103 protein-coding genes, 2 tRNA genes and 1 riboswitch (2 of these 106 cut by a window edge) are annotated in these 112,774 nt (G+C 65.7%); of the genes, 54 read left to right on the top strand and 51 right to left on the bottom strand.

Annotated features, from left to right (window positions below):
* The 10 genes from AC0KWY_RS14760 to AC0KWY_RS14715 form a co-directional block, all read left to right on the top strand.
* Positions 1-1,970, top strand: the 3' portion of a protein-coding gene (locus AC0KWY_RS14760) for an acetyl/propionyl/methylcrotonyl-CoA carboxylase subunit alpha (protein ID WP_474026250.1). 28 nt of this gene lie to the left of the window's left edge; only the last 1,970 of its 1,998 coding nucleotides appear in the window; its start codon lies off the left edge, out of view; its stop codon occupies positions 1,968-1,970.
* Between the two features lie 91 nt (positions 1,971-2,061).
* Positions 2,062-3,105: a PDDEXK nuclease domain-containing protein gene (locus tag AC0KWY_RS14755; protein WP_474026249.1), complete on the top strand. Its 1,044-nt coding sequence runs from the start codon at positions 2,062-2,064 to the stop codon at positions 3,103-3,105.
* A gap of 99 nt (positions 3,106-3,204) precedes the next feature.
* Positions 3,205-3,483 carry a hypothetical protein gene (locus AC0KWY_RS14750; protein WP_474026248.1) on the top strand — a complete coding sequence of 93 codons (279 nt, stop codon included), beginning with the start codon at positions 3,205-3,207 and terminating at the stop codon, positions 3,481-3,483.
* Between the two features lie 81 nt (positions 3,484-3,564).
* Positions 3,565-4,098, top strand: a complete 534-nt coding sequence (locus AC0KWY_RS14745) for a hypothetical protein (RefSeq protein WP_474026247.1) — start codon at positions 3,565-3,567, stop codon at positions 4,096-4,098.
* Between the two features lie 50 nt (positions 4,099-4,148).
* Positions 4,149-5,054: a hydroxymethylglutaryl-CoA lyase gene (locus tag AC0KWY_RS14740; RefSeq protein WP_474026246.1), complete on the top strand. Its 906-nt coding sequence runs from the start codon at positions 4,149-4,151 to the stop codon at positions 5,052-5,054.
* A complete protein-coding gene (locus AC0KWY_RS14735; RefSeq protein WP_474026245.1) occupies positions 5,051-6,040 on the top strand; it encodes a hypothetical protein in 990 nt (329 codons plus the stop codon). The genes AC0KWY_RS14740 and AC0KWY_RS14735 overlap by 4 nt, the downstream gene beginning before the upstream one ends.
* Complete coding sequence (locus AC0KWY_RS14730; protein WP_474026244.1) at positions 6,040-6,228, top strand: DUF1289 domain-containing protein; 189 nt, start codon at positions 6,040-6,042, stop codon at positions 6,226-6,228. The genes AC0KWY_RS14735 and AC0KWY_RS14730 overlap by 1 nt, the downstream gene beginning before the upstream one ends.
* A 2-nt stretch (positions 6,229-6,230) precedes the next feature.
* Entirely contained in the window at positions 6,231-6,398 is a 168-nt protein-coding gene (locus tag AC0KWY_RS14725; RefSeq protein ID WP_474026243.1) for a DUF1289 domain-containing protein, read from the top strand.
* A complete protein-coding gene (locus tag AC0KWY_RS14720; RefSeq protein ID WP_474026242.1) occupies positions 6,395-7,309 on the top strand; it encodes an MBL fold metallo-hydrolase in 915 nt (304 codons plus the stop codon). The genes AC0KWY_RS14725 and AC0KWY_RS14720 overlap by 4 nt, the downstream gene beginning before the upstream one ends.
* 58 nt (positions 7,310-7,367) lie before the next feature.
* Positions 7,368-8,981 (top strand): methyl-accepting chemotaxis protein, encoded by a 1,614-nt coding sequence (locus tag AC0KWY_RS14715; RefSeq protein WP_474026241.1) that lies wholly within the window; start codon positions 7,368-7,370, stop codon positions 8,979-8,981.
* Between the two features lie 3 nt (positions 8,982-8,984).
* Here the strand turns inward: AC0KWY_RS14715 and AC0KWY_RS14710 are convergent, their stop codons facing one another.
* Positions 8,985-10,163, bottom strand: a complete 1,179-nt coding sequence (locus tag AC0KWY_RS14710; RefSeq protein WP_474026240.1) for a M20 aminoacylase family protein — start codon at positions 10,161-10,163, stop codon at positions 8,985-8,987.
* A complete protein-coding gene (locus AC0KWY_RS14705) occupies positions 10,160-11,602 on the bottom strand; it encodes a tetratricopeptide repeat protein (RefSeq protein ID WP_474026239.1) in 1,443 nt (480 codons plus the stop codon). The genes AC0KWY_RS14710 and AC0KWY_RS14705 overlap by 4 nt, the downstream gene beginning before the upstream one ends.
* Positions 11,603-11,704: 102 nt before the next feature.
* Here AC0KWY_RS14705 and rapZ point away from each other — a divergent pair, with 102 nt between their 5' ends.
* From rapZ to AC0KWY_RS14680, 5 genes are read left to right on the top strand one after another with little or no spacing between them, the layout of a single operon-like run.
* Positions 11,705-12,547 (top strand): RNase adapter RapZ, encoded by an 843-nt coding sequence (rapZ, locus tag AC0KWY_RS14700; protein ID WP_474026238.1) that lies wholly within the window; start codon positions 11,705-11,707, stop codon positions 12,545-12,547.
* Entirely contained in the window at positions 12,547-12,921 is a 375-nt protein-coding gene (locus tag AC0KWY_RS14695) for a NusG domain II-containing protein (RefSeq protein WP_474029736.1), read from the top strand. The genes rapZ and AC0KWY_RS14695 overlap by 1 nt, the downstream gene beginning before the upstream one ends.
* Positions 12,902-13,435 (top strand): Gx transporter family protein, encoded by a 534-nt coding sequence (locus AC0KWY_RS14690; protein ID WP_474026237.1) that lies wholly within the window; start codon positions 12,902-12,904, stop codon positions 13,433-13,435. The genes AC0KWY_RS14695 and AC0KWY_RS14690 overlap by 20 nt, the downstream gene beginning before the upstream one ends.
* Positions 13,432-14,043, top strand: coding sequence for a flavin prenyltransferase UbiX (locus tag AC0KWY_RS14685; protein WP_474026236.1), 612 nt, complete (start codon positions 13,432-13,434; stop codon positions 14,041-14,043). Before AC0KWY_RS14690 ends, AC0KWY_RS14685 begins: the two co-directional genes overlap by 4 nt.
* Positions 14,043-14,672: an LON peptidase substrate-binding domain-containing protein gene (locus AC0KWY_RS14680; protein ID WP_474026235.1), complete on the top strand. Its 630-nt coding sequence runs from the start codon at positions 14,043-14,045 to the stop codon at positions 14,670-14,672. Before AC0KWY_RS14685 ends, AC0KWY_RS14680 begins: the two co-directional genes overlap by 1 nt.
* A gap of 47 nt (positions 14,673-14,719) precedes the next feature.
* On the opposite strand, the gene AC0KWY_RS14675 is transcribed toward AC0KWY_RS14680, so the two are convergent.
* Positions 14,720-15,028: a P-II family nitrogen regulator gene (locus tag AC0KWY_RS14675; protein WP_121458576.1), complete on the bottom strand. Its 309-nt coding sequence runs from the start codon at positions 15,026-15,028 to the stop codon at positions 14,720-14,722.
* The gene (locus AC0KWY_RS14670; protein WP_474026234.1) at positions 15,025-15,969 is read right to left on the bottom strand and encodes a sodium-dependent bicarbonate transport family permease; all 945 of its coding nucleotides are present in this window, start codon (positions 15,967-15,969) and stop codon (positions 15,025-15,027) included. Before AC0KWY_RS14670 ends, AC0KWY_RS14675 begins: the two co-directional genes overlap by 4 nt.
* A 109-nt stretch (positions 15,970-16,078) precedes the next feature.
* Here AC0KWY_RS14670 and AC0KWY_RS14665 point away from each other — a divergent pair, with 109 nt between their 5' ends.
* Entirely contained in the window at positions 16,079-16,984 is a 906-nt protein-coding gene (locus AC0KWY_RS14665) for a LysR substrate-binding domain-containing protein (protein WP_474026233.1), read from the top strand.
* Here the strand turns inward: AC0KWY_RS14665 and AC0KWY_RS14660 are convergent.
* Positions 16,981-17,415, bottom strand: a complete 435-nt coding sequence (locus AC0KWY_RS14660; RefSeq protein WP_474026232.1) for a CBS domain-containing protein — start codon at positions 17,413-17,415, stop codon at positions 16,981-16,983. The genes AC0KWY_RS14665 and AC0KWY_RS14660 overlap by 4 nt on opposite strands.
* A 94-nt stretch (positions 17,416-17,509) precedes the next feature.
* On the bottom strand, positions 17,510-18,814 hold the full coding sequence (locus tag AC0KWY_RS14655; protein WP_474026231.1) for a D-amino acid dehydrogenase: 1,305 nt from the start codon (positions 18,812-18,814) through the stop codon (positions 17,510-17,512).
* Between the two features lie 236 nt (positions 18,815-19,050).
* On the opposite strand from AC0KWY_RS14655, the gene AC0KWY_RS14650 reads away from it, so the two are divergent.
* The 5 genes from AC0KWY_RS14650 to AC0KWY_RS14630 all read left to right on the top strand — a co-directional run bounded on the left by AC0KWY_RS14650 (position 19,051) and on the right by AC0KWY_RS14630 (position 26,343).
* Complete coding sequence (locus tag AC0KWY_RS14650) at positions 19,051-20,589, top strand: sigma-54-dependent transcriptional regulator (protein WP_474026230.1); 1,539 nt, start codon at positions 19,051-19,053, stop codon at positions 20,587-20,589.
* A 76-nt stretch (positions 20,590-20,665) separates the two neighbouring features.
* Positions 20,666-22,903 (top strand): alkaline phosphatase D family protein, encoded by a 2,238-nt coding sequence (locus tag AC0KWY_RS14645; RefSeq protein ID WP_474026229.1) that lies wholly within the window; start codon positions 20,666-20,668, stop codon positions 22,901-22,903.
* A 211-nt stretch (positions 22,904-23,114) separates the two neighbouring features.
* Positions 23,115-23,342 carry a CsbD family protein gene (locus AC0KWY_RS14640; protein WP_474026228.1) on the top strand — a complete coding sequence of 76 codons (228 nt, stop codon included), beginning with the start codon at positions 23,115-23,117 and terminating at the stop codon, positions 23,340-23,342.
* 143 nt (positions 23,343-23,485) lie between these two features.
* A complete protein-coding gene (locus AC0KWY_RS14635) occupies positions 23,486-24,703 on the top strand; it encodes a cation:proton antiporter (RefSeq protein ID WP_474026227.1) in 1,218 nt (405 codons plus the stop codon).
* Positions 24,704-25,062: 359 nt separating this feature from the next.
* Positions 25,063-26,343, top strand: a complete 1,281-nt coding sequence (locus tag AC0KWY_RS14630; protein ID WP_474026226.1) for a PIN domain-containing protein — start codon at positions 25,063-25,065, stop codon at positions 26,341-26,343.
* Positions 26,344-26,494: 151 nt separating this feature from the next.
* On the opposite strand, the gene AC0KWY_RS14625 is transcribed toward AC0KWY_RS14630, so the two are convergent.
* Together AC0KWY_RS14625 and AC0KWY_RS14620 are read right to left on the bottom strand one after the other, a co-directional pair.
* Positions 26,495-26,568 (bottom strand) — tRNA-Gly (locus tag AC0KWY_RS14625).
* A gap of 53 nt (positions 26,569-26,621) precedes the next feature.
* Positions 26,622-27,113: a flavin reductase family protein gene (locus AC0KWY_RS14620; protein ID WP_474026225.1), complete on the bottom strand. Its 492-nt coding sequence runs from the start codon at positions 27,111-27,113 to the stop codon at positions 26,622-26,624.
* Between the two features lie 63 nt (positions 27,114-27,176).
* Between AC0KWY_RS14620 and mutY the strand changes: the two genes are divergently transcribed.
* Positions 27,177-28,217, top strand: coding sequence for an A/G-specific adenine glycosylase (gene mutY / locus AC0KWY_RS14615; protein WP_474026224.1), 1,041 nt, complete (start codon positions 27,177-27,179; stop codon positions 28,215-28,217).
* On the opposite strand, the gene AC0KWY_RS14610 is transcribed toward mutY, so the two are convergent.
* Both AC0KWY_RS14610 and AC0KWY_RS14605 read right to left on the bottom strand, forming a co-directional pair.
* The gene (locus AC0KWY_RS14610) at positions 28,189-29,391 is read right to left on the bottom strand and encodes an HD-GYP domain-containing protein (RefSeq protein ID WP_474026223.1); all 1,203 of its coding nucleotides are present in this window, start codon (positions 29,389-29,391) and stop codon (positions 28,189-28,191) included. The two genes, mutY and AC0KWY_RS14610, sit on opposite strands and share 29 nt — an antisense overlap.
* A 20-nt stretch (positions 29,392-29,411) precedes the next feature.
* The gene (locus AC0KWY_RS14605; protein WP_474026222.1) at positions 29,412-29,975 is read right to left on the bottom strand and encodes a hypothetical protein; all 564 of its coding nucleotides are present in this window, start codon (positions 29,973-29,975) and stop codon (positions 29,412-29,414) included.
* Between the two features lie 91 nt (positions 29,976-30,066).
* On the opposite strand from AC0KWY_RS14605, the gene AC0KWY_RS14600 reads away from it, so the two are divergent.
* The 4 genes from AC0KWY_RS14600 (at position 30,067) to AC0KWY_RS14585 (ending at position 34,223) form a co-directional block, all read left to right on the top strand.
* Complete coding sequence (locus AC0KWY_RS14600; RefSeq protein ID WP_474026221.1) at positions 30,067-31,974, top strand: ATP-binding cassette domain-containing protein; 1,908 nt, start codon at positions 30,067-30,069, stop codon at positions 31,972-31,974.
* 134 nt (positions 31,975-32,108) lie between these two features.
* A complete protein-coding gene (thrH, locus tag AC0KWY_RS14595; protein ID WP_474026220.1) occupies positions 32,109-32,717 on the top strand; it encodes a bifunctional phosphoserine phosphatase/homoserine phosphotransferase ThrH in 609 nt (202 codons plus the stop codon).
* A gap of 100 nt (positions 32,718-32,817) precedes the next feature.
* Positions 32,818-33,681 carry a formyltetrahydrofolate deformylase gene (purU, locus tag AC0KWY_RS14590; protein ID WP_474026219.1) on the top strand — a complete coding sequence of 288 codons (864 nt, stop codon included), beginning with the start codon at positions 32,818-32,820 and terminating at the stop codon, positions 33,679-33,681.
* Complete coding sequence (locus AC0KWY_RS14585; RefSeq protein WP_474026218.1) at positions 33,681-34,223, top strand: hydrolase; 543 nt, start codon at positions 33,681-33,683, stop codon at positions 34,221-34,223. Before purU ends, AC0KWY_RS14585 begins: the two co-directional genes overlap by 1 nt.
* Positions 34,224-34,228: 5 nt before the next feature.
* Here the strand turns inward: AC0KWY_RS14585 and AC0KWY_RS14580 are convergent, their stop codons facing one another.
* The 4 genes from AC0KWY_RS14580 to AC0KWY_RS14565 all read right to left on the bottom strand — a co-directional run bounded on the left by AC0KWY_RS14580 (position 34,229) and on the right by AC0KWY_RS14565 (position 37,832).
* The gene (locus AC0KWY_RS14580) at positions 34,229-34,984 is read right to left on the bottom strand and encodes a metallophosphoesterase (RefSeq protein WP_474026217.1); all 756 of its coding nucleotides are present in this window, start codon (positions 34,982-34,984) and stop codon (positions 34,229-34,231) included.
* A gap of 68 nt (positions 34,985-35,052) precedes the next feature.
* Positions 35,053-36,555, bottom strand: a complete 1,503-nt coding sequence (locus AC0KWY_RS14575; RefSeq protein ID WP_474026216.1) for an ammonium transporter — start codon at positions 36,553-36,555, stop codon at positions 35,053-35,055.
* Between the two features lie 11 nt (positions 36,556-36,566).
* Entirely contained in the window at positions 36,567-36,905 is a 339-nt protein-coding gene (gene glnK, locus AC0KWY_RS14570) for a P-II family nitrogen regulator (RefSeq protein WP_416690090.1), read from the bottom strand.
* 81 nt (positions 36,906-36,986) lie between these two features.
* Positions 36,987-37,832, bottom strand: coding sequence for a TorF family putative porin (locus tag AC0KWY_RS14565; RefSeq protein ID WP_474026215.1), 846 nt, complete (start codon positions 37,830-37,832; stop codon positions 36,987-36,989).
* A 242-nt stretch (positions 37,833-38,074) separates the two neighbouring features.
* Here AC0KWY_RS14565 and AC0KWY_RS14560 point away from each other — a divergent pair, with 242 nt between their 5' ends.
* Genes AC0KWY_RS14560 through AC0KWY_RS14550 form a run of 3 tightly spaced genes read left to right on the top strand, consistent with a single transcriptional unit; the run spans position 38,075 to position 41,019 of the window.
* The gene (locus tag AC0KWY_RS14560; protein ID WP_474026214.1) at positions 38,075-38,323 is read left to right on the top strand and encodes an accessory factor UbiK family protein; all 249 of its coding nucleotides are present in this window, start codon (positions 38,075-38,077) and stop codon (positions 38,321-38,323) included.
* Positions 38,324-38,327: 4 nt separating this feature from the next.
* Positions 38,328-39,815: a YifB family Mg chelatase-like AAA ATPase gene (locus AC0KWY_RS14555; RefSeq protein WP_474026213.1), complete on the top strand. Its 1,488-nt coding sequence runs from the start codon at positions 38,328-38,330 to the stop codon at positions 39,813-39,815.
* 4 nt (positions 39,816-39,819) lie between these two features.
* Positions 39,820-41,019 (top strand): multidrug effflux MFS transporter, encoded by a 1,200-nt coding sequence (locus AC0KWY_RS14550; protein WP_474026212.1) that lies wholly within the window; start codon positions 39,820-39,822, stop codon positions 41,017-41,019.
* On the opposite strand, the gene AC0KWY_RS14545 is transcribed toward AC0KWY_RS14550, so the two are convergent.
* On the bottom strand, positions 40,999-41,391 hold the full coding sequence (locus tag AC0KWY_RS14545; RefSeq protein WP_474026211.1) for a rhodanese-like domain-containing protein: 393 nt from the start codon (positions 41,389-41,391) through the stop codon (positions 40,999-41,001). The two genes, AC0KWY_RS14550 and AC0KWY_RS14545, sit on opposite strands and share 21 nt — an antisense overlap.
* Positions 41,392-41,481: 90 nt before the next feature.
* Between AC0KWY_RS14545 and bamE the strand changes: the two genes are divergently transcribed.
* A complete protein-coding gene (gene bamE, locus AC0KWY_RS14540; protein WP_474026210.1) occupies positions 41,482-41,979 on the top strand; it encodes an outer membrane protein assembly factor BamE domain-containing protein in 498 nt (165 codons plus the stop codon).
* On the opposite strand, the gene mobA is transcribed toward bamE, so the two are convergent.
* The 17 genes from mobA to AC0KWY_RS14455 form a co-directional block, all read right to left on the bottom strand.
* Positions 41,976-42,560 carry a molybdenum cofactor guanylyltransferase MobA gene (gene mobA / locus AC0KWY_RS14535; protein ID WP_474026209.1) on the bottom strand — a complete coding sequence of 195 codons (585 nt, stop codon included), beginning with the start codon at positions 42,558-42,560 and terminating at the stop codon, positions 41,976-41,978. The genes bamE and mobA overlap by 4 nt on opposite strands.
* Positions 42,560-42,925 carry a DsrE family protein gene (locus AC0KWY_RS14530; RefSeq protein WP_474026208.1) on the bottom strand — a complete coding sequence of 122 codons (366 nt, stop codon included), beginning with the start codon at positions 42,923-42,925 and terminating at the stop codon, positions 42,560-42,562. The genes mobA and AC0KWY_RS14530 overlap by 1 nt, the downstream gene beginning before the upstream one ends.
* Entirely contained in the window at positions 42,918-43,352 is a 435-nt protein-coding gene (locus tag AC0KWY_RS14525) for a glycine cleavage system protein H (RefSeq protein ID WP_474026207.1), read from the bottom strand. Before AC0KWY_RS14525 ends, AC0KWY_RS14530 begins: the two co-directional genes overlap by 8 nt.
* A gap of 184 nt (positions 43,353-43,536) precedes the next feature.
* A tRNA-Sec gene (locus AC0KWY_RS14520) sits at positions 43,537-43,632 on the bottom strand.
* A gap of 5 nt (positions 43,633-43,637) precedes the next feature.
* The gene (gene selB / locus AC0KWY_RS14515; protein WP_474026206.1) at positions 43,638-45,515 is read right to left on the bottom strand and encodes a selenocysteine-specific translation elongation factor; all 1,878 of its coding nucleotides are present in this window, start codon (positions 45,513-45,515) and stop codon (positions 43,638-43,640) included.
* Positions 45,512-46,060, bottom strand: a complete 549-nt coding sequence (locus AC0KWY_RS14510; RefSeq protein WP_474026205.1) for a flavodoxin family protein — start codon at positions 46,058-46,060, stop codon at positions 45,512-45,514. The genes selB and AC0KWY_RS14510 overlap by 4 nt, the downstream gene beginning before the upstream one ends.
* A 43-nt stretch (positions 46,061-46,103) precedes the next feature.
* Complete coding sequence (locus AC0KWY_RS14505; RefSeq protein WP_474026204.1) at positions 46,104-47,306, bottom strand: hypothetical protein; 1,203 nt, start codon at positions 47,304-47,306, stop codon at positions 46,104-46,106.
* Entirely contained in the window at positions 47,284-48,141 is an 858-nt protein-coding gene (locus tag AC0KWY_RS14500; RefSeq protein WP_474026203.1) for a phosphate/phosphite/phosphonate ABC transporter substrate-binding protein, read from the bottom strand. The genes AC0KWY_RS14505 and AC0KWY_RS14500 overlap by 23 nt, the downstream gene beginning before the upstream one ends.
* A 12-nt stretch (positions 48,142-48,153) precedes the next feature.
* On the bottom strand, positions 48,154-49,302 hold the full coding sequence (locus AC0KWY_RS14495) for an acyl-CoA dehydrogenase family protein (protein WP_474026202.1): 1,149 nt from the start codon (positions 49,300-49,302) through the stop codon (positions 48,154-48,156).
* A 49-nt stretch (positions 49,303-49,351) separates the two neighbouring features.
* Positions 49,352-50,686: an NAD(P)/FAD-dependent oxidoreductase gene (locus AC0KWY_RS14490; RefSeq protein ID WP_474026201.1), complete on the bottom strand. Its 1,335-nt coding sequence runs from the start codon at positions 50,684-50,686 to the stop codon at positions 49,352-49,354.
* 132 nt (positions 50,687-50,818) lie between these two features.
* Positions 50,819-52,228, bottom strand: coding sequence for an L-seryl-tRNA(Sec) selenium transferase (selA, locus tag AC0KWY_RS14485; protein WP_474026200.1), 1,410 nt, complete (start codon positions 52,226-52,228; stop codon positions 50,819-50,821).
* 46 nt (positions 52,229-52,274) lie between these two features.
* Complete coding sequence (gene fdhE, locus AC0KWY_RS14480) at positions 52,275-53,180, bottom strand: formate dehydrogenase accessory protein FdhE (RefSeq protein ID WP_474026199.1); 906 nt, start codon at positions 53,178-53,180, stop codon at positions 52,275-52,277.
* Between the two features lie 125 nt (positions 53,181-53,305).
* Complete coding sequence (locus AC0KWY_RS14475) at positions 53,306-53,926, bottom strand: formate dehydrogenase subunit gamma (protein ID WP_474026198.1); 621 nt, start codon at positions 53,924-53,926, stop codon at positions 53,306-53,308.
* Positions 53,923-54,819 (bottom strand): formate dehydrogenase subunit beta, encoded by an 897-nt coding sequence (fdxH, locus tag AC0KWY_RS14470; protein ID WP_474026197.1) that lies wholly within the window; start codon positions 54,817-54,819, stop codon positions 53,923-53,925. Before fdxH ends, AC0KWY_RS14475 begins: the two co-directional genes overlap by 4 nt.
* Positions 54,820-54,831: 12 nt before the next feature.
* A complete protein-coding gene (gene fdnG / locus AC0KWY_RS14465) occupies positions 54,832-57,897 on the bottom strand; it encodes a formate dehydrogenase-N subunit alpha (protein WP_474026196.1) in 3,066 nt (1,021 codons plus the stop codon).
* 165 nt (positions 57,898-58,062) lie between these two features.
* Complete coding sequence (locus tag AC0KWY_RS14460; RefSeq protein ID WP_474026195.1) at positions 58,063-59,364, bottom strand: DEAD/DEAH box helicase; 1,302 nt, start codon at positions 59,362-59,364, stop codon at positions 58,063-58,065.
* Positions 59,365-59,407: 43 nt separating this feature from the next.
* Complete coding sequence (locus AC0KWY_RS14455) at positions 59,408-59,761, bottom strand: DsrE/DsrF/TusD sulfur relay family protein (protein WP_474026194.1); 354 nt, start codon at positions 59,759-59,761, stop codon at positions 59,408-59,410.
* A gap of 64 nt (positions 59,762-59,825) precedes the next feature.
* Between AC0KWY_RS14455 and AC0KWY_RS14450 the strand changes: the two genes are divergently transcribed.
* From AC0KWY_RS14450 to AC0KWY_RS14435, 4 genes are all read left to right on the top strand, one after another.
* Complete coding sequence (locus AC0KWY_RS14450) at positions 59,826-61,190, top strand: sigma-54-dependent transcriptional regulator (protein ID WP_474026193.1); 1,365 nt, start codon at positions 59,826-59,828, stop codon at positions 61,188-61,190.
* The gene (locus AC0KWY_RS14445) at positions 61,187-63,199 is read left to right on the top strand and encodes a sensor histidine kinase (RefSeq protein WP_474026192.1); all 2,013 of its coding nucleotides are present in this window, start codon (positions 61,187-61,189) and stop codon (positions 63,197-63,199) included. The genes AC0KWY_RS14450 and AC0KWY_RS14445 overlap by 4 nt, the downstream gene beginning before the upstream one ends.
* Positions 63,200-63,257: 58 nt before the next feature.
* Positions 63,258-63,327, top strand: a riboswitch (S-adenosyl-L-homocysteine riboswitch).
* 79 nt (positions 63,328-63,406) lie between these two features.
* Complete coding sequence (metH, locus tag AC0KWY_RS14440; RefSeq protein WP_474029735.1) at positions 63,407-67,066, top strand: methionine synthase; 3,660 nt, start codon at positions 63,407-63,409, stop codon at positions 67,064-67,066.
* Between the two features lie 13 nt (positions 67,067-67,079).
* A complete protein-coding gene (locus tag AC0KWY_RS14435; protein WP_474026191.1) occupies positions 67,080-67,319 on the top strand; it encodes a DUF3079 domain-containing protein in 240 nt (79 codons plus the stop codon).
* A gap of 23 nt (positions 67,320-67,342) precedes the next feature.
* Here AC0KWY_RS14435 and rsgA read toward each other — a convergent pair whose 3' ends face one another.
* Positions 67,343-68,347 carry a ribosome small subunit-dependent GTPase A gene (gene rsgA / locus AC0KWY_RS14430; RefSeq protein WP_474026190.1) on the bottom strand — a complete coding sequence of 335 codons (1,005 nt, stop codon included), beginning with the start codon at positions 68,345-68,347 and terminating at the stop codon, positions 67,343-67,345.
* 125 nt (positions 68,348-68,472) lie between these two features.
* On the opposite strand from rsgA, the gene AC0KWY_RS14425 reads away from it, so the two are divergent.
* On the top strand, positions 68,473-70,170 hold the full coding sequence (locus AC0KWY_RS14425) for an IS1634 family transposase (protein ID WP_474026189.1): 1,698 nt from the start codon (positions 68,473-68,475) through the stop codon (positions 70,168-70,170).
* Between the two features lie 576 nt (positions 70,171-70,746).
* On the opposite strand, the gene AC0KWY_RS14420 is transcribed toward AC0KWY_RS14425, so the two are convergent.
* Both AC0KWY_RS14420 and AC0KWY_RS14415 read right to left on the bottom strand, forming a co-directional pair.
* Complete coding sequence (locus AC0KWY_RS14420) at positions 70,747-71,676, bottom strand: hypothetical protein (RefSeq protein WP_474026188.1); 930 nt, start codon at positions 71,674-71,676, stop codon at positions 70,747-70,749.
* A gap of 183 nt (positions 71,677-71,859) precedes the next feature.
* On the bottom strand, positions 71,860-72,468 hold the full coding sequence (locus AC0KWY_RS14415; protein WP_474026187.1) for an ORF6N domain-containing protein: 609 nt from the start codon (positions 72,466-72,468) through the stop codon (positions 71,860-71,862).
* A gap of 204 nt (positions 72,469-72,672) precedes the next feature.
* Between AC0KWY_RS14415 and yjjJ the strand changes: the two genes are divergently transcribed.
* The 11 genes from yjjJ (at position 72,673) to murB (ending at position 86,413) form a co-directional block, all read left to right on the top strand.
* Positions 72,673-73,977, top strand: coding sequence for a type II toxin-antitoxin system HipA family toxin YjjJ (gene yjjJ / locus AC0KWY_RS14410; protein WP_474026186.1), 1,305 nt, complete (start codon positions 72,673-72,675; stop codon positions 73,975-73,977).
* A gap of 227 nt (positions 73,978-74,204) precedes the next feature.
* On the top strand, positions 74,205-75,902 hold the full coding sequence (cptA, locus tag AC0KWY_RS14405; RefSeq protein WP_474026185.1) for a phosphoethanolamine transferase CptA: 1,698 nt from the start codon (positions 74,205-74,207) through the stop codon (positions 75,900-75,902).
* Between the two features lie 7 nt (positions 75,903-75,909).
* A complete protein-coding gene (locus AC0KWY_RS14400; RefSeq protein WP_474026184.1) occupies positions 75,910-76,566 on the top strand; it encodes an HAD family hydrolase in 657 nt (218 codons plus the stop codon).
* 209 nt (positions 76,567-76,775) lie between these two features.
* Positions 76,776-77,720 (top strand): TAXI family TRAP transporter solute-binding subunit, encoded by a 945-nt coding sequence (locus AC0KWY_RS14395; protein WP_474026183.1) that lies wholly within the window; start codon positions 76,776-76,778, stop codon positions 77,718-77,720.
* Positions 77,721-77,726: 6 nt separating this feature from the next.
* Positions 77,727-79,796, top strand: a complete 2,070-nt coding sequence (locus AC0KWY_RS14390; RefSeq protein WP_474026182.1) for a TRAP transporter permease — start codon at positions 77,727-77,729, stop codon at positions 79,794-79,796.
* Positions 79,793-80,173 (top strand): DUF1850 domain-containing protein, encoded by a 381-nt coding sequence (locus AC0KWY_RS14385; RefSeq protein ID WP_474026181.1) that lies wholly within the window; start codon positions 79,793-79,795, stop codon positions 80,171-80,173. Before AC0KWY_RS14390 ends, AC0KWY_RS14385 begins: the two co-directional genes overlap by 4 nt.
* Positions 80,155-82,026, top strand: a complete 1,872-nt coding sequence (locus AC0KWY_RS14380) for a sensor histidine kinase (protein WP_474026180.1) — start codon at positions 80,155-80,157, stop codon at positions 82,024-82,026. Before AC0KWY_RS14385 ends, AC0KWY_RS14380 begins: the two co-directional genes overlap by 19 nt.
* Positions 82,007-82,366: a 5-carboxymethyl-2-hydroxymuconate Delta-isomerase gene (locus AC0KWY_RS14375; protein ID WP_474026179.1), complete on the top strand. Its 360-nt coding sequence runs from the start codon at positions 82,007-82,009 to the stop codon at positions 82,364-82,366. The genes AC0KWY_RS14380 and AC0KWY_RS14375 overlap by 20 nt, the downstream gene beginning before the upstream one ends.
* Positions 82,359-83,690, top strand: coding sequence for a sigma-54-dependent transcriptional regulator (locus AC0KWY_RS14370; RefSeq protein WP_474026178.1), 1,332 nt, complete (start codon positions 82,359-82,361; stop codon positions 83,688-83,690). The genes AC0KWY_RS14375 and AC0KWY_RS14370 overlap by 8 nt, the downstream gene beginning before the upstream one ends.
* 54 nt (positions 83,691-83,744) lie before the next feature.
* On the top strand, positions 83,745-85,238 hold the full coding sequence (locus AC0KWY_RS14365) for an ATP-binding protein (RefSeq protein WP_474026177.1): 1,494 nt from the start codon (positions 83,745-83,747) through the stop codon (positions 85,236-85,238).
* A gap of 164 nt (positions 85,239-85,402) precedes the next feature.
* Entirely contained in the window at positions 85,403-86,413 is a 1,011-nt protein-coding gene (gene murB / locus AC0KWY_RS14360) for a UDP-N-acetylmuramate dehydrogenase (RefSeq protein ID WP_474026176.1), read from the top strand.
* Here the strand turns inward: murB and AC0KWY_RS14355 are convergent.
* A complete protein-coding gene (locus AC0KWY_RS14355) occupies positions 86,388-87,089 on the bottom strand; it encodes an N-acetylmuramoyl-L-alanine amidase family protein (protein ID WP_474026175.1) in 702 nt (233 codons plus the stop codon). The genes murB and AC0KWY_RS14355 overlap by 26 nt on opposite strands.
* Before the next feature lie 61 nt (positions 87,090-87,150).
* Here AC0KWY_RS14355 and AC0KWY_RS14350 point away from each other — a divergent pair, with 61 nt between their 5' ends.
* The gene (locus AC0KWY_RS14350) at positions 87,151-87,543 is read left to right on the top strand and encodes a cupin domain-containing protein (RefSeq protein WP_474026174.1); all 393 of its coding nucleotides are present in this window, start codon (positions 87,151-87,153) and stop codon (positions 87,541-87,543) included.
* Between the two features lie 39 nt (positions 87,544-87,582).
* Positions 87,583-88,152, top strand: a complete 570-nt coding sequence (locus tag AC0KWY_RS14345; RefSeq protein ID WP_474026173.1) for a hypothetical protein — start codon at positions 87,583-87,585, stop codon at positions 88,150-88,152.
* Positions 88,153-88,161: 9 nt separating this feature from the next.
* On the opposite strand, the gene AC0KWY_RS14340 is transcribed toward AC0KWY_RS14345, so the two are convergent.
* The 10 genes from AC0KWY_RS14340 to AC0KWY_RS14295 form a co-directional block, all read right to left on the bottom strand.
* Positions 88,162-88,497: a DUF1840 family protein gene (locus AC0KWY_RS14340; RefSeq protein WP_474026172.1), complete on the bottom strand. Its 336-nt coding sequence runs from the start codon at positions 88,495-88,497 to the stop codon at positions 88,162-88,164.
* 33 nt (positions 88,498-88,530) lie between these two features.
* The gene (locus tag AC0KWY_RS14335) at positions 88,531-89,856 is read right to left on the bottom strand and encodes a sigma-54-dependent transcriptional regulator (RefSeq protein WP_474026171.1); all 1,326 of its coding nucleotides are present in this window, start codon (positions 89,854-89,856) and stop codon (positions 88,531-88,533) included.
* Complete coding sequence (locus AC0KWY_RS14330) at positions 89,853-91,766, bottom strand: sensor histidine kinase (protein ID WP_474026170.1); 1,914 nt, start codon at positions 91,764-91,766, stop codon at positions 89,853-89,855. Before AC0KWY_RS14330 ends, AC0KWY_RS14335 begins: the two co-directional genes overlap by 4 nt.
* A gap of 101 nt (positions 91,767-91,867) precedes the next feature.
* Positions 91,868-93,268 (bottom strand): aspartate ammonia-lyase, encoded by a 1,401-nt coding sequence (locus tag AC0KWY_RS14325; RefSeq protein ID WP_474026169.1) that lies wholly within the window; start codon positions 93,266-93,268, stop codon positions 91,868-91,870.
* Between the two features lie 39 nt (positions 93,269-93,307).
* Positions 93,308-93,952 (bottom strand): MarC family NAAT transporter, encoded by a 645-nt coding sequence (locus AC0KWY_RS14320; RefSeq protein ID WP_474026168.1) that lies wholly within the window; start codon positions 93,950-93,952, stop codon positions 93,308-93,310.
* A gap of 15 nt (positions 93,953-93,967) precedes the next feature.
* On the bottom strand, positions 93,968-94,696 hold the full coding sequence (locus AC0KWY_RS14315; RefSeq protein ID WP_474026167.1) for an amino acid ABC transporter ATP-binding protein: 729 nt from the start codon (positions 94,694-94,696) through the stop codon (positions 93,968-93,970).
* Between the two features lie 23 nt (positions 94,697-94,719).
* Positions 94,720-95,403 carry a glutamate/aspartate ABC transporter permease GltK gene (gene gltK, locus AC0KWY_RS14310; protein WP_474026166.1) on the bottom strand — a complete coding sequence of 228 codons (684 nt, stop codon included), beginning with the start codon at positions 95,401-95,403 and terminating at the stop codon, positions 94,720-94,722.
* A 1-nt stretch (position 95,404) separates the two neighbouring features.
* Positions 95,405-96,142 carry an amino acid ABC transporter permease gene (locus tag AC0KWY_RS14305; RefSeq protein WP_474026165.1) on the bottom strand — a complete coding sequence of 246 codons (738 nt, stop codon included), beginning with the start codon at positions 96,140-96,142 and terminating at the stop codon, positions 95,405-95,407.
* A 58-nt stretch (positions 96,143-96,200) separates the two neighbouring features.
* Positions 96,201-97,265 (bottom strand): asparaginase, encoded by a 1,065-nt coding sequence (locus AC0KWY_RS14300; protein ID WP_474026164.1) that lies wholly within the window; start codon positions 97,263-97,265, stop codon positions 96,201-96,203.
* 80 nt (positions 97,266-97,345) lie between these two features.
* Complete coding sequence (locus tag AC0KWY_RS14295; RefSeq protein WP_474026163.1) at positions 97,346-98,245, bottom strand: glutamate/aspartate ABC transporter substrate-binding protein; 900 nt, start codon at positions 98,243-98,245, stop codon at positions 97,346-97,348.
* 298 nt (positions 98,246-98,543) lie between these two features.
* On the opposite strand from AC0KWY_RS14295, the gene AC0KWY_RS14290 reads away from it, so the two are divergent.
* The 4 genes from AC0KWY_RS14290 to AC0KWY_RS14275 are packed head-to-tail and all read left to right on the top strand — an operon-like array spanning position 98,544 to position 102,008.
* Positions 98,544-99,194: a hypothetical protein gene (locus AC0KWY_RS14290; RefSeq protein ID WP_474026162.1), complete on the top strand. Its 651-nt coding sequence runs from the start codon at positions 98,544-98,546 to the stop codon at positions 99,192-99,194.
* The gene (locus AC0KWY_RS14285) at positions 99,194-100,087 is read left to right on the top strand and encodes an ROK family protein (protein WP_474026161.1); all 894 of its coding nucleotides are present in this window, start codon (positions 99,194-99,196) and stop codon (positions 100,085-100,087) included. Before AC0KWY_RS14290 ends, AC0KWY_RS14285 begins: the two co-directional genes overlap by 1 nt.
* An 11-nt stretch (positions 100,088-100,098) precedes the next feature.
* Positions 100,099-100,800 (top strand): MOSC domain-containing protein, encoded by a 702-nt coding sequence (locus AC0KWY_RS14280; protein ID WP_474026160.1) that lies wholly within the window; start codon positions 100,099-100,101, stop codon positions 100,798-100,800.
* A gap of 17 nt (positions 100,801-100,817) precedes the next feature.
* Positions 100,818-102,008 (top strand): MFS transporter, encoded by a 1,191-nt coding sequence (locus tag AC0KWY_RS14275; RefSeq protein WP_474026159.1) that lies wholly within the window; start codon positions 100,818-100,820, stop codon positions 102,006-102,008.
* Here the strand turns inward: AC0KWY_RS14275 and AC0KWY_RS14270 are convergent.
* Positions 101,952-102,935: an FG-GAP repeat domain-containing protein gene (locus tag AC0KWY_RS14270; protein ID WP_474026158.1), complete on the bottom strand. Its 984-nt coding sequence runs from the start codon at positions 102,933-102,935 to the stop codon at positions 101,952-101,954. The two genes, AC0KWY_RS14275 and AC0KWY_RS14270, sit on opposite strands and share 57 nt — an antisense overlap.
* A gap of 134 nt (positions 102,936-103,069) precedes the next feature.
* Between AC0KWY_RS14270 and AC0KWY_RS14265 the strand changes: the two genes are divergently transcribed.
* Positions 103,070-103,906, top strand: coding sequence for a phosphate/phosphite/phosphonate ABC transporter substrate-binding protein (locus AC0KWY_RS14265; RefSeq protein WP_474026157.1), 837 nt, complete (start codon positions 103,070-103,072; stop codon positions 103,904-103,906).
* Positions 103,903-106,203: a response regulator gene (locus AC0KWY_RS14260; protein WP_474026156.1), complete on the top strand. Its 2,301-nt coding sequence runs from the start codon at positions 103,903-103,905 to the stop codon at positions 106,201-106,203. Before AC0KWY_RS14265 ends, AC0KWY_RS14260 begins: the two co-directional genes overlap by 4 nt.
* A 7-nt stretch (positions 106,204-106,210) precedes the next feature.
* Here the strand turns inward: AC0KWY_RS14260 and AC0KWY_RS14255 are convergent, their stop codons facing one another.
* From AC0KWY_RS14255 to AC0KWY_RS14240, 4 genes are all read right to left on the bottom strand, one after another.
* On the bottom strand, positions 106,211-108,193 hold the full coding sequence (locus AC0KWY_RS14255; protein WP_474026155.1) for a primosomal protein N': 1,983 nt from the start codon (positions 108,191-108,193) through the stop codon (positions 106,211-106,213).
* A gap of 265 nt (positions 108,194-108,458) precedes the next feature.
* Positions 108,459-109,523, bottom strand: a complete 1,065-nt coding sequence (hemE, locus tag AC0KWY_RS14250; protein ID WP_474026154.1) for a uroporphyrinogen decarboxylase — start codon at positions 109,521-109,523, stop codon at positions 108,459-108,461.
* A 211-nt stretch (positions 109,524-109,734) separates the two neighbouring features.
* Entirely contained in the window at positions 109,735-110,805 is a 1,071-nt protein-coding gene (locus AC0KWY_RS14245; protein WP_474025629.1) for an IS30 family transposase, read from the bottom strand.
* Positions 110,806-111,373: 568 nt separating this feature from the next.
* Positions 111,374-112,774 carry the 3' portion of a TrkH family potassium uptake protein gene (locus AC0KWY_RS14240; RefSeq protein WP_474026153.1) on the bottom strand. Its footprint extends 54 nt past the window's final position, so 1,401 of the gene's 1,455 nt are visible here — the last part of the coding sequence; its start codon lies beyond the right edge, outside the window; the stop codon is at positions 111,374-111,376.

The following is a 112,774-nucleotide window of genomic DNA, read 5'->3' as shown; positions in this document are numbered from 1 at the left end:
GCGGAGAAATCGCCTGCCGCGTCATCAAGACCGCCCGCCGCATGGGCATCCGCACTGTCGCCGTCTATTCCGAAGCCGACGCCAACGCCCGCCACGTGCGCCTGGCCGACGAGGCCGTGCTGCTCGGGCCGGCGGCGGCGCGCGAGTCCTATCTGGTGGCAGACAAGATCATCGAGGCCTGCCAGCGCACCGGCGCCCAGGCGGTGCATCCAGGCTACGGTTTCCTTTCGGAAAACGAGGAGTTCGCCGAGGCGCTGACCGCCGCCGGCCTGGTCTTCATCGGTCCGCCTGCGTCGGCGATCCGCGCCATGGGCTCGAAGTCGGAGGCCAAGAAACTGATGGGCACGGCCAATGTGCCGCTGACGCCCGGTTACCACGGCGACGACCAGCGCCCGACGTTGCTCCACGCCGAGGCCGAGAAGATCGGCTACCCGGTGCTGATCAAGGCGGCGGCCGGCGGTGGCGGCAAGGGCATGCGCCTGGTCGAGAAGTCCGAGGACTTCCCCGACGCGCTGGCCTCCTGCAAGCGCGAGGCGCTGTCGAGCTTCGGCGACGACCATGTGCTGATCGAGAAATACATCTCCAAGCCGCGCCACGTCGAAATCCAGGTGTTCGCCGACACACTGGGCAACTGCGTCTATCTCTTCGAGCGTGACTGCTCGGTACAGCGCCGCCACCAGAAGGTGCTCGAAGAAGCCCCGGCGCCGGGCATGAGCGAAGCGCGCCGCCGCGAGATGGGCGAGGCCGCGGTCGCCGCCGCCAAGGCCGTCGGCTACGTCGGCGCCGGCACGGTCGAGTTCATTGCCAACCAAGACGGCAGTTTCTTCTTCATGGAGATGAACACCCGCCTGCAGGTCGAGCACCCGGTCACCGAGATGATCACCGGCCAGGATCTGGTCGAATGGCAGTTGCGCGTCGCCGCCGGCCAGCCGCTACCGCTCAAGCAGGAACAGCTGGAAATCCGCGGCCACGCGCTGGAAGCGCGCATCTACGCCGAAGACGCCAGCAAGGGCTTCCTGCCCGCCACCGGCAAACTGGTGCGCCTGGTGCCGCCGGCCGAATCCATCAACGTCCGCGTCGATACCGGCGTCGAGGAGGGCGACGAAATCACGCCCTTCTACGACCCGATGATCGCCAAGCTGATCGTCTGGGACGAAACCCGCGACGGCGCCCTGGCGCGCATGCGCAAGGCCTTGGCCGACTACCGCGTCGCCGGCCTGACCACCAACATCGACTTCCTCTCCCGCCTGGTCGCCTGCCCGGCCTTCGCCAAGGCCGACCTCGACACCGGCCTGATCGAGCGACAGAAGGACTTCCTCTTCCCCGCCGCGCAGCCGGTGCCGCGCGACGCGCTGCTCGTCGCCACGGTCGGCGAACTGCTCTGGGAGCAGCACGCCGCCAAACAGGCCGCGCAGACCGGCGGCGACCCGTTCTCGCCCTGGCACGCGCGCGACGGCTGGCGCATGAACCTGTCGGCGGCGCGCACGATCAGCTTCAAGGATGGTGAAACGCTGGTCGACGTGCAGGTGCGCTACCGCGGCGAGCGCTGGGAAATTGTCCTGTTTGGCGAGTCAACCGCAGCATTTGGCAAGAAGCTCGACGGCGACCGCTTCGCCGTCGAGCTCGACGACCGCCGGCTGATCGCCAGTGTCGTTGCCGTCGACGACAAGCGCACGGTGTTTTTGCAGGGGAGCACGTACTCACTCCTGCGCGACGACCCGCTGCACCGCGTCGATGCCGGCGACAGCCACGGCGGCGGCCTGACCGCACCGATGCCCGGCAAGGTCGTCGCGCTGCTCGCCCAGCCCGGCCAGAAGGTGGACAAGGGCACGCCGCTCTTGATCCTCGAAGCGATGAAGATGGAGCACACCATCACCGCCCCCGCCGCCGGCACCCTCAAGGCCTTCTGCTACGCCGCCGGCGAACAGGTGGCAGATGGGGCGGCGCTGGTCGAGTTTGAGGGAGTGTAGACCGATTGCATGCCGCTGCCAGTCGCGCTACTTTGGCAACGGCGTGCGGCGACGCAAGATCATTCAGGGGCCACCTCGATTCTGCTAATTCATGACCGACATCCTTCATCAACAAGACTATCGGCAAGCGCTGGAAGCGATCAAACAACGCATTCAGTCCGCCCAGATGCGGGCTGTCCTGGCGGTGAATGCCGAGTTGCTGGAGCTTTACTGGGAAATTGGCCGCCAACTTCAGCAATGGCAGGACGAACGAGGATGGGGCGCGGCGGTCGTCGAGCGAATGGCCAGGGATTTGCAGGACGCCTACCCCGGCATCAAGGGCTTCTCGCGCACCAGCCTGTTTGCCATGCGGCAGTTTCACAGCTTCTTCCGGCCTGCGTTCGAATCTGTCCCACAGGCTGTGGGACAGATTCCCTGGGGCCACATACGGACCTTGTTAGCCAAGGTCAAAACCGTGGAAACCGCCTTGATCTACGCCCAGGCCTGCGTCGAGCATGGCTGGAGCCGCAGCGTCCTCGAATGGCAAATTGAGCAGCGTTTCCATGAGCGCGCCGCGCAAGCCATCAGCAACTTTGCCCAGACCTTGCCCGTACCGCAATCGGAACTGGCCCAGCAAAGCCTGAAAAACCCCTATGTTTTCGATTTCCTCACGCTGACGCCACAAGCCGTCGAGCGCGATATAGAAAACCAGCTGGTGGCGCAGATCACGCGCTTTCTGCTCGAATTGGGCAAAGGCTTCGCTTTCCTCGGCCGGCAATATCCGCTCACGATCAACGGACGGGACTATCGCCTTGATCTGCTCTTCTACCACACAAAACTGAAGTGCTACGTGGTGATCGAGCTCAAAGCCGGTGCGTTCAAACCGGAATACATCGGCAAGCTCAACTTCTATCTTTCAGCGGTCGATGACCTGCTGCGCGGAACCGACGACCAGCCGACCATCGGACTGATCCTGTGCAAGGACAAAGACCGCCTGGACGTGGAATACGCCCTGCGCGACATCTCCAAACCGATGGGCGTCAGTTCCTACATCACCAAGGATATCCCGCTGGCAGTGCAATCCCAGTTGCCGACGGTGGAAGAACTGGAACACGAACTTTCTCACTTGGCAGGACCAGAATCGGAGGGTGTATAGAGCGCTTGAATATGTCCCATGCTGTGGATAAGTCCTGCTATTCGGCCTTAACATACTTGCGCATCCATACCCGAAATAAGCCTCCAGGAAAGACTAGCCATGACAACGCAAGCAGAGATTACAAGCATTACAGAAGCCATCGCGGCTCTTCAGGCGCTTGACCACAATTACTTAGCATCGCTCAGAAGAGCACATGAAGAACTGATCCAAAACTTCGACAGAGTCCTGGCGTTCTGCAACAAAGAACCAACGAGGGACTTTGGAGCACTAAAAGCGGCATTCGAACTCGCCTATCAATCAGGCCAAGCGCTTTTGCAAACAGCACACGAAGCCTCCACAGACCAATTCAGGAAGATTCATCCAGAGTTTTACCATTAGTCAACGGAGCATTCCGCTGCGAAGATTCCATCCTCGAACACCGGCATCGCAATTTCAACAGGATAGCCAGGCTATTCGATCATGACTCTTGAACAACCCATCCTGATCTCGCTTCTCGCCTTTGCCGTTTCGGCCACGAGTCTGACGATTTCTCTACTGAGCTATCGCCGTGACTGCAGCAGACTGCGGGCATGCGCAAATGTCGTATGGCAGGACAACACTCCCAGGCCGAGCAGCCCGGTCATGCGCGTGCGTATTACGAATACTGGTCGCCGTCCAGTGATGATCCTGAATTTGGTCATGCGCGCAGGTAAGTCGAAGTGGTGGCGTCCAATTCAGCCCCCTGTCGTTAGTAGTGAAATCGCCAACCCCCTAGAGCTGCTTGAGGAACTTAAACGCAAGTCACTTGCGCATCAGGTTGCAACAAAGTTAGGCGAAGGAGAGATTCTTGAGCTTGAATTTCGCCCAGATGACTGTGATGAATTCGTAGCACTGCACGAAGACCCTACGATTATGGCTACCTCACTTCAAATCGAAGATGTGACAGGGCGGCTTTATTCAGTCAAAGACTCCTCGAGACACCTTGCGACACTACTCGAAGCCTGGAAACCTTAGGTTGCTCACTGCCCAAAGCTCATTGACCAACAATATCTAACGGACTCCCAATGAATCTCCCCTCCCACGTCAAAATCGTCGAAGTCGGCCCGCGCGACGGGCTGCAGAACGAAAAACAGGTCGTCCCGACCGAGATCAAGATCGAATTGATCGAACGCCTGGCCGAGGCCGGGTTGTCGGTGATTGAGGCGACCTCCTTCGTCTCGCCGAAGTGGGTGCCGCAGATGGGCGACAACGCTGCCGTGCTGGCCGGCATCAAGCGCCGGCCGGGCGTCACCTACACCGCGCTGACGCCCAACCTGCAGGGCTTCGACGGTGCCGTCGCGGCGCAGGCCGACGAGGTGGCGATCTTCGCCGCCGCTTCCGAGGCTTTTTCAAGGAAGAACATCAACTGCTCGATCGCCGAGAGCCTGAAGCGCTTCGAACCGGTGGTATCCGCCGCTTCGGCGCTGGAAATCCCGGTGCGCGGCTATGTGTCCTGTGTCGTCGGCTGCCCCTATGAAGGGGCGGTGGCGCCGGAGAAAACCGCCGAAGTGGCGAAAATCCTCTTCGACATGGGCTGCTACGAGGTGTCGCTGGGCGACACCATCGGCGTCGGCAATCCGGCTTCGATCGCGCGCATGATCGAAGCCTGCGCCCGCCTTGTGCCGATCGACAGGCTGGCCGGCCACTACCACGACACCTACGGCATGGCGATCGCCAACATCTACGCCTCGCTGCAGGCCGGCATGGCGGTCTTCGATGCCTCGGTCGCCGGCCTCGGCGGCTGCCCCTACGCGAAGGGCGCTTCCGGCAACGTGGCGACAGAGGATGTCGTCTATCTGCTTCACGGATTGGGCATACAAACCGGCATCGATCTGGCTAAACTGGCGGCAGTCGGCGACTGGATCGCCACCACCATCAACCGCCCGAACGGCGCCAGGGCCGGCCGGGCGCTCTGCGCCAGCTCCGATTGACTTTTCTCGCCGCCCTTGCCGATCTGCTCAAACCCGCACCGCAGCCCGATCCCGAGGTAGCGGCGGCGCTCGACCGGGTGGTCGGCATGGTCGATCCGCTGGTCCGCGCCGCGCCGCGCCTCGACAAGCACCTGCTGGCCGCCGTCGAACACGCGCTGGGTTATTGCCAGGGCCTGGTCGGCGCCTTGCCCGGACCGATCGAGATCAACCGCCGCAGTTTCGCCCAGGACATGCTGGTGCATGCGCTGTTCGCCACGCCGGCCGACATCGACGAGATGCTTGGCCGCAGCCAGGCGGTCCGCGATTTCCTGCAACGCCCGGAGTGCTGGGCCAGCGACTGCTTCTGCGCGATGCTGGCGGCGCGCCGGCAGCAAAAGCGACAGTTCGGCCTGGCGCAACAGGGCAACGTGATCCGCAGCGACGTGCCGCAGGAAGTCGTCTATTTCTCCGACCAAACGCTGATCGAACCGAGTTGCAGCCTGGAGACGACGCGCCAGCGGTTGCAGGCGCGGGCGCTGGAGAGCCTGCTGCGCAGTTTCAACGCCCACGTCGAACAACTGCGCCGCGAACGCCAGGGGCTGCGTGCCGATCTCTCGGTCGAGCATGCCCAGTTGCTCGCCCTGCAGCAACAGCACCATGCGGACGAGGATGAGCGCCACACCCGCCACCTGGTCGAGCTTGACCTGCGCCTGCGCGAAAACAGCGAGGCCCTGATGCCCGAACATCTGGTCGAAGTCCTGGCGGAATTCCTGCGCCACCCGGAAAGCGCGCTGGCACTGACGCCGGTCAGCATCCGCATCGATCGCATGGGGATCGTGCACGAGCCGTCCGAACCGGGCGACGACGCGCAGACCATCAATTTCCCGGAACTTTCCAGCCGCGACCGGCGTCAGCATCTGGCGACGCTGGTCCGCATCACGCGCGAGGAAGCGCAGGCCGCCGTCGCCAAAGCCATCGACCGCCAGAAACGTTACGTCCTCCTCTGATGCCTGCCCTGCCCGCCTCGCCCTGCACCAACGTCTGCCGCATCGACCCGGCCAGCGGTTTCTGCGTCGGCTGCCGACGCACCCTCGACGAAATCGCCAACTGGTCGCGTCTCGACGCGCCGGCACGCCTGGCCGTCCTCGCCGCGCTGCGCGACCGGCAGCCAGCAGCTCCCCGCGCCCCCCAATGACCATGAACGAGCCCAGCGAAGACCTCTACCCCTGCGTCGGCATCTGCACCACCGACCCCGACAGCGGCTATTGCCTCGGCTGCGGCCGGCCGCCGGAAGACGCGCCGGAAACCGCCGCCCCAACCCAAACCCCGGTGCCGGCGACAGACGAAACCCCGCCCCCGGCATGACGGCGAAGCTGCCGGACAGTCTGCGGGTCATCGAGCGCGGCTGGCTGTCGGCCAACAACATCCTCGCTTTCGACGGCGAGCGGGCGACGCTGATCGACAGCGGCTACGTCACCCACGCCGAACAAACGGTCGCCCTGCTCCGCCATGCGCTCGCCGGTTGCCGCCTCGAACGCCTGTTGAACACCCATTCGCACTCCGACCATATCGGCGGCAATGCCGCAGTGCAAGCCGTTTTCGGCTGTTCGATCGCGGTGCCCGCCGGCCTCCAGGCGAGCATCGCCGATTGGGACGAAGCCGCCCTGCTGCTCTCGCCGCTCGGCCAGCAGGCTGCCCCCTTCCGCCACGACGCGCTGATCGAGGCCGGCAGCGCGATCGAATTTGCCGAACTGAGCTGGCAGGCGCTGGCGGTACCCGGTCACGACATGGAGGCGCTCGCCTTCTACAACCCGGAAAGGCGCCTGCTGATTTCCGGCGATGCGCTGTGGGAAAACGGCTTCGGCGTGATCTTCCCGGAACTGCTGGGTACCGCCGACGGCCTGGCGGCCACCCGGGCGACGCTGGAAATGCTCGGCCGCCTGCCGATCGACATCGTCATCCCCGGCCACGGCGCTCCGTTTGCCGACGTCAACCGGGCGCTCGCCACCGCCTTCCGGCGGCTCGATGGCTTTTGCGCCGACATCGAGCGACTGGCCTGGCACGCGCTCAAGGTGATCGTCGCCTTCGCGCTGATGGAAAGACGCCAGCTGACGGCGACGGATTTTCCCGGTTTCCTGGCCAGCCTGCCGTTCGCCGTCGATATCAACCAGCGCTATCTCGCGCTGGCAGAAGACGAGCTGGCCGCCCGCCTGCTTGCCGACCTGAGCGGCGCGGGCGTGCTAGATCGCCAGGGAGATATCCTCGTCGTTCGCTGACCCAAATCCGGTGCGGCCTCTTACAATGATAAGGAGAAGCCAATATAAGGGGACAGTGATGAGCTTTCGCAATCGATTGTTGTTGGGCATGGCCTTGATCATGGGCGCCTTCATCAGCGCCATCGGCGTTGCCTATACCGGGCTGCAGGGGACTTCGGCGAGCTTCGGCCGCTTCCTCGACGGAACCAGCGCGCTGCGCCAGGACTACCGCGAGATGTACGCGCAGGGGCTGCAGATGGGCCAGGCGCTGCGCAACATCACGCTCGACCCGGAAAATCCCAAGGCATACCAGAACCTGGACAAGGCGCGCGAGGATTTCACCAAGGCCCGCCAGTCGGCCGTTGCCAACGCCGCCAAGGTCGACGGCTTCAGCGAAACGACGGCGGCGCTGGAGAGCCTCGCCAACGCCCAGGCGGAAGCGCAGACGGCTGTGCTGGCCGCGCTCAAGGCCGGCCGCTTCGACGAGGCCAAAGCGCTGATCAACGCCAAGGAAACGCCGGCCTGGCGCAAGTTGAAGCAGCTACTGCTCGACGACCTGGGGACGCTCAAACAGAAGACGCTGGACGAGCGGGCGCGCGTGGAAAGTGCCGCCCGGACGCAGGCAACCCTGATCCTGGTGCTGACCGGGATTGCCATCCTGATCAGCGTCGGCAGCGTGTGGACGACGCTGGCCTACGTCCGCCGCGCGCTCGGCGGCGAGCCAGCGTATGCCCGCGAAGTCGCCAACGCCGTTGCCACCGGCGACCTGAGCCGAAGCATCGCCCTCGACGCCGGCAACCGCGACAGCTTGCTCGGCGCCCTGGCGCGCATGCAGGAACAGTTGCGGCAACTGGTCGGCAGCCTGGCAACGCATGCCCGCGACGTCGAGCAAGGCGCCCGCCTGGTCGACGACGCAACGCGCCAGGTCGCCGACGGCAGCCAGCAGCAATTGAGCTACGCCCAGGAAATGGTCAATAACGTCCATGTCGCGACCAACGGCCTCAACGACATCATGCGCGCCGTCAACGACGCCGAGCGCATCGTCGGCGATTCCAGCGCCACTTCCGACAGCGGCGCCGCACTGGCCAGCCGCGCGGCGGCGGAAACCGAGGCGATGGCTGCCTCGGTGCAGGCGACGGCGGCACATATCCGGGAACTCGGCGCCCAGTCGGCGAAAATCAGCGCCATCCTCGGCGTCATCTCCGACATCGCCGGCCAGACCAACCTGCTGGCGCTCAACGCCGCCATCGAGGCGGCCCGTGCCGGCGAACAGGGACGCGGCTTCGCGGTGGTTGCCGACGAGGTGCGCAAGCTGGCCGAGCGGACGACGCAATCGACTTCCGAAATCTCGGCCATGGTCGCCAGCATCCAGTCCGGTACCCAGCGCGCCGTCGAAGGCATGGAAGCCGGCCTGCTGCAGGTCGGCGAAAGCGTCGAACTGTCCAAACAGTCGCGCGAAGCATTCGACCGCATGAAGGCGAGCGCGCAGGAAGTGCGCACCGTGGTCGACCGGATTGCCCGGGCGATCAGCGCCGAAAACGCCAGCGAACAGCAGATCGAGTCGCACGTCGAGCAGGTGCGCAACCTGATCGCCAGCAACGATCAGGCGCTGCACCAGGTGGTGGTGAGCGCCGACCGCCTGAATGCGGTTTCCGGCGAACTCAACCGGGCGATCGCCCAGTTCCGGCTGTAAGCCTCAGGCCGCTCTGGGCAGGGCGCGCCTGACCAGGTGCGCCCAGTAAGCGACACCCTGCGTCAGAAGTTGATCGTTGAAATCGTAGTGCGGGTTGTGCAGCGTACAACCGCCGGTGCCCGGCCCGTTGCCCAGCCAGACGTAGCAGCCGGGTTTCTCGCGCAGCATGTAGGCGAAATCCTCGGCGCCCATCGAGGGCAGGATGTCGGTCAGCACCCGCTCGGCGCCGAACACCTCGGCAGCAACCTGCTGGCAGAATTTTGCTTCGGCCGGGCTGTTGACGGTCGGCGGATAGCGATGCTCGAAGCGCACCGCGATCTGCGCCCCGTTGGCGGCGGCAATGCCGCTGCACAGTCGCTCGATGGCGCGCTCGATGCTCTCCTGGACTTCCGGCTTGAAGCTGCGGATGGTGCCGCGCATCACCACCTCTTCCGGGATGATGTTCCAGGCCTCGCCGGCGTGGAACTGGGTGACGCTGACCACCGCCGCATCACAGGGATGCAAGGTGCGGCTGACCACGGTCTGCAGCGCCTGCACCAGTTGCGCGCCGGTGACGATGGCGTCGATTCCCTGGTGCGGCATCGCCGCGTGGCAGCCGTGGCCGCGCACGTGGATCTCGAAGCCGCAGGTACCGGCCATCACCGGCCCCGGCATCGCCATCATCTCGCCGACCGGGATGCCCGGCCAGTTGTGCAGGCCGAACACCGCCTCGACCGGGAATTTCTCGAACAGGCCGTCCTCGATCATCACCGCGGCGCCGCCTTCCGATTCCTCGGCCGGCTGGAAGATGAAGACAACACTGCCATCGAACTCCGGGTTCTCCGCCAGGTAGCGAGCGGCGCCGAGCAGCATCGCGGTATGGCCATCGTGGCCACAGGCGTGCATCTTCCCCGGGTGTTTCGAGTGATGCGGGAACTCGTTCAGCTCGGCGAGCGGCAGCGCGTCCATGTCGGCGCGCAGGCCGATCATGCGCGGCGAACTGCCGGCCTTGAGGACGCCGACGACGCCGGTTTTGGCCAGGCCACGATGCACTTCCAGCCCGTAGCGGGCCAGTTCGCCGGCGACGATGTCGGCCGTCCGTTGCTCGTCGAAAGCCAGTTCGGGGTGGGCATGGAGGTCGCGGCGCAGCGCCGTCAGCTCGGCCAGGAAAGGCAGTTCGGGCGGGGGAAGGGTCGGGGTCATGGTTGTCTCTCCACGGGTTTTCTTGTGTCAGCCATTATCCCGGATTCCTCGAATGACCGCAGTCGTCCGTCGCCGGGCGCCGCTTGGTCGAGGTCAAGCGGACGCAACTGGAATCTCTGCCGATCGCCCACCACCTGTAGCGGAACGGCATGACTGTTGCGGATCAGGAACAGGCTGTCGCCGGCGGCCAGTCGCTGCCTGAACCAGGCGTCGTCGCTCGATGAACTGCTCAGACAGCCACGACGGTCGGTGCGGTAATGTGGACCATTGTCGAAACCCAGCGGCTCGTCCGTCGGCACACTGAGCGCAACAACACGCGCCGGCTCGTTGACCAGCGGAAAACCGCCCGCTCCTTCAATATCGGTCAGACACAGACGCAGACTGATCTGCCCCGCCGGCAATGGCGAAGGCTGCCCCCGCTTTTCAGCGATGAAACGCATCCGGGCCAGCCGCTGCGCGGCATCCTTGTAGGCATGGGGCGGCCAGCTGACAGCATGTTTCCGGGCCAAAGGACGCAATTCGTCCACCTGGGCGAGCAGCGCCGCCAGTGCTTCGATGCCCTGCTCCGCGCGCAAACGCCGACCAAAAATCCGGGACAGCTCCTCCAGCGCTTCGGCAAAGCCCGCCCGCGCCGCGCGCAGGAAATAGCCCTCGGCCAACCCGGCGGGATCGCCGGCATCCTTTTCCAGCAGACCCAGGGCATGAGTCGCGGCAAGCACACCACGCGCCTGCGCCTTCTCGAACCAGGGACGGGCTGCAGCACGATCACCGCTGTAGTAAAGCATGGCACCGTAATTCTGAAAAACCGTCGCCACCTCGCGGGCGACGCCGAGATTGACCCATTTCATCAGTTCGTGCCGGTCAGCCTCGTCGGCGACGATACGCCAAGCGGTGCTGCGCACGCGAACGATATCGCCGATCACGGCCACATCGCCCGACAGGGCGTAAGCCTGCTCGTAGTAACTGGCTGCTGTCAGCAACATGGCACGCTCGTCCGCCAGACCGAACAGCTGAGAACGGGTCAGGTCGTGCGCGCGCCCGAGGTTGTACAAGGTCGGTTCGCGCAGACCGGCATCCAGCGCCTGCTGGAAGAAGCGGATCGCCGCCCTCCGCTCGCCGCGCTCCAGCAACAGGCTGCCAAGGTTGTGGAGAGCCCGCGGACTGCCGAGCGTGGCGGCCTGTTGGTAGTAAATGATCGCCTGCTCGGCATCGACCTCAATCCCGAGACCAAGATGGCAAGCCTTGCCAAGCAGGAACAAGGCATCGGCGGCCGCTGCACCACCACCGCTCGCCGCATCCCGGGCCTCTGTCTGAAACCGGGCGTAATCCTTTTCCAGCAGCAATTGTTCAATGGCCGATGGCGCTGCCCACGCTGCAGATGACGACCAGGCAAGGCAAAGGGCAAGCAGGCCGCGACGAAAAGGCGGGAAGGAGAACATGGCAGACTGAATGACAGCAGGGAGGAGGATGATATGCCACAGTCCTGGCCAACACCCAGGGAAAGTTGCCGCGCGGCGCCGCCTTCCTTTATCCTGCCGGGCATGGAACTCATACTGATCAGCGGCCTTTCCGGCTCCGGCAAGTCCGTCGCCCTCAACCTGCTTGAAGACTCGGGCTATTACTGCGTCGACAATCTGCCGGTCGTCATCCTTACCGTACTGGTCGGCATGTTGCAGGAAGAACAGGTCAGCAAGGTGGCGGTGGCCATCGACGCCCGCTCCGGCGGCGGCATCGACCTGCTGCCCGGCAAACTCAAGCGACTGAGCGAGGACGGTGTCAACGTCACTTTCCTGTTCCTGCACGCCAATGAAGAAACGCTGCTCAAGCGCTATTCCGAATCGAGGCGCCGCCACCCGCTGGCCGACGACCAACGCTCGCTGGCCGAATCGATCCGCCGGGAGAGCGAACTGGTAGCGCCGATTGCTGGTCTCGGCCACCGGATCGACACCAGCGGCCTGAAAGCCAACGCCCTGCGCGAATGGGTGCGCCAGTTCATCGAAAGCCAGCCCGGCCAGGGACTGACGCTGATGTTCGAGTCCTTCGGCTTCAAGCACGGCCTGCCGCTCGACGCCGACCTCGTCTTCGACGTCCGCTGCCTGCCCAACCCGCATTACGACCCGGCCTTGCGCCCGCTGACCGGGCGCGACCGCCCGGTCGCCGAATTCCTCGAAAGCGACCCCGACGTCGTCCGCATGCGCGAAGACATCGGCCGCTTCGTTTCCGACTGGCTGCCCAGCTACATCCGCGACAACCGCAACTACCTGACGGTGGCCATCGGCTGCACCGGCGGCCAGCACCGTTCCGTTTATCTGGCGGAAGCGCTGGCTTGCCGTTTCGCCGGCCAGGCCCGTGTGCTGGTCCGGCATCGCACGCTGGCCGGTTGATGCGCTGGCTGGCGCTGATCCGCCCCGGCGACTGGCTGGTTTTCCTGGTCGTCGCGGCACTGGTCGGTCTCAGCATCCCGCAATTCTGGCAGGGCGGCCTCGCCGACCGCGCCATCGTCCGCCAGGAGGGAGCGGTCTTCGCCGAAGTCGATCTCCGGACCCGGCGCGAGATTCTCATCCCGGGCCCGCTCGGCGTCACCCGGATTGTCATCGAACCGGGCCGCGCGCGCGTCGTCACCGATCCCGGGCCGCGCCAGTACTGCGTCAAGCAGGGCTGGCTGATGCGCCCCGGCGAAATCGCCATCTGCGCACCCAACCGCGTCAGCCTGCAGATCACCGGCCGGACCAAGGTCTATGACTCGCTCAGTTATTGAACTCGCGGTTACCCCGGAGGACCGCCGGGTCGCCTGGCTGGCCACCGCCGCGGTCGGCCTGTCGCTGGTCGACGCGGCGATCCCGACGCCGCTGCCCGGGATCAAGCCCGGCCTCGCCAACATCGTCACGCTGATCGTGCTGCTCCGCTACGGCTGGGGCACCGCGGTCTGGGTCAGCGTCCTGCGCGTGCTCGCCGGCAGCCTGCTGCTCGGCTATTTCCTCGCCCCCGGCTTCTTCCTGTCAGCCACCGGCACGACGCTCAGCCTGCTCACGCTCGGCCTCGCGCGCCACCTGCCGCCGCGCTGGTTCGGGCCGGTCAGTCTGTCCATCCTCGCCGCGCTGGCGCACATCGGCGGCCAGTTGCTGCTCGCCCGCGCCTGGCTGATCCCGCACGACGGCGTCTTCCTGCTGCTGCCGGTTTTCGCCGCCGCCGCATTGTTCTTCGGCACCATCAACGGCCTGATCGCGGCTAAACTGCTGGCTGACTCTCCCGCCCCGGAATCCACTCCATGAGTGCCACTGTCTGCCTCGCCCTGACCGGCGCCTCCGGCCTGCCCTACGGCCTGCGCCTGCTCGAATGCCTGCTCGGCGCCGGCTGTTGCGTCCAGTTGCTGTATTCGCAGGCGGCGCAGATCGTCGCCCGGCAGGAACTGGACTTCGAGCTGCCATCACGGCCGGCCGACGCCCGGACTGCGCTGCTCGCGCGCCTGCCCACGGTTGACGGTGAAAAGCTGCAGGTTTTCGGCCGCGAGGAATGGTTCGCGCCGGTCGCCTCCGGTTCCAACCCGCCCGACGCGATGGTCGTCTGCCCCTGTTCGATGGGCACCCTGGCGGCGATCGCCCAGGGGCTTTCCGACAAACTGATCGAGCGCGCCGCCGACGTCGTCCTCAAGGAAGGCCGCAAGCTGGTGCTGGTTCCCCGTGAAACGCCGTTCTCGGCGATCCACCTGGAAAACATGCTGCGCCTCTCGCGCGCCGGCGCCGTCATCCTGCCACCCAGCCCCGGTTTCTATCACCATCCGCAGAGCGTGCAGGACATCGTCGATTTCGTCGTCGCCCGCATCCTCGACCAGATCGGCGTCGCGCACAGCCTGATGCAGCGCTGGGGCGAAGACCGCTGATGGGCTGGTTCGACTTCATCCGCGCCCCCGGCGGCGGCGGCGTCGAGACGCTGGAGATTCCGCTGTTTCCGCTCAACACCGTGCTCTTTCCCGGCGGCGTGCAACCTCTGAAAGTCTTCGAGCAACGCTACCTGGACATGGCGGCCGCCTGCCTCAAGGACAACACGCTCTTCGGCATCTGCCTGATCGACGCCGGCGCCGAAGTCGGCGAAGCCGCGGTGCCGCACACCGTCGGCACGCTGGCCAGCATCGCCAACTGGGAAATGGAACAGCTCGGCATCCTGATGCTCGACGCCATTGGCGGACGCCGCTTCCGCATCCTCGACCACGAGGTCGGCGCCGACCGACTGCTGCGGGCGACCGTCGAGCTGCTCATCGAACCCGAAGTGCCGCTGCCGCAGAACCGCGAGCGCCTGCTGCCGCTGCTCCAGCGCGTGGTTGGCGACCTCGGCCCGGCGCGCATCCCGGAACCCCACCGCTACGACGACGCCGGCTGGGTTGGCTACCGGCTGACCGAAGTGCTGCCGATCCAGAACCTGGCCAAGCAGAAGCTGCTCGAACTCGACGACCCGCTGGCCCGCCTGGAAATCCTCGAGACCTTCCTCGACCAGCGCAAGCTGCTCGGCTAGGGCGTATTCATAGTAACCAGCGGAACGCTGCTTACTATGAACACGCCCTAGAACTTCTCCGCCCGCAGCACCTGGACGTCCGACAGGAAGACGACCAACTGGTAGCTGCTGAAATACTGCGCTTCCAGGTGGCGGACGACGGCTTCGGCGACCGCCTCGTCGCACAACACCTCGACCCGGATGTTGGCGCTCGCCGGCCAGGCGGCATCGCGGCGACCGTGGGCACCGCTGCCGCGGGCGTCGGAAATGGTGTAGCCGTGCGCACCGAAACCCGGCAACTCCTTTTCCAGTCTTTTTTCCAGCGCCGCCTCGCAGACGATGGTCAGCAACTTGCGGGTTTGCAACGGGCGATTCATGCGAAGACTCCATGCAGGGTGACGGCCGCCCAATGATAGGCCGGAATGCCGAGCAGCAAGTTGAACGGGAAGGTGATGCCGAGCGCGGCGCCGATCGACAGGCCGGGGTTGGCTTCCGGCACGGCGATGCGCATCGCCGCCGGCGCCGCGATGTAGGAAGCGCTGGCATAGAGCGTCGCGAGCAGCGTCGTACCGCCGACCGACAGGCCGAGCAACTGGCCGGTGACGACGCCGAGCGTAGCCCCGACCAGCGGCATGGCGATGGCGAAGCCGGCGAGGAACCAGCCGGCCCGGCGCAGGTCGCCGATGCGGCTGGCGGCAACCAGGCCCATCTCGAGCAGGAAGATCGCCAGCATGCCCTTGAACAGGTCGAAGAACAGCTTGTCGAGCGGCTTCAGTCCCTCGCTGCCGGCAACCCAGCCGATCGCCAGGCCGCCGAGCAGGAGGACGATGCTCTTGCCGGCGAAGACCTCGTGCAGCACCTTGCCCCAGTCGCCCGAGCCGGCGCCGCGCCGCGCCAGCCAGATGCCGATCATCAGCGCCGGGAATTCGAGCAGGACGAGGAACACGGTCATGTAACCCTCGGCGCTTTCGCCGCGGCCGAGGAGGAAGGTCGAGGCGACGGCGAAGGTGACGACGCTGACTGAGCCGTAGTGGGCGGCGATCGACGCCGCATCGGCGATCGGCAGTTTGCCCAGACGGGCCAGCACCGGAAAGGCGATGAGCGGGATCAGCGCGCCTGCTGCGACGACGACACCGGCGGCAAACAGCAACTCGCCGACCGGGTAGCGTGCCAGTTCGACGCCGCCCTTGAGGCCGATGGCGAGCAGCAGGAAGATGCTCAGCGACTCATAGAGGACGGCGGGGATGCGCAGGTCGGAACGGATCAGCCCGGCCAGCGCGCCGAGCAGGAAGAAGAGGATGACGGGTTCGAAGGGCATGAAGGCTATCCAGCAGGCGGCTGGGCCGCGACGGCGTGACTATCCCTTCTGCCATTGATTAAATCCAATTAAACTTTGACAGCCAATCATTTGTTGAAACTTATATATATTGAAGCGCCACATCACCCCGCGCCAGCTCGAAACCTTTGCCACGGTCGCCCGTCTGGGCAGTTTCTCGCGCGCCGCCGAGACCCTGCACCTGACCCAGCCGGCAGTCTCGATCCAGATCCGCCAACTGGCCGATACGCTGGGTCTGCCGCTGTTCGAGCAGATCGGCCGCGACATCCGCCTGACCGCCGCCGGTGAGGAACTGCTGGCGACGGTGCGCGTCCTCGATCACGAATGGAACCGCCTCGACGCCGCGATCGGCGCGCTGAAAGGCCTGCACAGCGGGCGCCTGCGCGTCGCCTTGGTCAATACCGCGCAGTACTTCCTGCCGCGCATGCTCGGCGCCTTCTGCCGCCGCTATCCGGACATCGACGTCCGGCTCGAGATCACCAACCGGGCCGGCGTCGTCGACCGCATGCGCAAGAACGAGGACGACCTCTACATCATGTCCTACCCGCCGCAGGACATCGACGTCGTCGTCCGTCCCTTCCTCGACAACCCGCTGCACGTCGTCGCCCCGCTCGGCCATCGCCTGGCCGGCCGGCGGATCGACGCCGCCGCGCTGGCCGACGAAGCCTTCCTGCTGCGCGAAGCCGGCTCCGGTTCGCGGGCGGCGGTGGATCGTCACCTGCAGGCCAGCGGCCAGACGCTCAAGGTCAGGCTGACGGTCGCCAGCAACGAGGCGATCCGCGACCTCGTCGCCAGCGGCGTCGGGCTTTCCATCCTGTCGCGCCACGCGCTGGCCGCCGATCCGGCCGACAACGGCCTCTGCCTGCTCGACGTCGCCGGCTTTCCGATCCAGCAGCCGTGGTCGATCGTGCACCTGAAGGGCAAGGTACTGTCCCTGCCCGCCCAGGCCTTCATCGGCGAACTGCTGCAGGCGGCGGCGCCGCCGGTGACGGGCTAGAGGATTTCGGTCAGCGCCTCGCGCTGCGCCATCTCGCCGGCAAAACTGATCATTTCCAGGCCCAGCGCGTCGCGCGCCGAGACCAGGCCGAGCGGCCGGCCACCCGGATCGACCACCGGCATGTGGCGGAAGCCGCCCTCGTACATCAGGTGCAGGACGTGGCCGAAGATCATCTCCGGCGGCACGGTGCGCGGCTCCGGCGTCATCACCGCCGACACCGGGGTCGTCCCGTCCAGCCCCTCGGCCAGTACCTTATAGGCCAGGTCGCGCTCGGTGCAGATGCCGAGCAGCAGGCCCTCCGGCGAAACCACCAGAACCGCCGCCTGGCCGTGCCGCTTCATGTGCGCGGCGACGGTCCGCACGTCGTCTTCCGGCTGGCAGACCAGGAACTCGCGATTCTGGACAATCTTGATGACAGCTCTGTTCGGCATTTTCGTCTCCTCGTGATGGTGGGGTGCACTACTGGAGGAATGACCGGTTGCCGGGACGGAAGTTGCAAGGAAATGTCCGCCGATTTGTAAACGCTCAAGCCGGCGCCGCCGATACCGGGCGCGGCGGGCGACGCCGACCCTCGGCGCCGGCGTAGCGCGCGACGCCGAGGTCGTCGACGGCGATCTCGGGCTGCCGGCTGCTGACCAGGTCGGCGACGACGCGCCCGGTACCGGCCGCCATCGTCCATCCCAGCGTGCCGTGGCCGGTGCTCAGCAGCAGGTTGTCGTAACGGGTGCGGCCGACGATCGGCGTGCCGTCCGGCGTCATCGGCCGCAGGCCGGTCCAGAACTCGGCCCGAGCGAGGTCGCCGCCGCCAGGGAAGAGGTCGCCGACGACGAATTCCAGCGTCCGCCGCCGGCCTTCGGCCAGGCTGAGGTCGAAACCGGAGAGCTGCGCCGTGCCGCCGACGCGGATGCGGTCGCCGAGCCGGGTCACCGCCACCTTGTGGGTTTCGTCCATGACCGTCGACTCCGGCGCCGCCGCCGGATCGACGATCGGCACGGTGAGCGAGAAGCCCTTCACCGGATAGACCGGGATATCGATGCCGAGCGGCCGCAGCAGGGCGGTCGAATAGCTGCCCAGGGCGAGCACGTAGTGGTCGGCGGTCAGCGTGCCGCCCGCCGTGCGCACCCCGGTGATACGCCCCCCATCTTGATTCAGCCCGCCGATATCGACGCCGAAGCGGAAATCGACGCCCAGTTCGGCGGCCAGCCCGGCCAGGTTCTGCGTGAACTTGAAACAGTCGCCGGTCTCGTCGCCGGGCAGACGCAGGCCGCCGACGAACTTGTCGCTGACCGCTGCCAGCGCCGGCTCGTGGCGCAGGTAAGCGGCGCGGTCGAGCAGTTCGAAGGGCACGCCGAATTCGCGCAGGATTTCGATGTCGCCGGCAACGCCGTCGAGCTGCTTCTGCGTGCGGAACAATTGCAAGGTGCCCTGGCTGCGCTGGTCGTACTCGATGCCGGTTTCGGCACGCAGCTCGCGCAGGCAGTCGCGGCTGTATTCGGCCAGGCGCACCATGCGCCGCTTGTTGGTCCGGTAGGCCGCCGCGTTGCAGTTGCCGAGCATGGCCAGCATCCAGCGCCACAGCGCGGGGTCGAAGCCGGGCTTGATGACCAGCGGCCCGTGCTTCATCAACAGCCATTTGATCGCCTTGAACGGCACGCCGGGCGCCGCCCAGGGCGCCGAATACCCGGGCGAAACCTCGCCCGCGTTGGCATAGCTGGTTTCCAGCGCCGGACCGGGCTGCCGGTTGACGACCGTCACCCGGTGTCCGGCGCGCGCCAGGTAGTAGGCGACGCTGGTACCGATGACGCCGCTGCCGAGAACGAGAACATGCATGCCGACTCTCCTTGCCTTGGGTTGCGCTGGGTTGATGGCCTGCTTTGAGCGATTCCCGTGCCAGGCGGCAGTTCCCTGTAAAAACAACAACTTGGAAAAACCTCACTGTTCAACCGAGCGCGACCGTAACGAATTCGCTACGCAACTATTTCATTCAACGCACGCAAGCCATTGGTGAAAAAGGTTTTTACGCATCCAACGACAGCGTATTACTATCGATACATCGTATTGATTTCGTGACAACCGCCATGCGCATCGCCGTGCACTTCACCGACCGGGTCGGCATCGCCCAGGAAATCCTTGCCCAACTGGCCGGGCGCCGGCTCAACGTCAGCGCCGTCGAAGTCGATCCCCCTCACATCTATATCGAAGCGCCAGCCGCCGAAGCCGATGACCTCGCCGGACTGCGCGCCCAGTTGCTCGGCGTCGCCGGGGTCGATCGCGTCGATACCGTCGCCATGCTGCCCGGCGCACAACGCCGGCTCTACCTCGACGCCCTGCTCGACGCGCAGCCCGACCCGATCCTCGCCGTCGACCAGGAAGGTCGCGTCGTCGTCGCCAATCAGGCCGCCCTCGCCGCCTGCCCCGGCGGCCTGGTCGGCAGCACGCTGGCAGCCGCCGTCGACGATCCCGCGCTGCCCGGCGAACTGCTCGCCAGCGGCTACCGCCTGCCGGTGCGCGAAGTCCTGATCGGCGGCGAACCCTACCTGCTGGAAACCAAGCCGCTGCACGAAAGCGGCGGCCAGGTGGCGGGCGCCGTGCTGACCCTGCACACCCCAAGCCGCCTCGGCGAACGGATGAGCGCGCTGCAGAACTACGACGCCGGCGGCTTCGAGACAATCCTCGGCGATTCGCCGGCGATCGCCCAGCTCAAGCAGCGCGCCGCGCGCATGGCGATGGTCAACGCGCCGCTGCTGATCACCGGCGAAACCGGCACCGGCAAGGAACTGCTGGCGCATGCCTGTCACGCCGGCAGCGGCCGCCGCAAGCAACCCTTCTTCGCCCTCAACTGCGCCGCCCTGCCGGAAAACCTCGCCGAGGCCGAACTCTTCGGCTACGCCGCCGGCGCCTTCACCGGCGCGCTGCGCGGCGGCAAGCCCGGCCTGCTCGAACTGGCCGACGGCGGCACCGTCTTCCTCGACGAGATCGGCGAAATGTCGCCCTACCTGCAGGCCAAACTGCTGCGCTTCCTCAACGACGGCAGCTTCCGCCGTGTCGGCGGCGAACGCGAAATCCGCATCGACGTGCGCATCATCAGCGCCACTCACCGCGCGCTGGAAAGCATGGTCAGCGACGGCCGCTTCCGCCAGGACCTGCTGTTCCGCCTCAACGTCCTCAACCTGCACGTGCCGCCGCTGCGCGAGCGGCCCGGCGACATCCTGCCGCTGGCCCGCGACTTCCTCGCCCGCGCCTGCGCCCAGGCCGCCCGCCCGGCGCTGCGCCTGACTCCGGCGGCGGCGGCAGCGCTGCAGGCCAATCCGTGGATCGGCAACGTCCGCCAGTTGCAGAACGTGATCTTCCGCGCCGTCACCATCTGCGAAGGCAGCCAGATCGACGTCGCCGACCTCGAACTGGCGCGCGACGCCGGCAGCGCGCCGGAAACCGGCGACGACGACGGCGCCGTCGCCAGCCTCGAACAGGCGGTCGCCGACTTCGAACGCAAGCTGCTGCAACGCCTCTACCGCGAATACCCGTCCAGCCGCCGCCTGGCCCACCGCCTCGGCACCTCGCACTCGGCGATCGCCGCCCGGCTGCGCCGCTACGGCATTTCCTGACGCGTCGCCGGACTGTCATAGGGACATAACCTGCCCTCGGCAGACTGCGGACTTTCCGCATCGTCAGGGGCAGCCCATGAGCGTCAATGTCACGCGCCGCAATTTCCTGCGCGCCACCGGTTTCATCACCACCTCGATCGCCACCTTCGGCCTCGGCGGCTGCCTCGGCAGCAGCGGTGGCGGCAGCGCCGACCGCCACAAGTTTCCGCAAAGCATCGCCGCCGCCGACCCGCGCCCGGACAGCATCGTCCTGTGGACGCGCGTCCTGCCGAAGACTGCCGACGACATCGCGGTCGCCACCAGCGGCGACATCGACGCCCAGTTGCTGATTTCCAGCGACCCCGCCAACGCCGCGCTGCTCGGCGGCAACCAGGCGCTGCAGGGCAGCAATATCGCCAGCGTCGGCGTCGCCGCACGGCAGACCTACGACCACACGATCCGCCACAAGCTGAGCGGCCTCACCCCGGCGACCACCTACTACTACCAGTTCCGCGTCGACGGCAGCCGTTCCCGCGTCGGCCGCTTCCGCACCGCACCGGCCGTGGACGCCGCCATCGGCCAACTCAAGTTCGGCCTGCTCGTCTGCCAGGACTGGAGCGTCAACCACTGGGCCGGCTTCGACGACCTGCTGGCGCGCGACGGCGATCTCGATTTCTTCATCCACCTCGGCGACTACATCTACGAAACCGTTGGCGCCGCCTTCCAGAACGGCAGCGTCGAAGGCCGCCACAGCGCCCTGGTCTTCCCCAACGGCACGGCCAACGCCGACGGCTCGAGCTACGCGACCAGCCTCGACGACTACCGCTACCTGTACAAGCGCTACCGCTCCGACCCGCGCCTGCAGGCGCTGCATGAGCGCTTCGCGATGATCGCCATCTGGGACGACCACGAGTTTTCCGACGACTGCTGGGGCGACGCCGTAACCTACGACAACGGCAGCTACGACCCGGCCACCGGCCTCGGCGACAACACCCACGCCACCACCCGGCGGCGCCGCGCCAACCAGGCCTGGTTCGAATACATGCCGGCCGACGTCAGCTTCGACGATTCGGTCGCCGGCTTCGCGACGATCCGCATCTACCGCGACTTCCGTTTCGGCACCCTGGCCCACCTGCTGATGACCGACCAGCGCCTCTACCGTAGCGACCACCTGATCCCGGAAGCGGCGCCCAACCCGAGCACCGGCAGCGCGACGGGCTCGATCGGCAGCCGCTACATGGTCCCCGAAGCGGTCCTCTACGATCAGGTGGAGGCAGCCAAGATCGCCGCCGGCACTGGCCTGGGCGACCCGCTGGCGCTGGTCTCGATGCTCGGCGCGACGCAGCGCGACTGGTGGAAAACGACGCTGGGCAACGCCAGCGCCACCTGGAAGCTGTGGGGCTCGGAAGTCATGCTGCTCAAGCTCAGCCTCGACGGCACGCGCGCCATCGCCGCCCTGATCGCCCTGCAGGCGCTACCGACGGTCGGCGCCGCCACCGCCTTCGGCGTGATCATGCCGGACATCGTCGCCAACGGCGTCAATTCGGTCTACATCCCGGCCGCCGACAAGGCCGCCCTCGCCCCCTTCTTCAACAACTTCGTCCTCAACGCCGACATGTGGGACGGCTACGACGCCGAGCGGCGCGACCTGATGAACTTCATCGCCAGCCACAACATCGCCAACGTCGTCGCCCTGACCGGCGACATCCACGCCTTCTACGCCGGAGAAGTGCGCGACGACTACCGCGCCGCCGGCGGCGGCAACCCGGTGATGAACGAGATCGTCGTCGCCGGCGTCTCCAGCGATTCCTTCTTCTCCTACCTCAAGAGCGCCGTCGCCGCGCTGTCCAGCGACCTCGCCACGCTGGTCTATTACCCGATCAGCAATCTGCCGGTACCCGGTGTCGGCGACATCAGCTTCGACGTCAACCTGCTCGACTACACCCTCGGCCGCCCGGCGCCGACGCTTGCCGACCTGCAGCAGCAGGTGCGCCACCCGGTGCGCAGCGCATTGGCGCAAAAGGGCGTACCGGAAGCCCAGCTCGACGCGACGACCGATGCCGTGCTCAACGCGCTGGCCGCCGACCCCGCCTTCAACAGCAGCCTGCTCGGCCTTGCCCAGACCCTCGCCGGGCTCGACGGCAACCCGTGGCTCAAGCACATCGACAGCGACGCCCAGGGCTACGCCGTGGTCACGCTGACCCCGGACGAACTCGTCTGCCGCCTGCGCAAGATGCACCGCCTGATCGGCAGCGACGCCCCCGGCAGCGCCATCGTCGCCACCGAGACCACCGCCAGCATCGCCGCCGGGACAAGAACCGTGACCATCAGTTAGGCGCCCCGGCCAGACCATTTCCGAGACAAACGCAAATGCGCACAGACAGCCCCCCCGCTTTCGGTTAGTCTGGCCTGGCCTGCCGGACCGCCCAACACGGTCCGGCGGCCGCTCCTGTCCAGCCTTGCTCTTTCCTTCCGGGGCTGGATCGCAAGCTGGCGGAAGCGGGTGTCCGGCAATCTCGCCGAGCGCCACCTACAAGGAGTTGCAAATGAGCTGGGAAATCGATGCGGATGTCTGGAAGCTGGTCGGCGTAAAAATCAAGTCACGCTGGGGCAAGATCAATCAGGCCGCGCTGGGAATCATCGACAGCAAGCGCGAAATGCTGGTCAGCCAGATCCAGGAGCTCTACTCGGTCACTGCCGAAGAAGCCGAGAATCAGGTGCAGAGCTTCGAAAAGCACACCAAGGAACTCCGTCCCAAGGCCGCGACAGCCTAAATGGCAAGACGGCCGGGCAAATCCTCGCCCGGCCGGCAGCGGCGGCACGATGCCGCCAGAAGCGCCGCCGGGAATCCGCCAAAGGGGGGCGCCCGCCGATGATGGCGTGGTAAGCTCCGAAGCCTGCAGAGTCTTTCCAACCCATGTCCCTTCTTGCCAGCCTTCTCCTTCTGATCGTGGTGGCGCGGCTGTTCGGCCGCCTCTTTGCGCGCTACAACCAGCCGGAAATGATCGGCGAAATCCTGGCCGGCGTCCTGCTCGGCCCGGCTCTGTTCGACCTCATCCACCCCAACGCCGCGCTCGCCGCCGTTTCCGAACTGGCGGTCTTCCTGATCATCCTCAACGCCGGCCTGGAAATGCGCTTCTCCGACATTTTCGGCGCCATGCGCGGCCGTGGCCTGCTGCTGGCGCTAATCGGCTTCCTCATTCCCTTCGTCTGCGGCGTCGGTGTCGGCGCCCTGTTCGAACAGGACGTCATGCGCATGGTCTTCCTCGGCCTGTGCATCTCGATCACCGCGCTGCCGGTAGCGGTCAAGCTGCTCGACAGCCTCGGCGTGCTGCACACACCGATCGCCAAATACGCGCTGGCCACCGCCGTCATCAACGACATTGCCGCGCTGTTCATCCTCGGCATCGTCCTCAACCTGCCGCAACACCTGACCCTGGGCGACGCCGCCACCGCCATCGGCCTGTCCACGCTGAAGCTGACCCTGCTGGCCATCGTCGTGCTCGCCATGAGCCAGCTCTTCGCCTGGCTGGAACGACGCGACATCAGCGTCCAGGCGGTACCGGAAGCAATGATCCGCATCTTCGGCCCGGAAGCGCTGTTCGGCATCGTCGTCGTCTTCGTCCTGGTCTTCGGTACCATCAGCGAAGCGCTCGGCTTCCACTTCATCATCGGCGCCTTCTTCGGCGCCCTCTTCCTCGACCAGCGCCACTTCCTCGCCTCCCGCTACGAAGACCTGCGCGGCACGCTGGCCTCGATCACCAACGGCTTCCTGGCGCCGGTCTTCTTCGCCTATCTCGGCCTCGAATTCCAGATCAGCGCGATCAGCGAACTGGACTTCACCGTTGTCGTCATCCTCGTCTCGATCCTCAGCAAGCTGTTCGCCGGCTGGCTCGGCGGGCGCATCGTCGGCATGGCGCACCGCGAGGCACTCGGCCTGGGCAGCGTGCTCAACGGCCGTGGCGTGATGGAACTGGTGGTCGCCGGCATCGCCTACCAGAAGGGTTTCATCGACCCGATGATCTTCTCGACCCTGGTCCTGATGGGCATCCTGACCACCTTCCTGACGCCGATCCTGTTCAAGCAGACTTTCCGCGGCCCCCGCCTCGAACGCTACCGCACGGAAAACCACTGAGCCCGGCAACGGCGACGGCCAGACAACAAAAAGCCCACCGACGTCGGGTGGGCTGGGCATGCTTCGGTGGAGCGGGCGATGGGAATCGAACACGTGATCCCAGTCCCATCAAAGCTAATCCGCATTAGCTCCAACACTTTGAATACAATACCATTTATTGGAATATTACTCGGCGCCGATGGCCAAAAATTTGAAAATACTACGATCCAATTTGACCGACTTCGACTCTGCTGTGACCAGAATCTGACCAGACACAAATAGAGAATGTTGATCCAGTTCGCACATATATTGCCAACGACATCCACAACGGAGTAGTCTTCTGTACAGGCCAACGGCATAACTCATCGGCTTCAATTTAATTGAAAGATAACAACCTAAGAACAATGCGGAATTTATTTAACGGATATTATCGCCCATCTGATCAGAAATTTGATGAGATATGGAAAAAAGGGACGATTGCTCTAGACGCAAATGTTCTTCTCAATCTCTATCGATATTCAATCGATACCCGTGATCGATTAATATCAATTTTAAAAGAGTTTGAACCACGCCTGTGGGTCCCTCATCAAGCCGCCCTCGAATTTCACAAAAACAGAATCCCCGTCATATTTGAACAGCTAGATGCGTACGAGAAAATTGAGTCCATATTAAAAACCAACAAGAACGATTTAGAAAAAAAACTTTCTGACTTTAAGCGACATCCCATTATTCGCATCGACACACTCGCAAATCGATTGGAAAAGGGGTTTGAATCTGCTTTAAAATCAATCAATGAGCATCGACTCAAACACCCACCAACAGATGAAGACTCCATACTTAACACAATAACTGAGTTATTCGATGGCAGAGTTGGGGCTCCTTATACTGAAGAACAACTTGCCAAAATATACAAGGAAGGTGAGTTGCGCTATTCCAAGCTGACTCCCCCTGGCTATAAAGACGGACAAACGAAAAAAGATGATGGAAAGTTTGGAGACCTTATTATCTGGCTACAAATGATCGATTATGCCAAACAGACAAAATCGCCAATAATCCTGGTAACAGACGATGTCAAAGAAGATTGGTGGTTGAGAATAAACGGAAAAACAATCGGGCCAAGGCCAGAGCTAATAAATGAAATGCAAAAGGAAGCGTCCGTAGAGTTCTATATTTACAAAACCGATCAATTTATGGAGCATTCCAACAAGCTCATCAAGAAAACTATTTCTTCGGCTGCTCTCGATGAGGTTAGGGAGGTTCGGCAAAAAGCCATTCTTAACGCGATCATGAATAGCGACTCTTATCTCGTCTCTGGCAATGCGCGCAAAAAACTAGTTTCTACTTACAACCAGCTACTTGAAAGAAAGCTATCCATTGAATCTGAATTAAACGGCCTAAACAATGCCATCGAAATGGGAGCCTTTGAGCAAGACTCAAAAGACATGGCACTGGTACTTGAAAAATCCGCTGACTTGCATAAGCAACTGGAGCAGATCTCTAGCGAGCTGTCTAATTTGTCAAAAACGATCTCAATTAGATCTGACGAGAAGGACAGCCTGAGTACGTTGAAGCTAATTGGTGACACTGAAGGCAAAGATATTGCTGTGGCCCGCTTAGCTGCATTGAGGGCACTACTCTTAGACAAAATTGGTAAGCAGTAACCTTGGCCCATTTATTTGGGGCAGTGTTTTTAGCAAACAATTCTTAAGCTGAATGCCAACGCCTGACCAGATATCGACCAGACAACAAGAAAGCCAACCGGTCTCGGTTGGCTTTTTCTTTTGCAGATCAACGACCTGCCTGAATTCGAAGTGGAGCGGGCGATGGGAATCGAACCCACGGCTCTAGCTTGGGAAGCTAGGGTATTACCATTATACGACGCCCGCTCGGGCGGCAAGGACGCGATTCTATGCCGACTTCGCGTCCGGTTCAATCGTTGTCAGAGAGCGGCAAGGCGGCGGTACTGGCCGGCGTGGAAGAGCAGCGGGGCGAGTTCCGGGTTTTCGGCGTAGCGTTCGACGTGGCCGATGAAGATGCTGTGGTCGCCGCCGGGGACTTCGCTGGCGTTGGCGACTTCGAAGCTGGCGCAGCAGCCTTCCAGCACCGGCGCACCGCCGTAGCCGCCGTGCCAGGGCAGGCCGGCGAAACGGTCGGTCGGCCAGGTAGCGAAGCGGTTGGAGATGTCCTGCTGGTCGGCGGCGAGGATGTTGATCGCGTGATGGCTGGCTTTGCGGAAGGCTTCCAGGTTGGCCGAGTTGCTACCCAGACACCAGAGGACCAGCGCCGGCTGCAGCGAGACGGCGGAAAAGGAGTTGACCGTCAGTCCGATCGGCTTGCCATCCGGGTCGATGGCCGTGACGACGGCGATGCCGGTGGCGAAGCGGCCGAGGGCATTGCGCAGGGCGCGGGTATCGGTTACGGGCTGGGTCATGGGCGTCGCGGGCGAAAAAAGGACGTATTATCCCGGCTCCCGCTTTCCGCGTCGAGACGAAATTTGCCGCAAGAACAAAGCTTTGCCCAACGCCTGATCGCCTGGCAGCGCAGCGCCGGGCGCCATGACCTGCCGTGGCAGGGAACGCGCGACCCCTACCGGGTCTGGTTGTCGGAGATCATGCTGCAGCAGACCCAGGTGGCGACGGTGATCCCTTATTACCAGCGCTTCCTGAGCAGCTTTCCCGATGTGGCGACGCTGGCGGCGGCGCCGCTGGACCGGGTGATCGAGCATTGGGCCGGCCTCGGCTATTACGCCCGGGCGCGCAACCTGCACCGCTGCGCGCAGCGCGTGGTCGCCGAGCACGGCGGGCGTTTTCCGGAAAGTGCCGCGGCGCTCGCCGGGTTGCCGGGCATCGGCCGGTCGACGGCGGCGGCGATCGCTGCCTTCTGCTTCGGCGAGCGGGCGGCGATCCTCGACGGCAACGTCAAGCGCGTGCTGTGCCGGGTGTTCGGGATTGCCGGCTTTCCCGGCGCGACGGCAGTCGAACGACGCCTGTGGTCCCTCGCCGAAAGCCTGCTGCCGGCGGCTGGCGAGGTCGGCGCCTACACGCAGGGCCTGATGGACCTCGGGGCAACACTATGCACGCGCGGCCTGCCCAATTGCCCGGCCTGTCCCTTTGCCGAAAGCTGCGTTGCCCGCCGCGAGGGAAGGCAGCGCAGCCTGCCGGAAGCCAAGCCGCGACCGCCGCTGCCCGAGCGCGAAGCGGTTTTCATACTGCTTCTGGCTGGCGATCGGCTGCTGCTCGAACGGCGGCCGCCGCACGGGCTGTGGGGCGGCCTGCTGGTGCCGCCGCAAGGTGAGCCGGCGGCAATCCTGGCCGGGCGCGGGCTGGTCGCCGTCGAGCAGCGCGAGTTGCCGCCGCTCAAGCACGTCTTCACGCATTTCCGGCTGACCCTGAAACCGCTGCTCTGCCGCGTCGCGCCGCCGCTCTCGGCGGGCGAACCGGGCGACGCATGGCTGCCGCTGGCCGAGGCTGCCACCGCCGGCGTGCCGACGCCGATCCGCAAGCTGATCAGGCAGGTTGCCAGCGCAGGGGACTGAGCCCCCAGCGCTCGAAGCTTTCGGCGCGCAGGACGCGCCCGTAATGGTTGCCGACCTTGCGCGAAAGGTCGGCCCGCACCGGCTCGACGTATTGCCGGCGCCCCGCGTGATAGATGACATTGACCACCGGGTGCAGCGGATCGCCCGGCGTTCCCTGCTCGACCACCGCCAGATGGCCGCTTTCCAGCAGCACCAGGGTGCCGACCGGATAGACTCCAAGCGCATGGACGAGGCCGGCGACCAGCGCGGGGTCGAACTGCACCCCGCCCTGCTCGTAAAGCTGGCGCAGCGCGGCGGTCGGCGCCAGGGCGGCACGGTAGGGGCGGTCCGAGGTCATCGCGTCGTAGGCATCGACGACGGCGGCGATGCGCCCGGCCAGCGTGATGTCGTCGCCGGCCATGCGGTAGGGGTAGCCGCCGCCGTTGTAGCGTTCGTGGTGTTCGAGGATCACCGCGACGGTAGTCTCGGGCAGGCTGACCGTCGCTTCCAGCACCGCCAGGCCTTCCTCGACGTGGCTCTGGACGATCGCGTACTCGGCCTGCGACAGTTGCCCCTGCTTGCTCACCAGGCGTTCGTCGATGGCCGCCAGGCCGATGTCCTTGAGCAACGCGCCGAGCGCCATCTTCTCCAGTTCAGCGGCAGCGACCTGCTGCTGGCGAGCGAGGGCAACGGTCAGCGCAGCGGTGGCGACGGCGTGGCCGGCGTCGTAGGTTGCCGGCCGCTTGATGCGGGCCAGCGGCACCAACGCGTCCGGGTTGCGGGCAACCGATTCGATCAGCTTGTCGACCACCGCTTCGAGCGCCAGCGCATCGATCCGTTCCCCGGCGCGCGCCGCCCGTGCCATCTCGTCGAGCTGGCGACAGGCATCGTCGAGCAGGCGGACGGCACGCCGTCGCTCCTCGCCAAGCGAAACCGTCGGCGTCGGGCGCGGCGCCAGACGCGGGGCAAGCAGCGGCGAACTGGCCGGCAGGCTGGCATCGGGCAGGTCGATGTCGCGACCACGCCGGGTATCGATGCTGATCTCGGCAAATCCGGCGTCGGTCAGGCGGCGGATCTGCGCCCAATCACCGACCGGAAAGCGGGTCAGCCAGAGTCCGTGCTCCAGCCAGGGCTTGTGCAGATCGACAACGTACATGCCGGGCCGGAGCTGGTCGATGACAATCTTGCGGATCATCGCCCCGACCCTTGCCCGCCCTACTGCTTCGCCGCCCTGGCTGCCGCCTTGGCTTCGGCCTCGGCCAGTTTGCGGGCGTGCGCCTCGACCTTGCGCTGATGCGCCGCCTCGCGGGCGGCGCTGCGGCGGGCGCCGGCTTCGGCCTGGCGCGCCTTGCGGGCGACGATTCCGTCGCGCCGTGCAGCGTCCGCCTGGTCGCGGACGGCAATGTCCTGTTCGCGCTGCGTCAGGCTGCGCGCCTTCTCCTCGGCATCGGCAGCGGCCTGCGCCTTGCGCGCGGCAAGCTGCTCGCGCTTGACCAAGCGTTCCATCTCCTCGGCCCCGCGCTCCAGCGCCCGGCTCTCCTGGCGCACCCGCAATTGCTCGCCACGCGCCTCGTTGATGCAGTCGTTGACCAGGAACCTCTCCTGGCAGGCGATCTTGCGCCGCTCGAACTCGGCGTCGCCGGCGCGCTGCTGCTGTGCGGCCTCGGCCTTGATGGCGGCTGCCCGCTGGAGACGGGCGTCCCAGTCCGCTTCGTCGGCCAGCACGGCGCAACAAGGCAGCAGGAAGGCAGCAAGGGCTGCAAGGAATCGATATTTCATGCCATGGACCCGGAAAACGGCGGCATTTCGGGGGCAAACCCGGCCGGCGATGCGGGAATTCTAGCAGCCCGCCGCTATAATTCGCCCCGCCATGATTTCCCTGCGCCAACTCACTTTCGCCCGTGCCGGTCGCCCGCTGGTCGTCGACGCCTCGCTGCAGATCCACCCCGGCTGGAAGGTCGGCGTGGTCGGCGCCAACGGCTGCGGCAAATCCAGCCTGTTCGCGCTGCTCGCCGGCGAACTGCACGCCGAACAGGGCGACTGCGACATTCCCGCCGTCTGGCAGATTGCCCGCGTCGCCCAGGAAACGCCGGCGCTGTCGACCCCGGCGCTGGAATTCGTGCTCGACGGCGACAGCGAACTGCGCCGCGTCGAACGCGAGCTGGCGGCCGCCGAAGCGGCCGGCGACGGCGAGGCGATCGGCCACCTGCACACGCGCTACGCCGACATCGACGGTTATTCGGCCAAGGCGCGCGCCGCCGAGGTGCTGCACGGCCTGGGTTTCACCGACGCCGACTTCGCCCGACCGGTGGCCGATTTCTCCGGCGGCTGGCGGGTCCGCCTCAACCTCGCCCGCGCCCTCTCCTGCCGCGCCGACCTGCTGCTCCTCGACGAGCCGACCAACCACCTCGACCTCGACGCCGTGCTCTGGCTCGAACAATGGCTGAAGAGCACGCCGGCGACCTTGCTGCTGATCTCGCACGACCGCGATTTCCTCGACGCGGTGGTCGGCCAGATCGTCGCCATCGACCAGCAGCGGATGACGCTGACTTCCGGCGGCTACTCCGATTACGAGCGCGCCCGCGCCGCCCGCCTGGCCATGCAGCAGTCGGCCTACGAAGCGCAGCAGCGGGAAATCGCCCGCCTCAGCCGCTTCGTCGAACGCTTCAAGGCCAAGGCAACCAAGGCCCGCCAGGCGCAGAGCCGGGTCAAGATGCTCGAACGCATGGAAATCGTCGCCGCCGCGCACGCCGATTCGCCGTTCCAGTTCAGTTTCCGCGCCCCGGACAGCCTGCCCGACCCCTTGCTGCTGATTGAAAATGGCGCCGCCGGTTACGTCAACCGCAGGATTCTGGAAAACCTCACGCTGACGCTGCGCCCGGGCTGCCGGATCGGCCTGCTGGGGCGCAACGGCGCCGGCAAATCGACGCTGATCAAACTCCTCGCCGGCAGCATCGCCCAGCAGGGTGGCGAGCGCAAGGAAGCCAAGGCGCTGAACATCGGCTACTTCGCGCAGCACCAGCTCGAACAGCTGCGCCCCGAAGAAACCCCGCTCTGGCACCTGCAGAAGCTCGAACCGCTGACGCCGGAACAGGAACTGCGCGACTACCTGGGCGGTTTCGATTTCCGCGGCGAAATGGCGAGCCGCCCGGTCGGCCCCTTCTCCGGCGGCGAAAAATCGCGCCTGGCGCTGGCCTTGCTCATCCGCACCCGGCCCAACCTGCTGCTGCTCGACGAGCCGACCAACCACCTCGACCTCGAAATGCGCGAGGCACTCGCCTTCGCGCTGCAGGACTACGAGGGCGGCATGGTCGTGGTATCGCACGACCGTCACCTGCTGCGCAGTTGCACCGACGAGCTGTGGCTGGTCGACGCCGGCTGCGCCACGCCCTTCGACGGCGACCTCGACGACTACGCCGCCTGGCTCGCCGCCCAGCGCAGCGCCGACAAGGCACCGGCCGCCGAGATCGTCGCCGAAAAGGCCGAACGCCTGCAGCAACGCGCCGACGCCAAGGCCAACCGCCAGGCGCTGCTCGCCGAACGGCGCAAACTTACGAAAGAGATCGAGCAGATCGACCGCAACCTGGCCAAATGGCAGGAAGAAAAGGCCGCACTGGACGCCCGCTTCGCCGACCCCGATTTCTACGCCTCTGTCGACCGCCAGACGAGCGAGGAAATGCACCGCCGCGCTGGCGAACTCGGCGACGCCATCGATACCGCCGAACTGCGCTGGCTGGAGCTGCACGAGGCACTGGACGCACTGCCGGCGGTGGATTGAACAGCGGCCCCGGTACGCCCGGTTCCCCGTGGAACATTTGCCGCCCCAGGCCCGCCAATTCCGCTTTCATTTCAGCGTCGTCAGCTTCGGTTCGGGTAAAATCGCGCTTTTTTGGCCGTCTCAGGGAGTTGACCGTGAAAATCGTCTGTCTTGACCTCGAAGGGGTCCTGGTTCCGGAAATCTGGATCGAATTCGCCGAGCGTACCGGCATCCCCGAACTGAAACGGACGACGCGCGACGAGCCGAACTACGACACGCTGATGACCTACCGGCTGAACCTGCTGCGCGAGAAAAAGCTCGGCCTGCCGGACATCCAGAAAGTGATCGCCGAGATGGGCCCGATGCAGGGCGCCCGCGCCTTCCTCGACCAGCTGCGCGAGGATTACCAGGTGATCATCCTGTCCGACACCTTCTACGAATTCGCCCATCCGCTGATGCGCCAGCTCGGCTGGCCGACGCTGTTCTGCCATTCGCTGGAAGCCGACGCCGACGGCATGCTGGTCAACTACCACCTGCGCATGCCGAACCAGAAGCAGGAAGCGGTCAAGCGCTTCAAGGAGCTGAACTTCACCATCGTCGCTGCCGGCGATTCGTACAACGACACGGCGATGCTCGGCGAAGCCCACGGCGGCATCCTTTTCCATCCGCCGGAAAACGTCGTCCGCGAATTCCCGCAGTTCCCGGTGGTGCGCGATTACGACGCGCTGCGTTCGGAAATCGACAAGGCTTTCGCCAAGGCCTGACGGCCCTTGGCGCAAGCCTGCGGCGCACTGCACCACCCCCGCTCACTGCGTTCGCCGCCCCCCGGGGGGGCTGGGCGCTTCGACATAGCCAGTGAACACCATGCATAGAGATCGTTTCTACACGCTGTCCGCCTCCTGCCCCGACCAGGTCGGGATCATCGCCCGCGTTTCCGGCTTCATCGCCGAGCACGGCGGCTGGATTCTCGAATCGAGCTTCCATGCGGACGACCTGACCGGTCGCTATTTCATGCGCATCGAGATCAAGGCCGATTCGCTGCCCTTCCTGCTCGCCGAGTTCCGCGAGCACTTCCGCCGCGACGTCGCCGAACCGCTGGCGATGGAATGGCGGATCAACGACAGCGCGGTGAAGAAACGCGTCGTCGTTCTGGTCTCCAAGCAGGAGCACTGCCTCTACGACCTGCTAGCGCGCTGGCAGTCGAAGGAACTCGACATCGAGATCCCCTGCGTCATCTCCAACCACGACACCTTCAAGGGTTTCGTCGAGTGGCACGGCATTCCCTTCATCCACGTGCCGGTGACGGCGGACAACAAGGCCGCCGCCTACGCCGAGATCCAGCGCATCTTCGACGATGTGAGCGGCGACACCATGGTGCTTGCCCGCTACATGCAGATCCTCTCGCCGGCACTGTGCGACGCGCTGTCCGGCAAGATCATCAACATCCACCACAGCTTCCTGCCCAGCTTCGTCGGCGCCAAGCCCTACCACCAGGCTTACCAGCGCGGCGTCAAACTGATCGGCGCGACCTGCCACTACGTCACCAGCGAGCTGGACCAGGGCCCGATCATCGAGCAGGATGTGATCCGCATCGACCACTCGGACTCGCCGGAAGACATGGTCCGTTACGGCAAGGACATCGAGAAAACGGTGCTGGCGCGCGGCCTGCGCTACCACCTGGAAGATCGTGTCCTGGTGCACGGCAACAAGACCGTGGTCTTCCGCTGATGCTGCTGGCCCGCGCCGATTCGCTGCTGCTCGTCGTCGATATCCAGGAAAGGCTGGCGCCGGCGATCCACGATAGCGAGACGGTCACCGCCAATACGGTGCGCCTGCTCGAGGCAGCCCGTCAGCTTGAGGTGCCAGCCTTCGTTTCCGAGCAGTACGTCAAGGGACTCGGCCCCAGCCTCGCGGCAATCCGTGAAGCCGCCGGCGCGGCACGATTTTTCGAGAAGGTCCACTTCTCCTGCGCCGCCGAACCCGGCGTCAGCGAGTTGCTGCGCGCCAGCGGACGCCGGCAAGTTGTCCTGACCGGCACCGAAACCCACGTCTGCGTGCTGCAGACGGCGCTCGGCCTGCTTGGCGAAGGCTTTTCGGTCTTTCTCGTCGCCGACGCCGCATCGTCGCGCACACCAGAGAACCGGCAACTGGCCATCGACCGCCTGCGCAGCGCCGGCGTACACATCGTCAGTACCGAGATGGTGCTGTTCGAATGGCTGCAGCGTGCCGGGACGGACGAGTTCCGCGCCTTGCTACCGCTGATTCGCTGAACGCGTCAGTAGGGAATAACTGGCGCCGCCTGCAGCGGCAGGTAATGGCTGCGCAAGGGCAAGCCCGGCAGCAAGTCATGCACCAGCAAGCCGGGCGACTCGGGCGTCCAGGACAGTGGCCCATCCTGCAGGGCGATCTGATGCACGGTGGACGGGGCCGTTGCCGCCATTTTGCCGGCAAAGCCGGTGAACACCGGGCGATGCACGTGGCCGCACCAGACGGCCTCGACCTGCTGCCGGCGCAATAGCCAGTTCGCCAGCCCCTCGCCACCCCGACAGCCGATTTCATCCATGCCGGGGATGCCCACCGCAAACGGAGGGTGATGCAGGACGACAATGCTGCGCCGGCGCTCCGGACAATTCGCATCCAGCCAGCGCAACTGGGCGTTGCCGATCTCGCCCCAAGGCTTGCCCGGCACCAGGCTGTCGAGGAGGAGCAAAGTCAGCGGCCCCAGATCGAAGCGTCGGCAGAGCATTTCGGGATTGTCCCAGTGCCCGGGAAAAGCCGCGTGCAGCGCGGCGCGCCGGTCGTGATTGCCGGGCAACAATGCCAGCGGCAGGGCCAGGCCGGCCAGGATCGACGCCAGTCGCGTGTAAGAGCCGGAATCACCCGCTTCGGCGATATCGCCGCTGATCAACAGCGCATCGGCCTGCAGGCCGGCAACTCGGTTCAGTGCCAGGGTCAGCGCCGCCCACGGATCGATCTCGCCTGACAGGAGATTGGATTGCAGATGCAGGTCGGAGATCTGGACGATGCGCATGCGGCCAGAATAGCAAAAAAAGCGGGCACCCAAGGGTGCCCGTGAAGGGAGAGAGACTACGAATCTGCTTAGTGGTGGTAGGCGCTTTCGCCGTGCGAGGTGAGGTCGAGACCTTCACGCTCTTCGTCTTCCGGCACCCGCAGACCGATCGCGATATCGACCAGCTTGTAGGCCACCAGGGAGACGACACCGGACCAGACGATCACGGTACCGACACCCCAGACCTGGGCCGTCACCTGGGCGACCATGTCGTAGGCACCGACAGCGTTCGCAACGTAGTCATAGACACCGGTACCGCCCAGTGCCGGGTCAGCGAAGACGCCGGTCAGGATCGCACCGAGGATACCGCCAACGCCATGGACGCCGAAGACGTCGAGCGAGTCGTCGGCACCGAGCAGGCGCTTCAGGCCATTGACACCCCACAGGCAGACGATGCCGGCGAGCAGGCCGATGACGATGGCGCCCATGACACCGACGAAACCGGCAGCCGGGGTGATCGCCACGAGGCCGGCAACAGCGCCGGAAGCGGCACCCAGCATCGACGGCTTGCCCTTGAAGATCCACTCGGCGAACATCCAGGACAGCGTCGCGCAGGAGGTGGCAACCCAGGTATTGACCATCGCCAGGGCGGAACCGCCGGAAGCTTCGAGCGCCGAACCGGCGTTGAAACCGAACCAACCGAACCACAGCAGCGAGGCACCGATCATCGTGAAGGTCAGCGAGTGCGGGGCCATGGCAACCGAGCCCAGGCCAGTACGACGACCGATCATGTAGGCACCAACCAGGCCGGCGATGGCGGCATTGATATGGACGACCGTACCGCCAGCGAAGTCAAGCGCACCCTTCTGGAACAGGAAGCCCGCCGTCTTGCCGGCAGCTTCGCCGGCCGCTGCGTCGATGTAGGCGTCCGGACCGGCCCAGTACCAGACCATGTGGGCCATCGGCAGGTAGGAGAGGGTGAACCAGATGACCATGAAGACCAGGATCGCGGAGAACTTGGCGCGTTCGGCGAAGGAACCGACGATCAGGCCGCAGGTGATGGCCGCGAACGCCCCCTGGAAGATCACGAAGATCAGTTCCGAGATCACCACGCCCTTGGTAAAGGTTGCTCCAACCGACTCGATCGTGATTCCGTTGAGGAACAACTTGTCGAGCGTACCGAAGAAGGCGTTACCCTCGGTGAAGGCCAACGAGTAGCCATAGACCACCCAGAGCACGGAGATCAGCGAGAACACCACGAAGACCTGCATCAGCACCGACAGCATGTTCTTCGAACGAACCAGACCGCCGTAGAAGAGTGCCAGGCCGGGGATCGACATCAGGATCACCAGCGCAGCACAGATCATGATCCAGGCGTTGTCGCCCTTATCGGGAACCGGCGCAGCGGCGGCCGGCGCTTCGGCCGGAGCGGCAGCTTCGGCGGCCGCAGCAGGAGCGGCGGCGGCAGCGGCCGGTGCTTCGGCAACGGCAGCGGCCACGGGCGCGGCATCTGCCGCCTTTTCCTCGGCCCAGGCCGGTGCCCCGAAGGTCACCGCGCCCAGCAGGGCCAGCATTGCGAAAATTCGTTTCATGTCACGACTCCTTACAGGGCATCGCCGCCGGTCTCGCCGGTGCGGATGCGGACGACTTGTTCAAGATCGAAGACGAAGATCTTGCCGTCACCGATCTTGCCGGTGCTGGCGGACTTCTCGATGGCTTCGATGACCTGGTCGATCTGGTCGGCCTTGACGGCAGCTTCCAGCTTCACCTTGGGCAGGAAATCGACGACATACTCGGCCCCGCGATACAGCTCGGTATGACCTTTCTGACGGCCGAAACCCTTGACCTCGGTTACCGTGATGCCCTGCACGCCGATGGCGGACAGCGCTTCACGCACTTCGTCAAGCTTGAACGGCTTGATGATGGCAGTAACGAATTTCATGAGTGTTCCCCTAACTGGTTGAAACTTTTTTGATCCCCCCGCCGCCCGGGCCCGTGCAACGGCGGGGGGATACCTGATGAATCAGAAGGACTTGGTGACGGAGAGGACGGCGATGCCACGGCCGGCATCCTTCGTCTTGCTACCCAGGGCGCCGGACTTGTCCAGCGAACTGGCGAAGCAGTAGAACTCGCCGTTGTTGCAGGAACCCTTGGCATTGGCATCAACATAGGCCAGGCCGAACAACCAGCCGCTGACGTCCTTGGTCACGCCAACCTTCCAGTCGGTGTAGGCAATGCTCTGCGAACCGGCGGTGTTGTACTTGTAGCCGCTCGGGAACAAGTGACCGACGTGACCGTTGACGCCCCAACCATTACCCAGATCGTAGTTGGCGTTCAATTCGAGGTAGCTGGTTCCCTTGGACTTCGGCAGATTGAAGTAATCGCCGACGGAGTAGCTGTATTTCGCGCTCAGGAACTTGTAGCTGGCGGCAACATACAGTTCGGTGTTGTCCACGGTACCGCTGGCGTTCGACGTCGGGTGCTTGGCATTGGTGCCAGACAGCGGCCGCGATTGGGAACCCGGATAGTAGTAGTAGATGCCGCCAACATCGACACCGACGTCGCCGAAGGCGGTGCGATAGCCACCATAGAAGTCCATTTCCAGGTTGCCTTCGGCGAAGCCGGCGCCCGACGAAACGTTCGAGTTCCAGTTACCGGCGTAGAAGCCGCTGGCGTGGGAGTAATCGATACCACCCTGCAGCGTCGGCTTGCCAAAGGTCTGGTCGATGCCGCGGAAACGGTAGCTGGTGGCCAGCGTCAGGTTGCCGGTGATGGTATGCGGGCTGGCTTCTTCGGCCATCGCAACCTGCATCGCGCCGGGAGCAGCGAACGCGCCGAGCAGTGCCACGGCAATCAGGGATTTCTTCATGGTGTCTCTCCTGTAAAGGAAAATTGAAAAAGGAAAACGTTTTGTGCAACCAGCAATGCATGACCCGTGCCAAGATAACATTTTCCTTGTTTTTCATTAACTTGCTGCGCCGCACCAGAACCGCGCACCGAAACAGAGCACCAAGGCGGTGCAGTTACACTCCGTTACGCACCAGCGACGAGCGACAGGTTAAAACGCTGCAAATACCGCTGTGCTAAACTCGCCGGCCACGGAGGAAAACCATGCTCGACCCCAAGATCCTGGAAGATTTCGGCAACAAGATGAGCGCCCTGCTCGCCAATTCGCCGGCCAAAGACATCGAAAAGAACGCCAAGGCACTGCTCGGCGGCCTGTTCGGCAAGCTCGATCTGGTCACCCGCGAGGAATTCGACATTCAGGCGCAATTGCTGGCCCGCACCCGGGAACGCCTGCAGGCACTGGAAGCCCGCGTCGAAGCGCTGGAAAAGGCGCGCACCGGCAGCCCGCAATAAGTTCATGGCGCTGGCCGTCGCCCTCAGCCGGGGACTCGACGGCCTCGACGCGCCGCCGGTCACCGTCGAGGTACACCTGGCCAACGGTCTGCCCGGACTGACCCTGGTCGGCCTGCCCGACACCGAAGTGCGCGAGGCGCGCGACCGTGTCCGTGCCGCGATCGTCAATTCCGGCTTCGAATACCCTGCCCGCCGCATCACCGTGAACCTGGCCCCGGCCGACCTGCCCAAGGAATCCGGCCGTTTCGACCTGCCCATCGCGCTCGGCATCCTCGCCGCCAGCGGGCAGATTCCGGCGGCAAAGCTGGCCAGCCATGAATTTGCCGGGGAGCTTTCGCTGTCCGGCGAACTGCGCCCGGTACGCGGCGCGCTGGCCATGGCGCTGCAAGCGGCGGGCGACGGCAAGACCTTCATCCTGCCGTTGGCGAGCGCCGGCGAAGCAGCGCTGACCGGACAAGGCGACATCCTCGCCGCGTCTTCGCTGCTCGCCGTCTGCGCCCATCTCACCGGGCAGACGCCGCTGACACCACCGGCGCCGACCACGGCAGCGCCTGCGGACACCCTGCCCGACCTCGCCGACGTGCGCGGCCAGGCCCAGGCGCGGCGGGCGCTCGAAGTCGCCGCCGCCGGTCGCCATTCGCTATTGATGATCGGCCCGCCCGGCGCCGGCAAGTCGATGCTCGCCGCCCGCCTGCCCGGCCTGCTGCCGGCGTTGAGCGACACCGAGGCGCGGGACTCGGCCGCCGTCCTGTCGCTGGTCGGCCAGTTCCGCGCCGAGCGCTATCGCCGGCGCAGTTTCCGCAGCCCGCACCACACAGCGTCGGCGGCAGCGCTGGTCGGCGGCGGCAACCCGCCGCGCCCCGGCGAGATCAGCCTGGCCCACCACGGCGTGCTGTTTCTCGACGAAATCGTCGAATTCGACCGTAAAGTCCTGGAAACCCTGCGCGAGCCGCTCGAAACCGGCCGCATCCACATCGCCCGCGCCGCCCGCCAGGCCGAATTTCCCGCCCGTTTCCAGCTGGTGGCGGCGATGAATCCTTGTCCCTGCGGCTACCACGGCGACGCCCGCTGCCAATGCACGCCCGAGCAAGTCGCTCGTTACCGGGGAAAATTGTCCGGCCCGCTGCTCGACCGCATCGACCTGATCATCGAAGTCCCCGCCCTGCCCGGCGAGGCCCTGACCGGAACGGCCAGCGGCGAAACCTCGGCAGCGGTGCGGGAGCGGGTTGACCGCGCCTGGGCCCGCCAGCAACAGCGCCAGGACGATGCCAACGCCCGTCTCGACACCGTCGGCGTCGATACCCATTGTCAGCCCGACAACGCCGGCCGCGCCCTGCTGCAGCAGGCGGCCAGCCGCCTCGGGCTGTCGGCGCGTGCCTGGCACCGCGTGCTGCGCGTGGCGCGCACCGTCGCCGACCTGGCGGAAAGCGATATCATCACGGCTGCCCATATTGCCGAAGCGATCCAGTACCGCCGCTTCGCCGCCGACTGATTCCATGCCCCCATCCTCCCGCAGCACCCGCGGCATCGCGCTGCTGCTCGCCTGCCTGTCCGCGCTCGGTCCGTTCTCGATCGACACCTACCTGCCGTCGTTCCCGGACATCGCCCAACGCCTGGGCGCGACCCAGATCGAGGTGCAGCAGACGCTGTCCGCCTATCTCTTCTCCTTCGCCGCGATGACCCTGTGGCACGGCGCGATTGCCGACCGCTTCGGGCGCCGTCGGGTGATCCTCGCCGCGCTCGCGCTGTTCGGGGTCGCCTCGCTCGGCTGCATGCTCGCCAGCGGCATCGGTCAACTGTGGTTCTGGCGCGGTATCCAGGGGATCACCGCGGGTGCCGGCATCGTCATCAGCCGCGCCATCGTCCGCGATCTCTACGACGGCGCCGACGCCCAGCGCCTGATGGCGCAGATCACGATGATGTTCGCACTGGCGCCGGCCATCGCGCCGGTGATCGGCGGCTGGCTGCAGAGCGCTTTCGGCTGGCGCTCGGTGTTTGCGTTCCTGAGCCTGTCGACCATCGCCCTGTGGATCGCCTGCCTCTACCTGCTGCCGGAAACCCTGCCGCCGGAAAAGCGCCAGTCCTTGCGCCCGAGCTACCTGGCGAGCACCTACCGCAAGGTCTTCAGTTCGCCCCGCTTCCTCTTCGCCTGCGCCGCGCTGGCGCTCAACTTCGGCGGTTTCTTCATCTACGTGCTGTCGTCGCCGGTGTTCCTGATGCGCCACCTCGGCCTGCCGGAAACCGCCTTCCTCTGGCTGTTCGGCCCGGCGATGCTGGGGCTGATGAGCGGTTCATGGTGTTCCGGACGGCTCGCCGGCCGCCTATCGCCGGGGCGCACCATCGCCCTCGGTTACCTGGTGATGGGCTGCGCCGCCAGCCTCAACCTGGCGCTCAACCTGAGCCTGCCGCCCGGCCTGCCGTGGAGCGTCGCGCCGCTTTTCGTCTACACCTTGGGCATGTCGCTGGCGATGCCCAACCTGACCCTGTTCGCGCTCGACCCCTTCCCGGCGCAGCGCGGCCTGGCGGCATCGTGCCAGACCTTCTTCCAATCCGGCTTCAACGGCGTCGCCGCGGCACTGATCGCGCCGGCCTTGTGGAACTCGACATTGCATCTGGCGCTGGGCATGGCCGGCCTGCTCGCCATCGGCGGCCTGGCCGCCCTCGCCCACCGGCGGCTAAGATTGCTGCCAGGGTAGGCCGCGATAGCGCCAGCCGCCCAGGGTGCCGCGATGAAAATCCTCGTCGAGCGGCCCCTCGAAGCCTTCCAGAACATTAACCACCTGCGTGAAGCCCGCCGCCTCCAGCGCCTCGCCGGCAGCCAGCGAACGCACACCGCTGCGGCAGATGAGCAGCACCGGGCGGGCCAGCTCGCCCTTGACCAGGCGCTTCACCCTGGCGGCGAAATCCGGGTCGATCTCCCAATCCGGGCCTTCCTGCCAGGCAACGTGTTCGGCGCCGATCGGATGGCCGACGTACATGTGCTCGATTTCGGTCCGGCAATCGACCAGGATCGCCTCCGGCGTCTGTTGCAGGAAAAGGTGAGCGGCGTGGGGGTCGAGATGCTGCATCGGTGGTCGGGTAATTGGTCAGGAGCCTTATTATGAAAGCCCGGCGGCAATTTGCGTAAACTGAGCGACGTCACCCAAGAGGAAATTCCGATGAAACTGTCCGGCTGGATTGCCACCGCCTTCTCCGCCATTGCCGCCGTCCTGCTGCCGGCCTGCGATTCGGTCAACTTACCCGAGATCAAGCCGGGCATCACCACTCAGGCCGAAGTGCGCAGCCGCATGGGCGAGCCCGGTTTCGTCCACCGCAACGACGACGGCACGGTCACCTGGGAATACAGCCGCCAGCCGGCCGGCATCCACTGCTACATGATCAGCTTCGACAGCCGGGAGATCGTCGCCGTCATGGAACAGGTACTGACCGCGGAGAATCTGGCGCAGATCACGCCGGGCATGCGGCAGGCCGAGGTGCGTCGCCGCCTCGGCCAACCGGCGCGCCGCGAGGTGTTCCGCAAGCTTGGCGAAGAGGTCTGGGAATGGCACATCGCCGGCGACATCCCGACCGAGGAGACCTATTTCTCGGCGCACTTCGACCTCGACGACGGCACGCTGCGCAAGGCCGGCCAGCGCATCGAGCCGAAAGGACGCTAGGCGCCCGAGAAACGCGCCAATTCCTGCCGCGTGTTGATGTTTTCGAAGGCCGCCGACTGGTCGTCGAAAACAACCTCGACCGTGGCCAGCGTCGCCGTCCAGCCGCCGAAGCGGCGCTCGCCGGCCTGCAGATAAGCCGCCAGCGACGGCAGCAGCTCGCGCCGGCACAGGCAGAACACCGGATGCACCTGCTCGCCGGTGCGGGCGACGGCGATCTGCGCGGCGTTTGCGGTCAAGGCCGCAAACAGCCGGGAAACCAGGTCGTCCGGCAGGAAGGGCGAATCGCAGGGCGCCGTTGCCACATAGGGTGTCGTCGCCGCCGCCAGCGCCGCGTGCAGCCCGGCCAGCGGGCCGGCAAAGCCGTCGATGGCGTCGGCAACGACCGGATGGCCGAAAGCGGCGTAACGCTCGCCATTGCGGTTGGCGTTGATCAGCAACGGGCCAAGCTGCGGCGCCAGCCGGGCAATCACATGCGCCACCAGCGGCCGCCCGTCGAGTTCCTGCAAGCCCTTGTCGACACCGCCCATGCGCCGGCCGAGCCCGCCGGCCAGGACGACGCCGGTGATCTTTCCGCGATCCATCAGTACACCAGCGTCCGCCACGCCGGATCGAGCGTGCGGGCAACGAAAGCGGTGGCGCCGGCGGCGCCGGCATCGGCGCGCAGCGTTTCTTCGGCGCCGATCCAGGCGGCGCGGGCCATGCTGCAGGCGTAGAAGCGGACGCCGGCGGCGGCGGCTTCGTCGAGGAAGGCAGCGATCGATTTCTCCCGCGCCGGCGTCGGCCAGGCCACCTCGGCAACACCGGCGACCAGCCAGCGCACCGCCGGCCCGGCGAAGTGGATTTCGACCTCGGCATCCAGCGCGCGCGCGGCCAGCGCATGCACCAGCGGCGTCACCGCCTGTTCCGGCTGCGCCGAGCCGATCAGCAGGGCCAGCCGCTCAGTCAAGGCGGGCCTCCGGATCGAGCTTCAGCACCTGCGCCCGGTAGGCGGCGGCATCGACCAGCAGGCCGCGCTCGCCGGCCCAGTCGGTCGGCCGCACGCGGGCCATCCAGCCTTCGCCGTAAGGGTCGCGGTTGATCCGCCCGGGCCGCTCCTCGGCCGCCTCGTTGCCTTCAAGGAGGACGAAGGACAAGGGCGCATGCACCGCAAGCACCGTCTTGCGGCACTCGACCGTCCCCATCCCCCGCCCGCGCGCCACCTCGGCACCGTTCGGCTTGCTGGTGAAGGCGATGATCTCGCCGGCCAGGTGAATACCGAAAGCAGTCGCGCCAATCAGCAACTCGCCGCCCGGCAGCTCACGCACCCACATGTCGTGCTCGGGGTAGTAGAGGAGATCGTCGGGGATGGTGCCGGTGAAGGGTGTGTAAGCCATGTTTGCTTGAAAGTTTCTACGGCGCATTCGGCGCGCGTGGCGCATTCAGGACGCGAAGACAAGCCGGCATCCTGGGCGACGATTCTGGCGGATGCTCGCAGCTACCGCGAAACCGAGCCGCAGACAGTGCTTTTGCACGGCAAGGCGAAGGTGACAAAGGTAGCTGCGGGCAGACGCTGGAATCTGGCGGAAGGAAGCAGGAGTCGAACCTACCCAAGCCTGTCTGACAGGCCCTGCCGGTTTTGAAGACCGGCCGCCCCACCGGGGAACGATTCCTTCCGTTGTTCATGATCCGAATTGCTCCGGCGTGCCGCGCAACACATGGGTATCGCGCACGCGGCGAGTGTAGCCGATGCGATCGAAGAATTCGAGAATGTGGATGGCCACCTTGCGGCCGCCGCCGATCAGATCGCGCAGCGGCGCGGCGCGGGCGCAGCCGTCGCGTTCGTTGAGCATGGCGACGTGGCGGGCCAGCGCGCCGACGGCCTCGGCGGTGAAGTAATGGTCCTGCGCCACCGGCCAGGCTTCGCCGTGCCGGGCGATGCGCTTGAACAGCGCACGCACGGTGCCCTCGGCAATTCCCGTGGCCCTGGCCACGTCGCGCACGCGCGGCGGGTTGTACGGCTCCGCTGCGAGCAGCGGCAACAAGGTCTGCCACAGGTCGCGGTCGGCGGCGGCGAGTTCGACGCGATGGCCGGGCAGATGCAGCCAGGCATTGCTCTGGGCGACCTCGCCGGCGGCAAGCTGTTCACCAAGCAACGCGTCGAAGGCAGGACGGGCCAATGTTGGCAGCGTCAGCCGGCGCAGGCGGTCGCGCTCAACGCCGGTGAGGTCGGGCGCCCGCTCGTGTTCCGCGGCCAGCGCCGCGAGCAAGCGCTCACCCAGGGCCTGCCAGCCGGCGGCCGCGAAGGCGGTGTCGCCGACCGTGCGCAGGCCAAGCCGCTGGCAGAGCTCGGCCAGCGTCGGCGCGTCGAGGTTGCGGTTGAGCGCGTACGCTGCCAGATCGACGCCGGCCGGCTGCTGTTGGGCGGCCAAGGCCAGCGCCACCGCCGGATCGGGTTCAAACAGCGCCGCCAGCATCGCCAGGCGTTCCGGGCTGGATTTGCGCCGTGTCGGTGGCGCGCTGTCGAGCACGCAGCCGCCGGCGATGGTGTGGCGGGCGGCGGCGTCGCGCAGGATGAAGCGGTCGCCGGCGAGCGCGCCGATGTCACGGTCGACGTGAAGTTGCGCCCAGTTTTCGCCGCCCGGCGGGATTTCCTCGGTGCCGAGCAGGGCCACCCGCGCCGGCACGTCGATGGCGCCGAGGTGCAGGTGCACCTGCGTCCAGTGCTTCAGCGCCGGTTGCCCGGCGAGCACCCGCAGCTTGGCGTCGAAACGGCGCAACGGCCGGTGCAGCGGCGGCGCCAGCAGCCACTGGCCGCGCTCGACTTCGCCTTTCTCGACGCCGGCCAGTGCCAGCGCGATGCGCTGCCCGGCCTGGCCGGATTCGGCCGGCGCATCCTGGGCGCGCAGGCTGCGCACGCGCACCGGCTTGCCGCTGGGCGAGAGCAGCAACTGATCGCCGACCCGGACGCGGCCGGCGAAGGCCGTACCGGTGACGACGGTGCCGGCGCCAGCGAGCGTGAAGCAGCGATCGACCGCCAGCCGGAAGCCGCCGGCCGCCTCGCGCCCGATCTGGGCAACGGCGACGGCTTCGAGATGGGCGCGCAGTTCGGCGATGCCGGCGCCGCTGACCGCGGCGACCGGAAACACCGGCGCACCAGCGAACGCGGTATCCGCGAGCAAGGCTTCGATTTCGGCTTTCGCCGCCGCCACGCGCTCGTTCGCGACTGTATCGATCTTGGTCAGCGCCACCGCCCCCTGGCGGATGCCGAGCAGTTCGACGATTTCCAGGTGCTCGCGGGTCTGCGGCATCGGCCCGTCGTCGGCGGCGATCACCAGCAGCGCGAAGTCGATGCCGGTGGCGCCGGCGAGCATGTTGTGCACCAGCTTCTCGTGCCCCGGCACGTCGATGAAGCCGAGCGTAGGCGTGTAGGCGTAGCCGAGATCGACGGAGATGCCGCGGGCCTTCTCTTCCTTCAGGCGGTCGCAGTCGACGCCGGTCAGCGCCTTGACCAGCGTTGTTTTGCCATGGTCGATGTGACCGGCGGTGCCGACGATCATGCGGCGAAGAAGCCCTGGGCGGCGGCCAGCGCCTCGCCATCGGCAAGGACCGCGCCGGGCGCCCCGCCCTTGCCCCACAGCGGCGGCCGGAATTCCATGGCGAGGAATTCGGCGCACAGCCGGTAGCTGTCGAACATCGGCTGCGCCTTCTCCCGGTTGCCGCTGGTGGCGATCACCCACAGCCGCTTGCCGGCCATGGCTGCCTTGAAATCGACGCCGGGCACGCGCAGCCAGGCGCTCCAGTGGTCGAGGTAGGTCTTCAGCGGCGACGGCACCGAGAACCAGTAGACCGGCGAGACGAAAACGAGGTCGGTGGCGGCCAGGGTCTCGTCGAGCAGCGTCTTCAGGTCGCCGGTCGGCAGCGGATAGCTGCCGGCGGTGTGGCGCAGGTCGACGAAGGGCGGCAGGTCGAGATCGGCCAGCCGGAACCAGCGCTGCTCGGCCGTGGCCGGCAGGCTGGCCGCGGCGTGGCGGGCGAGCGTCTCGCTGTTGCCGGTGTGGCCGGGTTCGCGGGTGGTGGCGTCGAGGAAGAGGAAACGGGACATCGTTGGCATTCTGGACAAAGCGCTTATTCTGGCACGCGCCGGATTACATGAAATTGCGCGTATGCAGCGCCGCCAGTCGGCGCGCCGATTCCGGCGCAAAGCCGAGCTTGTTCAGCCGCGCCTCACGGCCGCGCGCCATGTCCTGCAGCAGTTCCTGGACGCGCGCATAGCCGGCGGCGATGGCGGCGCCGTCGGTGGCGCCGGCAGCGAGCATGATCAGCGCGTCGAAGACGTCCTCGTTCAGCCCGGAAGTGCCGGCCAGGTTGTCGAAGCGCGCTTCCACGGCGTTGACCAGGCGCGCCTGCAGCGCCGGGTCGCCGGCCAGTTGCTGGCCGAGGTGGGCCATGCCGAAGGCGACGTGGCGACCCTCGTCGCGCGCCGCCAGGCGGGCGATCTGGCGCGTCACCGGGTCGGGCGCGTGGGCGTGCAGGAAGTTGAGCAGGCTGACGAAAGTGCCCTCGCCCAGCACGGCGAGCAGGAACTGAGCGACCGAGAATTCGCTTTCGTCGATCAGCGTCTTCAGCGACGACTGGCCGCCGACCGTCAACGTCCCCGGCTGCCGGCCCTTCAGGGCGATACGCCGGGTGAACACGTCGATGTGGCGCGCCTCATCGGCAACCTGCAGGGCCAGCACCGCCTGCACTTCGCGGAAATGCGGGTGCAACTGGCCGAGGAAACGGGCCGGCACGATCAGCGCGGCGTTTTCGTTCTCGACCATGTAGGTCATGACCTGGACGACGGCGTCCTCGATCTCGTCGGGCAGTTCGAAGGGCACCGCCCAGTCGATGGCGACATCGGCATTCCACTGCGCGGCGACGGCCTCAGCGTAGATCGCCGCGGCGCTGTCGGCCCAGACGGCTTCCTGGCGGTTGAGGCGGAAGGGAAAGGCCGGCCCCCCGGCTTCCACCGTCGCGCCACGGGCGGCCAGGCCCCAGCACGGGTCGGCTTCGGCGAAAACGGCACCGGGCTGGCGCGGATCGATGGCGCCGGTTTGGGCGGCACCGCGCCAGCGGCCGGATTGCACATCGCCGCGGACGATTTTTGCCCGATTCCGGCCGTCGATCACCGCAAACTCGACGGCGTGCCCCTGCTGCCGGCACCAGCCGGCGAGCGGCCCGGTCCAGGCGTCGCCGGCAGCGATCACCGTCAGTTCTCCGCCAACCGGTACTTTGGCCAGCGCCAGCTTGATACGAACGTGGGCGCCGGCGTCGAAGCCGTAGTGCTCAATATCGATAGTCGGCGGCAAGGATGTTCCCCTTTGCATCGTAAAAAGCTTCGTCGTCCACCGCCCGTTCGAGCAGCGCATAGCCGCTGGTCCGGCCCGGGCGCCAAGCGCGCAGGCCTTCGAGTTCGAGCAACGGGCGCACCTGCGGATCGTCCCAGGACATGCCGAGGAGCAGTTCGCTGAAGCGGGCGACCAAGGCATCCGGCGCGCCCGGGCTGACGGTGAAGTTGCAATGATCGTACAAGCCGGTGCGCGCCAGCACGCGCGTCGCGCCGCTGGGCAGCACGCCTTCGTTGGCGAAGGCCTGGTAGTTGCCGTCGATCATCCAGGCTGCGTCGATGTCGCCGGCAATCAGTGCCTCGGCAGCCAGACGTTCGCCGCCGATATGGTCGCCGTGCTTGCCGCCGAGCACGTCGAAGCGTCGAGCCGTGTAGTCGCGGCCGGCGACGAGGCCGGCCTGGCGCAGGTGATCGAGCGGGATCAGCGTCGCCTGCGGCGAGTCGATGGCACCGAAACCGACGCGCTTGCCGGCCAGCCCGGCGAGTTCGGCGGCGCCGTCGCGGCTGCGCACGACCAGCACCGAACTGAGATCGCAGTCGGTGTCGCGCATGACCACGGCGCTGACCGACAGACCACGGGCCCGGGCGATGCGCTCGGCGCGCACCCAGGCCAGCGGCGAGTTCCAGGCGACGTGGATGTCGCCGGCAAACTGCGCCTCGACCTGGCGCTCGTAGTTGGAATAAAGGATGAAGTCGAAAGCCAGGCCGCGCTCGGCGAACCAGCTCTTGAAGCCTTCCCAGATGGTGACCACCTTGGGTGCGTAGGCGACGGCGCCCATGACCAGCGTGTTTTGCATGTTTTTTCCTGTTTAGCCGAAGACCGGCATGCCGCAAATGGCCTTGCCGATGAAATCGTAAAGGGTGTCGGCGGTCGGCGCCATCACGGTGGCAGCGCGCGCATCGCGGAAATGGCGCTCGACGCCGTGATCCTTGCGGAAGGCGGCGCCGCCGCAGACACGCATGGCAGTGTCGGTCACTTCGACGCCGGTCTCGGCGGTCGCCGCCTTGACTTCGAGCAGGCGCAGCAGCGTATCCGGACGACCGTTTTCCAGCGCATCGAGCGTGTCGAGGAAGAGCGTGCGGGCGCTATCGACCTTGATGCGGGCGCGGCCGAGGTAGGCGCGGATGGTCGGCAGGTCGGCGATGGACTGGCCGAGATGCTGGTGGCGCGTTGCCGTGACGTGGGCGATCGCCTTCTGCAGGCCGGCCTCCATGTTGCCGAGCGAGACCGCGGCGGTCATCAGGTTGAAGTAAGGGACGACGGTGCCCATCATGATGTCGAAGCCGCCGCCGTCCGGGCCGAGACGGGCCGCTTCACCAACCAGCACACCTTCGGCGAGGATCGGCGACGACGCGTTGCCGCGCAGGCCGAGGCCCTCGAACTTGCCGGTCACGGTCAGGCCGGCGGCCTGGCCCGGCACCAGCCACAGCGTGGACGCGCCTTCGGCGGCGGCCGGCCGGCTCGACCAGATGTAGGAATCGGCTTCGCCGGCCGAGGTGATCATGCTCTTGTGACCGTCGAGGCGGAAGCCGCCGTCAACCGGCGTCGCCGTGCCGACCGGCGCCCAGAAATGCGAGCGCGAACCGGTCTCGGAAAAGGCCAGCGTCAACAGGTGGCGGCCGGCAGCGACCTCGCGACGGGTCGCCTCGTCGCCAAAGGCCTCGATGGCGGCGGCACCGCAGTAGTGCATGCACAGAATCATCGCCGTCGAGGTGCAATGCTGGCCGACCCGCTCGACGGTCAGCGCGGCGGCGCGGTGAGCCAGGCCGAGGCCGCCGACGTCGCGGCTGCTGATCAAGCCGAGCAGGCCCGCCTGGCCGAGGGCGTCGAAGGCGGCGCGCGGAAAAACGGCCTGCTCGTCGATTTCGCGGGCGGCCGGAGTGATGGTGCGGGCAACGACTTCGTCAACGCGGGCAAGGATATCCGCGACATCGGCCGCGTGCTTATTTACGTTCATTGATTTCGTCCTGGATTTCTGGTTTCACGTGTAACAACGCTGCCGGCGCTCAGCCGAACATGTCCTCGACCTTGCCGGCGAACCACTGGAAGTCCTCGGTCACCAGCTCGGGACGGCGCAGGTTGTCGTCGTCCTGGTCCTGGACGATCAGCCCCTTGTCGTTGACCCAGTACTTGAAGCGCACGGCAACCGCTTCCTGCGGCTGGGTCTTGACCATCATGAAGCAGAGGTTGTCGGGCAGCGCCGGCTTCGGCTCGCGCCCCTTGATGCGGTCGGTGATGTACTTGGCGACGATCCTGGCGTGGGCGTTGGCGACGTGGCCGGCCTTCGGGTAGTACTTGAACAGCGGCGAGACGACGCCGACGGCGTCGCCGATCACGTAGGTGTCGGGGTCGTCCTTGAGGTTGAGGAAGAAGGGATCGACGCCGGCCCAGCCGGTCAGCTTGCCTTCCGCGTCGCGGCCGATGACGCCGGCCTTCCAGGCCATGTCGCCGGCCTGGTGCGGGGCCATCAGGATCGAATGGTCGAACTTGAAGTCGCCGGCCGTGGTCTTGATCCGCTTGTTGAAGGGATCGACTTCCTGGATCTGCGCCTTGGGCACGTAGACGATCTGGTCCTTGTAAAGCTCCTCGAAGGCGTCCTTGTAGCCGCCGCCGATCGGCATGATGCTCGGCTTGGGATCAAGAATGGTGATCTTGCCCTTGATCTTGCGCTGCTTGAACAGGTCGGCGATCAGGCAGGCGCGCTCGTAAGGCGACGGCGGACAGCGGTGCGGTGGCGGCGGCAGCGTCATCACCAGGTCGCCGCCCTGGAAGTTCTGGATGCCCTGCTTGAGCTTGAAGTGCTCGGCGCTCGGGATGTAGGCGGCGGGGAACATCGCCTTGGTGTATTCGGCGGCCTTGCGGTCGTTGCCAAACCAGGCCTCGTAGTTGTAGCGGATGCCGGCGCCGACGATCAGGTAGTCGTAATCGATCCAGCCCTGGGCGGTGACGACGCGCTTCTTGTCGCGCTCGAAGGCGGTGACCTCGGTCTGGATGAAGTGGTAGCCGTACTTCTGGGCGACATCGAGGTAGCTGAAGGTGAGGAACTGCGCATCGACGACATCGACCAGCCACTTGTTGCTCATCGGGCAGGCGAAGAAGATGGGGTTGCGTTCGAGCAGCACGACATCGAGTGTCGGGTCGAGCACTTTCAGGTGCTTGGCGGCGGTCACCCCGCCCCAGCCACCGCCGCAAATGACTACGCGCTTGCCGGTAGCCTTGGGCAGCAGCGGGTCGGACTGCATCTGGATCAGGAAAGGCAGCGGGCTGCTCGGCGCGGCGATGGCGCCGCTGGCCCCGAGTGCCGCCCCCGCGGCAAGGAATTGTCGTCGGTTGAAGTTCATCTTGTCGTCTCCATGGGGTTGAACCACCCGGGCACGGAGATGCCCGGATTTACAGGGTGGCGCCATGCGGCGCCGGGGGTCGGGAATGGTGGGCGGTACGCGGACCGCCGCTCGTGGCCATTTCCGGAAAAACTACAGTTGCAATGCTGACAGCTGCGCGACGAAGCGCGCCTCGTCCTTGTCCTCCAGGCAGCGCAGGTCGAGCCGGAAGGCATCGTCGCGGATGCTGCCGATCACCGGCTGCGGCAGCCCGCGAAAGGCGGCTTCGACGGTGGCCAGCGCCCTGCCCGGCTTTTTTGCCGGCGCGCGCAGGACCAGTGATTTCGACGCCAGCCGCTCGACCGGCAAGGCACCGCTGCCGATCTGGCTGGCGCAGTCTTCGAGTGTAACCACATAACTGGCACCGACCGCCGCCTGCACTGCCGGCAGCAGCCGCTCGGCAAGGGCTGCGATCTCGCTCGGCGACCGGGTCAGCAGGCGCAAGGTCGGCAGGCGCTGGCACAGGCGGTCCGGATCGCGGTACAGGCGCAGCGTCGCCTCCAGCGCCGCCAGCGTTGTCTTGCCGACGCGCAGCGCGCGTTTCAACGGGTTCTTCTTGATCTTCGCGATCAGGTCCTTCCTGCCGACGATCAGCCCGGCCTGCGGCCCGCCGAGCAGCTTGTCGCCGGAGAAGGTGACAATGTCGGCACCGGCGGCCAGCGCCTGCTGCGGCGTCGGCTCGGCGGGCAGGCCCAGCGCCGCGAAATCGGTCAGCGTACCGCTGCCCAGGTCGACGACGAAAGGCAGGCCGGCGGCGTGGGCGATGTCGGCCACCGCCCGCTCATCGACGCTCTTGGTGAAACCGGTGACGACGTAGTTGCTGGTATGCACCTTCATCAGCAGCGCCGTCTTCGGGCCGATGGCCTCGGCGTAATCCTTCTCGTGCGTGCGGTTGGTGGTGCCGATCTCGACCAGCCTGACCTGCGCCCGCCGCATCACGTCGGGGATGCGGAAGGCGCCGCCGATCTCGACCAGCTCGCCGCGCGACACCACCGCCTCCTTGCCCTGGGCCAGCGCGTTCAGCGTCAGCAGCACGGCGGCGGCGTTGTTGTTGACGATGGTTGCGGCGATGTCCGGCGAGCCGCCGGCGACCAGCTCGGCAAGCAGGCCGGAAACCAGGTCGTCGCGGTCACCACGGCCGCCGGATTCGAGGTCGTATTCCAGCGCACAGGGCGAACGCGCGGCCTCGACCATCAGCGCGATGGCCTCTTCGGACAACAGCGCGCGGCCGAGGTTGGTATGCAGCACGGTACCGGTCAGGTTGAACACCGGCCGCAGATTGGCGCGGGCAGCATCGGCGGCGCGGCGGCGGATGGCGGCAAGCAGCGTCGCCTCGTCGGGCAATGGCAGACCGTGCTTCGCGCCCTCGCGGGCAGCCGCCAGCTCGGCGCGGACGCAGGCGGTCACCGGCTGGCGGCCGTGCGCTTCGATCAGCTCGGGGAGTTGCTTGAGAACGCGGTCGACCGCGGGCAGACGGGAAACTTCGGGGGAATTTTCGTTCATGGCTTTCACCCGGACCGGGCAGAAAGGTTGGCGGGAATCGGGAATGTCAGCCGCTATGGGCGCCGATCAGCAACAGGTTGGGACCGGCACGCTGGTAGCCGGCCTCGTCGACCAGCAGGTCAAGCGCCAGCGTGGCCAGGTCGTCGGCCACCGGGTCCACGTTCGGGTCCTTGTCCTGGTAGACGATCTTCAGGTAGCTCTTGCAGGCGTCGCAGGTCTCGGCGCGCACCGCGCCCTTGCTCCCCGCCAGCTCCTGCAAGGCGACATGCTGGTCGGTGTCGCAGGTGGTGCAGGTGGCGCGGGCGACGTTCCATTCGCTGTTGCACAGGCTGCAGTGCAGGTAGCGCAGGTTGTTGATCGCCGCACCGAGGCGGACGACGCTGGCCACCGCCGGGCTGCCGCAGCAGGGGCAGATGTTGTGGGCATCGAGTTTCTGCAGGTCGGCGACGTCGAGGCGGCTGGCCAGTCCGCTGTAGGCGACCTGCAACGCGGCGGCGACGAAGGGCAAGGCGGCGGCTTCGGCGGCGTCGATCTCGCCGTCGAGCAGCATCCCGGCCAGTTTTTCCAGGCGGACATCGTCGGCAGCCAGCAGGTCGGCGAGCGCAGCACGGGCGCCGGCCGGGGCTTCGGGCATCAGTTCCTGCGTCAGCCGGCGCAGGATGTCGCGCCAGCCGGCCGGACGGCGGGCCGGATCGAGCGGCGGCATGCCGTGCGTGCGCGCCTGCTGGCGGGCGGCCGCATCGGGCAGCGGCAAGTCGGGGTGCGCTTGCAGCGCAGCGTGCTGAGCCTGGCTGAGGCGGCCGAGAAAGGCGAGCCAGTCGCCCAGGCTGTGTTCGCGCGCCAGCGCGGCAAAGCGGTTGGCACGCTCGGCGAACAGCGTGTTGACTGCCGGCAGCAGGAAAGGCGCGGCATCTTCCGCGGGGGGATGGAAATCGATCGGTTGGCTTTGCATGTCAACTCTGTAAAAAAGGAGGGGGATGCGGGATGTTCTCCGCAGCGCCCCCCGAACGCAAGGTAAAGCAAATCGGTACTACCGGGGTCCGGACGCAGCAACGACCCGCGCGTCCGGACCTCGGCCTACTTGCCGGTGACCTGACGGTACCAGCCGCGGTGGTGCTGCTTGGCCCAGGCGCGGGTGACCGTGCCGTACCACATGGCGCGGATCGTGCCCTTGACCCAGATCGCGGCATAGACGTGCACCATGATCAGGCCGATCATCACTGCCCCGGCAGCGGCGTGAACCACCGCCCCGAAGCGCACCAGCGTGATGTCGACGCCGAACCAGGCGCGCCAGATCAGCAGACCAGACACCGTCATCAGCAGCATGCACACGGCGAGCGCCCAGAACATCACCTTCTGGCCGCCGTTGTACTTGCCCTGCTCCGGCATGTTGTGGTCGTCGCCGTCGACCATCTGGTCGACCTTGGACAACCATTCGTGGTCGGCCGGCGTCATCTTGTTCAGGTGCTTGAAGCGGAAGAACATGACGACGAAAGCCAGCGCCATGATCACCCCCAGATAGGGGTGGATGATCCTGGCCCACACCGGCCCGCCAAACAACTGCGTCAGCGGGAAGAACGCCGGGTGGAAGAAGGCCAGCCCGGACAGCGCCAGCAGGATGAAGCTGATGCCGACCAACCAGTGGTTGGCCCGTTCCGACGCGTTGTAGCGCTTGAGGTCCTTGGGATCGCGGATCATTTTGCTGCCTCCTTGTCTTCACGCTCGATCTCGTCCTCGATCTCCTTCGAGACCTCGTTCGGACCCTTGGTCACGTAGTGGAACAGGCTGCCCAGGGCAACGCCGGCCAGGGCCAGCGTCGCCAGCGGCTTGGCAAAGCCCTTCCACAGCGCGACCAGCGGGCTGATCGACGGGTTGTCCGGCAGGCCGGCGTACAGGTTGGGCTTGTCCGCGTGGTGCAGCACGTACATGACGTGCGTGCCGCCCACCCCTTGCGGGTCGTACAGGCCGGCCTGGTCGTAGCCGCGTTCCTTGAGGTCGGTCACGCGCTTGGCGGCGTAGTCCTTCATGTCCTCCTTCGAACCGAACTGGATGGCGCCGGTCGGGCACGCCTTGACGCAGGCCGGCGCCTGGTTGACCGCGACCCGGTCGGAACACAGCGAGCACTTGTAGGCCTTGCTGTCTTCCTTGGAGATGCGCGGAACGTTGAACGGACAGCCGGTGACGCAGTAGCCGCAGCCGATGCAGTTTTCCTGGTGGAAATCGACGATGCCGTTGCTGTACTGGATGATCGCGCCGGGCGCCGGGCAGGCCTTGAGGCAGCCCGGATCGGCGCAATGCATGCAGCCGTCCTTGCGGATCAGCCACTCGAGCTTGTTGTTCTGCTCGACCTCGGTGAAGCGCATCACCGTCCACGACTTCGCCGTCAGATCCATCGGGTTGTCGTAGACGCCGTGGCAGTTGCCGACTTCGTCGCGGATGTCGTTCCACTCCGAACAGGCGACCTGGCAGGCCTTGCAGCCGATGCAGGCGGATACGTCGATAAGCTTGGCGACTTCGATGGTTTCCCGCACTTGCGTGGAGGGCGTCGTCGTCGCGGAGCGCTGTTTGATGTCTAGCGATTGCAGTGCCATATCAGCTCTCCCTTAGGCTTTCTCGATGTTGACCAGGAACGCCTTGTACTCCGGCGTCTGCGTGTTGGCGTCACCAACGAACGGGGTCAGGGTGTTGGTGATGAAGCCGGGCTTCGTCGCCCCCTTGAACCCGTAGTGGATCGGGATGCCGACGGTGTGCACCTTCTTGCCGTCCACATCGAGCGCCTTGATGCGCTTGGTCACCACTGCCACCGCCTTGATGAAACCGCGGTTGGAACGGATCTTGACCTTGTCGCCGGCGACGATGCCCTTCTCCTTCGCCAGTTCCTCGCCGATCTCGACGAACTGTTCCGGCTGCATGATCGCGTTGATCCTGCTCTGCTTGGTCCAGTAGTGGAAATGCTCGGTCAGGCGGTAGGTCGTCGCCACGTACGGGAAGTCCTTGGCCTTGCCGAACGCTTCCATGTCGCCCTTGTACACGCGGGCGGCCGGATTGCTGATCGCCTTCGGGTTGTTCGGGTGCATCGGATTGTTGTCGAGCGGGGTTTCGAACGGCTCGTAGTGCTCGGGGAACGGACCTTCGGCCATCAGCTCGCGGCTGAACAGACGCGCCACGCCTTCCGGATTCATGATGAAGGGCATGACGTTCTGGTCGGGAGCGGCGTCGGGACGCATGTCGGGGATGTCGTTGCCGCCCCAGGCGGTGCCCGTCCATTTCAGCACCGTCCGCTTGGCATCCCACGGCTTGCCGGAAGGATCGGCCGAGGCGCGGTTGTAGATGATGCGCCGGTTGACCGGCCAGGCATAACCCCAGTTCAGCGTCTGGCCGAGGCCGGACGGATCGCTGTTGTCGCGCTTGGCGGTGTTGTTGCCGGCTTGCGACCAGCTGCCGCAGTAGATCCAGTTGCCGCAGGCAGTCGAACCGTCGTCGCGCAGCATGGCGAAGCTCGGCAACTGTTCGCCGGCCTTGACCAGCACCTTGGTCGGGTCCTTGGGATCGAGCACGTCGGCCAGCGCCTTGCCGTTGATCTCGCGCAGGAGCTCTTCGGGCGACGGTTTGGCCGGCTGGGTGTAGGCCCAGGTCAGGTTGAGGATGGGATCGGGGAAAGCGCCGCCTTCCTTGGCATACATCTCCTTCAGCTTGAGGAAGAGCGCCGCCATGATCTCGGTGTCGTCCTTCGATTCGCCCGGCCCGTCCACCGCCTTCCAGCGCCACTGGATGACGCGGCCGGAGTTGGTGAAGGTGCCGGCGTTCTCGGCGAACAGCGTGGTCGGCAGGCGGAAGACCTCGGTCGGAATCTTGGCCGGATCGACTTCGTTGAACTCGCCGTGCGGCTTCCAGTACTCGGAAGTGTCGGTCGCCAGCGGGTCCATGACGACCATGTACTTGAGCTTGCTCATGGCGTCCGAGACCTTCTTCTTGTTGGCCACCGAGGCCAGCGGGTTGAAGCCCTGACAGAAGAAGCCGTTGATCTTGCCCTCGTACATCGCGTTGAAGATCGACAGCACGTCCGACGCCCCGCCCAGTTTCGGGAAGTAGTCGTAGGCGAAGTCGTTCTCGGCGGTGGCCGCGTTGCCCCACCAGGCCTTGGCCAGGCTGGTATGCCACTTGGGGAAGTTCTGCGGGAAGTTCATCTGGCCCGGACGCAACGGCTTCGGCGTGCGCTTGGCGAGATAAGTGGCGCGGTCCGGATCGGCATCGGTCGGCGCGCTGACGTAGCCCGGCAGATTCTGGGCGTAGAGCGCGAAATCGGTGATGCCCTGGACGTTGGCGTGGCCACGCAGGGCGTTGATGCCGCCGCCGGCCATGCCCATGTTGCCGAGCAATTGCTGGATGATCGCCATGCAGCGGATGTTCTGGGAGCCGACGGAATGCTCGGTCCAGCCCAGCGCGTACAGGTTGGTCATCGTCTTGTCCGGCGCCGCCGTTTCGGCGATGTACTCGCAGACCTTGAGGAAGGCTTCCTTCGGCGTGCCGCAGACCTGCTGCACCACTTCCGGCGTGTAGCGGGAATAGTGGGTCTTGAGCAATTGCCAGACGCAGTTCGGGTCCTGCATGGTCTCGTCGACCAGCGCATAGCCATCGTTGTCGAGCTGGTACTTCCAGCTGTCCTTGGCGTAGTTGCGCTTCTCCTCGTTGTAGCCGGAGAAGATGCCGTCCTCAAACTTGTAACCCTGGTCGATCAGGAAGGTGGCGTTGGTGTACGCCTTGACGTATTCATGGTGAATCTTGTCGTTGCTGATCAGGTAGTTGATAACGCCGCCGAGGAAGGCGATGTCGGAACCCGAACGTAGCGGGGCATAGAAATCGGCGACTGACGCCGTGCGGTTGAAGCGCGGGTCGACGACCACGAGCTTGGCCTTGCGCGTCTTCTTCGCTTCAATCACCCACTTGAAGCCGCAGGGATGGGCTTCGGCGGGGTTGCCGCCCATGACGAAAACCAGATCAGCGTTCTTGATGTCCACCCAGTGGTTGGTCATCGCACCACGCCCGAAACTCGGAGCCAGACTGGCCACCGTGGGAGCGTGTCAAATGCGTGCCTGGGTGTCGATCGAGGTCATGCCCAACGCGCGAATCGTCTTCACGGTCAGGTAGCCGGCCTCATTCGGTGCCGCGGAAGAAGCGAGGAATCCGGTACTGGTCCAGCGATTGACGGTGACGCCGGCGTCGTTCTTGGCGACGAAATTGGCATCGCGGTCGGCCTTCATGTGCTTGGCGATGCGGTCGATGGCTTCGTTCCAGGAGATCTTTTTCCATTCGGTCGAACCCGCTTCGCGCACTTCCGGCCACTTCAGGCGGTTCTGGCTCTGGATCATGTCGCGCAGGCCGGCGCCCTTCGGGCACAGCGTACCGCGATTGACCGGATTGTCCGGATCGCCTTCGATGTGGATGATCTCGCCCTGGGAGTTCTTGGACTTGTCCCCGGTCGAGTAGATCAGCACGCCGCAGGACACCGAGCAATACGGGCAGATATTGCGTGTTTCGGTGGCGCGGGCGAGCTTGAAGGTGCGTACTTCCGCCAGGGCTGCATTCGGGGAGAAGCCCATCGCGACGATGGACGATCCCGTCAGCCCGGCGGAGCAGACCTTGAAGAACTGCCGCCTGTTCATGTTCATTGTGATTTTCCTCCTGAGTGCGACTCCGTGTCGCAACGGAAAATCAGTGCAACGAGCATGCCACCGCAGGCAACTCATTGAACAATCAGTAACCACGTTTCCGGAAAGGTTGCCGCACTGGGACATTTTGTCCCGATTCGCCGCCCCCGAGACAAAATGTCCCAGTCAGCGGCCGCGCGTTCCCGGCTTGCGGGGCGCCGGACGCGCCTTGCGCGGCCCGGCGAATTCGTCGACCCAGTTGCTGCGCCCGGCGCGCCCCGGCGCCCCCGGCCGGGCCGGTGCCGGCCGCGCCTTGGCCGGCGCTGCCCCCGGGGCCGTTGGCGGCACGTTGTGACGCGGTTCGAAGCCCGGCTCCTCGTCGCGCGACAGGGGCTTGCGCAGCAGCGCCTCGATCGCCGCCAGCAGCGGCGCCTCGTCGGCGGCGACGAAGGAGATCGCCTCGCCCGGCTGGCCGGCGCGGCCGGTGCGGCCGATCCGGTGCACGTAGTCCTCGGCCTGCAACGGCAGATCGAAGTTGACCACTTGCGGCAGACCGTCGATGTCGATGCCGCGCGCCGCCACATCGGTCGCCACCAGCACTTCCACGGCGCCCGCGCGGAAGGCCTCGAGCGCCTGCTGGCGCGAAGCCTGCGGCCGGTCGCCGTGGATCGTGTCGGCGGCAATCTGCTTCGCCTGCAGACGGGCGAGCAGTTCGTCGCAGCCCTTCTTCGTCTTGACGAAGACCAGCACCTGGCGCCAGCCGCGGTCGCGGCGCATGAACAGGAAGAGCTCGGTCTTGCGCTTCTTGTCGACCGGAACGACCCACTGCTTGACCGTCTTCGCCGCCGTGTTGCGCGGCGTTGCCTCGATGCGCAGCGGCTTCTGCAGGCGGCGACCGGCCAGTTCGCCGACATTGGCGGCGAAGGTGGCGGAGAACAGCAGGGTCTGGCGCTGTCGCGGCAGCGCCTGGAACAGGATGTCGAGATCGTTGGCGAAGCCGAGGTCGAGCATGCGGTCGGCTTCGTCGAGGACGAGGGCGCGCAGTTCGCGGAAACGCACCGCGCCCTTGGTGAACAGGTTGACCAGGCGGCCCGGCGTCGCCACCAGCACATCGACGCCGGCGCCCAGGCGCTTCATCTGCGGCCCCAGTTCGGCACCGCCGTAGGCGGCATAGCAGCTCAGCGGCAAGCCGGCACCGTAGCGGACGAAGCTGGCGCACACCTGCTCGGCCAGTTCGCGCGTCGGCACCAGGACCAGCACGCGGACCATGCCCGCGCCGACCGCCGCCGGCTCGCCGAGCAGGCGCTGCAGCAGCGGCAGGGCAAAGGCGGCGGTCTTGCCGGTGCCGGTCTGCGCCGCGACCAGCAGGTCGCGGCCGGCCAGCACGGCGGGAATGGCCTGCTGCTGCACCGCCGTCGGCGTCAGGTAGGCGAGTCCGGCGAGGGTCTGCAGCAGCGGTTCGGCCAGGCCGAGGGCGGCGAAGCTCATGGCGGGAATTCCGGGAAAAACCGCGATTCTAGCCGGCCGGCCGTCAGAAGGTGATCACCTTGTCCGCCGCCAGCGTCCGCTCGGCCAGTTCGACCAGGGTGCCGATCGCCGCACCGGGAATCAGCGGCAGCTCGGCGACGCCACGCGCCAGCGCGCAGGTGCGGCAGAGGCGGATGTCGACGCCCATGCCGAGCAGCGTCTCGACCATGCCCTGCAGGCCGTTGCCGGCGCCGTCCTGCTGTCCGGGCAGGGCAAGGCCGACGGCGTCGGACATCAGGAACAGGCTGACGGACGGCCGCCCGTCGTGGCCGGCGAGCGCGGTCGCCAGACGCAGCGCGGAGAGGCAGCGTTCGCTGCCGTAGGGCGGGGCATGGACGATGATCAGGATCTTCTGCATGGGTTTTCTCCAATTGCCTGACGAGGCTGGGGTTTGCGATGATGCGGCATACGCGGAGTAAACCATGGAAGAAAAACAATTGGTCGACGGCCAGGCAACGTTGCCACACCCGTTCTCGATCCTTGTCGTCGACGACGAGCCGGGCATGCTGAGTTTCCTGCAGCGGGCGCTGGCCCAGCGCTACGGCCGGGTCGACACGGCGGGCAGCGTCGAGCAGGCGGTCCCCCTGCTGCGCCAGCGGCTCTACGACCTGATCGTGCTCGACATCGCCCTGCCCGGCCGCTCCGGCATCGAATGGCTGCACGAGTTGCGCGACGACGGCTTCGCCGGCGACGTCATTCTGGTCACCGCCTACGCCGACCTCGATACGGCGATCGACGCGCTGCGCGCCGGCGCCTCGGATTTCCTGCTCAAGCCGTTTTCGGTGGCGCAGATGGTCAATGCTGTCGCCCGCTGCTTCGAGCGCTCGCGCCTGCGCCGCGAGAATTACGTGCTGCGCCGGGAGATCGCCGAGCGGTCGACGGCAGTCGATGGCGTCGTCTGCCAGTCCGACTGCATGCAGAGTGTCTGCGAGCGCCTCAAGCGCATCGCGCCGACCAACGCCACCGTCCTGCTGACCGGCGAATCGGGCACCGGCAAGGAAGTGGCCGCCCGCGCCCTGCACCAGATGAGCCCGCGCCATGGCGGCCCCTTCGTGCCGATCAACTGCGCGGCGATCGCCGCCGAACTGATCGAATCCGAACTCTTCGGCCACGTCCGCGGTGCCTTCACCGGCGCCCAGCGCGCCCGCGAAGGGCTGTTCTACTACGCCCAGGGCGGCACCCTGTTCCTCGACGAAATCGCCGAACTGCCGGCGGCGGCGCAGGCCAAGCTGCTGCGCGTGCTGGAGGAGAGACGCATCCGGCCGGTCGGCTCGGAGCAGGAAATCCCGGTCGACGTGCGGGTCATTGCGGCGACCAACCGGACGCTGAAGGACGAAGTCGCCAGCGGCCGCTTCCGCCAGGATCTCTACTACCGGCTGCAGGTGGTCGAAGTCTGCCTGCCGCCGCTGCGCGAGCGCCCCGACGATATCGCCCTGCTCGCCCGCCATTTCATCGCCGGCATGGCGCAGTCGCTGAACGTGCCGCCGCTCGAACCGACACCGCGCATCCTCGCCGCCATGGCGGCCTACGACTGGCCCGGCAACGTCCGCGAGCTGCGCAACTTCATCGAGCGTTCGCTGATCCTCGGCTGGTTCGACCTCGATCTCGACGACGAGACCGCCGGCGAAGCCGGTCCGGCAGCGCCGGAAACGCTGGAAGCGGTGGAAAAACGCCACATCCTGGCAATGCTTCGCAGCTGCCACGGCAACAAATCGGAAGCCGCCCGCCGGCTCGGCATCTCGCGCAAGACCCTCGACCGCAAGTGCACAGCCTGGGGCTGCGAGTGAGCGACGGCGCACCCCGCCAGTCGATCCGCCGCCGCCTGCTCGGTCTGGCCCTGCTGCCGCTGGGCATCGTCCTGCCGCTGCTGCTGGCGACGCTGGCCAACTGGAGCAGCGGCTACGTCGACCGCCTGCTCGAAGCCAAGGTCGGCGCCGACCTCGCCATCGCCAACAGCTACTACGAGCGCGTCGGCGCCGGCATCGGCACCGCCGTCGATGGACTCGCCACCTCGGCGCGCCTGGCCGAACGGCTGGCGCTGCCGGAAACCGGTCAGCCGGCGGCGATCCACCGCTGGCTGGCGCAGGAAAAGACCCGCCTGCAGCTCGACTTCCTGCACCTGCTCGACCCCGACGGCTGCACCCGCGGCTATCGCCAGCCGCTCTGCTTCACCGGCTGGCCGGTAATCGACAGCGCCGGCCGCGGCCGTTCGCTGACCGAGACCGACGTCTTCTCCCGCGCCGAGCTCTCGGCCATCGACCCCCGGCTGGCGCAGAACGCCCACACGCCCTTGCTGCCGACCCTGAACGCCGCTCCCGACCCGCGCGTCGCCGAGGAACGCGGCCTCGTCATCCACGGCGCGGCGCCGGTATACGACCGCGCCGGCAAGCTGCGCGGCATCCTGGCCGGCGGCGTCCTGCTCAACGGCAACCTGGGTTTCATCGACCGCCTCAACGACATCGTCTACCCCGGCGGCAAGCTCTTCTTCGACGGCGTCGGTACCGCCACCCTCTTCCTTGGCGATGTCCGCGTCGCCACCAACGTCCGCCTGTTCGAAGGCGGCCGCGCGATCGGCACCCGCGTCTCGCGCGCCGTCCGCGACGCCGTGCTCGGCGAGGGGCGTACCTGGCTCGACCGCGCCTTCGTCGTCGAGGACTGGTACTACTCGGGCTACCGGCCGCTGCAGGACAGCCGCGGCGAGCGCGTCGGCATGCTCTACGTCGGCTTCCTCGAAAAACCCTTCGCCACCGCCAAGCGCACCGCCTTTCTCGTCGTCGTCGCGCTCTTCGCGCTGGCCATGCTGCTCGCCGCCGTTTTCGCCGCGCTCTGGGCACGTCGCATCTTCCGGCCGATCGAACGCATGCACGCGACGATGAACGCGATCGAGGGCGGCCGCAGCGACGCCCGCGTCGGCCCGGTCGCCAACGCCGACGAGATCGGCGAACTGGCCCGCCATTTCGACCGCCTGCTGGAACGCCAGCAGGCACAGGCCGAGGCGCTGCAACGCTGGGGCGAAGCGCTCGACGGCAAGGTGGCGCAGCGCACCGCCGAGCTGGAGGAAGCGCTGGCCAAGCTGCGCTCGACCCAGGGCCGCCTGATCACCAACGAGAAGATGGCCGCCATCGGCCAGCTGACCGCCGGCGTCGCCCACGAGATCAACAATCCGATTGCCGTCATCCAGGGCAACCTGGAACTGGCCCGCGAACTGCTCGGGCCGCAGGCCAAGCCGGTCGAAACCGAATTCCGGTTGATCCTCGACCAGGTCCATCGCATCCGCCTGATCGTCACCAAGCTGCTGCAGTTCGCCCGCCCCCAGGAATACGTCGGCTATCTGGAGCCGGTGAGCGCCAGCCAGTTGATCCACGATTGCCTGCCGCTGATCGGCCACCTGCTCAAACGCGGCAATATCGCGATCGAACAGGAAATTGCTTCCAACCGCCTGGTCACCTGCAACAAGAACGAACTGCAGCAGGTGCTGATCAACCTGCTCGCCAACGCCATCCAGGCGATGCCCGACGGCGGCCTGCTGCGCCTGGCCGCCGAAGACTGGGACGAGGCCGACATGCCGATCGGCCTGCGCCTGAGCGTCGCCGATTCCGGCCCCGGCATCGCCCCCGCCGAACTCGACCGCCTCTTCCAGCCCTTCTACACCGCGCACAAACCGGGCGGCCACGGCCTCGGGCTGTGGGTCAGCAAGTCGCTGGTCGAGCGTTACGATGGCCGCATCACCGTCACCAGCGAAGTCGGCCACGGCGCCTGTTTCACGCTCTGGCTGCGCTGCGAGCCGCTCGGCTGAGCACCTGTTTTTGCAGGGAAAACTTGGCTTTCCCGGGCGCGGCGGCTACACTTCGCGTCCTGCCGAGGAGCGCTGCGACCTTTCTGACGAGGGCCAGGCTCGGCAACGATCAACGGCGCTCGCAAACCCTGTTCCATACGCCGGTTTGCAGCGCCGTTCGTTTTTTCGGCGTCCCGGTGCATTTTCGTATTGCCGAGGTAATCCATGATCCAGCCCGACCGTTCCACCGAACTCCAGTCCCTGCTCGAACAACGCCTGCTCGTCCTCGACGGCGCCATGGGCACGATGATTCAGCGCCACGGGCTGAGCGAAGCCGATTACCGTGGCGAGCGTTTCCAGGATCACCCGCACGACCTCAAGGGCAACAACGATCTGCTGGTGCTGACCCGCCCCGACGTCATCGGCGGCATCCACCGCGAGTACCTGGAGGCCGGCGCCGACATCCTGGAAACCTGCACCTTCAACTCGACTGCCGTCTCGCAGGCCGACTACAACCTGACCGAACTGGTCTATGAGCTGAACTTCGAAGGCGCCGCGCTCGCCCGCCGCCTGTGCGACGAATTCACCGCCCAGAACCCGGCCAAGCCGCGCTTCGTCGCCGGCGTCCTTGGCCCGACCTCGCGCACCGCGTCGATTTCGCCCGACGTCAACGACCCCGGCTACCGCAACGTCACTTTCGACGAACTGGTCGCCAACTACGTCGAAGCCACGACCGGCCTGATCGAGGGCGGCGCCGACATCCTGCTCGTCGAAACCGTCTTCGACACGCTGAATGCCAAGGCCGCGCTGTTCGCCATCGAGAAGTACTTCGACATCGCCGGCCGCCGCTGGCCGGTGATGATCTCGGGCACGATCACCGACGCTTCCGGACGCACGCTGTCCGGGCAGACCGCCGAGGCTTTCTGGAACTCGCTGCGCCACGTGCAGCCGCTTTCCTTCGGCCTCAACTGCGCGCTCGGCGCCAGCGAACTGCGCCAGTACGTCGAGGAACTGTCGCGCGTCTGCGACTGCTACGTCTCGGCCCACCCGAACGCCGGCCTGCCCAATGCCTTCGGCGGCTACGACGAAACCCCGGAACAACTGGCCGACGAGATTGCCGGCTGGGCCGAGCGCGGCATCGTCAACATCGTCGGCGGCTGCTGCGGCACCTCGCCCGAGCACATCCGCGCCATCGCGCAACGTGTCGCGGCGCTCACCCCGCGCCAGAAACCGGTCATCGCACCGGCGCTGCGCTTGTCCGGGCTGGAAGCCTTCAACGTCACCGCCGACTCGCTTTACGTCAACGTCGGCGAGCGCACCAACGTCACCGGTTCGCGCGCCTTCGCCCGGATGATTTTGGAGGGCCGCTTCGACGACGCGCTCGCCGTCGCCCGCCAGCAGGTCGAGAACGGCGCCCAGGTGATCGACATCAACATGGACGAGGCGATGCTCGATTCGCTCGCCGCGATGGACAAGTTCCTCAAGCTGATCGCCTCGGAACCGGACATCTCCCGCGTGCCGATCATGATCGACTCGTCGAAGTGGGAAGTGATCGAGGCCGGCCTCAAGTGCATCCAGGGCAAGGGCATCGTCAATTCGATCTCGATGAAGGAAGGCGAAGCCAGGTTCCTGGAACAGGCCAAGCTCGCCCGCCGCTACGGCGCCGCGGTGATCGTCATGGCCTTCGACGAAAAGGGCCAGGCCGACACCTATGCGCGCAAGATCGAGATCTGCGGCAAGGCCTACGAACTGCTGACCGGCATGGGTTTCCCGGCCGAAGACATCATCTTCGATCCGAACATCTTCGCCATCGCCACCGGCATCCCCGAACACGACAACTACGCCGTCGATTTCATCGAATCGGTGCGCTGGATCAAGGAGAACCTGCCGCACGCGCACATTTCCGGCGGCGTTTCCAACGTCTCCTTCAGCTTCCGCGGCAACGACCCGGTGCGCGAGGCGATCCACACCGTTTTCCTCTATCACGCCATTAAAAACGGCATGACCATGGGCATCGTCAATGCCGGCATGCTCGGCGTGTACGACGATCTGGAGCCGGAACTGCGGGCCAAGGTCGAGGACGTGGTTTTGAACAAGAACCCCGGCGCCGGCGAGGCGCTGGTCGATTTCGCGCAGACGGTCAAGGAAGGCAAGGCCAAGGACGCCGGCCCGGACCTGAGCTGGCGCGAGCAGTCGGTCGAGAAGCGCCTCGAACACGCGCTGATCAAGGGCATCACCGACTTTGTCGTCGCCGACACCGAGGAAGTCCGCGTCAAGCTGGAAAGCGAAGGCAAGCCGCCGCTGGCGGTCATCGAAGGCCCGCTGATGAGCGGCATGAACGTCGTCGGCGACCTGTTCGGCGCCGGCAAGATGTTCCTGCCGCAGGTGGTCAAGTCGGCGCGCGTCATGAAGCAGGCGGTCGCCCACCTGCTGCCTTTCATCGAAGCCGAAAAGGCCCGCACCGGCCTCGGCTCCAAGGGCAAGATCCTCATGGCCACGGTCAAGGGCGACGTGCACGACATCGGCAAGAACATCGTCGGCGTCGTGCTCGGCTGCAACGGCTACGACGTCATCGACCTCGGCGTCATGGTGCCTTGCGACAACATCCTCAAGGCAGCGCTCGAACACAAGGTCGACATCATCGGCCTCTCGGGCCTGATCACCCCGTCGCTGGAAGAAATGGCGCACGTCGCCGCCGAGATGAAGCGCCTCGGCATGAACCAGCCGCTGCTGATCGGCGGCGCGACGACCAGCCGCGCCCACACCGCGATCAAGATCGCCACCAACACCGACAGCCCGGTGGTCTACGTGCCGGACGCCTCGCGCGCCGTCGGCGTCGCCACCAAGCTGCTGTTGACCGACCAGAAGGCCGGCTACGTCGCCGAAATCGCCGCCGAGTACGAAACCGTGCGCGCCGAGCACGCCGGCCGCAAGGGCGCCACGCTGGTCAGCCTGGCCAACGCCCGCGCCAACCGTTTCACATGGAACGAAAGCCACACGCCGGTCAAACCGGCGCAACTCGGCCGTCAGACGCTGGACATTCCGCTCGCCGACCTCGTCCCCTACATCGACTGGTCGCCCTTCTTCCAGAGCTGGGACCTGGCCGGCCGCTACCCGGCCATCCTCAACAACGACGTGGTCGGCGAAACCGCCCGCCAGCTCTTCCACGACGCGCAGGCGATGCTGGCGAAAATCGTCGCCGAAAAGTGGCTGACCGCCAGAGCCGTGTTCAGCCTCTACCCGGCCCGCGGCGAGAACGAGGACATCGTGCTGTACACCGACGAATCGCGCCGCGTCGAGGCCGCCCGCTGGGTCGGCCTGCGCCAGCAGATCAAGCAACCGGCCGGGCGTTTCAACACCGCACTCGCCGATTTCGTCGGTGAAAACGACTACGCCGGTGCCTTCGCCGTCACCGCCGGCCTCGGCATAGCCGAGCGCGTCGCCGCCTTCGAAGCCGCCCACGACGACTACTCGGCGATCATGTTGAAGGCCCTGGCCGACCGCTTTGCCGAAGCCGCCGCCGAATGGCTGCACGCGCAAGTACGCACGCACTACTGGGGCTACGCCAAGGACGAAAAGCTCGACAGCGACGCGCTGATCGCCGAGCAATACCAGGGCATCCGCCCCGCCCCCGGCTACCCGGCCTGCCCCGACCACACCGCCAAGCGCGAGCTGTTCGCCCTGCTCGACGCGCCGGCGATCGGCATGGCACTGACCGAATCCTGCGCCATGACCCCGGCCGCCGCCGTCTCCGGCTTCTACATCGGCCACCCGGGCGCCAAGTACTTTGCCATCCCCAAGATCGGCCGCGATCAACTGGAGGACTGGGCCGCGCGCAAGGGCATGGACCTCAAGGAAGCCGAACGCTGGCTGGCGCCGCTGCTGTAATTGAGGTGGAGCGATGGCCAAGCGCTTCCCGCTCCATCCCAAGCACCCCGAGCGCATCTGCTGGGGCTGCGACAAATACTGTGCGGCCCGCGACCTGCAATGCGGCAACGGCTCCGGCCGCACCATGCATCCCGCCGAAATGCTCGGCGATGACTGGTACACCTGGGGCGACTGGGGCATAGAACCGGACGAGAACGATCCATCAGCGGCGGCAAGGCCGCTGATGGCTACAGAGGACAAGGCGGACAAGTAGCCCGCCTTCGGTCCCATCAGACCTCAATACTCGTGCCGCCGCCCCCTCGCCTTGCCGACGGCGCGCACCAGCTTGCCGAAGGCCCGATCCTTGTCGCGTTTCTCGTGCAGGGACATCTCGTGAAACGCCGATTCCCGCAACAGCTTCTGGTAGTTGCGGAAACGCTCGGTGTCCACTTCGCCCTCGGCGATGGCGCGCTGGATGGCGCAACCCGGTTCGCGCTCGTGCGTGCAGTCGGAGAAGCGGCAATCCCCCGCCAGCGCCCGGATGTCGGCAAAGCTGTCGGCGATGCTCTCGCTGACATCGAGCATGCCCAGTTCGCGCATGCCCGGCATGTCGATCAGGCTGGCACCGCCCGGCAACGGGATGAGCTGGCGGCGCGTCGTCGTGTGCCGGCCTTCGCCGGACTGGCTGACCGCGCCGGTCGCCAAACCCTCGTCACCGAGCAGACGATTGACCAGCGTCGTCTTGCCGACCCCGGACGAACCGAGCAGGCAGCAGGTCCGGCCGGGCTGGATCAGGTCGCGGATCGCCGCTATGCCCTCGCCGCTGACGTTGCTCAGCGCGACGATGCGGGCGCTGATGCCGGCCTGACGGATCTGCGCGACAAGTTGCTCCAGCTCCGCCGTAGCGATCAAGTCGGTCTTGGTCAGCACGACGATGGGCTCGATCCGCCCCTCGCTGGTCAGCACCAGGTAGCGCTCCAGCCGGCGCAAATTGAAATCGAAGTGGCAGGACTGGACGATGAAAGCCAGGTCGATATTGGCGGCGATCATCTGGAACTCGACCGCGCTGCCCGGCCGCTTGCGGCGCAGGAAGGAGCGGCGCGGCAGCACCGCCAGGATGCTGGCGTGGGCGCCGCCATCGTGCATCCTGACCCGCAGCCAATCGCCCACACAGGGCAGGTCAACGGCGGAAGCGCTGCTGTAAGCCGCCCGGCCGGTGAGGCGGGCGGGGATTTCGCAGGCGGCGCTGCGGATCAGGTACTGGTCACCCGAGTTCGACAGTTCGAGCCCAAAAAAGGCCATTTTCGAGCAGTTGCCCACGCAGCCATGCGGGTTTCAAGGCGATTTTCCAAAAAGTCGTGTAGTGGCACGTCGCTGGTTTTAATAGCTATATTTGACAAGCATTGCCGTGCTGGTAAAGTATTGGCATGTTCCTCAAGATCACTCGTTCCGGTCCGCGCCAGTATCTCCAGCTTGTCGAAGCCTTCCGTGACGACGCTGGCAAGGCCAAGCATCGCACCCTGGTCACGCTCGGTCGCCTGGATCAACTGACCGACAGCCTGGATTCCGTCATCTCTGGCCTGCTCAAGGTCACCGGTCGGCCGGATTTCCTGAATGCTCCATTGCCCGCAGTCGAGTTCGAATCGGCGCGTGCGCTCGGCAACGTCTGGGCACTCAACGAACTGTGGGAATCGCTGGGCTTTGGCGAACTGCGCCGCGTGTTCCGCAAGACCCGGCACAGCATCGATGTCGAAGCGCTGATTCGGGTCATGGTGTTCAATCGCCTGTGTGATCCGGAGTCGAAGCTCGGTATCTTGCGCTGGCTGGAGACGGTAGCGATGCCGGACGTTGAGGTGGAATCGATCACCCATCAGCATCTGCTGCGCAGTATGGATGCCCTGGTCGATCATCAAACTGAAGTCGATGCTATGGTCGCCAACTTGCTGCGCCCCTTGATCGATCAGGAATTGTCGGTGGTGTTCTACGACATGACCACCATTCGCACGGAAGGTACCTCTGACCAGGAAGGCGATGTCCGCCAGTTCGGCATGGCCAAGGAAGGCCTCATCGCCCGTCAGGTCATGCTGGGAGTGGTGCAAACGGGCGATGGCCTGCCGATTTATCACGAGGTGTTTGCCGGCAACACGGCGGAATCGCCCACCTTGTTGCCGACCTTGAAGACGGTGCTCGAACGCTTCCCGTCGATTTGCAGGGTGGTGCTGGTGGCAGATCGGGGCTTGCTGTCGCTGGATAACCTGGAGGCGCTCTCCGAGATCCGCCTGCAAAGCGGTGAGCCACTGGAATTTGTGCTGGCCGTTCCCGGACGACGCTACAGCGAATTTGCCGAACTGCTCGACAGCTTTCAGGCGCAGTGCGTCGATGCTGAGCAGGAAATCGTCAGCGAATTGCCGTGGCGTGGATTGCGCTTGGTCGTTGCCCACGATCCTGACGTCGCCAAGGATGCCCAGGCATTGCGCCGCGAACGAATCGAAGCGCTGGAAGCTCAGGCGAACGCGTGGGTAGGCAAACTCGATGCGCAGGATGCCGGGGTGAAAGCCCGTGGCAAAAAGCTCTCCGACAGCGGCGCCAAGGCGCGGCTGTATCACGCGGTCAAGGATGCGCATCTCGCCAATATCATTCGCGTCGATTTGAAGAATGAGCTCTTTGCCTACGAAATCGACCCCGATGCCCTGGCGCTGGCTGAACTGATGGATGGCAAATTGCTGCTGGTAACCAATACGCCGGATTTGTCGCCACAGTGCGTGGTTGACCGTTACAAGTCGCTCGCCGATATCGAGCGCGGCTTCCGGGTGCTGAAATCGGAAATCGAGATTGGCCCGGTGTTTCATCGACTGCCAGAGCGGATCAAGGCGCACGCTGCCATCTGCTTCATTGCCTTGATCCTTTACCGCGTCATGCGACAGCGATTGAGCAGCGCCGATGCGCAACTGTCGCCGGAGCGGGCGCTGCAGGAGTTGCAGAAGCTTCAGCATCATCAGATTCGCATCAATCAGGCCGAACGGCCAGTCACTGGCATTTCTCGCCTCTCCGAAACACAGGACCGCGTTTTTGCCGCTTTGAGATTGAAAAAACCGACGCAACCACAGCAACTTTCTCTCTTGTAGTACACGTTTTTGAACTGCGGTTCATATAAAACAACAGCTTGCGCGTTTAACTGTCGAACTCGGGTGGTCACGGTCAACCGCCGTCACCCGGGCAATCGCCTCGTCCGGGCCGCAAGGCACAGGGGTTTCCTGGCCGTCGGCAGCAGAAAAAGTGGATGGGTCGGCCGGCGCAGACGAAGGCGCGGCCATCGGTTTGGAAATGCTCATGTTGGTCTTCCATTGGCGTCATTTGAACGAACAGAAACGGCAAACCACCTGCGGGTGGTCTGCCCGGTCTTTCGATCCCGATAACCTCAATCCCCTGCGGTCGCAGGGAAAAGGGTTATCGGATGACGGCAAGCTCCAACATCCAAACCTCAATCAAGTCAGGCGCGCCGAAACGGACAACGCAAGGGAATGGTAGCCAGGGGGCGAGGGGAAGGCAATGAAGATGGACAAGCTGGCGTAGCTTGGCGGCAAGGCGTCTGCAGATTTGCGACACCGGCAACGTGAGCAATCTTCGGCAACGTTTTTTACAGGGAGAAGCTATTAAAGATAGTGGGAAGCTAACCCATTCGTTGGGCTCAATAGCACGTGTCAGTTATTACGTCGTAACCCAAAATGAAATCTACCCATTGCCCACCAGACAGATTCCAAATAATCGTTTTTGTAGCCCACAATCCCGCATATCAAGCGCGAATTGAGACGCGAGAGATGATGCGGAAAGTAATGTGCATTTTGGTCCGAGGAGCCAAACCCAATGCTCGACCCAACCCACATCGCCTCATGAAATAAATCATTTCTGGCATTGTATAGTTTCTCTATTAGGGCACTGTCACTGGGAATGCCGTACTCCGAGAGCAACACGTCAAACCTTCCTCGATGGTTCTTGGCTTTGGGGGCACTGGGATTTAAAGCGATATGAAACTTATAAATGGCGTCGAAAACCATATAGTGATGAATGAAGGCATCCCAGTCCCATTCCAAGCTTCGTGCCCGAGTTAGCACGTACAAAATGTTTATCAAGCGTATGCGGATATCTGGAGGTTTTAATCGCCACCACTTGTATATGTACCCAAGAAAATCCAAGCAGGTTTCTGGACTAAATAAGATATTGTTTGTCGGTTTAAGCGGAACGCGCCCCTCGAAGCGCCAATCTGAAAATTGCAAGCGAGTGCCATATAAATATGCCAGAGCGTAAATAATTAAAGCATCGTCAGAGCACGTCGTGTTCGAATTATCTAAGGGTGAATCAAGTAAGAGTCTGTGCGAAGGGGGCAAACTGTAAACTGATGCGGGTCGCTCCGAACGCGCTACCTTTTTCTTTTTTTCATGTGTGCGTGGATCAATCGTGTAGGTCGCCACCTCTGGCGGGTAATAGTAGCCGTCACGATTTGACTGTCCCTCAAACCACTTCAAACGATCAGCATAATCTTCTAGTGGTGTAATCCTCCCACCGCTAAAATCTCCAGCAATTGTTTCAGAGAGGAACCCGAATTGTCGTTCGTGACGCTGTTCAGTAGTCATTGGCAGCCAACATAAGAATCAGCGGGCGCCACGTGCGCAAAACAGGCCCGGCTCATTTTTCGGGGACGAGAGCATTTATAACGCCTAAAGCGTATCTGTACCGGGATTGATTGTCTGCCACCGGGCCGCGAACAACAACCAACCCGAGGGGGAATCGTTCCAGGCGGAATGGATCGCCGGCTATCATTCACGCCTTTCTTTGACTGCCTTCGGCTTTCTGGCTTCGTCAGCTGACTGCACGAAGCCAATAGGACGCTTGCTGGGTTCCGGCGGGGTCATCAGCTGACGGATCGCCTCGAACACCTGCTTGAGCTGAGCGCGGGTGGTGTGCGCGAAGTTGTTCTGCTGGAGGGCCAGGGCTTCGGTTTTCTCCTCCAGTTCATTGAGGCGCTCGGCCAGTTCGCCGTGGGTATTCGCCAGTTCGCGGACACGCACGAAGGTGCGCATGATCTCGATGTTGATCGCTATGGCACGCGGGCTGTTCAGCACCGACGAGAGCATGGCGACGCCTTGTTCGGTAAAGGCATATGGCGCTGTCCGGCGACCGCCTCGCCTGCCGTTTGAGATCACAAATTGTGATCTCAAAGCCGTAAGGTCATGATTTTCAAGATTAAACATGAAGTCTTTAGGAAAGCGTTCATGGTTGCGCTTTACCGCCTGAACCAGTACACGGGTTTCAACGCCATAGAGTTCTGCGAGATCGCTATCGAGCATGACTCGCTGCCCCCGCAAGACAAAAATCCGGCTACCGATCAGCGCCTGCACTGGCTCGCGCGCTTGTTCCTGGCTCATTGCACTTCCTCCTGTCTGAAGTTGCAGGACTGGCCTGCCCATGATTCAGCATCGCGCCAGATTATCCCAAATGCATTTTCAAAACATCCCAATCACGGCGGTCGCTCGGAGAAAGATGGCTTTGCCAGCCAGGATTTCGTGACGCCTGGCCATTGGCCGTCTAGAATAGCTATTCGTTTATCTATTCATTGATCTATTCACATCATGTCGCGCCACGCCGACGCCATCCGCCTGCTACTCGCTCAAGGGCCCTTGAGCGCGCGGCAACTCGTTGAAAAGACGGGTATCAGCCAGCCGACGGTGTCGCGGGCGCTGGCGGTGCTGGGCGACGAGGTGGTTCGTATCGGCGCCGGGCCGGCTATTCAGTACGCGCTGCGCGATGCCGGCCGGGCGGCAGTCGCCGCGCCGGTGTTCCGGGTCAGCGACGAAGGGCAGATTCGCGAGCTGGGCCGGCTGCTGCCGGTGCGGCCGGCGGGCTTCGTCATGCTCCAGGCCGATGGCGTCACGCTGCACAGCGACGGCCTGCCCTGGTGGCTGTTCGACATGCGGCCGCAGGGCTATCTCGGCCGCGCCTACGCGGCGGCCCACGCGGCCGGCCTCGGCCTGCCGGCGAATCCGGAACAGTGGAGCGACACCGACGTCCTGCAGGCGCTGCTGGCGCAGGGCCACGACGCCATCGGCAACCTGCTCATCGGCGAAGCGGCGCGCGAGCGTTTCCTGGCCATGCCGGCGCCGCAGCCGGTCGAGCGGGCGACGGCTTATCCGGCGCTGGCGCGCGCCGCGAGTGCCGGCGAACTGGCCGGCTCGTCGGCCGGTGGCGAGCAGCCGAAGTTCTGCGCCTACAACGAGCGCGGCCATGTGCTGGTAAAGTTTTCGGCGGCAGACGACAACCCGGTCAGCGAACGCTGGCGCGACCTGCTGCTGGCCGAGCATCTGGCGCTGGCGGTGCTGGGCATAGAGAGCGAGGTCTTCAATTTCGCCGGCCAGCGCTTCCTGGAAGTGCCGCGCTTCGACCGCGTCGGGCTCTTGGGCCGCGTCGGCGTCTTTTCGCTGCGCGCGCTCGACGCCGAATTCGTCGGCGATGCCGCCGCCCCCTGGCCGTCGCTGGTCGCCCGCCTGGCTGCCAGCGGCCAGGTTGAGGCGGGCGCTGTTGCCGGTGCCGCCTTGCTCTGGGCCTTCGGCACGCTGATCGGCAATACCGACATGCATGCCGGCAACCTGTCCTTCGTCAGCCGCCACGGCCGCCCGTACCAGCTGGCTCCGGCTTACGACGTGCTGCCCATGGGCTTCGCCCCGCGCGCTGGCGGCGCGCTTGTCGATACACTGGCACCGGCTGCCCTGATCGCCACCGTCGATGCCGATACCTGGCGACAGGCGCTGCAACTGGCCGAGAATTTCTTCGCCCGGCTCAGCGACACCGCCGCCTTCTCGCCGCATTTCCTGCCCTGCATCGCGGCTCTGGACCAGCACATCGACGAGGCGGCAAGGCGCATCGCCCGGCTGGGGTAGCCGTGCCGCTGCCCGGACCGCCCCCGGCGGCTACCGGGCAGTGCAATCGGCTACTTCAACGGCAGATAGATGTCCGTCAGCAGATCCGCTTCCGCAGTTTGCGGAAGCAGATTCAGACCTCGCGGAAGGCCAACGCCTTGTTGGTGTTGCCCCAAACCCCGGGCCGGGCGGATTTCGACCAAATCGAACTAGAATCACGTCCTTCGAAAATAACAAAGCACTCATTCATGCGCTCTATCGATTGGCGCGGCCTCGCCCGCGCCTTTGTCTTTTTCTGGTATTTCTCGGCCGTCACCCACGCGCTGCTCTTCTTCAGCGGCGCCACCGGCTTCCTTCCGCTGCGCCAGGGCTTCGTCTTCAGCCTGCTCTGGCTGGTCCCGCTGCTCCTCTTCCCCAACCGCGCGCGGCCGATCAGCGCCGCCATCGGCGTCGTCCTCGGGCTGGGCGCGCTGATCAACCTCGGCTATTTCTCGATCTACGGCCAGGAGTTCTCGCAAAGCGTCCTCTTCATCGTCTTCGAATCCAATCCGGCGGAAGCCAGCGAGTACATCGATCAGTACCTGAAGTGGTGGATGTTCCCCGGGTTGATCGCCTTCTGCGCCGGCGCCTATGGCCTCTGGCGCGGCATCCGGCCGCTGGCGATGGCGCCGGCCGGACGCTACCTGACGATCGCCGTGATCCTCGCCGGCCTGTTTCTACAGCCGACGTACAAGGTATTACGCAAACGTGGCCTGGACCCGGCGAAATATGTGGAAGCGATCGGCAACCGCATGGAACCGGCGGTACCCTGGCAGTTCGTCATCGGCTACGCGCGTTACCGCGAACAACTGGCCGGCATGGAGGCACTGCGCGAACACACCGAGCGCATCCCGCCGATCGAGAACCTGGTCGACCAGCGCGCCGGACAGCCGGGAACCATCGTCCTGCTGATCGGCGAATCGACCAGCCGCCTGCACATGAGCCTCTACGGCTACGGCCGGCCGACGAACCCGAAACTGGAAGCGCTGCGCGACCAGCTGACCATCTTCGACCAGGTCTATGCCGCGCGCCCCTATACCATCGAAGCGCTGCAGCAGATCCTGACTTTCGCCGACCAGCAGAACCCGGACCTCTACCTGACCCGGCCGTCGCTGATGAGCATCATGAAACAGGCCGGCTACCGCACCTACTGGATCACCAACCAGCAAACGCTGACCAAGCGCAACACGATGCTGACCAATTTCTCCGAGCAGATGGACGAACAGGTCTACCTGAACCACCAGCGCTCGCAGAATTCCTACAGCTTCGACACCAACGTCCTCGAACCGCTGCAGAACATCCTCAAGGACGGCGCCGAGCGGCGCTTCATCGTCGTCCACCTGCTCGGCACACACATGCGCTACAAGTACCGCTTCCCGCCGGAATTCGCCGTCTTCCGCGACGGCAGCGGCCTGCCCGAGTGGGCAAGCAGCGAGCACGTCGAAATGATCGACGAGTACGACAACGCGGTCCGCTACAACGACCACGTCGTCTCGTCGGTGATCGACACCCTCGCCGCTGCCGACAAGGCGTCGCTGCTGGTCTACTTCTCCGACCACGGCGAGGACGTCTACGACACGCCGCCGCACGACTTCATCGGCCGCAACGAGGCAAAGCCGACGCCGCCGATGTACGCCGTTCCCTTCTTCCTCTGGACCTCGCCGCAGTGGCGCGCCGAAGCGCCGGGCGACCTGGCGGCCGCCCGCAGCCGCCCCTACCAGCTCTCGCATTTCATCCACACCTGGGCCGACCTCACCGGCCTGCGCTTTGCCGGCTACGAGCCGGAAAAGAGCCTGATCAACCCGGCCTTCCGCGAACGCGAAATCCTGGTCGGCAACCCGGCCGACCAGAAATCGCTGCTCGATCTGCGCCAGCGGCTGAAACCACCCGCCACCACACGCCCCTGAGCCAGACATGCCGCGCTACCCGCACATCCTGTTCGACCTCGACGGCACGCTGATCGACTCGGCGCCGGCCATCCTCGCCAGCTTCCGCGATGCCTTCGCCGATGCCGGCGTGGTGCCGGTGCGGGCGATCGACGCCAGCGTGATCGGCCCACCGCTCGCCGAAACCCTGCAACTGCTCTCGGGCAGTGCCGATCCGGCGCTGCTGGGGCGGCTGGCCGAAGCCTTCAAGGCGAGTTACGACGGCGCTGGCTACCGGGAAACCGCCGCCTATGCCGAGGTTGGCGATTTGCTCGCCCAACTGGCCGGCGCCGGGCTGACGCTGTCGATCGCCACCAACAAGCGCCTCCACCCGACCCGGCTGATCCTCGACCACCTCGGCTGGAGCGGGTATTTCGCGCATGTCTACGCGCTCGACCTGTTCACCCCGCGCCTGCCGCACAAGGCGGCGATGATAGCCCGCCTGCTCGCCGACCAGGGCATCGCCAAGGAAGACGCCATCTACATCGGCGACCGCAGCGAGGACGGCGAATCGGCCGACGCCAACGGCCTGCCCTTCGTCGCAGTGACCTGGGGCTACGGCAGCCTGAACGCCGACGAGATGCGTGCCGGCTGGCGGGCGGCGGCACAGCCGGCCGCCCTGGCGACACTCCTGCTCGCCGACTGAAAGCGCAGCGCCGACGGTGCGGAATTCCGCACCGGGCGCGACGCCGATTCCGGAATTCCGCACCCGCGACCGTCGCCAGCCACCCGGCGGCCACCGCTTAATCCCGTGAAATCAGTCGCTTGCCTGCCCCAGCCGGCAACTGGCACAGCTTCTGCAAACGTTTCTCCGCAGCCGCCCAGCGGCGCATTCCAATTTACGGAGGAGAAACCATGAAACTGCGTTCCCTGATCGTCGCCGCCTCGCTGGCCGTCGGCGCCACCGCCGGCCAGGCGGCCGAGTTCATCAACGTGCTCACCGGCGGCACCAGCGGCGTCTATTACCCGCTCGGCGTCTCGCTGACCCAGATCTACGGCAAGGTGCTGCCCGATGCCAAGATGTCGGTGCAGGCGACCAAGGCCTCGGCCGAGAACCTCAACCTGCTGCAGGCCGGCAAGGGCGAAATCGCCTTCACCCTCGGCGACACGCTCTCCGAAGCCTGGAAGGGCAACGCCGAAGTCGGCTTCAAGGCGCCGCTGAACAAGCTGCGCACGGTCGCCGCAATCTATCCGAACTACATCCACTTCCTGGCTTCCGCCGATTCCGGCATCAAGTCGCTGGCCGACCTCAAGGGCAAGCGGGTTTCGGTCGGCGCGCCGAAGAGCGGCACCGAGCTGAACAGCCGCGACATCCTCAAGGCCGTCGGCATGAGCTACCAGGACTTCGCCAAGACCGAATACCTCGGCTACTCGGAGTCGGTCGAACTGATGAAGAACCGCCAGCTCGACGCCACGCTGCTCTCGTCCGGCCTCGGCGTCGCCGCCGTGCGCGACCTGGCCACCGCGCTGAAGATCGTCGTCATCCCGATCCCGGCCGAGGTCGTGGCGAAGATCGGCGACGCCGCCTACCAGTCCGGCACCATCCCGGCCAACACCTACAACGGCCAGACCACCGACGTGAACACCGTGCTCGTGCCCAACTACCTGATCACCCACGAAGGCGTGCCGGCCGACACCGTCTACAAGATGACCAAATCGATGGCCGAGAACCTCGACGCCATGGCCACCGCCCACGCCGCTGCCAAGGCGATCAGGAAGGAGAAGCTGGCCACCGGTTCGCCGGTACCGCTGCACCCGGGCGCCGAGAAGTACTACCGCGAAGCCGGCCTGCTCAAGTAAGCGATCATGAGCACTCACGTCTCCCCGCCCGAGATCGCGCAGGAGACGTTCTCCGAGCACGGCGCCCAGCGCCGTCTCGGGGGCGTCGCCCTGTTGCTGCTGACCGGCATCGCGCTGGCCTTCTCCCTCTACCAGCTAACCATCGCCGCCTTCCATCCGCTGTCCAGCCTGGTCATGCGGGCGCTGCACGTCGGCTTCCTGCTGACCCTGACCTTCATCCTCTTTCCGATCCGCAAGAGCGGGCGTCTCGACCGCGTCGCCCCGATCGACTGGCTGCTGGCCGCCGCCGCCTTCGCCCTCGCCGGCTACCAGTGGGTATTCGAGGTCGACCTGATCCAGCGCGCCGGCGATCCGAGCATGGTCAACCTGGTCGTCGGCACGGCGATGATCGCCCTCGTCTTCGAGGCCGCCCGCCGCATCCTCGGCCTGGCGCTGCCGACCATCTGCGCGCTGTTCCTGCTCTACGGCCTGTTCGGTCAGTACCTGCCGGGCGACCTCGCCCACCGCGGCTACGATTTCGCCCAGATCGTCGACCAGCTCGGCTTCGGCACCGAAGGCATCTTCGGCATCCCGACGCTGGTCTCGGCCAGCTACATCTTCCTCTTCGTGCTCTTCGGCGCCTTCCTCGAACACGCCGGCATGATCAACCTGTTCAACTCGATCGCGCTCGGTTTTGTCGGCCACACCAAGGGCGGCGCCGCCAAGGTGGCGGTCGTTTCGTCCGGGTTGATGGGAACAATCTCCGGCTCGGGCGTCGCCAACGTGCTGACCACCGGCCAATTCACCATCCCGCTGATGAAGCGCTTCGGCTACTCGGGCGTCTTCGCCGGCGCGGTCGAGGCGACTGCCTCAATGGGCGGCCAGATCATGCCGCCGGTGATGGGCGCGGTCGCCTTCATCATGGCCGAGAACCTCAACGTGCCTTACCTGGAGATCGTCAAGGCGGCGCTGATTCCGGCCATCCTCTACTACGCCACAGCCTTCTGGATGGTGCACCTGGAAGCCGGGCGCAAGAACCTCGACGGCCTGGCCAAGGAAGACTGCCCCAACCCGTGGCAAGCGATCCGCGAACAGTGGTACCTGGTGCTGCCCCTGGCCGGCCTGGTCGGCATGCTGTTCAACGGCTTCACGCCGATGTATTCGGGCATGGTCGGGCTGGCCCTGTGCGCCATCCTGATCCTCGGCGCCGCCGTCGCCGCGCGCATCTCCGGCACCGCCTTCCGCTTCGTCTTCTGGCTGGCGGTCGGCCTGGGCGCCTCGTTGCTGGTCAAATTCGGCGTTTATCCGGTGTTGACCGTGATCGCCGTACTGATCGTCCTCTGCCTGTTCGTCCAGGGCGGCCGCGAGACGCTGCGGGTGATGCGCAACAGCCTGGTCGACGGCGCCAAGCAGGCGCTGCCGGTCGGCGTCGCCTGCGCCATCGTCGGCGTCATCATCGGCACGCTGACGCTGACCGGCGCGGCGACCAATTTCGCCGGTTTCATCCTCAAGGTCGGCGCCGACCACCTGTTCCTGTCGCTGCTGCTCACCATGCTGATCTGCCTGGTGCTCGGCATGGGCATCCCGACCATCCCCAACTACATCATCACCAGTTCGATCGCCGCGCCGGCACTGCTCGACCTCGGTGTGCCGCTGATCGTCAGCCACATGTTCGTCTTCTACTTCGGCATCATGGCCGACCTGACGCCACCGGTGGCGCTTGCCGCCTTCGCCGCCAGTTCGGTGGCCAAGGAGCCGGCGATGAAGATCGGCGTCAAGGCGGTGCAGATTGCCATCGCCGGCTTCGTCGTGCCGTTCATGGCGGTCTACGACAACGCGCTGATGCTGCAGGGTGACCCGTCGGTAATCGCCGTCGTCTATATCGTCGGCAAGGCCTTGCTGGCGATCACGCTGTGGGGCGCCGCCAGCATCGGCTACCTGCGCGCGCCGCTGGCCGCCTGGGAACGCCTCTGGGCCGCGGCCGCCGCCTTCCTGCTGGTCGCCGCGATACCGCTCACCGACGAACTCGGCTTTGCCGCCTGCGCCGCCTTCATCGGCTGGCACCTGCTGCGCACCCGTCGCCTGCAGGCGCCATGAGCGCGATCTGCCTCGTCGCCGGCCTCCTCGTGGCGCCGCTCGGCGAGGCGGTGACGCTGCAATGGACGCATTCGATCCAGAAAACCCTGTGGGCGGAAGACTACCGCCTGCAGGGCGCCGCGCTCCGCCTGACCTCTGCCCGCGTCCTCGGCACCGGCGCCGGCATGGAGCCGCCGCCCGACGCGGTCTACCGTGACGGCGCCTGGCACTACACCCCAGCCCTGCCGGCGCTGCCCAAGGTCACGCTGCGTCACTCGCCCTACGTTGCCCCGTATACCGTCTGCGTCGGTGCCGACTGCCGGCCGCTGCCGGCCTGGCTACCCGGCCTGCCTGGCGACACGACGGTCGATCTGCAGCCATGCCCGCCCCAGCCCTGAGCCTGCCGGCCGGCGAAAAAACTGGTTACGATGCGGCCATGCCCGGATCGTCGCCGTCCCTCTCCCGCGTCTGGCTGCTCACCGCGGCGGCAGCGGCAAGCTGCCTGCTGGTCGGCCTGATCGGCTACCGCCTGCTGCTTGGCAGCTATCTGGCACACGAGCAGCAGGTGGCCAGCCAGCGCCTCGACGCTTTCGCGCTGTCGCTGGAAGCGACGCTCAACCGCCATGAATCGCTGCCCGGCCTGCTCGCCCTCGAACCGTCGCTCGCCGCGCTGCTGCGCGAGCCGGACAACGCGCAACGGATCGCCGCCGCCAACGCCTACCTGGAAGCGGCCCAGCAGGGCGCGGCGGTCGCCGCCACCTATCTAATTGACGCCGACGGCCTGACGCTGGCCGCCAGCAACTGGCGCCAACCGCGCAGTTTCGTCGGCCACAACTACGCCTTCCGGCCCTATTTCAGCGACGCGCTTGCCCACGGCCTCGGCCGCTTCTACGGCGTCGGCGTGACCACCGGCGAACCGGGCTATTTCCTCGCCGCGCCGGTGCGCAGCGCCGGCCGCGTGCTCGGCGTCGTCGTCCTCAAGGTTGGCCTGGAGGCGATGGAGCAGGCCATGGCCGAATCCGGCGACACGCTGCTGCTGGCCGACGCCGACGGCATCGTCTTCCTCTCCTCGCAACGGCGCCTGCGCTATCGCACGCTGGCCCCGCTGCCGGCCGCGGTCAGCGCCCGCCTGGCGGAAACCCGGCAATACGGCAACCAGACGATCCAGCCGCTGGCCGACCGCCCGCTGGCGCTCGACAGTTCGCCGCCGCAGCGGCTGGCCCTGGCCGGCGAACCGATCCGCGAACTGCTGCTGTTGAGCCGCCCGGTCGGCAATCTCGGTTGGCGCGTCGTCCAGCTCGGACATCCGGACGAAGCCCGCAGCGCCGCCTTTTCCGGGGCGATGGCGGCGGCGCTGGCTGCCGCTTTCGGCCTCGGCGTCGCCGCCCACCTGCGCCACCGGCGGCGGCGGCGCGAAGAACTGCGCCGCATCCACGGCGAACTGGAACAGCGGATCGCCGAACGCACCGCCGACCTGACCGGGAAAGTCGCCGAGCTGCAACGCACCGAGGCGATCCTGCACGAAACGCGCGACGCTGCGGTGCAGGCCGGCAAGCTCGCCGTCCTCGGCCAGTTGTCGGCCGGCATCAGCCACGAACTGAACCAGCCGCTGGCGGCGCTGCGCACTTTCGCCGACAACGCCAGCGCCCTGCTCGCCCGCGGCCGCTACGACGAGGTCGGCGAAAACCTGCAGATGATCGGCGAACTGGTCGGCCGCACCGGGCGCATCGTCCGCCAGTTGAAGACCTTCGCGCGCAAGGAGGCGGCGACGGCGCAGGCGGTCACTGTGACCAGTGCGATCGAACACGCGCTGCTGCTGCTCGAACCGCGGCGCCGCGACAGCGCCGCCACCATCGCCGTCAGCCAGGACGATCCGGCGCTGTGCGTCGTCGCCGAAGCCGGGCGTTTCGAGCAGGTGCTGGTCAACCTGATGCTCAACGGCCTCGACGCCATGCACGGACAACCGGCACCCCGGCTCGAAATCGACATCGCCCGGCGCGGCGCCAACGTCCGCCTGGCGGTACGCGACCATGGGCCGGGCATCGCCGACGACGTGCGCAACCACCTGTTCGAGCCCTTCTACACCACCAAGCCGGCCGGCGAAGGCCTCGGCCTCGGGCTGGCCATCTCGCTCGCCATCGTCGAGAGCTACGGTGGCACACTACGCACCGAGAACGCGGCCGACGGCGGCGCCGTGTTCGTGCTGACGCTGCCCGCCGCCGGAGACGACCATGCCGCACCTGACGCTTGAATACACCGCCAACCTCGCCCTCGCCCCGGCTGCCGCGCTGGGCGCGATCAACGCGGCAGCCTTCGACTCGGGGCTGTTCGGCGAGGCCGACATCAAGAGCCGGGCGTACTGCGTCGACGATTTCCGCATCGGCATCCAGCCGCTCGCCCGCGCCTTCGCGCATGTCCGCATCGCCCTCCTCGGCGGGCGTTCGCCGGAAGAACGCAAGGCCCTGGCCGACGCCGTGCTCGCCGCCCTGAGCGCAACGCTGCAGGCGCCGCCCGGCCACGAACTACAACTGAGCGTCGAGACCGTCGATCTCGACCGCGCCAGCTACGCCAAGGCGGTCGTCCATGGCTGAAGCGCCGGTCTTCCTGATCGAGGACGACGCCGCCGTGCGCAAGGGTTGCGAGCAGGCGCTGGCAATTGCCGACATCCCGGTGCGTGGCTTCGCCGACGCCGAAAGCATGCTCGCCGCGCTAGCCACGACGCGCCCGGCGGCCGTCGTCAGCGACATCCGCCTGCCCGGGCGCGACGGGCTGACGCTGTTGCGCGAGCTGCGCCAGTTCGACCGCGAGCTGCCGGTTCTGCTCGTCACCGGCCACGGCGACGTGGCCATGGCGGTCGAAGCGATGCGTAACGGCGCCCACGACTTCATCGAGAAACCCTTTCCCTCCGAACGGCTGATCGCCGCTGTCCGTAGCGCTCTTGAGAAACGCGCCCTGCTGCTCGAAAACCGGCAGCTCAAGGCGCAGTTGCACGCCGTCGGCGGCAGCGCGCTGATCGGCGAGACGCCGGCGATCCAGGCGATCCGGCAGTTGATCGCGACCTTGGCGCCAACCGGCGTGGATATCCTGATCAACGGCGAAACGGGCAGCGGCAAGGAAGTCGTCGCCCGCGCCATCCACGACGCCAGCGGCCGGCGCGGGCCTTTCGTTGCGGTCAATTGCTCGGCGCTGCCGGAAAGCGTCTTCGAGAGCGAACTCTTCGGCCACGAAGCGGGTGCCTTCACCGGCGCCGGCAAGCGGCGCGTCGGTCGTATCGAACACGCCGACGGCGGCACGCTCTTCCTCGACGAGATCGAATCGATGCCGCTCGCCCTCCAGGTCAAGCTGCTGCGCGTGCTACAGGAACGCAGCGTCGAACGCCTGGGCAGCAACCAGAGCATCGCCGTCGATTGCCGCGTCGTCGCCGCCAGCAAGACCGACCTCAAGGCGCTCGCCGACGCCGGCCAGTTCCGCGCCGACATCTACTACCGCCTCAACGTCGTCAGCGTCAACCTGCCGCCGCTGCGCCAGCGGCGCGACGACATTCCGCTGCTCGTCGCCGCCTTCCTCCAGGAAGCCGCCCAGCGCTACCAGCGCCCACCAGCGAGCTGGACGTCGGCCGACCTGGCGCGCTGGCAGGCGCACGACTGGCCGGGCAACGTGCGCGAACTGAAGAACGTCGCCAACCGCTGGGCGCTCGGTCTGCCCGACGGCCTCACCAGTCCCGTTACCGGTCCGGCGGCTAGTTCGCTGAGCGCCCAGGTCGACGCCGCCGAACAGCGCGCCATCGAGGCCGCGCTGCAGGCCAGCGGCGGCAACGTCGCCCACGCCGCCGAAGCCCTGCAGGTGCCGAAGAAGACGCTCTACGACAAGCTCACCCGCCACGGCATCAGCGCCGACAACTATCGGACACACTGACGGCCGATGTCATCTGCTCTGCTACCATCATCACTTCCAAGATGAGATGGCACGATGAGCACCAACCGTTCAACAGATTATCTGACCGGCCTGATAAGGGAGTTGTGCAAACTACCACGTGAGACCGAATGGGCCGAGTTCAAGGAAAACGATGCTGAGCCGGAAATCATTGGCGAATACTTGTCTGCCCTTGCCAATTCGGCCGCGCTGGCGGGCAAGGCCTTTGCCTACCTGGTCTGGGGTGTTCGCGACAGTGATCATGCCATCGTAGGAACCCAGTTTTCCCCCCTGGCAAGAAAAGTGGGCAACGAGGAACTTGAAAACTGGCTGCTGCGTGTCCTTCTCCCGAAAATCCACTTCCGCTTTTTCAGCGTCGAGATTGATGGGCTCTCCTTGGTAATCCTGGAGGTCGAACGTGCATTTCGCCAGCCGGTGCAATTCAAGGGACGAGAATTTGTTCGCGTTGGCTCGTATAAGAAGCCACTCAAGGATTTCCCGGAAAAGGAACGCGCACTGTGGCGGCTGTTCGACAAAACACCATTTGAAAGCGGCCTGGCTGGCGAGCAGCAAAGCGACGATGCCGTATTGAAGCTACTCGACTATCCCGCCTACTTTGACTTGCTTGAACGACCACTGCCGGAAAATCGTGACGGAATCATAGCGGCCCTCCTTGAAGACAAGCTGATCTGCCCATGCCCTGCCGGTGGCTGGAACATCACCAATCTCGGTGCGATCCTGTTTGCCAAACGCTTTGAGGATTTTCCCCTGCTTAAACGTAAAGCCATGCGTGTCATCCAGTACCGTGGATCGACACGCGCCGAAGGCGGGAAGGAACAGGTCGGAAACAAGGGCTATGCCTGCGGTTTTGAGGGATTGATCGGCTACGTGAACGGCTTGTTGCCCAGCAACGAAATCATGGGCCAGGCATTGCGCAAGGATGTACGGATGTATCCCGAACTAGCAGTCCGAGAACTGGTTGCCAATGCATTGATCCATCAGGATTTTTTCATAACCGGCGCGGGGCCGATGGAGGAGATTTTTGCTGATCGGATCGAAATTTCCAACCCGGGTAGCCCTCTCATGGCAACTGACCGTTTTGTCGATACACCACCGAGATCGCGTAATGAAGCGCTGGCGTCCCTGATGCGTCGTATCGGCATCTGCGAAGAGCGGGGCAGCGGCTGGGACAAGGTTGTGTCGCAAAGTGAAGCCTATCAGCTACCAGCACCGCTGGCCGAAGCTACGGATGACCATACCCAGGTCATTCTGTTCGCTCATCGCCCCCTGACCCGGATGGACAAGGAAGACCGAATCCGCGCTGTCTATCTGCACGCCTGCCTCCGTTACGTCAATCGGCAGGATATGAACAACACCTCGATAAGAGAACGCTTTGGCATAGAAGCCAGGAACAGCGCGACAGCTTCACGTCTGATAAAGGAAGCGGTAGCCGTTGGCGCAATCCTTCCCTACGACACCGAAGCAGCCCCCAAGCTGATGCGCTACCTGCCGTTCTGGGCTGCTCAAGCACGACAGGGTGACGCTACTTGATGGGTACTTGACAGATATAGACCACTGTACGGATATAAAAAATTTTCCCAATAAAAAACATATAGATAGAGCATCGGTATTATTTGATAGCGGGTTGACTCGCCCATGCGGAAAGCGACTTTCCTGGTCAATGAAATCCGCTCCCTGAAATTCGAATCCATTCAATGTCTCCGAATACCCACATCGACCTCACCCCCTACAACACCCTCGCCCTGCCCGGCCGCGCCGCGCGCTACCAGCGAGTTACCGATCCCGGACAACTGGCGGCGGTACCTGCCGGCGAGCGCCGCTTCGTCCTCGGCGGCGGCAGCAACCTGGTACTCACCGGCGATTTTCCGGGGCTGTTGCTGCACATGGCGATCGCCGGCAAACGTCTGCTGCGCGAGGATGACGAGGCCTTCTACATCGAGGCCGGCGCCGGCGAGAACTGGCACGACTTCGTGCAATGGACGCTGGCGCAGGGCTGGCCGGGGCTGGAAAACCTGTCGCTGATTCCCGGCACGGTCGGCGCCGCGCCGGTGCAGAACATCGGCGCCTACGGGCTGGAAGTCGGCGAGCGCCTGGATTCGGTGACGGCCTGGGATTTCGAGAAACGGGTGTTGTTCACGCTCGACCGCGACGCCTGCCGCTTTGCCTACCGCGACAGCCTGTTCAAGCAGCAAGGCTGGCATCTCGACGGCCGGGTCGCCATCGTTGCGGTCGTTTTCCGGCTGCCCAAGGCCTGGCAGCCGAACATCGGCTACGCCGACCTACGTCAGGAACTGGCCGCCCGCGGCATCGCCGAACCTGGCGCCAGCGACATCGCCGACGCGGTGATCGCGGTGCGCCAGCGCAAGCTGCCCGATCCGGCACTGACGCCGAACGCCGGCAGCTTCTTTCACAACCCGGTGGTCGAGCGCAGCGTCGCCGACGCGCTGAAAGCACAGCACCCGGCGCTGCCCTGCTACGCGCAGCCGGACGGCCGGGTCAAGCTGGCCGCCGGCTGGCTGATCGAGCAGGCCGGCTGGAAGGGCAAGGCGCTCGGTCCGGTCGGCATGTACGAGAAGCAGGCGCTGGTCCTGGTCAATCGTGGCGGCGCGACCGGCGCCGACGTGCAGCGGACGATGGCCGCGGTGCAGGCCGCGGTGCGCGAGAAATTCGCCGTCGAACTCAGTCCGGAGCCGGTGTTCCTGTGACCTGCAGGCAGGCGGCCAGGCCGCTCGCCAGCGCATCGGCCATGCGCGCCTGGCGCGCCGGGTCGAGCAGCTCCAGTTCCTCGTCCTTATGCTTGATCACGCCGGCCTCGAACAGCACCGCCGGCAAGCTGGTGCGGTAGAGGACGACCAGGTTGTCGTAATACCAGACGCCATTGGCCGCATCGGCCGCGACGTGCTTGCGGCCGTGCCAGTCGCTCGGCACGAAGCCGGCGCGGCGCAGCATCGCCCCCATCGTCGAAGCGCAGAGCAGGCTGGTCGGCAGTTCCGGGTTGGCCGCCGAGACGAACAGGCCATAGCCGCGCTTGGCCTCGGTGTGGGTACGCTCGACGCCTTCCCAGGTCCATGGCAGCAGCCAGGCCTCGCCGATCGAATCGTGGTGGATGGAGATGAAGAAATCGCTGCCGACGGCGGCCTGCGGGCGCGCCGCCAGGCTGCCGATGGCGCCGTCGAAATTGACCCGGCGCACCGACTGGCCGCCGGCTTCCAGGCGTTCGGCGAGGACGCCGGCGAAATCGCGGTTGAACTCGAACTCGCTGCGCCCGCGCGCCGAGATGGCGCCGCTATCGCGAGCGCCGTGGCCAACATCGACGGCGATCGCGGCGGCAAAGGCGTTTACGGTGGACAACAGGAACAAGCAGAGAATCGGCAGGCGCATGCGCCGATTATCGCGGCAAAAGCGGCGCCAGCCCAGCCCGGAATGCCACCCACAGCTTAAAATGCGCGCCTCCCCTTGCCCCGCCGCCACCATGCCCAAGCTGACCGTCTTCTCCCGCCAGACCCCGCACCCGGCCTACGACCGACCGCGCCCCGAGCGGCTGCTCGACGGCAACCCGCTGCGCACCACGCACGAACACTTCGCGGCCGCCCGGGGCGACCTCGTTGCCGGCGTCTGGGCCTGCGAACCCGGTGCCTGGCGCATCGCCTTCGGCGAGAACAAGGACGAGTTCTTCTGCATCATCGAAGGCCGCGTCCGGATCGCCGACTGCGACGGCAACAGCGCCGAATTCGGGCCCGGCGAGGCGGGTGTCATTCCGGCCGGATTCACCGGCAGCTTCACCGTCCTCGAAGCCGTCCGCAAGTACTACGTGGTGCTGGAACGGGCTGACTGAATTGCGCTATAGTCGGCGCCAGGCCGACAGGAAAGAACAATGATCGAGAATACCCTCCCGCCGCGCGGCACCTCCGCCCACAATCCCGACCTGAGCTGGAGCCAGGTCCGCGAAACCGTCCTCATGCTGGAACTCGCCGCGGTGCAGATCGAGCACGCGATGAAGGACAGCAATGCCTCGGTCGACGTGTTGACCCGCTCATTCACGGCGATGGCCGGCTGCATGCAGGAAATCGCCGGCAAGGTCGAAGGCCTGCCGGAAACCGGCGTCGTCGGCGAAACCCGCAACGAACTGCTGGGCGCCGCCGCCAACGTGTCCGGCATGGTGCACCAGGCGATCATCGCCTTCCAGTTCTACGACAAGCTGGTCCAGCGCCTGGCCCACGTCGGCCTCAGCCTGGGCGAACTGAGCGACCTGGTCGGCGAGCCGGCCCGCCTCTACAACCCGGGCGAATGGGTGGCGCTGCAGAACCGGATCAAGGGCAAGTACTCGACGCGCGAGGAAATCGCCATGTTCGACGCGGTGATGCACGGCGTCCCGGTCCAGGAAGCGATCGAACGCTTCATGGCCGAGATGAAGGACAAGAGCGACGATATCGAGTTGTTCTGAGCGCTCCGCTCAGAAATCGGCGGCCGCCGTCCACATGATGTGGGCTTCCGGTCCGGCCTTGGCCGTCCGTTCGAGCATATCGATCAGCGGCCAGGCGCGTTGCGGCAGGCTGACCGGCAAGGGTTTGGCCTTGTCTTCCTCGTCTTCAGGTTCCGGCTGCGCCGCCGCCTGACGCCGCGCCTCGGCCACCGCCGCCTGCAGCTTCGCCGCCGCCGGCAGCATTTCCGGCGGCGTGAACACGCCGCGCGCGGTGGTCGCCTTACCGACGATGTCCAGCAGGGTCTTCGCGGTTTCGGCGTACATCAGCACTTCGCCGGTTTCGCTCGATTCGAAGGTCACGATCATCGCATTCGTCCGTGTCGTCTGGAGGGAGAGGCACTATAGCAGACCGTACTTCTTCAGCTTGTCGTGCAGCGTGGTGCGCGCCGTCTTCAGCGCGTCGGCGGTGCGCTGGATGTTGCCGCCCTGGCGCGTGAATTCGTCGGCGATGAGCAGGCGCTCGTAGTTCTCGACCGCCTCGGTCAGCGACGGTGCGGCGGCCGGTGCGCCACCACCCGCCGTGGCGCCGGCACCGATGCCGAGGACGTGGCATTCGGCGGCATTCTTCAGTTCGCGGATGTTGCCCGGCCAGTCCTGCGCCATCAGCCGGTGCAGGGTGTCGGTGGTGAGCGCCGGCGGCGGCCGGTTGTAGCGCTTGGCGGCCTGCAGCAGGAAGGCGTCGTAAAGCGCCGGGATATCCTCGCGCCGCTCGCGCAGCGGCGGCAGCTCGATGCGCACGACGTTGAGCCGATAGTAGAGGTCGGCGCGGAACTTGCCCTGCTCCGACCAGACCTTGAGGTCTTCCTTGCTCGCCGCGACGACGCGGCAACTGACCGGCAGTTGCTGGTTCGAACCAAGACGCTCGATGACGCGCTCCTGCAGCACGCGCAGCAGCTTGATCTGCATGCTCATCGGCATGCTCTCGACCTCGTCGAGGAAGAGCGTGCCGCCGCTGGCGTACTCGATCTTGCCGATGCGCCGCTTCTGGGCGCCGGTGAAGGCGCCCGGCTCGTGGCCGAAGAGCTCGCTGTCGAGCAGGTTGTCGGCCATGCCGCCGCAGTTGAGCGCGACGTAGTTCTCCTGGCCGGCGCGCGACAGGTCGTGCAGGCAGCGGGCGACCATTTCCTTGCCGGTGCCGGTTTCGCCGTAGATCAGCACGTCGACGCCGGCGTCGGCGACGTCGAGGATCAGCCGGCGCACCTTCTGCATCTGCGGCGAGCGGCCGATCAGCCGGGCTTCGAGGTCGTCGCGCTGGTCGAGGCGGCGGCGCAGCGCTTCCACTTCCAGCACCAGCGCCCGCTTTTCCAGCGCGCGGCGCACAACATCGACGAGGTCGTCGGTCGAGAACGGTTTCTGCATGAAATCGTAGGCGCCGTTGCGCATCGCCTCGACCGCCAGGGTGACGTCGCCGTGGCCGGTGATGATGATCACCGGCAGGTCGGGGTCGAGGCCGCGCACCTTGCGCAGCAGATCCATACCGCTGGCGCCGGGCAGCCGCATGTCGGTGACGATGATGCCGGGGAACTCGGCGCTCAGGTACATTTCCGCCGCTTCGGCGGAGGCGGCGGCGAGCACCGGAATACCGGCCAGTTGCATGGCCTGTTCGCAGCCCAGGCGGACATGCGGATCGTCTTCGACGAGGAGGACGGACAAGCTTGTCTTCATGGCGTTCCCCGGTTGGCCGCCGGCAGCGGCGGCAGCATGACGACGAAACGGGCGCCGCCGCCCGGCGCCGGGCCGGCCATCAGGTCGCCGCCGAAGTCGCGCAGTATATCGCGCGAAATGGTCAGCCCCAGACCAAGGCCCTCGCCCGGCTGTTTGGTGGTGAAGAAAGGTTCGAACAGGTGAGCCAGCGCCTCTTCGGAAAAGCCGTAGCCGCTGTCGCTGACCGCCAGCGCCAGCTTGCCCGAGCTGGCGACATCGACGCTGAAGCTCAAGCGCCGCACCGGTTCCTCGCGCATCGCGTCGAGGGCGTTGCCGATCAGGTTGACCAGTACCTGCTGCAGGCGGTTGCGATCGCACCAGGCGATGCTGCGACCGGCTTCGATGCCGCGCGTGACGCTGACGCCCTCCTTCTTCAGCCGCGACTCGAAGAGGAACAGCGCGCTATCCACCGCCTGCGCCACGTCGACCGCGCTCGATACCGCCGGCGACTTGCGGGCGAAGGTCTTCAGCGGCCCGATGATGTTGCCCATCTGCTCGGTCAGCTGCTCGACGATGGCGAGATTGCGCTCGGCCGTCGCCTGATCGCCGCGGCGCATGAATTCGGCGGCGTTGGCCGACAGGGTACGGATGGCGCCAAGCGGCTGGCTCAGTTCATGGGTGACGCCGGTCGCCATCTGGCCGAGGACGGCCAGCTTGGCCGCCTGCACCAGCTCGTCCTGGGCAGCGCGCAACGTCTGTTCGGCGCGCTGGCGCTCCTGCACTTCGCGCTGCAGCCCGGCGACCGCCTCCGACAGGTCGGCGGTGCGCTCCTCAACCTTGCGTTCGAGTTCCTGGTTGGCGCGTTCGAGCATCGCCCGCGCCTCTTCGCGACCGCGCGCCAGGCGGCGGCGCTGGCGTGTGTACAGGACGCCGAGCAGCAGGCAGCCGAGAGCGGCGACGCTGAGCGCGGCGTGCGTCGCCGCCTGGACGCCGACCGGCCGCAGGTCGGAAAAGACGACGATGCGCCAGGCGGTGCCGGAGAGGTGGCGCGACATCGCCAGGTAGGGGCGCGCGCCTTGCGCCGGCGCCACGTCGTCGCGCAGGTGCTTGGGCAGGCGGACGATACGCCCCTCGTCGGCACCGGCGAGATCGATGTCGAGGCTGATCTCGCCCAGCGGCTGGCCGGCGAACTGCTGCCGGCCGAGACGGTCGAGGGCGTCGCGCGCCTGCGGACGCAGCGTCGCGTAGCGCCATTCCGGCGGCGAAGCGAGCAGCACGACGTCGTTGCGGTTGACGATCAGCGCCGGCGCCTCCTGCGCCAGCCAGCGCCGCTCGACCTCGCGGATGCCGGACTTGACGACGGCGACGCCGATCACCCGCCATTCCTGTGTCTCGTCGCGGATCGGCAGCGCGAAGTAGTAGCCCGGCTCGTGCCGGATATGGTCAACCGCGTAGTGCCGTGCCGGCGTGCCGCGCACCGCATCGCGGAAGAAGGGCATGTAGGAGAGGTCGGAGCCGAGCAGGTTGTCGGAGAAGATCCAGTCGCTGGAGGCGACGACGGTACCGCTGGTGTCGAGGACGAAGATCGCCGGCCCGCCGAGGTGGTCGTTGAGCTTCTGCAGGAAGCGGTTGGCCTCGGCCTGCAGGATGTCCTGGCCCTCGGCCGGGCGGCGCAGCAGGCCGACGATCGCGGCGTTGAGCTCGATGGCGCTGGGAATCGAGGCATGGCGGGTGACCTCGCTGTCGATCGCAGCGCCGAGGATGTCGAGCTGGTGCGAGGCCGCCTCGCGCATTTCGGCGACGCCGTAGTGCTCGGACAGCCGGTAGGAAAACAGGGCCAGCGCCAGGAAGGCGACCAGCAGCGCCGCCAGTCCGAGCAGACGGTGCGGACGGGGCAAGGGCGTGGGCAGTTGGGCGGCAGAATCCGGCATGACGGGACGGGCTCAGGGAATGGGCATTGTACGGCCGAACGCCCGCCCGCCGCGGCGGGCGGCGGGACGGGCGACGGCGGAACCGGCTGCCGGCATCGGCCTCAGCCCGGCCGGCGCGGCGCGGTCAGCACTTCGGGCGCCAGGACGGCGGCCAGTTGCGCGCGGTCCATCAGGCCCATCTCCTCGACCAGCTCGGCGACGCCGCGACCGCTGCGCAGCGCCTCCTGGGCGACCCGGGTGGCGTTCTCGTAGCCGATGTGCGGGTTAAGCGCCGTCGCCAGACCGGCCGAAGTGCGCACTCGCTCCGCCAGCAGCTCGCGGTTGGCGGTGATGCCGCGCACGCAATGGGCGGTCAGCGTGCGGCAGCCGGCGGCCAGGTGTTCGATGCTCTTGAACAGGCTGTGGGCGATGATCGGTTCGAAGGCGTTCAACTGCAGTTGGCCGCCCTCCGCCGCCATGGTGATGGTGACGTCGTTGCCGATCACTTCGAAGGCAATCTGGTTGACCACTTCCGGGATCACCGGATTGACCTTGCCCGGCATGATCGACGAACCGGCGGCGCGCGGCGGCAGGCGGATCTCGTTGAGCCCGGCCTGCGGCCCGGAAGAGAGCAGGCGCAGGTCGTTGCAGGTCTTCGACAGCTTGCAGGCAACGCGCTTGAGAACGCCGGAAAGCTGGACGAAGGCGCCGCAGTCCTGGGTCGCCTCGATCAGGTTGGGCGCCGCTTCCAGCGCGAAGCCGGAGAGCTGCGACAGGTGATCGATGGCCAATTTGGAATAGCGCATGTCGGTGTTGATGCCGGTACCGATCGCCGTTGCCCCGAGGTTGATCTCGCGGATCAGGGCGATCGCCTCGCCCAGGCGCAACTCGTCTTCCTGCAGCATCACCGCGTAGGTCGAGAACTCCTGGCCGAGCGTCATCGGCACCGCGTCCTGCAACTGGGTGCGGCCGATCTTGAGCACGTCCTTGAACTCCTCGGCCTTGGCGGCGAAGGCCTCGCGCAGCCCGGCCATCGCCGACAGCAGGCCGCGGATGGCGAAGCAGGCGGCGACGCGCAAGGCCGTCGGATAGACGTCATTGGTGCTCTGCGACATATTGACGTGGTTGAGCGGGTGCAGGTGGGCGTAGTCGCCCTTCCGGTGGCCGAGGATTTCCAGCGCCCGGTTGGCGATCACCTCGTTGGCGTTCATGTTGGTCGAGGTGCCGGCACCGCCCTGGATGACGTTGACGACGAACTCCTCGTGCAGCTTGCCGCCGGCGATTTCCTGGCAGGCCGCGATGATCGCGTCGGCGCGGGTGCGGTCGAGCTGGCCCAGCTCGCAGTTGGCCATCGCCGCCGCCTGCTTGGTCAGCGCCAGGGCGCGCACCAGTTCGCCGTAACTGCCGATGGTCTTGCCGGTGATCGGGTAGTTCTCGATTGCCCGCAGGGTATGGACGCCCCAGTAGGCGCCGGAAGGAACCTCGGCGTCGCCGAGGAGGTCGTGTTCGAGTCGTGTGGTCATGTTGTCTCCATTTATGGTTGTGGTTGATGCGTTGCTGGCTCAGGCGCCAGCAACAAAACTGCGGATGCCCGAGCCGACGAACTGAACGCCGATGCAGACGAGCAGAAAACCGTTCAGGCGGGCGACGACGTTGATGCCCTCACTGCCCAGGCGCCGGGAAACCCAACGTGCCGAGCGCAGGACCAGCCAGATCAGCAGGCAGGTCATGGCAATGCTCGCCACCGTCGCAGTGTAGGCCAGCAGGCGACTGATACCGCCATCCAGTTCGGCGATCTCCGAGGAAATGCCGATCACCGTCGCCAGCGCCCCCGGCCCGGCGATGCCCGGCATCGCCAGCGGAAAGAAGGCGAAGCTGCCGCTGCCGCCGGTCAGCGTCGCGTCGCTGCTGCCGAACAGCATGCGGTAGCCGATCACCGCCACCGTCAGCCCGCCGGCGATGCGCAGGGCGCCGAAGGAAATGCCGAAAGCCTCAAGGACAAAAACCCCGGCGAACAGCCCGCCGGCCAGCAGCAGGAAGCCGTAAGCGCAGGCCCGGCGGGCTTCCAGGGAAGCTGCCGGGACTGTCCGGTCGGCCGCCAGCGTGAGGAACAGCGGGATTTTCGACAGCGGATTGGTGATCGTCGCCAGACTCACCAGTCCGCCGAGGAAAAAGCTGAGCAGCAGGCGGTTCAGGTTCTCGTCCATGGCGCTCGGCAATGCTCAGTGGTGCAGGATCTTGGCCAGGAACTGCTGCGCCCGTTCCGAACGCGGGTTGGCGAAGAAAGCTTCCTTCTCGTCGTCCTCGACGATCTGGCCGTGGTCCATGAAGATGACCCGATTGGCGACGCGGCGGGCGAAGCCCATTTCGTGCGTCACGCACATCATGGTCATGCCTTCCTTGGCCAGTTCGGTCATCACGTCGAGCACTTCGTTGACCATTTCCGGGTCGAGCGCCGAGGTCGGCTCGTCGAACAGCATGCAGATCGGGTCCATCGCCAGCGCCCGGGCGATCGCCACGCGCTGTTGCTGACCGCCGGACAACTGGCCGGGGAACTTGTGGGCGTGCGCCTTGAGGCCGACCCGGTCGAGCAGCTTGAGGCCTTTTTCAATGGCTTCGTCCTGCCTGCGGCCGAGCACCTTGACCTGGGCGATGGCCAGGTTCTGGGTGATGCTCATGTGCGGGAACAGCTCGAAGTTCTGGAACACCATCCCGACGTGGGCGCGCAGCTTCGACAGGTTGGTCTTGGGGTCGCCGACCGAGGTGCCGTTGACGATGATCTCGCCCGACTGGAAGGGTTCGAGGCCATTGACGCACTTGATCAGCGTCGATTTGCCGGAGCCCGACGGGCCGCAGACGACGATCACCTCGCCCTTGTTGACGGTGGTGCTGCAGTCCTTGAGCACGTCGAACGAACCGTAGCTCTTGCTGACATGGGAAATCTGGATCATGACTATCTCCTGGGTACGCGGCTTCAGGCCGGGTGGTATTTTTTCTGCAGGTGCTTGACCAGCGTCAACGCGGCAAAGCAGAGGACGAAATAGACGAGACCGGCGAACAGCAGCAGTTCGACCAGCCGCCCGTCGCGGTCGCCAACCTTGTAGGCGGCGCCGAAGAAGTCGGCCAGCGCGGACACGTAAACCAGCGAGGTGTCCTGGAACAGGATGATGGCCTGGGTCAGCAGCAGCGGCAGCATGTTGCGGAAGGCCTGCGGCAGGATCACCAGGCGCATCGCCTGGCCGTAGGTCATGCCCAGCGCCTGGCAGGCCGCCATCTGGCCCTTCGGCACCGACTGGATGCCGGCGCGGATGATCTCCGAGTAGTAGGCCGACTCGAACAGCGCGAAGCCGATCATCGCCGAGGTCAGGCGCAGGTCGGCACCAGGCGGCAGGTTGAACAACTGCTCGATGAACTTGGGGACGATCAGGAAGAACCAGAGCAGGACCATGACCAGCGGCACGGCGCGGAACAGGTTCACGTAGCCGGCGGCGAACAGCGACAGCGGTTTCACCGACGACAGCCGCATCATCGCCAGCAGCGTGCCCCAGACGATGCCGACGACGATCGCCGTCAGCGTGATTTCCAGCGAGATCTTCATGCCGTCCCAGAGGAAGGGCAGCGCCCCGGGAATCGACGACCAGTCGAATTCGTAGACCATGTTACTTGCCTCCCATGTAGCCCGGCACGCGGACCTTGTCTTCGAGCTTCTTCATCAGCGTCATGACGATGATGTTGATCGCGACATAGGCGACGGTGACGGCGATGAAGGATTCGTAGGGCTGCGCCGTGTAATCGACCAATTGACGGCCTTGCGCGGCGAGTTCGAGGAGACCGATGGTCGAGCAGACGGCGGAGTTCTTGAAGATGTTGAGGAATTCCGAGGTCAGCGGCGGCACGATCAGCCGGAAAGCCATCGGCAGCATGACGAAACGGTAGGTCTGGCCGAGGGTGAGACCGAGCGCCAGGCCGGCGTTCTTCTGGCCGCGCGGCAGCGAGTTGATGCCGGAACGCACTTGCTCGGCGACCCGCGCGCTGGTGAACAGCCCGAGGCAGACCATCGCCGCCAGGAATTGCTGGAACACCGGGTGCGACTGCTTGTAGGCGTCACCGATCGAGACCGGCAACAGTTCCGGCAGCACGAAGTACCAGATGAACAGTTGCACGAGCAGCGGGATGTTGCGGAACAGCTCGACGTAGGCGGTGGCCAGGCCGCTCAGCGCCTTGTTCGGCACCGTGCGCAGGACACCCATGACGGCGCCGAGCAGGAGGGCGATGAACCAGGCGCTCAGCGAGAGCAGCACGGTCATCTGCAGGCCGGACAGCATCCAGCCCAGGTAAATGTCGTCGCCCGCCGCCGTCGGCTGCAGGAAGACGTGCCAGTTCCATTGGTAGTTCATGACTTTTCCTCGTCGAAACAGGGAAACCGGGCACGCAGAGCGCGCCCGGCGGACGGGATCAGTATTCCCAGAAGATGCGCTGCAGTTCCTTGCTGTCGCCGGTCTTGGTCAAGGCGACGGTGGCCAGGATGCGGGCCTTCTGCGGGTTGAGGTCGTGGGCAACGATCCAGTCGTACTGGTCGTCCGGCTGCTCGGCGTTGCGCAGCACGAAGCCGCCGGCATTGACGTGCGACGAACGGATGACCTGGACGCCCTGAGCGCGCAGTTCGCGCAGCGCCGGGACAACGTTCTTGGCCACCGAACCGTTGCCGGTACCGGCGTGGATGATCGCCTTGGCGCCGCTGGCGGCGAGCGCCTTGTAGGCGGTATCGGCGACGTTGCCGTGACCGTAGGCGATGCCGACCGCCGGCAGGCTGTCGATCTTGTCGATGTCGAACTCGGAGTTGACGGTGTGGCGCTTGGCCGGCAGGCGGAACCAGTAGTTCTTGCCTTCGACGATCATGCCCAGCGGACCCCAGGGGCTCTTGAAGGCGCCGGTCTGGATGTTGATCATCTTGGAAACGTCGCGACCGCTGTTCAGTTCGTCGTTCATCGCCACCAGCACGCCCTTGCCGCGGGCATCCTTGGCGGCGGCGGCAGCGACGGCGTTGTACAGGTTGAGCATGCCGTCGGCCGACATCGCGGTGCCCGGACGCATCGAACCGACGATGACGATCGGCTTGTCGGTATGGACGACGAGGTTGAGGAAGTAGGCGGTCTCTTCCAGCGTGTCGGTGCCGTGGGTGATGACGATGCCGTCGACGTCGGCCTGCTTGGCCAGCGCCGAAACGCGCTTGCCGAGGGTCAGCAAGTGGTCGTTGGTGAAGCTTTCGGAAGCGATCTGGAACACCTGCTCGCCGCGCACGGCGGCAACCTTGGCGAGTTCCGGGACACCGGCGATCAGCTTGTCGACCGGCACCTTGGCGGCCTGGTAGGTGGCGCTGTTGGTGGCTTCGGCACCGGCGCCGGCAATGGTGCCGCCGGTGGCGAGGATGACGACGTTGGGCTGGGCAGCCATCACTGCCAGCGAGGCGGCGCAGCCGACGGCGAAGACGGCGCAGCGGGTGAAGATGCGTTTGAACATGGTGAACTCCTCTTTATTGGGGATGGTCCGGACCCACCGCCCCGCACCGGGGCAGCCGGGTCAGTCGGTTTTTCGGGGGATTATTCGAACGCCTTGTCGTTCGGCGCCTTGTACAGGGCCTTCATTTCAGTCGACAGCGGCATGTTGAGATTGAGGCCCTTGGGCGGGATCGGGTTCATGAACCACTTGCTGTAGATCTTCTCGGCGTCGCCGGAAGTCATCGTCTTGGTCAGCGCGGCATCGACCACCTTCTTGAATTCGGCGTCGTCCTTGCGCAGCATGCAGCCGTAGGCTTCCTTCGACTGCGCCGTGCCGACCACCGCCCAGTCGCCCGGCTTCTTGGCCTTGGCCATTTCGCCGTAGAGCAGCGCATCGTCCATCATGAAGGCGACGGCACGGCCGGTTTCCAGGGTCAGGAAGCTCTCGCCGTGGTCCTTGGCCGAGATCACGTTCATGCCCATCTTCTTCTCTTCGTTCATCTTGCGGATCAGGCGCTCGGAGGTCGTGCCGGCGGTGGTGACCACGTTCTTGCCGGCGAGGTCGGCGAAGTCGTCGATGCCGGAAGTCTTCTTGGTCATCAGACGGGTACCGATGACGAAGATGGTGGTCGAGAAGCCGACCTGCTTCTGGCGCTCCAGGTTGTTGGTGGTCGAACCGCATTCGATGTCGACGGTGCCGTTCTGGATCAGCGTGATGCGGTTGGCGGAAGTGACCGGCATCAGCTTGGTGTCGAGCTTGGCCAGTTTCAGCTCGCTCTTGACCGCGTCGACGACCTTGAGCATCAGCTCGTGCGAGTAGCCGATGACCTGCTGCTTGTCGTCGTAGTAAGAAAACGGAATCGACGATTCGCGGTGACCGAGCGTGATGCTGCCGGTTTCCTTGATCTTCTTCAGCGTCGAGGTTTCCTGGGCAACTGCCGGCGTCACGGCGGCAGCGGAAAACACGGTGGCCAGGGCGGCGGCGAGGGCGATACGTTTCATGTCTTCTCCTGAAGGTGAGGAAGCCGCAAGCGGGCTTCGGCGGGAAATACATCGCAAGCCACATGCCAGCGCCTGCCGGCCCGCCGAAAATCGACAACCCTTTGATTTATCAAGGAACACCTGAGAAGAGCGGGGGCAGTGACTCCGGAAACCCGAGGTTTCGGGAAGGCGCCCCATCGGATTTCCGACACCTCAACCGCCGCCACAGCCGCCGATCACCCGCCGATCGCCGCGGAGATTGGCGGGTTGTCAGGGATCGCGCGCCTCATGCACAATGGCCGGAGAAGGGGGAGACACCATGAACAAGAATCTGCAACCCAGTCCCTGGGCGGAGGAGAACGACCCGATCCAGCAATTGGCGCTGGAAGAGTGCGTCAAGCGCCAGCGCTTCGACAACGCGGTCTCGGTGCTCGTCCTGCCGGCCGGCGGTGCCAAGCTGGCAAGCCGCTTTGCGGCGCTCGGCGCGCAGGTCACCCTGGCCGACCAGGCCAGCCGCAAGCAGGAGATCGAGGGCCGCGTGCTCGCCGCCGGCTATCCGGACCACATCCGCTTCGCCGCTACCGAGCTGCCCTCGCCGCCGCTCGAGGGCGGCGGCGCCCCCTACGACATCATCGTTTTCCGCCACGGCCTGTGCAAACTGCCCTACGCCCGCGGCAAGCAGTTGATCCAGCAACTGATGCAGCAGTTGAAGATCGGCGGCAAGCTCTACCTCTCGATCATCGGCCTGCATTCCGAACTGGGCGACGGCTACGCCGGCCGCGAGCAGTCGATCTACGAGCGCTGGGGCAAGCTCTCGCCGGCGATGGCGCGCAAGTACGACGTCCGCGAGGAAGTCTGTCTCTACTCCGAACGCGACCTCTTCCTGCTGCTGCTCGAATCCGGCGCCAGCGTGCTGCGCACGCTGACCACCACCTGGGGCAACGTCAAGGGCGTCGCCGTGCGCGTCTGATGCGGCTGGGGATCGACCTCGGCGGCAGCAAGATCGAGATCGTCGCCCTCGCCGCCGACGGCAGCGAGCGCCTGCGCCGCCGCATCGCGACGCCGCAGGGCGATTACCGGGCGACCCTGGCGGCGATCGCCGGTCTGGTCGCCGGTGCCGAAAACGAAACCGGCCAACTCGGCAGCGTCGGCATCGGCATTCCCGGCGCCGAATCGCTGGTCGACGGCCGGATCAAGAACGCCAACTCGACCTGTCTCAACGGCCAGCCGCTGCGCGCCGACCTGCGGGCGCTGCTGCAGCGGGAAATCCGCCTGGCCAACGACGCCAACTGCTTCGCTCTCTCGGAAGCGGTCGACGGCGCCGGCCGCGACGCCCGTTGCGTCTTCGGCGTCATCCTCGGCACCGGCGTCGGTGGCGGCATCGTCATCGACGGCAAAGTGCTGGTCGGCGCCAATGCGATCGCCGGCGAGTGGGGACACAACCCGCTGCCGCCGGCGGCAGGCGATCCCCTGCCCGCCCTGCCCTGCTACTGCGGCCGTCAGGACTGCGTCGAAACCTGGCTGTCCGGCCCCGGCATGGCCGCCGACCACCGGCGGACCACCGGCAGCGACCTGAGCGCGGCGCAGATCGCCGAACGGGCGGCGGCCGGCGACACCGCCTGCGCGGCGACGCTGGAGCGCCATCTCGCCCGCCTCGGCCGCGCCCTGGCCGGCGTCATCAACCTGCTCGATCCGGAAGTCGTCGTCCTCGGCGGCGGCCTCTCCAACATCCCGCAACTTTACCGGCGCCTGCCCGAAGCCTGCCTGCCGCACGTCTTTTCCGACAGTTGCCGGACCCGCTTCCTGCCGGCCGTCCATGGCGACTCGTCCGGCGTGCGCGGCGCGGCCTGGCTGTGGGACTGACGACAAACACCATGGCACAAGTCTCCCTCTTCGTCGGCGGCATCCGGCCGCTGCCCGACTCCGGTCGCCCGACCGGCATCTACAAGCTGCCGGCCAGCGGCCCGCTCGAACTCGGCGTCAATGGTTTCACCACTGACCAGCAGGCGGACCTGCGCGTGCACGGCGGCCCGGAAAAGGCCGTCCATCTCTACCCGGCAGCGCATTACGCGCGCCTCGCTGCGCGTTTTCCCGAGATCACCGATCAACTGGTCCCCGGCAGCCTCGGCGAGAACCTGTCGACGCCCGATCTCGACGAGGACAGCGTGCGCGTCGGCGACATCTGGCGGCTGGGCAGCGCCCGCCTGCAGGTCTGCCAGCCGCGCAGCCCCTGCTGGAAGATCGACGAGCGCTTCGCCAGCGACGGCATCGCCCAGTTCATCGCCGAGCAACGACTGACCGGCTGGTACTGGCGGGTCGTCAGTCCCGGCACGGTCGCACCCGGCGAGCCGCTGCTGCTGGAAGAAGCCGCCGCCGCGATGACGCTGGGCGAGGCGCTGCGGCTGTGCCAGGCGCACCGCCCGCCGCTCGCCGAACTCGACCGCCTGGCGGCGACACCGGGCATCGCCAGCCACTGGCGACAGAAGATCGTCCAGCGCGCCGACTGGCTGCGGCGCAATCCCGAAACACCCGCCCCGGCGCCACTCGGGTTCCATGTGAAACCGCCACAACCGTGACCCCTCCCAGCAACCTGATGCGGCGCCTTTTCCTGCCCTTTGCCGCCGGCTACTTCCTGTCCTACCTCTACCGCACGGTGAATGCCGTGCTCGGCCCGGTGATCGCCGGCGAACTGGCCCTGCCCGACAATGCGCTCGGCCTGCTCACCAGCACCTACTTCCTCGCCTTCGGCGCCGCCCAGCTACCGCTCGGCATGCTGCTCGACCGTTTCGGGCCGCGCCGCGTCGAAGCCGCCCTGCTCGTCGTCGCCGCCGCCGGCGCCGCGCTGTTCGCCAGCGCCGACGGCCTGAGCGGACTGACTTTCGGCCGCGCCCTGATCGGTCTCGGCGTCTCGGCCTGCCTGATGGCCTCGTTCAAGGCCTTCACGCAATGGTTCCCGCCCGAGCGCCAGGCCTCGCTGACCGGCTGGATCATGGCCTCCGGCGGCATGGGCGCGCTGGCGGCGAGCAAGCCGCTCGAACTGGCGCTCGGCTTCACCGGCTGGCGCGAGATCGTCCTCGCCCTCGCCGCGCTGACGCTGGCGGTCGCCGCCCTGATCTGGCGCAGCGTCCCCGAACGCCCGGCGGAAGCAGGCAGCAGCGGCTTCGCCGAGCAACTGGCCGGGGTCCGGGAAATCTTCGCCAGCCGGCATTTCTGGCGCTACGCGCCGATGGGCTGTTTCTTCACCGGCGGCTTCATGGCGGTGCAGGGCCTCTGGGCGTCGCGCTGGATGAACGTCACCGAGGGGCTCGCCGCCGGCGCCGTTGCCGACCGGCTGACCTGGATGGGCCTGGCGATGCTCGGCGGCTTCCTGTTCATGGGCTTCTTCGCCAGCGCGCTGGTCCGGCGCGGGGTGCCGCTGGCCAGCCTGTTCCGCGGCGCGATGCTCGCCGCCTTTAGCGCTTTCGCGCTGATCTGCAGTTTCCCGCAAGAGGGTGGCGACCTGCTCTGGCCGCTGCTCGGCGCCTGCTTTTCGCTCTCCAACATCGCCTACTCGCTGGTCGCCCAGGCCTTCCCGACCCGCCTTTCCGGGCGTGCCAACACGGCGCTGAACCTGCTCGTCTTCGCCGGCGCCTTCGGCCTGCAGTGGGGCATCGGCGGCCTGGTCGACGCGCTGCAGGCGGGCGGCATGCCTGCCGTCGCCGCCTACCGCGCCGCCTTCTTCGGCCTGCTAGGCCTGCAGGCCCTGTCGCTGGGCAGCTTCCTGTGGCTCGGCCGGCGGCGCTGACGTCGCCAGGTCGACCTGCTGCATGATCCCCGCCCGGCCGCTTTCCATCAGGTAAACCCCGGCCGCGCGGATCTGCCCGAGCAAGGCGTTGTCCGGCGCTTTGAGCGAGAACGGCGCCTCTACCGCCCCGGTATGCAAGGCGCCGACGCCGGCCGCGGCGAGCGATTCGAAGCGCTCGCCCGACCACAGGGCGAGCTTGTCGAACGCGGCATCGCCCTCGTCGATCCAGCCGTTGCCGTCGAGGTCGTAGGCCGCCAGTTCGGCGAAGCCGTCGCCGCTGCTAGCGCCGAACAGTTCGCTGCCGTTGTCGGCCCGGCCGTTGCCGTTGCGGTCGAAGACCAGGAAGCAGTTGCCGGCCCCCAGTTCGGGCAGGCATTCAACCTTGCCGTCGCTGTCGATGTCGAAGTTGAAACGCTTTTCCGACAGTTCGCAGGCCTGGCCGGAAAAGCTCAGCACCAGCGGATCGCGCAGGCGGACGCTGCCGCTTTCCGAAAGCACGCTGGTTTTCTCGTAGTGGCGCGACATGTCGAGCGAGAGGTCGAAGTCCAGCGTACGCCCGTCGCAAGTATTGACCGTGCCGCGGGCGCAGACGCGAGTGCTCTCGCTTTCCTCGATCCGCTCGCTGATCGTGCTCTGCCAGGCGAAATCGCGTCCCGTCCGAGCTTCCTCGGCGTTCTCCGGCAACGGCGCCCAGGCGGCATCGTCCTGCCGGCATTGCCGGCCATCCATTGCCGCAAAGATCGCCCCGACCAGCGCGTCGAGCATGCGCTGGACCCGCTTGCGCAGCTCGCCAACGTTTTCGTCGCCGCTCGCCGCCATACTCTCGAACAGTTGGCGGAAGCCGCTCTGCGAGGCGACTTCGAGCCGACGTTCATAACTGGCTTCATGCGTTGCCGTCAGATTGACGGCGGATGTTTCGATTTTCATGACCACCCTCCAGGCTGTGTTTGGGTCACCACACCTGCAAAGGGCGTGCCGGGTGCTGCCGAAAGTCCGATGGACAGTCCCCGCCGACAGATGGAGAATCGGTAATGAACCGGTCTCACCTTGAGGCAGCAGCCATGAAACCCATCAGCCACCGGATCATCCGGCAATTTTTCCTGGCAGCCTGCGTGCTGCTCGGCACCACCCTCCCCGCCGCCGAGGAAAGCTATACCTTCTCGGTCGTCCCGCAGTTCGAGCGGCGCATGCTGTTCAGCATCTGGCAACCCATCGTCAACCAGTTGGAGAAGCGCACCGGCCTGCACCTGCACCTGGTCACCTCGCTGTCGGTCAGCGATTACGAGAGCGACGTTCAGAAGGGACAGTACGACTTCATCTACCTCAATCCCTACATGATGCCTGTGGTCGCCGAAGCGCCCGGCTACATTCCGCTGGTCCGCGACGCCCGGCCGATCCACGGCATCCTGGTCGTGCGCAAGGACAGCCCGCTGCAAAAAGTCAGCGACCTGCAGGGCAAGACCCTGGCCGTGCCGTCGATGAGCGCGCTCGGCGCCAGCCTGCTGCTGCGCGCCGAGCTCGACCGGCAATTCGGCGTCAAGACCAAGGTCATCATCGCCAAGACGCACAGTTCGGTGTTCCTGCACGTGATCAACGGCTTCGCCGACGCCGGCGGCTCCGTCCAGAAGACACTCGGCGAACAGGACGCCCGCATCCAGGGCGCCCTGCGCGTGCTGCACCGGACCGCCGCCATGCCCTCGCATCCGGTTGCCGCGCACCGGCGGGTACCCGCCGAGGTCAGGGAGAAGCTGCGCCAGGCCTTCATCGAGCTGGCCAGCAGCGAAGAAGGTCGCGCCCTGCTCGAGAAGGTGCCGATGCAGTCGCCGGTTGCGGCACAGATCGGCGATTACGATGTACTGAAGTCGCTGAAGCTGGAAAACTACCTGGAACAACCGTGAGCGGTCGATTTTCGCTGCGCTGGAAACTGCTCCTGCCGCTGTTGCTGGCGGCGCTGGCGGTTGCCCTGCTGATGGACCGTTTCTGGCTGCAACGCAGCCTGGTCAACGTCGAGCAGGCGCAACTGCAATCGGCGCAACGCCATCTCGACAGCGTCGGCGAAAGCCTGTTGCCGCTGATCATGGGACAGCAGCTCGACATCATCAACGAGAATCTCGACCGTCTGCTGGAGAAGAACCCGGACTGGGTGTCGATCACCCTGATCGACGCCGATGGCAGACAGCTCTACCCGCTGCTGATCGAGCGCGAGGAAGCTCTGCGCGAGAACAGCCCCGACCTGCGTCGCATCTCGCTGCCCCTGAACTTCGCCGGCCGCAGGCTCGCCCAGTTCGACGCGCTCTACGACCTGGCGCCGCAGATGAACCTGCAGCGCCGCGAGCACCGGACGATGAGCGCGATCCTGCTTGGCGTGCTGGCCGGCAGCGTGTTGTTGTTGTGGATTCTGGTCGAGCGGGTGGTGCATCGACCGCTGCGCCGCCTGTCGCTGGCCGCCTCGGAACTCGCCCGGCGCAATTACGAAGCGGCGCTGCCGCCGGCCGCTGACGACGACCTCGGCCGGCTGATCGAAAGCTTCGAACGGATGCGTCGCGAGCTGCAGAATCACCACGCCATGCTCGACCAGGAAATCGCCGAGCGCCGCCAGGCCGAGGAAGGCCTGCGCATGTTCTCGCTGGCGGTCGAGCAGAGCCCGGCCAGCATCCTGATCACCGACACCGGCTCGCGCATCGAGTACGTCAACGCCGCCTTTGTCCGCAACACCGGCTTCCGCCGTGACGAAGTGCTGGGCCAGAACCCGCGCCTGCTGCATTCCGGCAAGACCACCCCGGAAACCTACGCCAGCCTGCGGCGGGCGCTGGCCTACGGCGAAACCTGGTCGGGCGAGTTCCACAACCGGCGCAAGGACGGCAGCGAGTTCATCCAGGCGGCAATCATCACGCCGCTGCGCGAACCCGATGGCAAGGTCAGCCATTACGTCGCGGTCCAGGAAGACATCACCGAAAAGAAGCGACTGGCCGCCGAACTGGACCGCCATCGCCATCACCTCGAGGAACAGGTCGCCCTGCGCACCCGCGAACTGGGCGAAGCAAAGGCCGCTGCGGAACGGGCCAACCAGGCGAAAAGCGCCTTCCTCGCCAACATGAGCCACGAAATCCGTACCCCGCTCAACGCCATCGGCGGCATGGCCCACCTGATGCGCCGCGGCGGCCTGCCGCCGGAACAGCTCGAACGTCTCGACAAGCTCGATGCGGCCAGCCGTCACCTGCTGGAAACCATCAACACGGTACTCGACCTGTCGAAGATCGAGGCCGGCAAGCTGATGCTCGAGGAAATCGTCTTCAATCCGGTCGGCCTGCTCGAAAACGTCCGTTCGATGCTGCTGGAAAAGGCCGACAGCAAGAAGCTGACCTTCTCCATCGAACGCACGCCGCTACCGGAACGCCTGCTCGGCGACCCGACCCGGCTGCAGCAATGCCTGCTCAACTACGCCAGCAACGCGATCAAGTTCACCGAACGGGGCAGCGTCATCCTGCGCGCCGACGTCATCGACCAGACCGAAAGCCGGGCGCTGCTGCGCTTCGCGGTCAGCGACTCCGGCATCGGCATTCCGGTCGAAGCCCAGAGCCGGCTGTTCTCCGCCTTCGAGCAGGCCGACAGTTCGACCACCCGGCGCTTCGGCGGTACCGGCCTGGGCCTCGCCATCACCGCCAAGATCGCCGAAGCGATGGGCGGTTCGGTGGGTTTGGACAGCGCCCCCGGCAAAGGCAGCACCTTCTGGTTCACCGCCCGCCTGCGCAAAGCGGCGGAGGGCGCCGTGGCAAACGGCGAAACCGTCGAGCCGGAAGAGGAACTGCGCCAGCACTGCCTGAACTGCCGCGTCCTGCTGGTCGAGGACGAACCGGTCAACCGCGAGATCGCCCTCGAACTGCTGGGGGAAACCGGATTGACCGCCGACTTCGCCGAAGATGGCGAACAGGCGGTGGCGATGGTCGCCGCCCGGGACTACGACCTGGTCCTGATGGACATGCAGATGCCACGCATGGATGGCCTCGAGGCGACCCGCCGCATCCGCCGCCTGCCCGGCCGGCAAAGCCTGCCGATCGTGGCGATGACGGCAAACGCTTTCGCCGAGGACAAGGCACATTGTTTCGAGGCTGGCATGAACGACTTCGCGAGCAAGCCGATCGACCCCGAACTGCTTTACCGCCTGCTGCTCAAGTGGCTGCCGCAACGCCGCTGAGGCGAGCTCACAACTCCAGCGGATCGACTTCGAGATGCCAGCGTAGCCGCGTCGGCGGTCTGAGCTTCTCGATCGCCGCCCGCCAGACGGGCAGGAAAGCCTGCAGCGCCGGACGCGAACCGGCTTCGACCAGCAACTGGGCGCGTTCCAGGTTGGCCAGGCGGGCCATGCGCATCGGCACCGGGTCGTAGAGCATCACCTGATCGTGCTCGGCGACCTGCGGCAGCGCCACCGCCTGGGCCAGGAAAGCCATCGCCTCGGCCATTGCCGGCGCCTCGGCGCGCAGCACGGCCTGGAAGGCGTAGGGCGGGAAGCCCGCCTGTTCCCGCTCGCCGAGCTGGGTAGTGGCAAAGCCCGGGTAGTCCTGGGCAACCAGCGCGGCGAACAGCGGATGCTCGGGATACTGGGTCTGGATCAGCACTTCGCCTTCCAGTTCGGCCCGCCCGGCTCGCCCGGCGACCTGCATCAACTGCGCGAACAAGCGCTCCGGCGCGCGCCAGTCGGCGGCGTAGAGGGCCGAGTCGGCGCCGAGCACGCCGACCAGCGTCAGCTTCGGAAAATCGTGGCCCTTGGCCAGCATCTGCGTGCCGACCAGGATGTCGGCGTCGCCGCCATGGATGCGTTCGAGCATCGTCTCCCACTGCTTGCGACTCTTCACCGAATCACGGTCGACGCGCAGGATGCGGGCGTCCGGGAACTCGCCCTGCAGCCATTCCTCGACCCGTTGGGTGCCACGGCCGAAGGGATGGATGTCCTGGTTGCCGCAAGTCGGACAGGCGCGCGGAACGTGCTCTTCGAGGCCGCAGTGGTGGCAGCGCAGGCGGCGGTCGGCCAGGTGCAGGACCAGGTTGGCGGCGCAGCGGTGGCAGCGCGACACCCAGCCGCAGGCCGGGCACGCCAGCACTGGCGCGTAACCCCGCCGGTTGAGGAAGACCAGGCTCTGTTCGCCGCGCTCCAGGCGCTGCCGGATGGCGTTGACCAGCGCCTCGCTGACACCTTCGCGCAGCGCCATGCGGCGCGTATCGACCAGCCGCACCGCCGGCAGCCGGGCCTGCGGATTGGCGCGCTCGCGCAAGGTCAGCAGCGCGTAGCGGCTGCCCTGCGCGTTGGCCCAGGTTTCCAGCGACGGCGTCGCCGAACCGAGGAGGATCGGCACCGCCTGCTGGCGGGCGCGCACCACCGCCAGGTCGCGCGCCGAATAGCGCATGCCGTCCTGCTGCTTGAACGAGGAATCGTGCTCCTCGTCGATCAAGATCAGGCCGAGCCGCGGCAACGGCGTGAATACCGCCAGGCGCGTACCGAGCACGATCGCCGCCTCGCCGGCGAAGGCAGCTCGCCAGTTGCGCTCGCGCGCCGCTTCGGCCAGCTCGCTGTGCAGCGCGACCACGTTGTGCTCGGGAAAGCGGCTGCGCACCCGCGCTTCGAGCTGCGGCGTCAGGTTGATTTCCGGCACCATCAGCAACACCTGATCGCCGAGCGCCAGCGTGCGCTCGATCAGGCGCAGGTAAACCTCGGTCTTGCCGCTGCCGGTGACGCCGAACAGCAACTGTGCGGAAAAGCCGCCAGCGATCGCCACCGCATCGATCGCCGTCGCCTGCTCGGCGGTCAATGCCGGCGGTGCCAGCGGCGCCACCGCTCTGGCCGGCCGCCCGGCCCGCCGCTGCGGCACCGCCAGGCGCTTGAGGCCGGCCGGCAGCGCCTGCATCAGGACTTCGCCGAAAGGCGCCTGGTAGTAGTTGCTGGCAAATTCGCAGAGGGCGAAGAACTCCGCCGGCAAGGGCGGCAGATCGTCGAGGATCGCCGTCACCGGCTTCAGTTGGGCCAGCGGCCACTCCCCCTGGTCGACGACACCGACGACGATGCCGATCTTCTCGCCGCGCCCGAAAGGCACCCGCACCCGACGGCCGATATCGTCGGCCGACGCCCGTTCGACCCGGTATTCGAACAGGCGGTGCAAGGGCAGATCGAGGGCGACGCGCAGAACGGGCATGCAGCAGACTCGGAGGGGAAACCCGGGCGGAAGTTTGTCCACAGAAGCTGTGGATAACTTTGTGGATCGCTGGCGTAAAGAAATGCTAAGTCAGCGATTTGTAAGGCTTTTGTTATCTTGCCGAAATAATGTGCAAAATAACAAACCCTTATTTTTCAGTAACTTGCATTATTTCCGGGATGTCAAGCCGATTTCCCGGGCAACTCTTCCCCGGGGAACGGAATTCTGTGCATAAGTCAAGCCGTCCCGGGAAGAATAGTCCTTGCTAACGCAGCGAACGGCTGTGGGCATGCACCGTCTCGACCAGCACCGAGACGTTCTCGGGCGGCGTGTACTGCGAAATGCCGTGGCCAAGGTTGAAGACATGACCGGTATTGCCCGGACCGAAGCTGTCGAGCACCTTTTTCGTTTCGGCGGCGATCGTTTCCGGCGTACCGAACAACACGTTGGGATCGATGTTGCCCTGCAGCGTCACTTTGTCGCCGACCCGGCGACGGGCTTCGCCGATGTCGATCGTCCAGTCGAGACCGACCGCGTCGCAGCCGATCGCCGCGATCTTTTCCAGCCACAGGCCGCCGTTCTTGGTAAACACGATGCTAGGAATGCGCTGGCCGTCCTTTTCCTTCTTCAGGCCGGCGACGATGCGTTGCATGTAGGCCAGCGAAAACTCCGGGTAAGCCGCCGCCGACAGCGAACCGCCCCAGGTGTCGAAGATCATCACTGCCTGAGCGCCGGAATCGATCTGCGCGTTCAGGTAGTTGGTCACCGCGTCGGCGGTCACCGACAGGATCTTGTGCAGCAGGTCCGGCCGGCTGTACATCATCCCCTTGATGTGACGGAAGTCGGACGAGCCCTGCCCTTCGATCATGTAGCAGGCAAGCGTGTACGGGCTGCCGGAGAAGCCGATCAGCGGTACCGAGTTGTCGAGCGCGCGACGGATTTCCGATACTGCGTCCATCACGTAGCCGAGGTGATCGTAGGGATCGGGCGCAGTCAGGTCATTGATCGCCCATTCTTCGCGCAACGGCCGCTCGAACTTCGGCCCCTCGCCCTCGGCGAAATAAAGGCCGAGACCCATCGCGTCGGGCACGGTGAGGATGTCGGAAAACAGGATGGCGGCGTCGAGGTCGTAGCGGGCCAGCGGCTGCAGCGTCACCTCGCAGGCCAGCGACGGCGTCTTGCACAGATTCAGGAAATTGCCGGCGCGCTTGCGCGTCTCGCAGTACTCGGGGAGATAACGACCGGCCTGACGCATCAGCCAGAGCGGAGTGTATTCGGTGGGCTCCTTCAGCAGGGCGCGCAGGAAGGTGTCGTTCTTGGGTCGGCTCACGGTGTACTCCGCCTGAAATCTGGAAAGGGGGAATTATCCCGCTTTCCGGGGGGAAGGTCACGGCACGGGAGGGATTTGGTGGTTTTGATTCCGGCTGTGCGGGGTGCCGCGACTGACTGGCAGGCGTGGTTGGGTATTGTTACCCGCTGGGTTCCGCCGTTGACCGGCGGGCGTACTTTCTTTTGCTTCGCCAAAAGAAAGTAGGGCGGTTTCAAAGACCGAGTGCAACATTTGGAATCAGCCCTGCTTTGTCCATGAAGATGTTATCGAAGAACACCTCGGCGGGAGAGCGCCACCCCAGGGTTTTTCTCGGCCGCATATTGAGTTCCCAGGCCATGTGATCGAGTTCGCGCTGGGAGTGGACACTCAGGTCAGTGCCCTTCGGCAAATATTGGCGCAGCAAACCATTGGTGTGCTCATTGATGCCACGTTGCCACGGGCTGTGAGGATCACAAAAGTAAATTTTCAGGCCGGTGTTCTCGGCCAGCTTCTTGTGCAGCGCCATCTCCTTGCCTTGGTCATAGGTGAGGGTCTGTCGGATCTCAGGCGGCAGCCCGCTGAAGGCCTGCGTGAATCCGTTGAGCGCATCGATCGCCGTACTGCCGTCGAGCTTGACCAGCATGGCAAACAGCGACTTGCGGCACACCAGGGTGCCGACAGCCGAAGCGTTGGCCTTGCCCTTGATCAGGTCGCCCTCCCAGTGGCCAGGCAGCAAGCGGTCGCTGGCCTCGGGCGGGCGTACGTGGATGCTCAGCATGTCCTGCAGCGATCCCCGCCGATCTTTGCCTCGCGTGCGAGGCTTGCGTGCGCCTCGCCCCTGGCGCAGCAGGACGACCAGTTCGCGGCGAAGATCGCCCTTGGGCATGGCATAGATCGCGGTGTAGATGGTTTCGTGGGAGGCTTGCAATTGGGGCTGCTCAGGGTGGCGTTGCTTGAGTTTGGCAGCAATCTGCTCGGGCGAGAGCTTGCGTTCCAGCAACGCCCTGACCTCGGCCCACAAGGCGCCTTGGCGGTGGAGCTTGCGCACCGGCCAGGCCGCACGTCGCACCCGCCGGGCTCGCTTGCCGGCGCGGTTTGCATCGTAGCCGCCAGCCACTCGGGGGCGTCCCATGACGCATTGCTCCTCTTCGCTCTGGTAGCCGTTGCGGCGAAGTTCTCTCGTGATGGTGCTGGGCGATCTGCCAAGCACCTTGGCTATCGCCCGCGCACTACTGGCCTGCTCCTTCATCGCCATTACCACGCCGCGTTCTTCCGCACTCAATTGTTGATACGTTCTCGTCATGCAACTCCTCCGGTTATGAAGTGTTGCACTTGGGATTTGAAACCGCCTAGCCAAAGAAAAGGCGACCCCAGGTTACGCGGTCGGCTACGCCGACTCCCCTGCGCTACTCGAAGGGCCGGGCGGCTGCGCAACTCGCCGCTACGCGGCTCAGACAGTGCTCGCCGACTTCCCCCGGCCCTTCTCCGTTGCTCGGCGCTCCACATGGGGACCCCAAAAACGTCTCTGCTGTACGGCCAAGGTTTAAAACACAGCTATTTCAGCAGCGATCGGTTTGCCGGGCCCCTTGGGAGGCGCCGAGCAACGCAGGGCCTGGCGGATAAAGGGCGAGCACTGTCTGAGCCGCGTAGCGGCGAGTTGCGCAGCCCCCGCCAGGGCCGAGTAGCGCAGGGTACCCCGCGCAGCGGGGCGCCGACCTAGGGTCGCCTTCTTCTTTGGCTACTTTCTTCTTGGCGAAACAAGAAGAAAGTACGCCCGCCGGGCAACGGCGGAACACAGCGGTTCAGCAAACAACCACACCCGCCCGTCAGGCGCGAAACATAACGCGCGAACAAGCAAAGGGATTGCCCCCTTACTTCCTCCAGAACGCCGGCGTCAAGACCACCAGCAAGGTGAAGATCTCCAGCCGCCCCAGCAGCATCGCAAAAATGCAGATCCAGGTCTGGAAATCGCCAAGGACGGAAAAATTCGACGCCGGCCCGACCAGCCCCAGGCCGGGCCCGGTGTTGTTGATGCTGGCGACGACGGCGCTGAACGCGGTGACGATGTCGAGCCCCGTGAAGGCCAGGAGCAGCGTCATCGTGACGATGCTGACCATGTAGACGAAAGCGAACGCCAGCACCGCGAACAACACCGATTGCGGCGCGATGGAGCCGCCGAGGCGGACGTTGTACACCGCCGCCGGGTGCATGGCGCGCACCAGTTCACGATAGACCTGCTTGTAGAGCAGCAGCGCGCGCATCATCTTGATGCCGCCGCCGGTCGATCCGGCGCTGGTCGAGAAGCTGCACAAGAACAGCATCCAGAGCCCGACGAACATCGGCCACTGGCCGTAATCGACCGTTGAGTAACCGGTGGTGGTCGCCACCGAGACGACATTGAACAGGGCGAGGCGGAAGGCTTCGTCCATGTCGGCGATGCTGCCCTCCTTCCACAGGTAGTTGGCGAGGACGAAGCCACTGGCGAGCAGGATGCCGACGAACCAGCCGGCTTCCGGATCGCGGCCGTAGGCGAACAGCGAACGACCGCTCAGAGCCAGGAAATGGGTGGCATAGTTGATCCCCGAGAAGAGCATGAAGACGAGGCAGATCCACTCGATGGTCGGCGACGCGAAATAGCCCAGGCTGGCATCGTGGGTCGAGAAACCGCCGAGCGAGATCGTCGAGAAGGCATGGCAGAAAGCGTCGAACCAGCTCATGCCGGCCCAGGCGTAGGCGAAGATGCAGGCCATCGTCATCGCCACGTAGATCAGCCACAGGCCCTTCGCCGTCTGGGTGACGCGCGGCGTCAGACGGTTGTCCTTCATCGGCCCGGGGACTTCGGCGGCGAGCATCTGCCGGCCGCCGATACCGAGCATCGGCAGGATGGCGACGACCAGGACAATCAGTCCCATGCCGCCCAGCCACTGCATCAGGTGGCGCCAGAGGTTGATCGAATGTGGCAGGGAATCGAGCCCCGACATCACCGTGCCGCCGCTCGCGGTCAAGGCGGAAACTGCTTCGAAATAGGCGTCGGTATGGCTCATGCCGAGCTGGATCATGAACGGCAGCGCGGAAAACGCCGGCAGCACCGTCCACACCAGGACGACCAGCAGGAAACCGTCGCGCACGCTGAGATCGCGCGTGCTGCGGCGGTAGCGGTACCAGAGGAAGGTGCCGCACAGTTCGGTGAGCAGGAAGACTTGCTGGTAGGCCAGCTGGGCACCGTCGTCCGCGGCGAGGGAAAGCCCCAGCGGCGCCAGCAGCGCGATGCC

The organism is Azonexus sp. MM2026_4 (assembly GCF_055901855.1).
The sequence above is the reverse complement of the archived record's forward strand: the minus strand, read 5'-3'. Positions and strand labels throughout refer to the sequence as shown.

What these genes read in the sequence shown, in the direction of transcription:
- glnK (WP_416690090.1), bottom strand. Translation starts at nt 36,905, where the DNA reads ATGAAATTCGTTACTGCCATCATCAAGCCGTTCAAGCTTGACGAAGTG.
- AC0KWY_RS14280 (WP_474026160.1), top strand. Translation starts at nt 100,099, where the DNA reads ATGGCACAAGTCTCCCTCTTCGTCGGCGGCATCCGGCCGCTGCCCGAC.
- AC0KWY_RS14695 (WP_474029736.1), top strand. Translation starts at nt 12,547, where the DNA reads ATGCGCTGGCTGGCGCTGATCCGCCCCGGCGACTGGCTGGTTTTCCTG.
- AC0KWY_RS14655 (WP_474026231.1), bottom strand. Translation starts at nt 18,814, where the DNA reads ATGCATGTTCTCGTTCTCGGCAGCGGCGTCATCGGTACCAGCGTCGCC.
- AC0KWY_RS14335 (WP_474026171.1), bottom strand. Translation starts at nt 89,856, where the DNA reads ATGAAGACAAGCTTGTCCGTCCTCCTCGTCGAAGACGATCCGCATGTC.
- murB (WP_474026176.1), top strand. Translation starts at nt 85,403, where the DNA reads ATGTCTCCGAATACCCACATCGACCTCACCCCCTACAACACCCTCGCC.
- AC0KWY_RS14645 (WP_474026229.1), top strand. Translation starts at nt 20,666, where the DNA reads ATGAGCGTCAATGTCACGCGCCGCAATTTCCTGCGCGCCACCGGTTTC.
- yjjJ (WP_474026186.1), top strand. Translation starts at nt 72,673, where the DNA reads ATGTCGCGCCACGCCGACGCCATCCGCCTGCTACTCGCTCAAGGGCCC.
- AC0KWY_RS14370 (WP_474026178.1), top strand. Translation starts at nt 82,359, where the DNA reads ATGGCTGAAGCGCCGGTCTTCCTGATCGAGGACGACGCCGCCGTGCGC.
- AC0KWY_RS14290 (WP_474026162.1), top strand. Translation starts at nt 98,544, where the DNA reads ATGAACAAGAATCTGCAACCCAGTCCCTGGGCGGAGGAGAACGACCCG.
- AC0KWY_RS14275 (WP_474026159.1), top strand. Translation starts at nt 100,818, where the DNA reads ATGCGGCGCCTTTTCCTGCCCTTTGCCGCCGGCTACTTCCTGTCCTAC.
- AC0KWY_RS14365 (WP_474026177.1), top strand. Translation starts at nt 83,745, where the DNA reads ATGAGCACCAACCGTTCAACAGATTATCTGACCGGCCTGATAAGGGAG.
- AC0KWY_RS14380 (WP_474026180.1), top strand. Translation starts at nt 80,155, where the DNA reads ATGCCCGCCCCAGCCCTGAGCCTGCCGGCCGGCGAAAAAACTGGTTAC.
- AC0KWY_RS14295 (WP_474026163.1), bottom strand. Translation starts at nt 98,245, where the DNA reads ATGAAACGTATCGCCCTCGCCGCCGCCCTGGCCACCGTGTTTTCCGCT.
- selB (WP_474026206.1), bottom strand. Translation starts at nt 45,515, where the DNA reads ATGATCGTCGGCACCGCCGGTCACATCGACCATGGCAAAACAACGCTG.
- AC0KWY_RS14600 (WP_474026221.1), top strand. Translation starts at nt 30,067, where the DNA reads ATGATTTCCCTGCGCCAACTCACTTTCGCCCGTGCCGGTCGCCCGCTG.
- AC0KWY_RS14525 (WP_474026207.1), bottom strand. Translation starts at nt 43,352, where the DNA reads ATGGCTTACACACCCTTCACCGGCACCATCCCCGACGATCTCCTCTAC.
- AC0KWY_RS14450 (WP_474026193.1), top strand. Translation starts at nt 59,826, where the DNA reads ATGGAAGAAAAACAATTGGTCGACGGCCAGGCAACGTTGCCACACCCG.
- AC0KWY_RS14620 (WP_474026225.1), bottom strand. Translation starts at nt 27,113, where the DNA reads ATGACCCAGCCCGTAACCGATACCCGCGCCCTGCGCAATGCCCTCGGC.
- AC0KWY_RS14715 (WP_474026241.1), top strand. Translation starts at nt 7,368, where the DNA reads ATGAGCTTTCGCAATCGATTGTTGTTGGGCATGGCCTTGATCATGGGC.
- AC0KWY_RS14585 (WP_474026218.1), top strand. Translation starts at nt 33,681, where the DNA reads ATGCTGCTGGCCCGCGCCGATTCGCTGCTGCTCGTCGTCGATATCCAG.
- AC0KWY_RS14640 (WP_474026228.1), top strand. Translation starts at nt 23,115, where the DNA reads ATGAGCTGGGAAATCGATGCGGATGTCTGGAAGCTGGTCGGCGTAAAA.
- AC0KWY_RS14500 (WP_474026203.1), bottom strand. Translation starts at nt 48,141, where the DNA reads ATGCAAAACACGCTGGTCATGGGCGCCGTCGCCTACGCACCCAAGGTG.
- AC0KWY_RS14495 (WP_474026202.1), bottom strand. Translation starts at nt 49,302, where the DNA reads ATGAACGTAAATAAGCACGCGGCCGATGTCGCGGATATCCTTGCCCGC.
- AC0KWY_RS14350 (WP_474026174.1), top strand. Translation starts at nt 87,151, where the DNA reads ATGCGCGCCTCCCCTTGCCCCGCCGCCACCATGCCCAAGCTGACCGTC.
- AC0KWY_RS14560 (WP_474026214.1), top strand. Translation starts at nt 38,075, where the DNA reads ATGCTCGACCCCAAGATCCTGGAAGATTTCGGCAACAAGATGAGCGCC.
- AC0KWY_RS14265 (WP_474026157.1), top strand. Translation starts at nt 103,070, where the DNA reads ATGAAACCCATCAGCCACCGGATCATCCGGCAATTTTTCCTGGCAGCC.
- AC0KWY_RS14300 (WP_474026164.1), bottom strand. Translation starts at nt 97,265, where the DNA reads ATGTTCAAACGCATCTTCACCCGCTGCGCCGTCTTCGCCGTCGGCTGC.
- cptA (WP_474026185.1), top strand. Translation starts at nt 74,205, where the DNA reads ATGCGCTCTATCGATTGGCGCGGCCTCGCCCGCGCCTTTGTCTTTTTC.
- selA (WP_474026200.1), bottom strand. Translation starts at nt 52,228, where the DNA reads ATGAACGAAAATTCCCCCGAAGTTTCCCGTCTGCCCGCGGTCGACCGC.
- mobA (WP_474026209.1), bottom strand. Translation starts at nt 42,560, where the DNA reads ATGGATCGCGGAAAGATCACCGGCGTCGTCCTGGCCGGCGGGCTCGGC.
- AC0KWY_RS14670 (WP_474026234.1), bottom strand. Translation starts at nt 15,969, where the DNA reads ATGCCCTTCGAACCCGTCATCCTCTTCTTCCTGCTCGGCGCGCTGGCC.
- AC0KWY_RS14745 (WP_474026247.1), top strand. Translation starts at nt 3,565, where the DNA reads ATGACTCTTGAACAACCCATCCTGATCTCGCTTCTCGCCTTTGCCGTT.
- AC0KWY_RS14320 (WP_474026168.1), bottom strand. Translation starts at nt 93,952, where the DNA reads ATGGACGAGAACCTGAACCGCCTGCTGCTCAGCTTTTTCCTCGGCGGA.
- AC0KWY_RS14270 (WP_474026158.1), bottom strand. Translation starts at nt 102,935, where the DNA reads ATGAAAATCGAAACATCCGCCGTCAATCTGACGGCAACGCATGAAGCC.
- bamE (WP_474026210.1), top strand. Translation starts at nt 41,482, where the DNA reads ATGAAACTGTCCGGCTGGATTGCCACCGCCTTCTCCGCCATTGCCGCC.
- AC0KWY_RS14725 (WP_474026243.1), top strand. Translation starts at nt 6,231, where the DNA reads ATGAACGAGCCCAGCGAAGACCTCTACCCCTGCGTCGGCATCTGCACC.
- AC0KWY_RS14395 (WP_474026183.1), top strand. Translation starts at nt 76,776, where the DNA reads ATGAAACTGCGTTCCCTGATCGTCGCCGCCTCGCTGGCCGTCGGCGCC.
- AC0KWY_RS14660 (WP_474026232.1), bottom strand. Translation starts at nt 17,415, where the DNA reads ATGCCGAACAGAGCTGTCATCAAGATTGTCCAGAATCGCGAGTTCCTG.
- AC0KWY_RS14490 (WP_474026201.1), bottom strand. Translation starts at nt 50,686, where the DNA reads ATGAACTTCAACCGACGACAATTCCTTGCCGCGGGGGCGGCACTCGGG.
- AC0KWY_RS14565 (WP_474026215.1), bottom strand. Translation starts at nt 37,832, where the DNA reads ATGAAGAAATCCCTGATTGCCGTGGCACTGCTCGGCGCGTTCGCTGCT.
- AC0KWY_RS14305 (WP_474026165.1), bottom strand. Translation starts at nt 96,142, where the DNA reads ATGAACTACCAATGGAACTGGCACGTCTTCCTGCAGCCGACGGCGGCG.
- AC0KWY_RS14580 (WP_474026217.1), bottom strand. Translation starts at nt 34,984, where the DNA reads ATGCGCATCGTCCAGATCTCCGACCTGCATCTGCAATCCAATCTCCTG.
- AC0KWY_RS14605 (WP_474026222.1), bottom strand. Translation starts at nt 29,975, where the DNA reads ATGAAATATCGATTCCTTGCAGCCCTTGCTGCCTTCCTGCTGCCTTGT.
- AC0KWY_RS14710 (WP_474026240.1), bottom strand. Translation starts at nt 10,163, where the DNA reads ATGACCCCGACCCTTCCCCCGCCCGAACTGCCTTTCCTGGCCGAGCTG.
- purU (WP_474026219.1), top strand. Translation starts at nt 32,818, where the DNA reads ATGCATAGAGATCGTTTCTACACGCTGTCCGCCTCCTGCCCCGACCAG.
- AC0KWY_RS14705 (WP_474026239.1), bottom strand. Translation starts at nt 11,602, where the DNA reads ATGTTCTCCTTCCCGCCTTTTCGTCGCGGCCTGCTTGCCCTTTGCCTT.
- AC0KWY_RS14680 (WP_474026235.1), top strand. Translation starts at nt 14,043, where the DNA reads ATGGGCTGGTTCGACTTCATCCGCGCCCCCGGCGGCGGCGGCGTCGAG.
- AC0KWY_RS14245 (WP_474025629.1), bottom strand. Translation starts at nt 110,805, where the DNA reads ATGACGAGAACGTATCAACAATTGAGTGCGGAAGAACGCGGCGTGGTA.
- AC0KWY_RS14315 (WP_474026167.1), bottom strand. Translation starts at nt 94,696, where the DNA reads ATGATCCAGATTTCCCATGTCAGCAAGAGCTACGGTTCGTTCGACGTG.
- rapZ (WP_474026238.1), top strand. Translation starts at nt 11,705, where the DNA reads ATGGAACTCATACTGATCAGCGGCCTTTCCGGCTCCGGCAAGTCCGTC.
- gltK (WP_474026166.1), bottom strand. Translation starts at nt 95,403, where the DNA reads ATGGTCTACGAATTCGACTGGTCGTCGATTCCCGGGGCGCTGCCCTTC.
- AC0KWY_RS14400 (WP_474026184.1), top strand. Translation starts at nt 75,910, where the DNA reads ATGCCGCGCTACCCGCACATCCTGTTCGACCTCGACGGCACGCTGATC.
- AC0KWY_RS14550 (WP_474026212.1), top strand. Translation starts at nt 39,820, where the DNA reads ATGCCCCCATCCTCCCGCAGCACCCGCGGCATCGCGCTGCTGCTCGCC.
- AC0KWY_RS14415 (WP_474026187.1), bottom strand. Translation starts at nt 72,468, where the DNA reads ATGAGCCAGGAACAAGCGCGCGAGCCAGTGCAGGCGCTGATCGGTAGC.
- AC0KWY_RS14750 (WP_474026248.1), top strand. Translation starts at nt 3,205, where the DNA reads ATGACAACGCAAGCAGAGATTACAAGCATTACAGAAGCCATCGCGGCT.
- AC0KWY_RS14545 (WP_474026211.1), bottom strand. Translation starts at nt 41,391, where the DNA reads ATGCAGCATCTCGACCCCCACGCCGCTCACCTTTTCCTGCAACAGACG.
- AC0KWY_RS14740 (WP_474026246.1), top strand. Translation starts at nt 4,149, where the DNA reads ATGAATCTCCCCTCCCACGTCAAAATCGTCGAAGTCGGCCCGCGCGAC.
- AC0KWY_RS14340 (WP_474026172.1), bottom strand. Translation starts at nt 88,497, where the DNA reads ATGATCGTGACCTTCGAATCGAGCGAAACCGGCGAAGTGCTGATGTAC.
- AC0KWY_RS14690 (WP_474026237.1), top strand. Translation starts at nt 12,902, where the DNA reads ATGACTCGCTCAGTTATTGAACTCGCGGTTACCCCGGAGGACCGCCGG.
- AC0KWY_RS14345 (WP_474026173.1), top strand. Translation starts at nt 87,583, where the DNA reads ATGATCGAGAATACCCTCCCGCCGCGCGGCACCTCCGCCCACAATCCC.
- AC0KWY_RS14510 (WP_474026205.1), bottom strand. Translation starts at nt 46,060, where the DNA reads ATGTCCCGTTTCCTCTTCCTCGACGCCACCACCCGCGAACCCGGCCAC.
- AC0KWY_RS14385 (WP_474026181.1), top strand. Translation starts at nt 79,793, where the DNA reads ATGAGCGCGATCTGCCTCGTCGCCGGCCTCCTCGTGGCGCCGCTCGGC.
- AC0KWY_RS14675 (WP_121458576.1), bottom strand. Translation starts at nt 15,028, where the DNA reads ATGAATCGCCCGTTGCAAACCCGCAAGTTGCTGACCATCGTCTGCGAG.
- AC0KWY_RS14375 (WP_474026179.1), top strand. Translation starts at nt 82,007, where the DNA reads ATGCCGCACCTGACGCTTGAATACACCGCCAACCTCGCCCTCGCCCCG.
- AC0KWY_RS14475 (WP_474026198.1), bottom strand. Translation starts at nt 53,926, where the DNA reads ATGATCCGCGATCCCAAGGACCTCAAGCGCTACAACGCGTCGGAACGG.
- AC0KWY_RS14575 (WP_474026216.1), bottom strand. Translation starts at nt 36,555, where the DNA reads ATGAAACGAATTTTCGCAATGCTGGCCCTGCTGGGCGCGGTGACCTTC.
- AC0KWY_RS14685 (WP_474026236.1), top strand. Translation starts at nt 13,432, where the DNA reads ATGAGTGCCACTGTCTGCCTCGCCCTGACCGGCGCCTCCGGCCTGCCC.
- AC0KWY_RS14635 (WP_474026227.1), top strand. Translation starts at nt 23,486, where the DNA reads ATGTCCCTTCTTGCCAGCCTTCTCCTTCTGATCGTGGTGGCGCGGCTG.
- rsgA (WP_474026190.1), bottom strand. Translation starts at nt 68,347, where the DNA reads ATGGCCTTTTTTGGGCTCGAACTGTCGAACTCGGGTGACCAGTACCTG.
- AC0KWY_RS14720 (WP_474026242.1), top strand. Translation starts at nt 6,395, where the DNA reads ATGACGGCGAAGCTGCCGGACAGTCTGCGGGTCATCGAGCGCGGCTGG.
- AC0KWY_RS14455 (WP_474026194.1), bottom strand. Translation starts at nt 59,761, where the DNA reads ATGCAGAAGATCCTGATCATCGTCCATGCCCCGCCCTACGGCAGCGAA.
- AC0KWY_RS14460 (WP_474026195.1), bottom strand. Translation starts at nt 59,364, where the DNA reads ATGAGCTTCGCCGCCCTCGGCCTGGCCGAACCGCTGCTGCAGACCCTC.
- AC0KWY_RS14610 (WP_474026223.1), bottom strand. Translation starts at nt 29,391, where the DNA reads ATGATCCGCAAGATTGTCATCGACCAGCTCCGGCCCGGCATGTACGTT.
- AC0KWY_RS14355 (WP_474026175.1), bottom strand. Translation starts at nt 87,089, where the DNA reads ATGCGCCTGCCGATTCTCTGCTTGTTCCTGTTGTCCACCGTAAACGCC.
- fdhE (WP_474026199.1), bottom strand. Translation starts at nt 53,180, where the DNA reads ATGCAAAGCCAACCGATCGATTTCCATCCCCCCGCGGAAGATGCCGCG.
- AC0KWY_RS14555 (WP_474026213.1), top strand. Translation starts at nt 38,328, where the DNA reads ATGGCGCTGGCCGTCGCCCTCAGCCGGGGACTCGACGGCCTCGACGCG.
- AC0KWY_RS14325 (WP_474026169.1), bottom strand. Translation starts at nt 93,268, where the DNA reads ATGACCACACGACTCGAACACGACCTCCTCGGCGACGCCGAGGTTCCT.
- AC0KWY_RS14330 (WP_474026170.1), bottom strand. Translation starts at nt 91,766, where the DNA reads ATGCCGGATTCTGCCGCCCAACTGCCCACGCCCTTGCCCCGTCCGCAC.
- AC0KWY_RS14435 (WP_474026191.1), top strand. Translation starts at nt 67,080, where the DNA reads ATGGCCAAGCGCTTCCCGCTCCATCCCAAGCACCCCGAGCGCATCTGC.
- AC0KWY_RS14425 (WP_474026189.1), top strand. Translation starts at nt 68,473, where the DNA reads ATGTTCCTCAAGATCACTCGTTCCGGTCCGCGCCAGTATCTCCAGCTT.
- AC0KWY_RS14390 (WP_474026182.1), top strand. Translation starts at nt 77,727, where the DNA reads ATGAGCACTCACGTCTCCCCGCCCGAGATCGCGCAGGAGACGTTCTCC.
- AC0KWY_RS14730 (WP_474026244.1), top strand. Translation starts at nt 6,040, where the DNA reads ATGCCTGCCCTGCCCGCCTCGCCCTGCACCAACGTCTGCCGCATCGAC.
- AC0KWY_RS14755 (WP_474026249.1), top strand. Translation starts at nt 2,062, where the DNA reads ATGACCGACATCCTTCATCAACAAGACTATCGGCAAGCGCTGGAAGCG.
- fdxH (WP_474026197.1), bottom strand. Translation starts at nt 54,819, where the DNA reads ATGGCACTGCAATCGCTAGACATCAAACAGCGCTCCGCGACGACGACG.
- AC0KWY_RS14285 (WP_474026161.1), top strand. Translation starts at nt 99,194, where the DNA reads ATGCGGCTGGGGATCGACCTCGGCGGCAGCAAGATCGAGATCGTCGCC.
- AC0KWY_RS14420 (WP_474026188.1), bottom strand. Translation starts at nt 71,676, where the DNA reads ATGACTACTGAACAGCGTCACGAACGACAATTCGGGTTCCTCTCTGAA.
- AC0KWY_RS14255 (WP_474026155.1), bottom strand. Translation starts at nt 108,193, where the DNA reads ATGCCCGTTCTGCGCGTCGCCCTCGATCTGCCCTTGCACCGCCTGTTC.